Source organism: Rhizobium sp. 05N49 (assembly GCF_056396805.1).
Genome location: NZ_JBFTME010000007.1, coordinates 224831 through 339168, shown reverse-complemented (window position 1 = coordinate 339168; position 114338 = coordinate 224831). Strand labels below are relative to the sequence as shown.

General features: G+C 60.2%; 107 protein-coding genes, 3 tRNA genes and 1 riboswitch (2 of these 111 running past the window's edge). Of the genes, 48 read left to right on the top strand and 62 right to left on the bottom strand.

The annotated features are described in order from the left end of the window. Together AC1DF8_RS17065 and AC1DF8_RS17060 are read right to left on the bottom strand one after the other, a co-directional pair. On the bottom strand, positions 1-540 hold the 5' portion of the coding sequence (locus AC1DF8_RS17065; RefSeq protein ID WP_112968090.1) for a penicillin-binding protein 1A. 1920 nt of this gene lie to the left of the window's left edge; only the first 540 of its 2460 coding nucleotides appear in the window; its start codon is at positions 538-540; its stop codon lies beyond the left edge, outside the window. Between the two features lie 258 nt (positions 541-798). After that, entirely contained in the window at positions 799-2049 is a 1251-nt protein-coding gene (locus AC1DF8_RS17060; protein WP_478154231.1) for an N-acetylmuramoyl-L-alanine amidase, read from the bottom strand. Positions 2050-2681: 632 nt separating this feature from the next. Here AC1DF8_RS17060 and AC1DF8_RS17055 point away from each other — a divergent pair. Continuing rightward, on the top strand, positions 2682-5534 hold the full coding sequence (locus tag AC1DF8_RS17055; protein WP_478154230.1) for an Rne/Rng family ribonuclease: 2853 nt from the start codon (positions 2682-2684) through the stop codon (positions 5532-5534). Between the two features lie 107 nt (positions 5535-5641). On the opposite strand, the gene AC1DF8_RS17050 is transcribed toward AC1DF8_RS17055, so the two are convergent. Beyond that, entirely contained in the window at positions 5642-6259 is a 618-nt protein-coding gene (locus AC1DF8_RS17050) for a GNAT family N-acetyltransferase (RefSeq protein ID WP_478154229.1), read from the bottom strand. Beyond that, positions 6259-7917 (bottom strand): acyl-CoA dehydrogenase family protein, encoded by a 1659-nt coding sequence (locus AC1DF8_RS17045; protein ID WP_478154228.1) that lies wholly within the window; start codon positions 7915-7917, stop codon positions 6259-6261. Before AC1DF8_RS17045 ends, AC1DF8_RS17050 begins: the two co-directional genes overlap by 1 nt. Positions 7918-8200: 283 nt before the next feature. Here AC1DF8_RS17045 and AC1DF8_RS17040 point away from each other — a divergent pair, with 283 nt between their 5' ends. Genes AC1DF8_RS17040 through dprA form a run of 4 tightly spaced genes read left to right on the top strand, consistent with a single transcriptional unit; the run spans position 8201 to position 12260 of the window. Next, positions 8201-9157 carry an aspartate carbamoyltransferase catalytic subunit gene (locus tag AC1DF8_RS17040; RefSeq protein ID WP_112544507.1) on the top strand — a complete coding sequence of 319 codons (957 nt, stop codon included), beginning with the start codon at positions 8201-8203 and terminating at the stop codon, positions 9155-9157. Then, complete coding sequence (locus tag AC1DF8_RS17035; RefSeq protein ID WP_478154227.1) at positions 9154-10446, top strand: dihydroorotase; 1293 nt, start codon at positions 9154-9156, stop codon at positions 10444-10446. The genes AC1DF8_RS17040 and AC1DF8_RS17035 overlap by 4 nt, the downstream gene beginning before the upstream one ends. A 45-nt stretch (positions 10447-10491) precedes the next feature. After that, the gene (gene plsY, locus AC1DF8_RS17030) at positions 10492-11112 is read left to right on the top strand and encodes a glycerol-3-phosphate 1-O-acyltransferase PlsY (protein WP_112544510.1); all 621 of its coding nucleotides are present in this window, start codon (positions 10492-10494) and stop codon (positions 11110-11112) included. Then, positions 11112-12260 carry a DNA-processing protein DprA gene (gene dprA, locus AC1DF8_RS17025; RefSeq protein ID WP_478154226.1) on the top strand — a complete coding sequence of 383 codons (1149 nt, stop codon included), beginning with the start codon at positions 11112-11114 and terminating at the stop codon, positions 12258-12260. The genes plsY and dprA overlap by 1 nt, the downstream gene beginning before the upstream one ends. On the opposite strand, the gene AC1DF8_RS17020 is transcribed toward dprA, so the two are convergent. Beyond that, a complete protein-coding gene (locus AC1DF8_RS17020; RefSeq protein WP_112544513.1) occupies positions 12240-12446 on the bottom strand; it encodes a hypothetical protein in 207 nt (68 codons plus the stop codon). The two genes, dprA and AC1DF8_RS17020, sit on opposite strands and share 21 nt — an antisense overlap. Before the next feature lie 257 nt (positions 12447-12703). Between AC1DF8_RS17020 and topA the strand changes: the two genes are divergently transcribed. The 5 genes from topA (at position 12704) to rpmG (ending at position 19919) form a co-directional block, all read left to right on the top strand. Then, entirely contained in the window at positions 12704-15379 is a 2676-nt protein-coding gene (topA, locus tag AC1DF8_RS17015) for a type I DNA topoisomerase (protein WP_183887963.1), read from the top strand. Positions 15380-15381: 2 nt separating this feature from the next. After that, a complete protein-coding gene (gene rnr / locus AC1DF8_RS17010) occupies positions 15382-17751 on the top strand; it encodes a ribonuclease R (protein WP_113014070.1) in 2370 nt (789 codons plus the stop codon). Between the two features lie 18 nt (positions 17752-17769). Further along, on the top strand, positions 17770-18222 hold the full coding sequence (locus AC1DF8_RS17005; protein WP_112544519.1) for a DUF983 domain-containing protein: 453 nt from the start codon (positions 17770-17772) through the stop codon (positions 18220-18222). A gap of 251 nt (positions 18223-18473) precedes the next feature. After that, on the top strand, positions 18474-19658 hold the full coding sequence (locus AC1DF8_RS17000; RefSeq protein WP_112544521.1) for an MFS transporter: 1185 nt from the start codon (positions 18474-18476) through the stop codon (positions 19656-19658). 93 nt (positions 19659-19751) lie between these two features. After that, on the top strand, positions 19752-19919 hold the full coding sequence (gene rpmG / locus AC1DF8_RS16995) for a 50S ribosomal protein L33 (RefSeq protein WP_003587245.1): 168 nt from the start codon (positions 19752-19754) through the stop codon (positions 19917-19919). A gap of 758 nt (positions 19920-20677) precedes the next feature. Here rpmG and AC1DF8_RS16990 read toward each other — a convergent pair. Beyond that, positions 20678-22051, bottom strand: a complete 1374-nt coding sequence (locus AC1DF8_RS16990; RefSeq protein WP_113014069.1) for a PleD family two-component system response regulator — start codon at positions 22049-22051, stop codon at positions 20678-20680. A 17-nt stretch (positions 22052-22068) separates the two neighbouring features. Further along, complete coding sequence (locus AC1DF8_RS16985; protein WP_028754034.1) at positions 22069-22440, bottom strand: response regulator; 372 nt, start codon at positions 22438-22440, stop codon at positions 22069-22071. A 132-nt stretch (positions 22441-22572) separates the two neighbouring features. Between AC1DF8_RS16985 and AC1DF8_RS16980 the strand changes: the two genes are divergently transcribed. After that, positions 22573-22887 carry a DUF3572 domain-containing protein gene (locus AC1DF8_RS16980; protein WP_112544525.1) on the top strand — a complete coding sequence of 105 codons (315 nt, stop codon included), beginning with the start codon at positions 22573-22575 and terminating at the stop codon, positions 22885-22887. Continuing rightward, entirely contained in the window at positions 22887-23561 is a 675-nt protein-coding gene (locus AC1DF8_RS16975) for a hypothetical protein (RefSeq protein WP_183851125.1), read from the top strand. Before AC1DF8_RS16980 ends, AC1DF8_RS16975 begins: the two co-directional genes overlap by 1 nt. Here the strand turns inward: AC1DF8_RS16975 and AC1DF8_RS16970 are convergent. Further along, the gene (locus tag AC1DF8_RS16970; RefSeq protein ID WP_113146324.1) at positions 23536-24123 is read right to left on the bottom strand and encodes a GNAT family N-acetyltransferase; all 588 of its coding nucleotides are present in this window, start codon (positions 24121-24123) and stop codon (positions 23536-23538) included. The genes AC1DF8_RS16975 and AC1DF8_RS16970 overlap by 26 nt on opposite strands. A gap of 76 nt (positions 24124-24199) precedes the next feature. Between AC1DF8_RS16970 and AC1DF8_RS16965 the strand changes: the two genes are divergently transcribed. Beyond that, a complete protein-coding gene (locus AC1DF8_RS16965) occupies positions 24200-25489 on the top strand; it encodes a DNA polymerase IV (protein ID WP_478154225.1) in 1290 nt (429 codons plus the stop codon). A 57-nt stretch (positions 25490-25546) separates the two neighbouring features. On the opposite strand, the gene AC1DF8_RS16960 is transcribed toward AC1DF8_RS16965, so the two are convergent. Then, positions 25547-27277 (bottom strand): GNAT family N-acetyltransferase, encoded by a 1731-nt coding sequence (locus AC1DF8_RS16960; RefSeq protein WP_478154224.1) that lies wholly within the window; start codon positions 27275-27277, stop codon positions 25547-25549. 153 nt (positions 27278-27430) lie between these two features. On the opposite strand from AC1DF8_RS16960, the gene AC1DF8_RS16955 reads away from it, so the two are divergent. After that, complete coding sequence (locus AC1DF8_RS16955) at positions 27431-28681, top strand: L,D-transpeptidase family protein (protein WP_112544531.1); 1251 nt, start codon at positions 27431-27433, stop codon at positions 28679-28681. A gap of 3 nt (positions 28682-28684) precedes the next feature. Here the strand turns inward: AC1DF8_RS16955 and AC1DF8_RS16950 are convergent, their stop codons facing one another. After that, the gene (locus AC1DF8_RS16950) at positions 28685-29116 is read right to left on the bottom strand and encodes a winged helix-turn-helix transcriptional regulator (RefSeq protein WP_112544532.1); all 432 of its coding nucleotides are present in this window, start codon (positions 29114-29116) and stop codon (positions 28685-28687) included. 144 nt (positions 29117-29260) lie between these two features. Between AC1DF8_RS16950 and AC1DF8_RS16945 the strand changes: the two genes are divergently transcribed. Then, positions 29261-30658, top strand: a complete 1398-nt coding sequence (locus tag AC1DF8_RS16945) for an MFS transporter (protein ID WP_478154223.1) — start codon at positions 29261-29263, stop codon at positions 30656-30658. A 39-nt stretch (positions 30659-30697) separates the two neighbouring features. On the opposite strand, the gene dnaE is transcribed toward AC1DF8_RS16945, so the two are convergent. Then, entirely contained in the window at positions 30698-34183 is a 3486-nt protein-coding gene (gene dnaE, locus AC1DF8_RS16940) for a DNA polymerase III subunit alpha (protein WP_478154222.1), read from the bottom strand. 312 nt (positions 34184-34495) lie between these two features. On the opposite strand from dnaE, the gene AC1DF8_RS16935 reads away from it, so the two are divergent. Beyond that, complete coding sequence (locus AC1DF8_RS16935; RefSeq protein WP_478154221.1) at positions 34496-34957, top strand: DUF5680 domain-containing protein; 462 nt, start codon at positions 34496-34498, stop codon at positions 34955-34957. Positions 34958-34960: 3 nt separating this feature from the next. Here the strand turns inward: AC1DF8_RS16935 and AC1DF8_RS16930 are convergent, their stop codons facing one another. The 3 genes from AC1DF8_RS16930 to proS are packed head-to-tail and all read right to left on the bottom strand — an operon-like array spanning position 34961 to position 38343. Further along, the gene (locus AC1DF8_RS16930) at positions 34961-35644 is read right to left on the bottom strand and encodes an ABC transporter ATP-binding protein (protein ID WP_112544537.1); all 684 of its coding nucleotides are present in this window, start codon (positions 35642-35644) and stop codon (positions 34961-34963) included. Positions 35645-35699: 55 nt separating this feature from the next. Then, positions 35700-37004 carry a lipoprotein-releasing ABC transporter permease subunit gene (locus AC1DF8_RS16925; RefSeq protein WP_478154220.1) on the bottom strand — a complete coding sequence of 435 codons (1305 nt, stop codon included), beginning with the start codon at positions 37002-37004 and terminating at the stop codon, positions 35700-35702. Positions 37005-37020: 16 nt separating this feature from the next. Further along, positions 37021-38343, bottom strand: coding sequence for a proline--tRNA ligase (gene proS / locus AC1DF8_RS16920; RefSeq protein ID WP_112544539.1), 1323 nt, complete (start codon positions 38341-38343; stop codon positions 37021-37023). Here proS and AC1DF8_RS16915 point away from each other — a divergent pair. Continuing rightward, complete coding sequence (locus tag AC1DF8_RS16915; protein WP_162728507.1) at positions 38342-38620, top strand: hypothetical protein; 279 nt, start codon at positions 38342-38344, stop codon at positions 38618-38620. The genes proS and AC1DF8_RS16915 overlap by 2 nt on opposite strands. Before the next feature lie 314 nt (positions 38621-38934). Here the strand turns inward: AC1DF8_RS16915 and AC1DF8_RS16910 are convergent, their stop codons facing one another. The 23 genes from AC1DF8_RS16910 to AC1DF8_RS16800 all read right to left on the bottom strand — a co-directional run bounded on the left by AC1DF8_RS16910 (position 38935) and on the right by AC1DF8_RS16800 (position 59608). After that, a complete protein-coding gene (locus AC1DF8_RS16910) occupies positions 38935-39210 on the bottom strand; it encodes a DUF1467 family protein (protein WP_112544541.1) in 276 nt (91 codons plus the stop codon). A gap of 110 nt (positions 39211-39320) precedes the next feature. Further along, positions 39321-39725 carry a methylmalonyl-CoA epimerase gene (mce, locus tag AC1DF8_RS16905; RefSeq protein ID WP_183850924.1) on the bottom strand — a complete coding sequence of 135 codons (405 nt, stop codon included), beginning with the start codon at positions 39723-39725 and terminating at the stop codon, positions 39321-39323. A gap of 3 nt (positions 39726-39728) precedes the next feature. Beyond that, positions 39729-41399, bottom strand: a complete 1671-nt coding sequence (locus AC1DF8_RS16900) for a ribonuclease J (RefSeq protein ID WP_112544542.1) — start codon at positions 41397-41399, stop codon at positions 39729-39731. 17 nt (positions 41400-41416) lie between these two features. After that, entirely contained in the window at positions 41417-42181 is a 765-nt protein-coding gene (locus AC1DF8_RS16895; protein ID WP_113118150.1) for a biotin--[acetyl-CoA-carboxylase] ligase, read from the bottom strand. Beyond that, positions 42181-43626: an NADH-quinone oxidoreductase subunit NuoN gene (gene nuoN / locus AC1DF8_RS16890; RefSeq protein ID WP_478154219.1), complete on the bottom strand. Its 1446-nt coding sequence runs from the start codon at positions 43624-43626 to the stop codon at positions 42181-42183. Before nuoN ends, AC1DF8_RS16895 begins: the two co-directional genes overlap by 1 nt. A 14-nt stretch (positions 43627-43640) precedes the next feature. Next, positions 43641-45152 carry an NADH-quinone oxidoreductase subunit M gene (locus tag AC1DF8_RS16885; RefSeq protein WP_112544545.1) on the bottom strand — a complete coding sequence of 504 codons (1512 nt, stop codon included), beginning with the start codon at positions 45150-45152 and terminating at the stop codon, positions 43641-43643. After that, positions 45152-47149: an NADH-quinone oxidoreductase subunit L gene (nuoL, locus tag AC1DF8_RS16880; RefSeq protein ID WP_478154218.1), complete on the bottom strand. Its 1998-nt coding sequence runs from the start codon at positions 47147-47149 to the stop codon at positions 45152-45154. Before nuoL ends, AC1DF8_RS16885 begins: the two co-directional genes overlap by 1 nt. Positions 47150-47156: 7 nt before the next feature. Beyond that, a complete protein-coding gene (gene nuoK, locus AC1DF8_RS16875; protein WP_112544547.1) occupies positions 47157-47465 on the bottom strand; it encodes an NADH-quinone oxidoreductase subunit NuoK in 309 nt (102 codons plus the stop codon). Between the two features lie 25 nt (positions 47466-47490). After that, positions 47491-48108 carry an NADH-quinone oxidoreductase subunit J gene (locus AC1DF8_RS16870; protein ID WP_112544548.1) on the bottom strand — a complete coding sequence of 206 codons (618 nt, stop codon included), beginning with the start codon at positions 48106-48108 and terminating at the stop codon, positions 47491-47493. A gap of 143 nt (positions 48109-48251) precedes the next feature. Then, the gene (gene nuoI / locus AC1DF8_RS16865) at positions 48252-48743 is read right to left on the bottom strand and encodes an NADH-quinone oxidoreductase subunit NuoI (RefSeq protein ID WP_037096244.1); all 492 of its coding nucleotides are present in this window, start codon (positions 48741-48743) and stop codon (positions 48252-48254) included. A gap of 36 nt (positions 48744-48779) precedes the next feature. Continuing rightward, positions 48780-49826, bottom strand: coding sequence for an NADH-quinone oxidoreductase subunit NuoH (gene nuoH, locus AC1DF8_RS16860; RefSeq protein ID WP_112544549.1), 1047 nt, complete (start codon positions 49824-49826; stop codon positions 48780-48782). 12 nt (positions 49827-49838) lie between these two features. Further along, positions 49839-51920, bottom strand: coding sequence for an NADH-quinone oxidoreductase subunit NuoG (nuoG, locus tag AC1DF8_RS16855; RefSeq protein ID WP_478154217.1), 2082 nt, complete (start codon positions 51918-51920; stop codon positions 49839-49841). Positions 51921-52145: 225 nt separating this feature from the next. After that, the gene (locus AC1DF8_RS16850) at positions 52146-52802 is read right to left on the bottom strand and encodes a 5' DNA nuclease (protein WP_183887982.1); all 657 of its coding nucleotides are present in this window, start codon (positions 52800-52802) and stop codon (positions 52146-52148) included. A 4-nt stretch (positions 52803-52806) separates the two neighbouring features. Next, positions 52807-54111, bottom strand: coding sequence for an NADH-quinone oxidoreductase subunit NuoF (nuoF, locus tag AC1DF8_RS16845; RefSeq protein ID WP_112968074.1), 1305 nt, complete (start codon positions 54109-54111; stop codon positions 52807-52809). A gap of 12 nt (positions 54112-54123) precedes the next feature. Then, positions 54124-55269, bottom strand: a complete 1146-nt coding sequence (locus AC1DF8_RS16840; RefSeq protein WP_478154216.1) for an NADH-quinone oxidoreductase subunit E — start codon at positions 55267-55269, stop codon at positions 54124-54126. 16 nt (positions 55270-55285) lie between these two features. After that, the gene (locus tag AC1DF8_RS16835) at positions 55286-55558 is read right to left on the bottom strand and encodes a hypothetical protein (protein ID WP_112544554.1); all 273 of its coding nucleotides are present in this window, start codon (positions 55556-55558) and stop codon (positions 55286-55288) included. Further along, entirely contained in the window at positions 55558-56748 is a 1191-nt protein-coding gene (locus tag AC1DF8_RS16830) for an NADH-quinone oxidoreductase subunit D (protein ID WP_112544556.1), read from the bottom strand. Before AC1DF8_RS16830 ends, AC1DF8_RS16835 begins: the two co-directional genes overlap by 1 nt. A gap of 66 nt (positions 56749-56814) precedes the next feature. Next, positions 56815-57417, bottom strand: a complete 603-nt coding sequence (locus tag AC1DF8_RS16825) for an NADH-quinone oxidoreductase subunit C (protein ID WP_112544558.1) — start codon at positions 57415-57417, stop codon at positions 56815-56817. Between the two features lie 18 nt (positions 57418-57435). Continuing rightward, positions 57436-58020, bottom strand: coding sequence for a NuoB/complex I 20 kDa subunit family protein (locus AC1DF8_RS16820; protein WP_112544560.1), 585 nt, complete (start codon positions 58018-58020; stop codon positions 57436-57438). Beyond that, positions 58011-58376: an NADH-quinone oxidoreductase subunit A gene (locus AC1DF8_RS16815; RefSeq protein WP_097611397.1), complete on the bottom strand. Its 366-nt coding sequence runs from the start codon at positions 58374-58376 to the stop codon at positions 58011-58013. Before AC1DF8_RS16815 ends, AC1DF8_RS16820 begins: the two co-directional genes overlap by 10 nt. A 248-nt stretch (positions 58377-58624) precedes the next feature. Continuing rightward, positions 58625-58701, bottom strand: a tRNA-Asp gene (locus AC1DF8_RS16810). A gap of 72 nt (positions 58702-58773) precedes the next feature. Next, positions 58774-58850 (bottom strand) — tRNA-Asp (locus tag AC1DF8_RS16805). A gap of 356 nt (positions 58851-59206) precedes the next feature. Further along, a complete protein-coding gene (locus tag AC1DF8_RS16800) occupies positions 59207-59608 on the bottom strand; it encodes a (R)-mandelonitrile lyase (RefSeq protein ID WP_113212498.1) in 402 nt (133 codons plus the stop codon). A 149-nt stretch (positions 59609-59757) separates the two neighbouring features. On the opposite strand from AC1DF8_RS16800, the gene AC1DF8_RS16795 reads away from it, so the two are divergent. After that, positions 59758-60744: an aldo/keto reductase gene (locus AC1DF8_RS16795; protein WP_478154215.1), complete on the top strand. Its 987-nt coding sequence runs from the start codon at positions 59758-59760 to the stop codon at positions 60742-60744. Between the two features lie 71 nt (positions 60745-60815). Here the strand turns inward: AC1DF8_RS16795 and AC1DF8_RS16790 are convergent, their stop codons facing one another. Beyond that, positions 60816-61805 carry a zinc-dependent alcohol dehydrogenase family protein gene (locus AC1DF8_RS16790; RefSeq protein ID WP_478154214.1) on the bottom strand — a complete coding sequence of 330 codons (990 nt, stop codon included), beginning with the start codon at positions 61803-61805 and terminating at the stop codon, positions 60816-60818. 104 nt (positions 61806-61909) lie between these two features. Between AC1DF8_RS16790 and AC1DF8_RS16785 the strand changes: the two genes are divergently transcribed. Then, the gene (locus AC1DF8_RS16785) at positions 61910-62809 is read left to right on the top strand and encodes a LysR family transcriptional regulator (protein ID WP_478154213.1); all 900 of its coding nucleotides are present in this window, start codon (positions 61910-61912) and stop codon (positions 62807-62809) included. A gap of 79 nt (positions 62810-62888) precedes the next feature. Here AC1DF8_RS16785 and AC1DF8_RS16780 read toward each other — a convergent pair whose 3' ends face one another. The 4 genes from AC1DF8_RS16780 to lon all read right to left on the bottom strand — a co-directional run bounded on the left by AC1DF8_RS16780 (position 62889) and on the right by lon (position 69351). Then, positions 62889-65105 carry an esterase-like activity of phytase family protein gene (locus tag AC1DF8_RS16780; protein ID WP_478154212.1) on the bottom strand — a complete coding sequence of 739 codons (2217 nt, stop codon included), beginning with the start codon at positions 65103-65105 and terminating at the stop codon, positions 62889-62891. Positions 65106-65187: 82 nt separating this feature from the next. Next, the gene (locus tag AC1DF8_RS16775; RefSeq protein ID WP_478154239.1) at positions 65188-66096 is read right to left on the bottom strand and encodes a DMT family transporter; all 909 of its coding nucleotides are present in this window, start codon (positions 66094-66096) and stop codon (positions 65188-65190) included. Between the two features lie 81 nt (positions 66097-66177). Then, positions 66178-66330: riboswitch (FMN riboswitch) on the bottom strand. A gap of 120 nt (positions 66331-66450) precedes the next feature. Next, the gene (locus tag AC1DF8_RS16770; protein WP_018114459.1) at positions 66451-66726 is read right to left on the bottom strand and encodes an HU family DNA-binding protein; all 276 of its coding nucleotides are present in this window, start codon (positions 66724-66726) and stop codon (positions 66451-66453) included. Between the two features lie 207 nt (positions 66727-66933). After that, on the bottom strand, positions 66934-69351 hold the full coding sequence (gene lon / locus AC1DF8_RS16765) for an endopeptidase La (protein ID WP_018114460.1): 2418 nt from the start codon (positions 69349-69351) through the stop codon (positions 66934-66936). Here lon and AC1DF8_RS16760 point away from each other — a divergent pair. Beyond that, positions 69320-69688, top strand: a complete 369-nt coding sequence (locus tag AC1DF8_RS16760; RefSeq protein ID WP_162710086.1) for a hypothetical protein — start codon at positions 69320-69322, stop codon at positions 69686-69688. The genes lon and AC1DF8_RS16760 overlap by 32 nt on opposite strands. Before the next feature lie 65 nt (positions 69689-69753). On the opposite strand, the gene clpX is transcribed toward AC1DF8_RS16760, so the two are convergent. Continuing rightward, on the bottom strand, positions 69754-71031 hold the full coding sequence (gene clpX, locus AC1DF8_RS16755; protein WP_018114461.1) for an ATP-dependent Clp protease ATP-binding subunit ClpX: 1278 nt from the start codon (positions 71029-71031) through the stop codon (positions 69754-69756). A gap of 305 nt (positions 71032-71336) precedes the next feature. Then, positions 71337-71966: an ATP-dependent Clp endopeptidase proteolytic subunit ClpP gene (gene clpP, locus AC1DF8_RS16750; protein WP_029616352.1), complete on the bottom strand. Its 630-nt coding sequence runs from the start codon at positions 71964-71966 to the stop codon at positions 71337-71339. Between the two features lie 382 nt (positions 71967-72348). Between clpP and AC1DF8_RS16745 the strand changes: the two genes are divergently transcribed. After that, positions 72349-73602 (top strand): diguanylate cyclase, encoded by a 1254-nt coding sequence (locus AC1DF8_RS16745; RefSeq protein WP_112968068.1) that lies wholly within the window; start codon positions 72349-72351, stop codon positions 73600-73602. Between the two features lie 109 nt (positions 73603-73711). Then, positions 73712-74956 (top strand): cytochrome P450, encoded by a 1245-nt coding sequence (locus AC1DF8_RS16740; protein WP_478154211.1) that lies wholly within the window; start codon positions 73712-73714, stop codon positions 74954-74956. 84 nt (positions 74957-75040) lie between these two features. Here the strand turns inward: AC1DF8_RS16740 and pstB are convergent, their stop codons facing one another. The 8 genes from pstB to AC1DF8_RS16700 all read right to left on the bottom strand — a co-directional run bounded on the left by pstB (position 75041) and on the right by AC1DF8_RS16700 (position 84229). Next, on the bottom strand, positions 75041-75799 hold the full coding sequence (pstB, locus tag AC1DF8_RS16735) for a phosphate ABC transporter ATP-binding protein PstB (RefSeq protein WP_478154238.1): 759 nt from the start codon (positions 75797-75799) through the stop codon (positions 75041-75043). Positions 75800-75849: 50 nt separating this feature from the next. After that, positions 75850-76707, bottom strand: coding sequence for a phosphate ABC transporter permease PstA (gene pstA / locus AC1DF8_RS16730; protein WP_018114589.1), 858 nt, complete (start codon positions 76705-76707; stop codon positions 75850-75852). Between the two features lie 2 nt (positions 76708-76709). Continuing rightward, positions 76710-77687 carry a phosphate ABC transporter permease subunit PstC gene (pstC, locus tag AC1DF8_RS16725; protein ID WP_018114588.1) on the bottom strand — a complete coding sequence of 326 codons (978 nt, stop codon included), beginning with the start codon at positions 77685-77687 and terminating at the stop codon, positions 76710-76712. 88 nt (positions 77688-77775) lie between these two features. Continuing rightward, a complete protein-coding gene (pstS, locus tag AC1DF8_RS16720; protein ID WP_478154210.1) occupies positions 77776-78798 on the bottom strand; it encodes a phosphate ABC transporter substrate-binding protein PstS in 1023 nt (340 codons plus the stop codon). Between the two features lie 356 nt (positions 78799-79154). Next, a complete protein-coding gene (locus tag AC1DF8_RS16715; protein ID WP_478154209.1) occupies positions 79155-81281 on the bottom strand; it encodes a bifunctional diguanylate cyclase/phosphodiesterase in 2127 nt (708 codons plus the stop codon). A 149-nt stretch (positions 81282-81430) separates the two neighbouring features. After that, entirely contained in the window at positions 81431-81775 is a 345-nt protein-coding gene (locus AC1DF8_RS16710; RefSeq protein WP_478154208.1) for a cupin domain-containing protein, read from the bottom strand. A gap of 624 nt (positions 81776-82399) precedes the next feature. Further along, positions 82400-83683 (bottom strand): O-acetylhomoserine aminocarboxypropyltransferase, encoded by a 1284-nt coding sequence (locus AC1DF8_RS16705; RefSeq protein WP_478154207.1) that lies wholly within the window; start codon positions 83681-83683, stop codon positions 82400-82402. Positions 83684-83800: 117 nt separating this feature from the next. Further along, positions 83801-84229 carry a CoA-binding protein gene (locus AC1DF8_RS16700; protein ID WP_018114583.1) on the bottom strand — a complete coding sequence of 143 codons (429 nt, stop codon included), beginning with the start codon at positions 84227-84229 and terminating at the stop codon, positions 83801-83803. 105 nt (positions 84230-84334) lie between these two features. Here AC1DF8_RS16700 and AC1DF8_RS16695 point away from each other — a divergent pair, with 105 nt between their 5' ends. Beyond that, positions 84335-84658 (top strand): hypothetical protein, encoded by a 324-nt coding sequence (locus tag AC1DF8_RS16695; protein WP_183850943.1) that lies wholly within the window; start codon positions 84335-84337, stop codon positions 84656-84658. A 481-nt stretch (positions 84659-85139) separates the two neighbouring features. After that, on the top strand, positions 85140-85976 hold the full coding sequence (locus AC1DF8_RS16690; RefSeq protein WP_478154206.1) for an EamA family transporter: 837 nt from the start codon (positions 85140-85142) through the stop codon (positions 85974-85976). Here the strand turns inward: AC1DF8_RS16690 and AC1DF8_RS16685 are convergent, their stop codons facing one another. Beyond that, positions 85977-86810 (bottom strand): enoyl-CoA hydratase, encoded by an 834-nt coding sequence (locus AC1DF8_RS16685; RefSeq protein ID WP_112544583.1) that lies wholly within the window; start codon positions 86808-86810, stop codon positions 85977-85979. 349 nt (positions 86811-87159) lie between these two features. Here AC1DF8_RS16685 and rplM point away from each other — a divergent pair, with 349 nt between their 5' ends. Both rplM and rpsI read left to right on the top strand, forming a co-directional pair. Continuing rightward, complete coding sequence (gene rplM, locus AC1DF8_RS16680) at positions 87160-87624, top strand: 50S ribosomal protein L13 (RefSeq protein ID WP_018114579.1); 465 nt, start codon at positions 87160-87162, stop codon at positions 87622-87624. Positions 87625-87627: 3 nt separating this feature from the next. Beyond that, a complete protein-coding gene (gene rpsI / locus AC1DF8_RS16675) occupies positions 87628-88101 on the top strand; it encodes a 30S ribosomal protein S9 (RefSeq protein WP_018114578.1) in 474 nt (157 codons plus the stop codon). A gap of 53 nt (positions 88102-88154) precedes the next feature. Here rpsI and AC1DF8_RS16670 read toward each other — a convergent pair whose 3' ends face one another. Then, positions 88155-88532, bottom strand: a complete 378-nt coding sequence (locus tag AC1DF8_RS16670; RefSeq protein ID WP_018114577.1) for a VOC family protein — start codon at positions 88530-88532, stop codon at positions 88155-88157. Between the two features lie 278 nt (positions 88533-88810). On the opposite strand from AC1DF8_RS16670, the gene cml reads away from it, so the two are divergent. From cml to AC1DF8_RS16620, 10 genes are all read left to right on the top strand, one after another. Beyond that, complete coding sequence (cml, locus tag AC1DF8_RS16665; RefSeq protein ID WP_478154205.1) at positions 88811-89998, top strand: CmlA/FloR family chloramphenicol efflux MFS transporter; 1188 nt, start codon at positions 88811-88813, stop codon at positions 89996-89998. A gap of 105 nt (positions 89999-90103) precedes the next feature. Then, positions 90104-90472 carry an antibiotic biosynthesis monooxygenase family protein gene (locus AC1DF8_RS16660; protein ID WP_478154204.1) on the top strand — a complete coding sequence of 123 codons (369 nt, stop codon included), beginning with the start codon at positions 90104-90106 and terminating at the stop codon, positions 90470-90472. Continuing rightward, the gene (gene speB, locus AC1DF8_RS16655; RefSeq protein ID WP_478154203.1) at positions 90462-91415 is read left to right on the top strand and encodes an agmatinase; all 954 of its coding nucleotides are present in this window, start codon (positions 90462-90464) and stop codon (positions 91413-91415) included. The genes AC1DF8_RS16660 and speB overlap by 11 nt, the downstream gene beginning before the upstream one ends. Before the next feature lie 80 nt (positions 91416-91495). Beyond that, positions 91496-92419: an N-acetyl-gamma-glutamyl-phosphate reductase gene (gene argC, locus AC1DF8_RS16650; RefSeq protein WP_018114573.1), complete on the top strand. Its 924-nt coding sequence runs from the start codon at positions 91496-91498 to the stop codon at positions 92417-92419. 75 nt (positions 92420-92494) lie between these two features. Further along, positions 92495-93286, top strand: coding sequence for a sulfite exporter TauE/SafE family protein (locus AC1DF8_RS16645; protein ID WP_113204681.1), 792 nt, complete (start codon positions 92495-92497; stop codon positions 93284-93286). A 62-nt stretch (positions 93287-93348) separates the two neighbouring features. Beyond that, entirely contained in the window at positions 93349-94113 is a 765-nt protein-coding gene (locus AC1DF8_RS16640; protein WP_112544595.1) for a bestrophin-like domain, read from the top strand. 364 nt (positions 94114-94477) lie between these two features. Next, positions 94478-96157 (top strand): ABC transporter ATP-binding protein, encoded by a 1680-nt coding sequence (locus AC1DF8_RS16635; RefSeq protein WP_478154237.1) that lies wholly within the window; start codon positions 94478-94480, stop codon positions 96155-96157. A 100-nt stretch (positions 96158-96257) separates the two neighbouring features. Continuing rightward, positions 96258-96611, top strand: coding sequence for a VOC family protein (locus AC1DF8_RS16630; RefSeq protein WP_478154202.1), 354 nt, complete (start codon positions 96258-96260; stop codon positions 96609-96611). 125 nt (positions 96612-96736) lie between these two features. After that, positions 96737-97651 (top strand): 4-hydroxybenzoate octaprenyltransferase, encoded by a 915-nt coding sequence (ubiA, locus tag AC1DF8_RS16625; protein WP_478154201.1) that lies wholly within the window; start codon positions 96737-96739, stop codon positions 97649-97651. Between the two features lie 408 nt (positions 97652-98059). Next, positions 98060-99124 (top strand): linear amide C-N hydrolase, encoded by a 1065-nt coding sequence (locus AC1DF8_RS16620; protein WP_478154200.1) that lies wholly within the window; start codon positions 98060-98062, stop codon positions 99122-99124. A gap of 76 nt (positions 99125-99200) precedes the next feature. On the opposite strand, the gene AC1DF8_RS16615 is transcribed toward AC1DF8_RS16620, so the two are convergent. Continuing rightward, positions 99201-100304 (bottom strand): COX15/CtaA family protein, encoded by a 1104-nt coding sequence (locus AC1DF8_RS16615; RefSeq protein ID WP_478154199.1) that lies wholly within the window; start codon positions 100302-100304, stop codon positions 99201-99203. Positions 100305-100419: 115 nt separating this feature from the next. On the opposite strand from AC1DF8_RS16615, the gene AC1DF8_RS16610 reads away from it, so the two are divergent. Further along, the gene (locus AC1DF8_RS16610) at positions 100420-100629 is read left to right on the top strand and encodes a DUF2842 domain-containing protein (RefSeq protein ID WP_029616260.1); all 210 of its coding nucleotides are present in this window, start codon (positions 100420-100422) and stop codon (positions 100627-100629) included. A gap of 121 nt (positions 100630-100750) precedes the next feature. Further along, positions 100751-101986 carry a GNAT family N-acetyltransferase gene (locus tag AC1DF8_RS16605; protein ID WP_478154198.1) on the top strand — a complete coding sequence of 412 codons (1236 nt, stop codon included), beginning with the start codon at positions 100751-100753 and terminating at the stop codon, positions 101984-101986. A 3-nt stretch (positions 101987-101989) separates the two neighbouring features. On the opposite strand, the gene AC1DF8_RS16600 is transcribed toward AC1DF8_RS16605, so the two are convergent. Continuing rightward, positions 101990-104167, bottom strand: coding sequence for a GumC family protein (locus AC1DF8_RS16600; protein WP_478154197.1), 2178 nt, complete (start codon positions 104165-104167; stop codon positions 101990-101992). A 188-nt stretch (positions 104168-104355) separates the two neighbouring features. Here AC1DF8_RS16600 and AC1DF8_RS16595 point away from each other — a divergent pair, with 188 nt between their 5' ends. The 6 genes from AC1DF8_RS16595 to AC1DF8_RS16570 all read left to right on the top strand — a co-directional run bounded on the left by AC1DF8_RS16595 (position 104356) and on the right by AC1DF8_RS16570 (position 109495). Next, a complete protein-coding gene (locus tag AC1DF8_RS16595; protein ID WP_029869137.1) occupies positions 104356-104931 on the top strand; it encodes a polysaccharide biosynthesis/export family protein in 576 nt (191 codons plus the stop codon). A 3-nt stretch (positions 104932-104934) separates the two neighbouring features. Beyond that, complete coding sequence (locus AC1DF8_RS16590) at positions 104935-106104, top strand: glycosyltransferase (protein ID WP_112968048.1); 1170 nt, start codon at positions 104935-104937, stop codon at positions 106102-106104. Positions 106105-106159: 55 nt separating this feature from the next. Continuing rightward, positions 106160-107722, top strand: a complete 1563-nt coding sequence (locus AC1DF8_RS16585; RefSeq protein ID WP_478154196.1) for an undecaprenyl-phosphate glucose phosphotransferase — start codon at positions 106160-106162, stop codon at positions 107720-107722. Continuing rightward, positions 107719-108993: an O-antigen ligase family protein gene (locus AC1DF8_RS16580; protein ID WP_113208797.1), complete on the top strand. Its 1275-nt coding sequence runs from the start codon at positions 107719-107721 to the stop codon at positions 108991-108993. Before AC1DF8_RS16585 ends, AC1DF8_RS16580 begins: the two co-directional genes overlap by 4 nt. Beyond that, the gene (locus AC1DF8_RS16575; protein WP_478154195.1) at positions 108990-109283 is read left to right on the top strand and encodes a helix-turn-helix domain-containing protein; all 294 of its coding nucleotides are present in this window, start codon (positions 108990-108992) and stop codon (positions 109281-109283) included. The genes AC1DF8_RS16580 and AC1DF8_RS16575 overlap by 4 nt, the downstream gene beginning before the upstream one ends. Positions 109284-109345: 62 nt before the next feature. After that, positions 109346-109495, top strand: coding sequence for a hypothetical protein (locus AC1DF8_RS16570; protein WP_478154194.1), 150 nt, complete (start codon positions 109346-109348; stop codon positions 109493-109495). A 46-nt stretch (positions 109496-109541) separates the two neighbouring features. On the opposite strand, the gene AC1DF8_RS16565 is transcribed toward AC1DF8_RS16570, so the two are convergent. Continuing rightward, on the bottom strand, positions 109542-109754 hold the full coding sequence (locus tag AC1DF8_RS16565) for a hypothetical protein (protein ID WP_029869178.1): 213 nt from the start codon (positions 109752-109754) through the stop codon (positions 109542-109544). A 183-nt stretch (positions 109755-109937) separates the two neighbouring features. On the opposite strand from AC1DF8_RS16565, the gene AC1DF8_RS16560 reads away from it, so the two are divergent. Continuing rightward, positions 109938-110171, top strand: a complete 234-nt coding sequence (locus AC1DF8_RS16560) for a DUF982 domain-containing protein (protein ID WP_029869177.1) — start codon at positions 109938-109940, stop codon at positions 110169-110171. A gap of 22 nt (positions 110172-110193) precedes the next feature. Here AC1DF8_RS16560 and AC1DF8_RS16555 read toward each other — a convergent pair whose 3' ends face one another. Then, positions 110194-110421 (bottom strand): hypothetical protein, encoded by a 228-nt coding sequence (locus AC1DF8_RS16555; RefSeq protein WP_112544616.1) that lies wholly within the window; start codon positions 110419-110421, stop codon positions 110194-110196. Positions 110422-110944: 523 nt separating this feature from the next. On the opposite strand from AC1DF8_RS16555, the gene AC1DF8_RS16550 reads away from it, so the two are divergent. Further along, positions 110945-111021: transfer RNA gene (locus AC1DF8_RS16550), tRNA-Pro, on the top strand. Positions 111022-111214: 193 nt separating this feature from the next. Here AC1DF8_RS16550 and AC1DF8_RS16545 read toward each other — a convergent pair. Next, on the bottom strand, positions 111215-111532 hold the full coding sequence (locus AC1DF8_RS16545; RefSeq protein ID WP_478154193.1) for a hypothetical protein: 318 nt from the start codon (positions 111530-111532) through the stop codon (positions 111215-111217). Positions 111533-111638: 106 nt separating this feature from the next. Beyond that, the gene (locus AC1DF8_RS16540; protein WP_162729903.1) at positions 111639-111881 is read right to left on the bottom strand and encodes a hypothetical protein; all 243 of its coding nucleotides are present in this window, start codon (positions 111879-111881) and stop codon (positions 111639-111641) included. Positions 111882-111926: 45 nt separating this feature from the next. On the opposite strand from AC1DF8_RS16540, the gene AC1DF8_RS16535 reads away from it, so the two are divergent. Together AC1DF8_RS16535 and AC1DF8_RS16530 are read left to right on the top strand one after the other, a co-directional pair. Further along, on the top strand, positions 111927-112238 hold the full coding sequence (locus tag AC1DF8_RS16535) for a hypothetical protein (protein ID WP_112544622.1): 312 nt from the start codon (positions 111927-111929) through the stop codon (positions 112236-112238). Positions 112239-112425: 187 nt separating this feature from the next. Beyond that, the gene (locus tag AC1DF8_RS16530) at positions 112426-113055 is read left to right on the top strand and encodes an outer membrane protein (protein ID WP_112544623.1); all 630 of its coding nucleotides are present in this window, start codon (positions 112426-112428) and stop codon (positions 113053-113055) included. A 32-nt stretch (positions 113056-113087) separates the two neighbouring features. Here the strand turns inward: AC1DF8_RS16530 and AC1DF8_RS16525 are convergent, their stop codons facing one another. Further along, positions 113088-113756, bottom strand: a complete 669-nt coding sequence (locus tag AC1DF8_RS16525; protein ID WP_112544625.1) for an HAD family hydrolase — start codon at positions 113754-113756, stop codon at positions 113088-113090. Positions 113757-113912: 156 nt separating this feature from the next. Beyond that, on the bottom strand, positions 113913-114338 hold the end of the coding sequence (locus AC1DF8_RS16520; protein ID WP_478154192.1) for a tetratricopeptide repeat protein. 2055 nt of this gene lie beyond the right edge of the window; only the last 426 of its 2481 coding nucleotides appear in the window; its start codon lies beyond the right edge, outside the window — the gene reads right to left on this strand; it ends in the stop codon at positions 113913-113915.

Genomic DNA, 114338 nt, shown 5'->3' with positions numbered 1-114338 from the left:
GATACCGTAGGAGTTCAGACCGAAAAAGATCTCGTTGAGGTAAAGCTCGAGGATCTTGTCCTTGCTGTAGGCCTGCTCGATGCGGAAGGACAGGATCGCTTCCTTGATCTTGCGGTCGATCGTCTGGTCGGAGGTCAGAAGGAAGTTCTTTGCCACCTGCTGGGTAATCGTCGATGCACCGACCGGGCGGCGGCCGGAGCCGAAATTCTGAAGGTTGACGAGGATGGCACGGCCAAGACCGGTCAGATCGACGCCGGGATGGTTGTAGAAGTTCTTGTCTTCGGCCGACAGGAAAGCAGCCTTGACGCGGTCCGGGATAGCCTGGATCGGCAGGAAGAGGCGCTTTTCCTTGGCGTATTCGGCCATGAGCGCACCGTTACCCGCGTGGACGCGGGTGGTGACCGGCGGGGCATAGCTGTTGAGCACAGCATAGTCAGGAAGATCCTTCGCGACATTCGCAATGTAGACGGCAACAACCGCCGCAGCGCCCAGGAACAGGACGCATGCTATCCCGAAGAAATATCCAAGAAGTCTAACCATATTTTTCAGCTACCGGTATTTCTAATCATTAGATCGGCGCAGCCGCACAATCGCACAGATCATGTCTCTTTGCACGTTGCGCGGCTTACTCCATGCGCGCTGGCGCTACAAGCCGATTTCGTCTCACTTGCGCGAAACATATAGATCGGAGTAACGGCGCGAATGTGAGCAAAATAGGGCCCGTCCTGCCACTTTCCGCTCCCCTTTCCGCAAGGGCTCCGGTTTAGGCGCGAGTGTCACTTCCAGGCAACGCCCGGTTTACCCGCCATTCGCCATCAGGCCCGTGCGGTAGCGCTTCACCGCATCGGCCAGGAGATCGGCCATCTTCAACCGCCAGGCATCATCGAGCAGGCGTTTTTCGTCCTCGACATTGGAGAGGAAGCCGAGCTCGAGCAGGATCGACGGAACGTCCGGCGCCTGCAGCACCCGAAAACCCGCGTGACGGTGCGGATTATTGATCGTGCCAACCTGATCCTTGAAAGAGGCAAGCACGCTTTCGGCGAGCGAAATCGAAAAGGCCTGCGTCTCGCGCCGCGTCAGGTCCAGCAGAATATCGGCGACCTCAGGCGGTTCGGCGGTCGTTTCCTTGCCGGCGATCTGGTCCGACAGGTTTTCGCGTTCGGCAAGATCGGCGGCGAGCTTATCCGAGGCCTTGTCTGAAATCGTATAGACCGTCGCGCCGCGAATATCCTTCTGCTTCAGCGTATCTGCGTGCAGCGAAATGAAAAGGCCCGCATGGTTCTGCCGGGCAATCAGCACACGCTGCGAGAGCGACAGGAATTGGTCGTCGTCGCGCGTCAGGAAAGCCTTGATGCCCGGCTCCTTGTTCAGGCGATCAGCCAGCGCCTTGGCGAAGGCAAGCGTCACCTGCTTTTCCTCTGTCTTCGTATCGACGCCGATGGCGCCGGTGTCGATGCCGCCGTGGCCGGCATCGACGGCGATGACGAAATCACCGGGTGCAGCCTTTTCCGGCTGGGGAATGGCACTCGTCGTCTCCGCCGCATCCGCCTTGTCGCTCCAGGATTGGGTCTTCACAAGCTCGGCGAATTTCTGCTTGTCGATCATTTCGGCATCGAGAACGAGCCTGTGACCATTGCCGCTCTCATCCGTCTGCACCTTGGCAAGGGCGAGTTGGACCGGGCGTGCCGCCGTCAACACGATGCGGGCGCTGCCTTCATCCATGGCGCCATAACGGATGTCCTTGAAGAGGCCGCGCGCCTCGAGATCTTTGGCCGGAAAGCCGAAAGCGGTTGCCGGCAGGTCGACGACGATGCGCTCAGGATTGGCAATATAATGGACGGAAAAACGGGGCTCGCGGTCGAAATCGATGACGATGCGGGTTCTAGCATCGTCGCCAACGATACGCGCTCCGTAGGCCAGCAAGGGATTCTTCGCGTCGGCGGCACTTCCAGGAACCGCGCAAAGCATTGCGAAGCCGAAAAGCCCCGCTGCAAAACCCAATTTTCGCCCTGCGGACAACTTCGCCGCGATCCGAAACCTCTTAAACAATAGCCCGCCACACCCTATTTACTCTGCGATGGACCTTACACCGTCCCCGCTGACGCCCGCTAGAGGCGAGCGCATACGCACCGACCCATGAATCGGGATCGTTTATCCCCGACAAGTTTATGCGATACGAAATCCATCAATATTATGGCACATTTGGCTTTTCCCTTGCTATTGTGACAGAGAAAACATACAACGAATTTTAGGGTAGAAGTGTTGACGGGATAGAGTCGCCGCAAGGCAGCCAGCCGGCCCCCGGACCTGGCGCCACAACCGGTAATCGTCCGCCGTCTAACGCATTTCCACTCGAGAACTGGATCCTGATTTTTCCGGCTTCGTGCTGGGATTTCATCGGTGGATCAGCCACCACGCTCTCAGGGAGCAAACTCATCGGACCCGAAACGGGTCTTTGTCATTGTCGATCACGCTTGGTTGTTGATGGTTTCGCAGCAGGTTTTATCTGAAGTGTACAGGCCCCGGAACGAAATCGTTCCGGCTGCGGTCTGGCTGCTGCCTTCTCCCTCGCACCAATCGCGACTTTCATTATCCGGCGCGGCCACGGCGGACCGCATTCTTCCTGTGTCAACAGCAGTCGGGAATGCGCTCTCGCGGCCTCGCCGAGGAGCTCAGCTTACATGGCAGACAAAATGCTTATCGATGCGTCTCACGAGGAAGAGACGCGCGTCGTTGTCGTTCGCGGGAACCGCATAGAAGAATTTGACTTCGAGTCCCAGCACAAGAAGCAAATCCGCGGCAACATCTATCTTGCAAAGGTAACGAGGGTCGAACCCTCGCTGCAGGCCGCCTTCGTCGATTACGGCGGCAACCGGCACGGCTTCCTGGCCTTCGCCGAAATCCACCCTGATTATTACCAGATACCGCTGGCAGATCGCCAGGCCCTGCTTCGCGCCGAAGCGGAGGAGCATCGCCGCGACGAGGATGTCGAGCATGTCGAGACTGCCCCGCTCGTCGATCTCTCGACCCAGGATCAGCCCGATATCGGCATCGTTCCGGTCGAGCAGCCCGAGGCGGTTGCTGCAGAAGAAGTAGCGGCTCCCGCCGAAGAGGCTGCACCCGTCGCCGAAGAAGCGCCGGCCAAGAAGCCCCGCGCCCGCCGCAGCCGCAAGAAGGCAGCCGAGCCGGTTGCAGAAGAAGCAGCGGCGCCGGAAGCATCGGTCGCCGACAACGATGACGAAGGTTCGACCGGCGGCGAGATGGCCGCGATGGTTGAAACGGACACCATCTCTGAGGATGTCGACGTTTCCAAGCGTCGTCATGACGACGACGATGATGACGACGATCATGGCGAAGAGGAAGTCATCGAATCCGTCGGCGCCGAAGACGCGATGGAAGAGGTTCCGGATCGTGTTCAGCGCAAGCCGCGCAAGCAATACCGCATCCAGGAAGTCATCAAGCGCCGCCAGATCCTGCTGGTGCAGGTCGCCAAGGAAGAGCGCGGCAACAAGGGTGCTGCCCTCACCACCTATCTCTCGCTCGCAGGCCGCTATTCGGTTCTGATGCCGAACACGGCGCGCGGCGGCGGCATTTCCCGCAAGATCACCAACCCGCAGGACCGCAAGCGGCTGAAGGAAATCGCCCGCATGCTGGAAGTGCCGCAGGGCATGGGCGTGATCCTGCGCACGGCCGGTGCCAACCGTACCAAGGTCGAGGTCAAGCGCGACTTCGAATACCTGATGCGCCTGTGGGAGAACGTCCGCACGCTGACGCTCGCCTCGACGGCTCCCTGCCTCGTCTACGAGGAAGGATCGCTCATCAAGCGCTCGATCCGCGACCTCTACAACAAGGATATCGGCGAGATCATCGTCTCCGGCGAAGAAGGCTATCGCGAAGCGAAAGACTTCATGAAGATGCTGATGCCGAGCCACGCCAAGGTGGTTCAGCCCTATCGCGATCTCCACCCGATCTTCTCGCGCTCCGGCATCGAGGCGCAGCTCGACCGTATGCTGCAGCCGCAGGTGACGCTGAAGTCCGGCGGCTATCTGATCATGAACCAGACGGAAGCGCTGGTTTCGATCGACGTCAACTCCGGCCGTTCGACCCGCGAACACTCGATCGAAGACACGGCCCTCCAGACGAACCTCGAAGCAGCGGACGAAGTCGCCCGCCAGCTTCGTCTGCGCGACCTTGCCGGCCTGATCGTCATCGACTTCATCGACATGGAAGAGAAGCGCAACAACCGCGCTGTCGAGAAGAAGCTGAAGGAATGCCTGAAGAACGACCGCGCCCGCATCCAGGTCGGCCGTATCTCGCATTTCGGCCTTCTGGAAATGTCGCGCCAGCGCATCCGTGCTTCCGTTCTGGAATCGACAACGCAGGTCTGCTCGCATTGCGGCGGCACCGGTCACGTCCGTTCGCAGTCTTCCGTTGCGCTTCATGTCCTGCGCGGCGTCGAGGAATATCTGCTCAAGAACACGACGCACAATATCACGGTTCGCACGACGCCCGATATCGCGCTCTACCTGCTCAACCACAAGCGCCAGACGATCGTCGATTATGAAGCCCGCTTCGGTGTGGCGATCATCATCGATGCTGACGGTTCGGTCGGCGCGCAGCATTTCGCGATCGATCGCGGCGAGCCGGTCGAAAACCCTGTCAAGATCGAAAGCCTCTTCAACTTCGCAGCCATCCCCGATGACGATGATGACGATGTCGTTATCGAGCACGACGAGGAGGAAGACGAAGAGTTGGAAGAAAAGCCTGCCGCCGCCGAACGCCCTGCTGCCCGTGCAGAGGCCGAAGGCGAAGGTGGACGCAAGCGCAAGCGCCGCCGCCGTCGTCGCGGCCGCAACGGCAATGCCGAGCAGCAGGTTGCTGCAGATGCAGTTTCCGGCGAAGCTGACGATGGCGATGAGGGCGAGGACGAAGGCAGCGAGGGCGACAGTGATGCCGCCGAAGGTGCTGCGGAGGAACGCGCCGAAGGTGACGACTCCCAGCGCCGCAAGCGCCGCCGTCGCGGCAAGCGTGGCGGTCGTCGCAACCGTGGTGATGAAGGCGCCGAGACGGGCGCTGCTTCCGAGGGCGGCGATGCCGACGAAGGTGATGATACCGCAGCCGAGGAAAGCACAGAGACCGAAGCCGAAGTAATCGAAGTCGCGACGATCGACGTTGTCGATGCTCAGCCAGCTATGGCGGCTGTCGAAGGCAGCGAGAGCGTTGCCGAAGAGGTCAAGCCGGCACGGGGCCGTGGCCGCGGTCGTCGCAAGGCTGATGCTGCGCCTTCGCCGGTCGAAGAGCCTGTGATCGAAGCGCCGGCTGTGGAAGCAGAAGCCGAGCCGGAAGTGACGGAAGCGTCTGCAGATCTTGCCGAACCTGTTCAGGAAGAGGCCAAGCCGGCTCGCGCTAACCGCGGATCCAATATCTCGTCTTCCGAGCCGACGGTCACCTCGAACCGCACCGATAACGGTGAGGCCGAAGGTGAAGGCAAGCCGAAGAAGGCAGGCTGGTGGCAGCGCCGCGGCTTCTTCTGAACGCTGATTTTCGGCGATAAGTGACATGATCCGGCTGCGGCGACGCAGCCGGATTTTTTTTGTGCCACAGATGACGAATGCTCAGCCTGTGATGAAAAGGGAAAGACTTAGAGCGTGCGGCCGAACCAGACAGAGGCTTCCGATGCCGGAACGAGCGGCGGGAGCAGACGCTCGAAGCCGCGGGAGGACCAGAAGCGCAGGCCGCCCTGGTTGTCGGCATTGACGCCAAGGTGAATGCCGCACACACCTGCCTGACGCGCTTCAGATATCCATCGCTCCAGAAGACGACTTCCGACACCCTGCCCCTGCAGGCGCGGCATCAGGTTCATGTGGATATGGGCCGGGTAGGCCGTGACGATCTCAGCCCACATAGTGCGCGGATGATGGATCGCGAAGCTGCGGCGCTCGTCGGCCATCCATCCAGAGGGATCGCCGGCCGGATCGGCATATTGATCGCGCAGAGCCGGCCACCAGTCACGTTCAAGGCGCGTTTCGAAGGCGGCTGTATCGTAGGCGCCGACGATGTAGCCGGCGATTCCGATCTCATCCTCCGCAACGAGGGTCGCTTGCGGGTTGAGCACGACATAGGGCGCAGAATAGATATGGCCGATCAGGCGGCCATCACGGTAGAGGTGGCTCGCATCCTGACCGCCATTGCCGGTCGCAAGCGAAATGCCGTAGATCTGATCGAGATCGTCCCGCCGTGCGTTCCGAAACACCTGCATCAGGCCGCTGGCGGGTAAAGCAGATCGACGATGTAGCTGGCGTCGAAACGGGAATCGAGCATGCCGTAGGTCGACCGCCAGCCGCCCGCCAGACGGGTCTCGATGAAAGCGTCGGCAATGCGCCCTGCCCCGAGCCGATAGAGCTCGGCGGCGCCGGCAACGAGCGCCAGCTGCTCGACGAGCAGGCGGGCAGCGCCCTCATCCTGTTCGCAAAGCGCGATTGCGGCGCGCAGCACATCGATCGTCTTCTTTCCGGCCGGTCCAAGATCGCGCGCAAAACCTGCAAACACCGCCTCGAACAGATCCTTGCCGCGGTTCAGCACACGCAGCACATCGAGCGCCATGACGTTGCCAGAACCTTCCCAGATCGCATTGACCGGCGCTTCGCGGTAGTGGCGGGCGATCGGGCGTTCTTCGATGTAACCGCTGCCGCCGATGCATTCCATCGCCTCGTAGATCAACGACGGGGCAATCTTGCAGCACCAGTATTTGGCGACCGGTGTCATGACGCGGGCATAGGCGGCATCTTCGGCATTGCCGCGCGCCTTGTCGAAGGCATCGGCCAGGCGGAAGGAAAGAGCCGTTGCGGCGGCAACATCGAGCGCCATGTCGGCGAGCACCCGCGTCATGATCGGCTGATTGACCAGCATCTTGCCAAAAACGCTGCGGCCGCGGGTGTGATGCACGGCTTCGGCCAGCGATGCGCGCATGATGCCCGAGGAGGCAAGCGCGCAATCGAGCCGCGTCAGCGTCACCATATCGAGGATGGTACGGATGCCGGCATCAGGACCGCCGAGCAGGAAACCGAACGTATCGGTGAACTCCACTTCGGACGAAGCATTCGAGCGGTTGCCGACCTTGTCCTTCAGGCGCTGGAATTGCAGGCCGTTGGCGGAACCATCTTCCAGCAGCCGCGGCACCAGGAAGCAGCCCATGCCTTCCTTGGTCTGCGCCAGCATGATGAAGGCGTCGCTCATCGGCGCGGACATGAACCATTTATGGCCGGAGAGCCGGTAAATGCCTTCGCTCACTTTTTCCGCGGCGGTCTTGTTGGCGCGAACATCCGTACCGCCCTGTTTCTCCGTCATGCCCATGCCGATCGTCACGGCGGACTTCTGCATGGCCGGACGGTTCGACGAGTCATATTTGCGCGACAGGATCTTGGGCGCCCAGTCCTTCTGCACCGCAGGCGAGGCCGAGAGAGCGGCAACGGATGCGCTCGTCATCGTCAACGGGCAAAGATGGCCGGATTCAAGTTGCGCCGTCAGGTAGAAACGGGCTGCGCGAATATGGTGGGCCTGATCCTTGGCCTCCGTATCGGCCTGCGGATCCCAGACGGAAGAGTGCAGGCCGGATGCCATGGAACGGCGCATCAGCGCATGCCAGGCGGGGTGGAATTCGACGATATCAAGACGTTCGCCGCGCGGGCCATGGGTGCGCAGCTGCGGCGTGCCCTGGTTTGCCATGCGCGCCAGTTCCTGCGCTTCCGGCGAGGTCACGAAACGACCCATGTTTTCAAGGTCTTCACGGATGGTGCGCGGCAGCGTGGCAGTCAGATCGACGATCAGCGGATCGGATCTATAGGCATTGATTCCCGACCAGAGGCTTGGCTGGTTGAGTTCGGCGAGTTTGTCTTCAGTCCGGTTTGCGGAGGTCATTGTTCGCTTCTATTTCATGGACCCGGAAAAAGGAAACCGGAAGTTCGTGATTCGCAGATTTCTGCTCTACAGCGCCGCGCCTCTTTTCAGACGCGCAAAGGACGCTGTAGCACCTTAAATTGCTGCATAATTTTATCCATAAATCGATTCCGATTTAAGGAATCATGCAGTAGCGGGATTCGACGGAAAATGCATGGGGAACATGGGATTTGCGCACAGCACGCGCTTGCCCCTTCCCCCCGCACTCTTTATAGACCCCGCGAAGACAAGAAGAGGCAGGGTCATGGTCTTTTTCCCCCACCGCCACCTCATTGGCATCAAGGGCCTCACCGAGCAGGATATTACCTATCTTCTCGACAAGGCTGACGAAGCCGTCAAGATCAGCCGACAGAGAGAAAAAAAGACGTCGACCCTTCGGGGACTGACGCAGATCAACCTCTTCTTCGAGGCATCGACACGAACGCAAGCCTCCTTCGAACTCGCAGGCAAGCGCCTCGGCGCCGACGTGATGAACATGTCGGTCGGCAATTCCTCTGTGAAGAAGGGCGAGACGCTGATCGACACGGCGATGACGCTGAACGCGATGCGACCGGACGTCCTGATCATCCGCCACTCCAGCGCCGGTGCCGCGGCACTTCTCGCCCAGAAGGTCTCCTGCTCCGTCGTCAATGCCGGCGATGGCCAGCACGAGCACCCGACACAGGCGCTGCTCGACGCGCTGACGATCCGCCGCGCGAAAGGCCGGCTGTCGCGTATCATCGTGGCAATCTGCGGCGACGTCCTGCATTCACGCGTGGCGCGCTCCAACATCCTGCTTCTGAACGCCATGGGCGCCAGGGTGCGTGTTGTCGCTCCTGCCACGCTGCTGCCGGCCGGCATTGCGGAGATGGGCGTCGAAGTCTTCCATTCGATGAAGGAAGGGCTGAAGGACGCGGATGTGGTGATGATGCTGCGGCTGCAGCGCGAGCGCATGTCCGGCGCCTTCGTGCCGTCGGTGCGCGAATATTATCACTTTTACGGCCTCGACGCGGAAACGCTGAAGGCGGCGAAGGACGATGCGCTCGTCATGCATCCAGGACCGATGAACCGCGGCGTGGAAATCGCCTCCGAAGTCGCGGACGGCCCGCAGAGCGTGATTGCCGAACAGGTGGAAATGGGGGTCGCGGTACGCATGGCCGTCATGGAGACGCTGCTGGTTTCCCAGAACCAGGGACCCCGCACCGATGGAGTGGGCGCATGAGCAATCTCGTCCTCAAGAATGTCCGCATCGTTGATCCCTCTCGCAACCTGGATGAAGTCGGCACCATCATCGCCAAGGACGGCCTGATCGTCGCAGCCGGCAAGGAGGCGCAGAACCAGGGTGCCCCCGAAGGTGCGACTGTTCGCGATTGCACCGGCCTCGTCGCCACGCCTGGCCTCGTCGACGCACGCGTCCATGTCGGCGAACCGGGCGGCGAGCACCGCGAGACGATCGCTTCGGCAAGCCGCGCTGCGGCAGCGGGCGGCGTGACCTCCATCATCATGATGCCGGATACCCATCCGGTCATCGACGACATCGCGCTGGTCGAGTTCGTCAAGAAGACGGCGCGGGATACGGCCATAGTCAACGTCTATCCGGCAGCGGCCATCACCAAGGGTCTTTCCGGCGAGGAGATGACGGAATTCGGTCTGCTCATGCAGGCAGGCGCCGTCGCCTTCACCGATGCGCATTCCAGCATCTCCGATACGCAGGTGCTACGCCGGGTGATGACCTATGCCCGCGAATTCGGCGCCGTCATTTCCTGCGCCACGCGTGACAAATATCTTGGCGCCAACGGTGTCATGCATGAAGGCCTGCTTGCAAGCTGGCTCGGCCTCTCCGGCATTCCGAAGGAAGCGGAGGTGATCCCGCTCGAACGCGATCTGCGCATCGCCCAACTGACGCGCGGCAATTACCATGCGGCCATGATCTCCGTCCCGGAATCGGTCGAGGCGATCGAGCTCGCCCGCTCGCGCGGCGTCAAGGTCACATGCGGCGTCTCGATCAACAATCTGGCGCTGAACGAGAACGACATCGGCGAGTACCGCACCTTCTTCAAGCTCTATCCGCCGTTGCGCTCCGAGGACGACCGGGTTGCCATGGCAGACGCGCTGGCCAGGGGAGCGATCGATATCATCGTGTCCTCGCACGATCCGCAGGATGTCGACACCAAGCGTCTGCCCTTCGGCGAAGCGGAGGACGGCGCTGTCGGTCTCGAAACCATGCTGGCGGCGGCCTTGCGCCTGTATCACAGCGAGCAGGTCAGCCTGATGCGGCTGATCGATGCGATGTCGACGCGCCCGGCGCAGATCTTCGGTCTTGATGCCGGCACCCTGAAACCAGGCGCCAAGGCGGATATCGCTCTCATCGACATCGAGGAGCCTTGGCTTGTCGCCAAGGACATGCTTCTTTCCCGCTCGAAGAACACGCCTTTCGAGGATGCGCGATTCAGCGGGCGGGCGATTGCGACCTACGTCGCGGGCAAGCTGGTTTACGGATTGCAGAACTGAGGGCCGCCTTGAGGGCAGATTCTCGTCAGAAGATTGGGAAGCAAAATGATATCTGATCTTGTCACCTGGCAGATTACGCTGCCTCTGGCACTTGCCGCCGTCGTGGTCGGCTACCTGCTCGGCTCCATCCCGTTCGGTCTCATCCTCACACGCGCTGCCGGCCTTGGGGACGTGCGCAGCATCGGCTCCGGCAACATCGGCGCCACGAACGTTCTGCGTACCGGCAACAAGAAGCTCGCGGCGGCGACCTTGCTGCTCGACGCGCTGAAGGCCGCCGCTGCGGCCTGGATCATGGCCTATTTCGCGGGAGAGGAAGCGGGCATCATCGCCGGTTTCTTTGCCTTCATCGGCCATCTCTTCCCGGTCTGGATCGGCTTCAAGGGCGGCAAGGGCGTCGCCACCTATATCGGCACATTGCTTGGCGTAGCACCGCTCATGGTTCTGCTCTTTGCAGCCGTCTGGCTGGGGACGGCCTTTATCAGCCGCTATTCCTCACTTTCTGCTCTGCTTGCGATGCTTGTCATTCCGGTTGCATTGTGGATATTGGGCGACGAAAAGGTTGCGGCGATCATGGCGATCATGAGCGTCATCTCCTACTGGAAGCACAAGGCCAATATCTCCCGTCTGATGAGCGGGACGGAAAGCAAGATCGGGGCTAAGGGGTAATGGACGCACTCAGCGCAAAGCCAAAAGGAATTGCGCTGACGGATAGACAGAGGATCGCGTGGCTGCGGCTGATCCGTTCCGACAATGTCGGACCTGCAACCTTTCGCGATCTCATCAATCATTTCGGTTCGGCGGAAGCAGCACTTTCCATGTTGCCGGAACTGTCGGCACGCGGCGGCGCGACGCGCTCGATCCGTATTGCCACTGAGGCTGAAGCATATCGCGAGCTTGAGGCGGTGCAGCGCTTCGGCGCCCGCTTCGTCGGTATCGGCGAACCTGATTATCCGCAGGCATTGCGCCAGATTGACGGCGCACCGCCGCTGCTCGCGGTCAAGGGTGATCTTTCCATATTGAACACGCCTGCGGTCGGCATCGTCGGTTCGCGCAATGCCTCCGTCAGCGGCGCAAAGTTCGCGGCGATGATTGCCAGAGACTGCGGCCGGGCCGGCTATACGGTCGTCTCCGGCCTTGCGCGTGGCATCGATACGGCCGCCCACCGGGCGAGCCTCAATACCGGCACCATCGCCGCAATGGCAGGAGGGCTGGACCAGCCCTACCCGCCTGAAAATGTTGGGCTGCTGGACGAGATATGGAATGGCTATGGGCTTGCCGTCAGCGAGATGCCTTTCGGCTGGGAGCCGCGTGCGCGTGATTTCCCCCGCCGCAACCGGCTGATTGCGGGCATTTCGCTTGGCGTCGCCGTCGTGGAGGCAGCATTCCGTTCAGGTTCACTTATCACGGCGCGGATGGCCGGCGAATTCGGGCGGCTGGTCTTTGCCGTGCCGGGTTCGCCGCTCGATCCGCGATGTCACGGCACGAATGGCCTTCTGAAGGACGGAGCGATGATCGTCACTTCGCCTGAGGATGTCGTGGAAGCGCTGGCGCCGCTCGCTCAGCCCAATCTCTTTTCGCTGTCGTCTGCCGAGGAACCGAAACGCGAAAGTGGCCGGATAGCGCTTCCGCCAGACGACACGGACCGGACGCTCGTCATCGATGCGCTCGGTCCGACGCCGGTGGAGGTCGACGATATCATTCGTCACACCGGTCTTTCGGCTTCCGCCGTCTATCTTGTTCTTCTGGAGCTGGATATGGCCGGTCGGCTGCATCGCCATGCGGGCGGACAGGTTTCAATTTCCATGACCGACTGAGTTGTCATCGATGCGTGACTGCAGGTCTCCGGCTTCCACATAGGCCATTTCGATGAGATAGCAGAGCATCTCCGCATTTTCGTGTTCGGCCACCTTCTGCAATTCTCGGAGCATCTGGCGGATGAAAGCGATGTTTTCGAGCGATTTGGAGCGAGCGGTGTCTTTTCCTGCAACCTTAGGCGCCATAATTGTCTCTCTGAAAACGGAGAGGGCTGCCTTACCAAAGAGCCCGAACCACACTTCAAAAACGATAGCTCAATCATCTTGAATTGCAATAGTCTATAAATCTCGCAATGGTTGCGATGCCCGGCAAAGAGGTAAAATTGAAGCAAACCTCTTGACCGGAGCGAATTCCCTGTCCATGTCGGAGGGCCGGTATTCATGTTGCAGTGCGTGTTGCGCCTGCTTCTTCGCCGGATCGACATCTTTTTTAGAGAATCATCATGAATGTTGTAGTGGTGGAATCGCCTGCCAAGGCCAAGACGATCAATAAGTATCTGGGTCCAGGATACAAAGTGCTCGCCTCTTTCGGCCATGTGCGCGATCTGCCTGCCAAGGACGGCTCCGTCCTTCCGGATCAGGATTTCGAAATGCTGTGGGAGGTGGATGGCGCCTCTTCCAAGCGCATGAAGGATATTGCCGATGCGGTGAAATCCTCCGATGCCCTGTTTCTTGCAACCGACCCTGATCGCGAAGGTGAGGCTATCTCCTGGCATGTGCTGGACCTTCTGAACAAGAAGCGGGTCATCAACGGCAAGCCGGTCAAGCGCGTCGTCTTCAACGCCATTACCAAGAAGGCCGTGCTCGACGCGATGGCCGATCCGCGCGATATCGATGTTCCGCTGGTCGATGCCTATCTGGCACGCCGCGCACTCGACTATCTTGTCGGCTTCAACCTCTCGCCGGTTCTGTGGCGCAAGCTGCCCGGCGCACGTTCGGCCGGCCGCGTGCAGTCTGTCGCTCTGCGCCTTGTCTGCGACCGTGAATCCGAGATCGAACGTTTTATCTCCGAGGAATACTGGAATCTTTCGGCGCTCCTGAAGACGCCGCGCGGAGACGAGTTCGAAGCAAGGCTCGTTGCCGCCAATGGCAAGCGGCTGCAGCCACGATCGATCGGCAATGGCGAGGAAGCCGGCAAGCTGAAGGCGCTGCTTGAGGGTGCAAGCTATGTCGTCGAAAGCGTCGAGGCAAAGCCCGTCAAGCGCAACCCGGCACCGCCGTTTACGACTTCGACGCTGCAGCAGGCCGCCTCTTCCAAGCTCGGCTTCTCGGCATCGCGCACCATGCAGATCGCGCAGAAGCTTTACGAGGGCGTGGACATTGGCGGCGAGACCGTCGGTCTGATCACCTATATGCGTACAGACGGCGTGCAGATGGCGCCGGAAGCGATCGATGCGGCGCGAAGCGCCATCGGCGAGCAGTTCGGTGAACGTTACCTGCCGGAAAAGGCACGCTTCTACTCCACCAAGGCGAAAAACGCCCAGGAAGCGCACGAAGCGATCCGCCCGACCGACTTCAACCGTTCGCCGGATCGCGTCCGCAAGTTCCTGGATGCCGACCAGATCCGTCTCTACGATCTGATCTGGAAGCGCGGCATTGCCAGCCAGATGGCATCGGCCGAAATCGAGCGTACGACAGCTGAAATCATTGCCGACAACAACGGCCAGAAGGCCGGCCTGCGCGCCGTCGGGTCCGTCATCCGCTTCGATGGCTTCATCGCCGCCTATACGGACCAGAAGGAAGATGGCGAGCAGAGCGACGACGCAGATGACGAGGATGGCCGCCTGCCGGAGATCAATGCACGCGAAAATCTCGCCAAGCAGAAGATCAACTCGACGCAGCACTTTACCGAGCCGCCGCCGCGTTACTCCGAAGCCTCGCTCATCAAGAAGATGGAAGAGCTCGGCATCGGTCGCCCATCCACCTATGCCGCAACGCTCGCGACCTTGCGCGACCGCGACTATGTGACGATCGACAAGCGCAAGCTGATCCCGCAGGCGAAAGGGCGTCTCGTCACCGCCTTCCTCGAAAGCTTCTTCACCAAGTATGTCGAATATGACTTCACGGCGGACCTCGAGGAGAAGCTCGACCGGATCTCCGCCGGGGAACTGAACTGGAAGCAGGTTCTTCGCGATTTCTGGAAGGATTTCTTCTCGCAAATCGAAGACACCAAGGAACTGCGCGTCACCAATGTTCTGGATTCGCTCAACGAAGCCCTGGCGCCACTCGTCTTCCCGAAGCGCGAGGACGGTAGTGATCCGCGCATCTGCCAGGTCTGCGGCACCGGCAACCTGTCGCTGAAACTCGGCAAGTACGGCGCTTTCGTCGGCTGCTCGAACTATCCGGAATGCAATTACACCCGCCAGCTTTCCTCCGAAAATGGCGGCGAGGCTGAAGGCGCGGCGCTGAATGAGCCCAAGAACCTCGGCACCGACCCGACCACCGGCGAGGAACTGACGCTGCGTTCGGGCCGTTTCGGCCCCTATATCCAGCGTGGCGATGGCAAGGATGCCAAGCGCTCGTCGCTCCCCAAGGGCTGGAAGCCGGAAGATATCGACTACGAGAAGGCGATGGCGCTGATCTCGCTGCCGCGTGATATCGGTAAACATCCGGAAACCGGCAAGATGATCTCTTCCGGGCTCGGCCGCTACGGACCATTCCTGCTGCATGACGGCACCTATGCCAATCTGGAAAGCATTGAGGATGTTTTCTCGGTCGGTCTCAACCGCGCCGTGACGCTGATTGCCGAAAAGCAGGCCAAGGCGCCGGGAGGAGGCCGCGGCACACCGGCGGCGCTGAAGGAACTGGGCGATCATCCTGACGGTGGTGCGATCACCGTTCGCGACGGACGCTACGGCCCCTATGTCAACTGGGGCAAGGTCAATGCGACGCTGCCGAAGGGCAAGGATCCGCAGGCCATTACCGTCGAGGAAGCGCTGGCCCTGATTGCGGAAAAGGCCGGTAAGGCTCCCGCAGGCAAGACCAAGGCCAAAACAGCTGCGAAGGCTAAGCCAGCCGCGAAGCCGAAGGCCGCGGCGGCCGAAGCAAAGACGACAAAGACTGCCGCAAAGCCGAAAGCAACCAAGGCAAAGGCACCGGCGAAAACGAAAAAGAGCTGAGAGTGGCGAGAGAACCGCGCGAGACTACGAGAGCCATGGGCAAGCGCCCGGGAAAATTCGGACGCGCGAGCAAGGAACCTGCGCCTGAGCCGCTGAACATTGTGCACGGCATCCTGCCGCCGCGAGACGTCATCCTGCGTTTCATCGCCGAGCATCCGCAGAAAGCCTCCAAGCGCGAGCTCGCGAAGGCCTTCGGGCTGAAGGGGGAAAGCCGGGTCGAGCTCAAGCGCCTGCTGCAGGAGCTGGAGCAGGAAGGCATGCTGCAGAAGACGCGCAAGTCGCTGATCCGGCCGGGTGCGCTGCCACCCGTCACCGTGCTCGACATCACCACGCGCGACAAGGATGGCGAGCTGATCGGCCGCCCGGCCGAGTGGCCGGAAGACCAGGGTGTGGCGCCAGCCGTTGCCATTCGCCAGCAATCGCCGGCGGGCCGTCAGGGCAAGAGCAAGGCACCGGTTGCCGGCATGGGTGACCGCATCCTTGCCAAGATATTCCCGGCAGTCGATCGTGGCGGCCCGGCCTATACCGCACGCATCATCAAGGTGATCGACAAGCGTCGGGGCGCCACCATGGGTGTCTTCAAGGACGCGCCGGGTGGTGCCGGACGCCTTCTGCCGATCGACCGGCGCGGCGAGGAAATGGTTATCGATCCCGACTATAAGGGCGATGCCAAAGACGGGGATCTCGTCGAGGTGGAAGTTGCGCGCCTCGGCCGCTTCGGCCTGGCTCGTGCCAAGGTGCTTTCTGTCATCGGCTCCGTCGGTTCGGAAAAGGCGATCTCGATGATCGCAATCCACGCGCACGGCATTCCGCATGTCTTCCCGCCGGCAGCCGTCGCAGAGGCGGATGACGCCAAGCCCGCCACGATGTCGCATCGGGAAGACTGGCGTGACCTGCCGCTGATCACCATCGACCCGGCCGATGCCAAGGACCATGACGACGCCGTTTATGCCGAGGATGATCCATCGGAAGACAATGCGGGCGGCGTCATCGTCACGGTCGCGATTGCCGATGTCTCCTGGTATGTGCGGCCGAATTCGCCGCTCGACAGGGAGGCCTTGAAGCGGGGCAACTCCGTCTATTTTCCGGATCGGGTTGTGCCGATGCTGCCGGAACGAATTTCCAACGATCTCTGCTCGCTGAAGGAAGGCGTGGACCGCCCTGCCCTTGCCGTGCGCATGGTCTTCTCGAAGGACGGCCGCAAGATCGGCCATACCTTCCACCGCATCATGATGAAGAGTGCGGCGAAGCTCTCCTACCAGCAGGCACAGGCGGCAATCGACGGCAAGCCCGACGACAAGACCGGGCCGATGCTTGAGCCGATCCTCAAGCCACTCTGGCACGCCTACGAGACGATGAAGCGCGGCCGCGAACGTCGACAGCCGCTCGAGCTCGACATGCCCGAGCGCAAGATCCTGCTGAAGCCCGATGGTACCGTCGACCGGGTCCACGTGCCGCCTCGTCTCGACGCACACAAGCTGATCGAAGAGATGATGATCCAGGCGAACGTCTCGGCTGCAGAGACGCTGGAGAAAAAGCGCCAGCCGCTGATCTACCGCATCCACGATGGGCCGACGCTTGCCAAGCAGGAAGTGCTGCGCGAATTCCTCGCCACGCTCGGCATATCACTTGCCAAGGGCGGCAACATGCGCGCCAACAACTTCAACGGCATCCTCGCCAAGGCAGATGGCACGCCGCACCAGACCATGGTCAACGAAATGGTGCTGCGCTCGCAGAGTCAGGCCATCTACAGTCCCGAGAATATCGGCCACTTCGGCCTGAATCTGATGAAATACGCGCACTTCACCTCGCCGATCCGGCGCTATGCCGACCTTATCGTGCATCGCGCGCTGGTTGGCTCACTCGGCTTCGGCGAAGGCGGCATCACGCCGGAAGAGGAAGCGACGCTCGACGACATCGCCGCCGAAATCTCCACTTTCGAGCGCCGCGCCATGGCTGCCGAACGCGAGACCGTCGATCGCCTCATCGCTCATCACCTTGCCGGACGTGTCGGCCAGGAATTTGAGGGGCGCGTTTCAGGCGTTACCAAGTCAGGCCTGTTTATCCTGCTTCCGGACTATGGTGCGGACGGCTTCATCCCTATATCTACGCTCGGCACCGACTACTTCATCTATGACGAGGCACATCAGGCGTTATCAGGTGAAAAGACAGGTCTCGGCTATCGTCTCGGCGACGATGTGACCGTGCGCCTGGCCGAGGCGATCCCGCTTGCGGGCGCCCTGCGCTTCGAGATGCTGAGCGAAGGACGCAAGATGCCGACGGCTGTGCGCTCCTTCCACAAGGCAGGGAAACGCGATGCAAATCGCGCCCGCAAGAAGATCGGAACGCGTCCGCCGCGCGGGCGGCGCTAGTTCCGGAAAGGAAAGATCGTGAGCACACCGACAAACGAGGTCGTCCGCTATGGGGATACGCCCGATGTCGAGCGCCCGCTCGGACGCTCCATCATGCGCGGCCTGCTGAACCGCTGTCCGGCCTGCGGCAGCGGCAAACTGTTCCGCGCATTCCTCAAGCCGGTCGACCATTGCGCCGCCTGCGGCGAGGCAATGTATCACCAGCGCGCCGACGACCTGCCGCCCTATCTCGTCATCCTGGTGCTCGGCCACGTCGTCATTGGCGGCTTCATGCTGACTGACATGGTCTTCGTGCTGCCGGTCTGGGTGCATCTTGCCATCTGGGCACCGATCACCGTCATCACGGCGCTTGTCTCGATCCAGCCTATCAAGGGCGGCGTCATAGGCTTGCAGTGGGCGTTGAAGATGCATGGTTTCGGCGGCCATGACGATGAACCCGACGATTACGACACGCCCGGCCGCCAAGCTTGAACACCTTCACCTTCCAGACATATTTCGCGTGTAGTGGCAGCGGCCAGAGCGTCAAGGCTTGTAGCCGACTATCTGCAGAGGAAAGATACGCTCATCATTTCTTGTATGGGGAAAGCTTACACTCAAGAAATCGCCGGCGGATGCCAGAACTATTGTGAAACCCTGCCCGTCACTTGGATTTGGCATGCCTATGTCTTTCTATGTGGCACCAGACGGACGATTCGTCCGCATACTTCTCTAAGGATGGATAAATGTCTCAGCCGAGGAACGGCACACCGGGCGATGTCGAGGAAATCCATTGGCCTTCTCTGGTGGCAGCCGTCTCGTCCATCTCCGCCGTGGGCATCGCGATCGGCCTGGGACTTCCTCTGCTCAGCATCATCCTCGAAAAGCGCGGCATTTCCTCCACCCTCATCGGCCTCAATACCGCGATGGCCGGTATCGCGGCGATGGTAGCAGCGCCCATCACCACCAAGCTTGCCCACAAATACGGTGTAGCGCCGACAATGATGTGGGCGGTGCTGATCTCGGCGCTCAGCGCACTCGGTTTTTACTATGCGCAGGACTTCTGGATGTGGTTCCCGCTGCGCTTCGCCTTCCACGGCGCGACGACCACGCTTTTCATCCTCTCGGAATTCTGGATTAACGCCGCTTCACCGCCGTCCAAGCGCGGATTCGTGCTCGGCATCTATGCAACGGTCTTGTCCATCGGCTTTGCGGCGGGACCGCTGATCTTCTCGTTGCTCGGTAGTGACGGCATCCTTCCCTTCCTGGTCGGTGCCGGCGCGATCCTGCTTGCCGCCATCCCGATCTTCATCGCCCGCGATGAGAGCCCCGTTCTGGACGAGAAGCCGGAACTGCACTTCATGCGCTACGTCTTCCTGGTGCCAACCGCAACGGCCGCCGTCTTCATCTTCGGCGCGGTCGAGGCCGGCGGTCTCTCGCTCTTTCCGATCTTTGCGGTGCGCGCGCATTTCACCGAATCGCAAGCCGCCCTGCTTCTCACCATGATGGGTGTCGGCAATGTCATCTTCCAGATTCCGCTTGGCCTGCTTTCTGACCGCATAAAGGACAAGCGTCCCCTGCTGGCGCTGATGGCCCTGACCGGTTTCGTCGGCACGATGATGCTGCCGATCCTCGTCAACAACTGGCTTCTCATGGCCGGCATCCTGCTTTTCTGGGGCGGTTGCGTCTCCGGCCTCTACACTGTCGGACTCAGCCATCTCGGCTCGCGGTTGACAGGTTCGGACCTTGCGGCGGCTAATGCGGCCTTCGTTTTCTGTTATGCAGTCGGTACCGTTGCAGGCCCTCAGGTGATCGGCGCTGCAATCGACGTTGCCGGAAACAACGGTTTTGCCTATGCAATTGCCGGTTTCTTCGGGCTTTACGCCCTGCTCGCAGGCATAAGACTGCTTTTCCTCGGAAAGCGGGCTTGACTTTTCGGGCTAGATTCGTAGTTTCGCGCCAGAATTTGCCGTGGAGCCTATCCGGCTTTCCACGGCTTTCATTTTCTTAAAGGCAGGACGACCATGGCCAAGGCTACCACTATCAAGATCAAGCTTCTGTCGACGGCCGACACCGGTTTCTTCTACGTCACGACGAAGAACAGCCGTACGATGACGGACAAGATGACGAAGACCAAGTATGACCCGATCGCTAAGAAGCACGTCGAGTTCAAGGAAACCAAGATCAAGTAATCACTGATCTTACGGGTTTTGGAAAAGCGCGCGCCTTCGGGTGCGCGCTTTTTTTGTCCCGGGTTCGCCTGACATCGATGTTAGCGCAAACACGAAAAACGCCGCCCTTCCATCTTCGGGAAGTGACGGCGTTTTTTTCGAAAAGGGGGTCGGCCAGCATGCAAAACGGCACGAGGAACCGTTTAAGATTGCGTACCAGCCGACCGACCCCACGACCCAGGAGATGCGGCGGACCTGAGCATCATGGGGTATCGACAACTCCTCCACGGGAGCGTTTTTTGTTCTGAGCCGATGATTTGCTCAAAAACGAAAGAAAATCAACAAATTCTTAATGGTAAAATTTCCGAGTATGATTCTATGGTTAAAAGTCCAGTTTTGGAACGTGTAAAGAGGCACCCAATTCCGCTTTACCAAAAGGACAATATCTTAGCCTATCAAGAATATTAGAAATATATCTCAATAATACCACCGCCCCTCCCCTTACGTAAGGCGCCGGCGTTACGTTTTCTGAAATACGATTTACGGGAAGGGGTCATTCTGAAGGCAATTATAGTCCGCTCTTCTTGCGTCGTTCACGACCTCTAGCTTTTTGGATCAGCTGGCACGTGCTATCGAAAGAAACACGCTTTAAAGTCCATTTTTGGGCTAGCGGGTTGAAAAACCAACCTCTTCATTGCAGCCATCAACATTAAATATCCGTAAGGTCCAGCAGCTGCCGGTGGATAACCCAATGCGACGCATCTCGAAAAGCCGTGCCTTCAGGCGGCCGAGGCCACGACGCGGTTACGCCCGGTATTTTTCGCCTGATAGAGAGCAAGGTCCGCCTGCTTCATCAGCTGGTCGGGCGTTATGACTGAGGATATGCGCGAGGATATGCCGAAAGAGGCCGTAATATTCAGCGTTTCGCCTGAGGACTTCAACAGGAACGGGGTGCTTTCGATGGCCGCGCGCAGGCGCTCGGCAACGGCCGCGGCAACCTCCGGCGAGGTGTCGGGCATGACGACGACAAATTCCTCCCCGCCGTAACGGCAGGCGAGATCAGCGCCGCGGACGGTCGAGCGCACCCGGGTCGCGAATTCCTTCAGCACCTGATCGCCACCGTCATGGCCATAGGTATCGTTGACCTGTTTGAAGCGGTCGATATCGGTGATAAGCACCGAGAGGGGCCGGCCGCGCGCCATCGATCGATTGAAGAGCACATTGAGATGGTTGTCGAGATAACGGCGGTTGTTCAGGCCGGTCAACGGATCGGTGACGGCAAGTTCGATCGTCTGCTTGACGCTGGCGCGCAGGCGATCGTTGTAGCGCTTGCGGCGGAGCTGCGTCAGGCTGCGCGCGACCAGTTCGTTCGGATCAACAGGGCGCACAATATAGTCGTTGACGCCGAGATCGAGTGCCCGGATGACCATGTCGTCGGCGCCCTGTTCCGTGATGATCAGGATCGGCAGAAAACGGGTTCGTTCTAGCGACCGGAACTGCGAGCAGAGCCGCAGCGGGTCGTAATCGTCGAAATTGGCGTTGACGATGACGAGTTCGAAGCCGTTCTCGGCGGCTTCGAAAAGAGCGGCCTGCGGATCGGAAAGGGCAACCACATCGGCAACAGGCTTCAGCGTCTTGATGATACGCTCCTGCGAGTTGGCACGGCCATCGACCAGCAACACCTGTCCCACCTCCTCGGTGCGTCCGTCGCCGATGCGCATCAACTCATCCATGCCCATCGTATGGGCGGTCTCGGCGCGCACGCGCAGTTCGTCGCTCAGCGTCTTCAGGCGCAGCAGGCTTTTTACGCGGGAAATCAGTTGCAGATCGTTGACGGGCTTCGTCAGGAAGTCATCGGCGCCGGCTTTGAGGCCACGCACCCGGTCGGCAGGCTGGTCGAGCGCGGTGACCATGACGACGGGAATATGGTTGGTCTTCGGATTGGCTTTCAGCCGCTCGCAGACTTCGAACCCATCAATGCCAGGCATCATGATGTCGAGCAGGATGAGATCGACCTGATTGCGATCGCAAATCGCCAGTGCCTCGTGGCCGTCGGCAGCTGTCAACACGTCGAAATATTCGGCGAGCAACCGCGCTTCGAGCAGCTTCACATTTGCCGGAATATCATCAACAACCAGTATTCGCGCAGTCATGAATCTTTTCCGATGCCTCAGGCGTCGCCCAAATAAGTCTTGATCGTCTCAATAAATTTCGGAACGGAGATCGGCTTGGAGACATAGGCTTCGCAACCGCCCTGTCTGATCCGCTCCTCGTCGCCCTTCATGGCAAAGGCAGTGACGGCGATGACCGGGATCACATGCAGGTCGTCGTCTTCCTTCAGCCACTTGGTGACTTCGAGGCCGGAAACTTCCGGAAGCTGAATGTCCATCAGAATAAGATCGGGCCGATGTTTGCGCGCAAGATCAAGCGCTTCCATGCCATTGCGGGTCTGGATCGTGGTATAACCCGAGGCCTCGATAAGGTCTCGAAAGAGCTTCATGTTGAGCTCGTTATCTTCTACAATCATCACCTGTTTGGGCATGATCAGCTGTCCCTACGTCCGCTCTTGAAGCCAAATGTCCACGATAAAGACATTAGCTGACAAATGGCTCCATGAAACCGATAGTGCAAGCTACCGGTATTTGGTTGAAGAAAAGGTAACTCGACCACCGCAATGCAAAGCAATTTCAAGACTTCGAAACAACTTGCGGCGACAGCCGATCCGCAAGAAACGGCCATCGCCGTCCTTGGCTGGCTTGCAAACGACCCGGATCTCTTCGGTCGCTTCCTGGCATTGACAGGTGTCGAGCCGCAGCAAGTGCGCAACGCGATCAACGACCCCGGCTTCCTTGCCGGCATGCTCGATTTCCTCATGAACCATGAGCCGACGGCGGTCGCCTTCTGCGAGGCGACGAACACGACGCCGGAAGCGTTGACCGCGGCATGGCGCCACTTCTCGCCGCCCGGCCTCGACTCCGGGGAATACTGATCGTGAGCGCCGAACTCGACATTTCGCACATCCGCCTTGGCGACAGGCCGCTCATCGTCTGCGATGTCGATGATGTGGTGCTGCAATTTATCGATCCTTTTCAGCTCTACCTCAAAAGTCTCGGCCACGAATTCCTGCCGCGCTCCTTCCGCCTTCACGGCAACATTGTGTCGCTGGCGGATGGGCTCGCGCTTGACGATCAGCATGTCAGCCGGCTGATCCTTGATTTCTTCGAGGCCCAGGAAAGCTGGCAGACGCCTGTCGACCCGGTCGTTTCGACGCTCGAACGCCTGTCTGACGATGCCGACGTCCTGTTCCTCACCGCGATGCCGCCGCAGTTTTCCGCCCATCGCCGCCGCCTCCTCGACAGCACCGGCCTCACCTTCCCGCTGCTTGCCAGCGAACAGCCGAAGGGACCGATCGTGCAGGCGCTGCATGGCGGCCGCGACCTTCCCGTCGTGTTCATCGACGATATGGCGCGCAACCTGCATTCCGTGAAGGAGCACGTGGCAGATTGCCTGCTCATCCATCTCATGCCGGATTCGCCCGTTCACCGCTTCGCGCCGGCGGCCGCCGCCGATATCGCGCGAGCAAGAGACTGGACGCATGCCACCGAACTCATCAGCCAACATCTTACAGCGCACACGATCAGGCGTGCAAATCCAGCCGCATGAGCGGCCGGCCGTCCTTGCGCCGTGCAATCGTCTCGAAACCGGCTCTGTCGAAAATCGCCGTCGAGCCGATACAGAGTGTGACCGATTTCGACTGTTTCACCTGGTCGATCGGACAGGCTTCCAGCAATCGCGCACCCTGGCTTCGGGCGTAGTCGACGGCGCCGGCGAGCAGTCTGTGGCTCAAGCCTTTGCCGCGCAGTTTCGGCAGCAGGAAAAAGCAACTGACCGCCCAGATCGAGGGATCATGTGCATCACCCTCCTCCAACGGCCGCGAGACCGTTCGTGGTGAATTGAACTGCGGCACGTCGTGGCGCGGCCCCACCTGCACCCAGGCTATCGGCTCACCCTCCGCATAACAGAGAATACCCGGCGGCGGTCCGGCCGAAATGCGCTCCTGCATGTGGGCCTTGCGCTCCGAAGGTTCCATCTTCGTGCGGACAGCATGTGGAAGGCGCAGCGCCACGCACCAGCAATTGTAGAACGCGCCCTGCGGGCCGAACAGGGTTTCGAAGTCTCCCCAGCGGCCGGCCGTGACAGGTTCGAAACGAAGATCGATATCCACGGCCAAGCTTTCCTCCCACTCTTGAGACTCAAGAGCTTAGGGCGTAGTGTTGCAATGTTCAACCTTTGTTCCAGCCATGACGCCTGCATCTGACAAGACACCCGGCTTCTGTCGCGACTGCCTTGCCGAGCAGAAGGCAGACCTGCGCCGCTGCCATGTTTGCGGCAGCCCTCGCCTCGCGCGCCACAAAGAGCTTTATGACCTGACGCTCGCGCATATCGACTGTGACGCCTTTTACGCTGCCGTGGAAAAACGCGACAATCCGGAGCTTGCCGACAAGCCCGTGATCATCGGCGGCGGCAAACGTGGCGTCGTCTCCACCGCCTGTTACATTGCCCGCATCCACGGCGTCCGCTCCGCCATGCCGATGTTCAAGGCGCTGGAAGCCTGCCCGCAGGCGGTCGTCATCCGCCCCGACATGGAAAAATATGTAAAGGTCGGGCGGCAGGTCCGCGCGCTGATGCAGGAACTGACGCCGCTTGTGCAGCCACTCTCCATCGATGAGGCCTTCCTGGAACTCGGCGGCACCGAACGGCTGCATCACGATCCTCCGGCCCGCACGCTGGCGAAGTTCGCCCGCCGCATCGAGAAGGAGATCGGTATCACCGTCTCGGTCGGGCTGTCCTATTGCAAGTTCCTCGCCAAAGTCGCGTCCGACCTGCAGAAGCCGCGCGGCTTTTCCGTCATCGGGCGCGAAGAGGCCGTGGAGTTTCTGGCGCCTCGTCCCGTGACGACCATTTGGGGCGTCGGCAAGGCTTTTGCCGCAACACTCGAAGCCGACGGTATCCGAACGATCGGCCAGCTGCAGCAGATGGAAGAGAACGATCTGATGCGCCGCTACGGCAGCATCGGCCAGCGGCTTTCCCGCCTGTCGCGTGGCGTCGACGACCGCCAAGTCCACATCAACGATGCCGCCAAGAGCGTGTCGGCCGAAACCACCTTCTTCGACGATATCTCGCGTTATGACGATCTGGTGCCGATCCTGCGCAATCTCTCGGAAAAGGTCTCGTGGCGGCTGAAGAAGAACGACATTGCCGGCCAGACCGTGGTGCTGAAAATGAAGACCGCCGATTTCAAGTCACGCACCCGCAACCGTCGCCTCGAAGATCCGACGCAGTTGGCCGACAAGATCTTCCGCACCGGGCTCGACCTTCTGGAGAAGGAAACCGACGGCACGAAATTCCGTCTGATCGGCATCGGCGTCACCGACCTCGGTGATGCCGGCCGCGCTGACCCGCCCGATCTCATCGACCAGCAGTCCAGCCGGCGCGCGGCGGCGGAGGCGGCCATGGACAAGTTGCGCGACAAGTTCGGCAAGGGCACGGTTGAAACCGGCTATACTTTCGGCGGCAAAGGGAACCGATAGGCCTTGTTTGACGCATGTCGTCATCGCAAATCCCCGCATGCATTGGCGCAACAGGCGTTAAGCCGGTACCGTCTCCATCTCTCGCAGCGCCGCATCGCGGTTCTTCACTGCCTGGGCATAGCCGGGCTCGGTCGCGACGGCCTGCTCGTAGCTTTCCAATGCCTCAGCGTGGCGCCCCAGGCGTCGCAGAACGTTGCCGCGATTGTTGAGGGCGATGGCATGGTGTGTATCAAGCGCAATCGCCCGGTCATAGCTTCTGAGAGCCTCTTCGAAATTGGAAAGCTGCGCGAGAATATTGCCGCGATTGCAATAGGCCGAGGCGGAAGCCGGTCTCACGTCGATCGCCCTGTCGACACAGACCTTGGCGTCGTTGAAAGCGCCTTTCTGCAACAGCAATAGCGCCAGATGCTGAAGGGCATCGAAGTGATCCGGCACGACGGCAATCACTTCGCGGTAGCCAGCCTCCGCCGTGGCAAGATTACCGGCACGGTGCCGTTCGGCAGCGGCGGCGAAATGGGCGGCAGGGTCGGCGATTGGCTTTGGCGGGTGCGTCGCCTCGATCTTCGCCAGCAAAGCGATTGCCGGCCCATAGGCGTTGTCGGCGGCAAGAATCTGCCGGCAGCAGAGTTCGGCAGCATTCGGGTTGTCGTTTCTGACGAAATACACTGCCTGATGCATGGCTAGATCGAGCGAGTGCGGATCGAGCCGATCGCCGATATTTTGGCCCGAAAGCGTAGAGACCTGCAGCTTCTCAACGATGTGGTGCTCGGAACCGAAAAGATCCTTGTAGCCATAGTTGCCGGTACCGAGATCGTATATCCGGTATCCGTTCTCGATGCCCCACCGCATATTGTAGCAATGGAGCATGAAGCCGGGGCTGATTGAGTGGCTAAAGCTCAGGTCACGGCTCCCGAGGAAGCACATCATCGACTTGCGATAGGGATCCAGGAACATGATGAAGGTAGCCACCGGCTTATCCCGGTGCCAGAGGATCGGCATGAAAACCGAACCGTCCTTGATACAGGCCGGCAACATATGCCGGCTGTTGTCGAGGATGAATTTGCCGTAGCGCGGCTGGCGTTCACCCCATTGGACGTTCCACATGTCGTAGAAGATGTCGAGGTCGCGCTCCATCGACTCCGGGGTGACATGGGTAATGCGCAGCTCGTTTTCCAGTACGACCAGATCGCGCAGCGCCTTTCGCGCATTGCGCCGCGTCTTGGGGCCGATGCGCTCTTCCAGGAAGGTTTCGAAACTCTCGCCAAGCGGCACGTAGACATAGACATCATGATCGATGTTCTCACCGTCAGCCGTGATATGCGGCCTGCGTGGAACCTTACGCTTCGAGAATTCCGAGGCAGGAAAAGCCGCCAGAAAAATCTTCAGCCTCTCGCTGGACACATAGACATCGTCGAGATCGAGATGCTTCCAATTGAATGTCATCAGGCAATCAGCGAAGGCGGCGAGTGCTGCCCTTGCATCGTCAGAGAATGTGAGAAGGCCGTTATAGCCGGCATAGGGGGTGCCCCCCAGCCGCACGATATTGCCGAGGCCCTGCCCTTCCTCGAAATCGACATGAAGTTGAATGGGCAGGAAAGCGACATAGCGGTCGTCCTCCTTCTGTCGCTTGGCGGCAAGAACGAACCATCGCGAGCGCTGCTCCAGCCACCGGACGATCCAGTGCCAGGACAGGAAATAATGCCCTTCCGGATCGGCGGCATAGACCGCGTTCCAATTATCCTTCAGGGCATGCAGATCATCGAACGCAGAAACAATATCGACATGCATTTCCAAGTCTCCCCCAAGACTTCCAGTATTTTAGATTTGCATAAAATTGAATATCCCACAATCTTGTGATCAAAGCGCGGCCGCGTATTCAAGCCTTCGTTAAACTTCGCATGCTTAAATCCCGTCGTTTTTGTGCATGTGGTGTATTGCGTCATGTCTGTGCGTGTAGGTGTTCTTATCGGGTTGCTGTCGGCGACCGCTCTCGTCGATCCGGCTTTTGCTGCCGATGCGCGCACGCTGCAGATATTCGTGTCCAAGGATAAGCAGTCGCTGGCGGTCTATGACGGTGCGGAGGTCGTGGCGACTTCAAAGATCTCGAGCGGCAAGGACGGGCACACGACGCCGAGCGGCATCTTCTCCGTCATCGAGAAGCAGAAGTACCACGAATCCAATATCTATTCGAACGCGCCGATGCCCTTCATGCAGCGGCTGACATGGTCCGGCATTGCGCTGCACGAGTCCAACTCCGTGCCGCGTTATCCGGCCTCGCACGGCTGCGTTCGTATGCCCGGCGCCTTTGCGAAATCGCTCTACAAGATGACCGAGATGGGCGTGCCGGTCGTTATCACCGACAGCGAGCTGACACCGGAGCCTATCGACCATCCGACCCTGTTCCGCCCCGACCGGCCCGAACCGGCGCCCCTGCTTACGGACGTGGAACTGCGGCCTGCCATCGGTGATGCGAAGACGCAGGTGCAGGTCGCCATGAACGAGACGACGGCTGCCCTGCCGATACCGCAGTTTCAGCTGCAGGCACCGGCTGCCGAGACCTCGCCGATCAGCATCCTGATGACGCGCCGGACGCTGCGTGAAAATGTCGTCGATATCCAGACCCTGCTGAACCAGCTCGGCTTTGCCGCCGGCGAGCCGGACGGGCTGGCCGGTCCCGCGACCGTTCAGGCCATCAATGCTTTCAAAGCGCTGCGGCCAAAGGAATTTGCTCGTGACAAGGGCCTGATCACGGATACTCTCCTCAGGGAAGTTTACGCAGCGGCAGGCCGGGGCGAACCACCGAATGGCGTCATCATGGTGCGGAAGGATTTCAAGCCGCTCTTCGAAGCACCCATTACCATCGCCGATCCGGCCCTTGCTCTCGGCACGCATTTCTTCTCGCTGCATTCAGTCGATGAGGCAGCCGGCACGGCGGATTGGCTGGGCGTGACGCTGGAAAACAATCTTTCCCGCGAAACGGTGAAGCGGCTCGGCATCGCCAACCAGGAAAGCTCCATCATCAGCGGCCGTCCAATCGCCAGAGCACTCAGCCGCATCTCAATGTCTGAAGAGACCCGCCACCGGATCGATGCGCTGATCTCGCCCGGCTCGACGCTGACAATATCAGATACAGGGGTCGGTCCAGAAACCGGTGACGGCACGGAATTCATCACCATCACGCGCGAGAGCTGAGACCTACCAAGGCTTCTCGCTGGCACGCTCGTCGTAGCTTCGGCGGGCCGCGATGATCTTTGTCTGGTTGGTCTCGGTCCAGACGACAAGCGCCTTGATCGTGTCATGCAACGTGCAACCGAGCTCCGTCAGCGCATATTCGACCCTTGGAGGCACCACGGGATAGACCGTTCGCTCGATCAGACCGTCTCGCTCGAGCTGACGCAGTGTCGTTGTCAACATGCGCTGGCTGATGCCGTCGATGCTCCTGCGCAATTCAGTAAAGCGCAAAGTGCGCTTTTCCAGCAGGGCGATGACCAGCAGCGACCATTTATCGGCGATGCGATCCAGAATCTGGCGCACCTCGCACTCCTGTCGCGCATCCCATTGATGGATGTCGTAATCGCGGTCGGTGCTGCAGCAGTCACTCGGTGAGTTTGAAGTGCCTTCTTCCATGGGTTCGAACAATGCCCTACCTTTTCCTTGGTTACAATAGGGAACCGAGGATCAATATGTAACCATCTTCGCTCTTCCCTGCCCTCTACCGACAAGGAATCCATGATGTCTACAAGTCCTCCCCTGACAGCGGAGCGTGGAAGAATGAGCGCCGGTGCCGCCGGCATGCTCGCGGTACTCTGCGGCGCGATCTTTCTCGAAGGCGTCGATGCGGCCATGCTCAATGTCGCGCTGCCCTCGATCCGGGCCGACCTCGGTCTTTCGACCACGACGCTCAGCGCCGTGGTTTCTGCCTATGTGCTTGCCTATGCCGGGCTGATGCTGCTCGGCGGGCGCGTCGCGGATATGTACGGGAAGCGCAAGGTCTTCCTGACGGCGCTGACCGTCTTCCTGCTCTTCTCCGGCCTCGGAGGCTTTGCGAGCGAAGGATGGATGCTGCTGACGGCCCGCTTCGTGACGGGTGCAGCCGCCGCCTTCATGACACCTGCCGGCCTTGCACTCATCAATGGCAGTTTTCCCGAGGGACCGCAGCGCAACCGGGCGGTGCTGATCTATGCCGGCACTGCATCGGCCGGCTTCTCCCTCGGCCTCGTCATCGGCGGGCTTCTATCCGCAATCGGCTGGCGATGGGTGTTCTTCGCGCCGGTGATCTTCTCCGCCATCCTGCTGGTTGCCGGTATGAAGCTGATCGCGGAGGACAAGGAGGTTACAGCCCCGCGCCAGAGGTTCGATGTTGCCGGCGCGGTCACCCTGACCGGCGCCATGCTGCTCGCCGCCTACGCGCTGACCCGGCTCGAGCATGCGACGAGCGACCTCACCTGGACACTGGCAGCAGCAGGGGCGAGTGCTGTGCTCTGGGTCGCCTTCATCCTCATCGAACGCAATTCGCGGGCGCCGCTGGTCCGCCTCGGGATCTTCCGGTCATCGGCATTGCTGCAATCCAACCTCGGAGCGATGCTCTTCACCGGCGCCTTCTTCGGCTTCCAGTTCATCGTCTCGCTCTACCTGCAGGAACTGCTCGGTTGGTCCGCCTTCGAAACCAGCCTCGCCCTCATCGTCATTGGCATGGATGCCATCCTCGCACCGCTGCTGACGCCCTTGCTCGTGGAGCGCTTCGGTAATGGACGTGTCGTGCTCGGCGGCTTCGCCCTTGCCGTCGCAGGCTACGCGCTCTTCCTCGACATGGGGCTCGACTGGACCTATGCGGCGATGCTGCCCTCGACAATCCTGCTCGGCCTCGCCTTCTCGCTCGGCTATGGGCCGCTGACGATCATCGCAACCGACGGCATTGCCGAACACGAACAGGGACTGGCGAGCGGGCTGGTGAATACGTCCTTCCAGTTCGGTGCGGCACTCGGCCTTTCCGCCGTCAGCGCTGTCGGCACTCTGGCGCTCGGCGACGGCGAAAGCCCATCCGAACGGCTGGACGCGCTGCGCACCGCACTTCTGGTGCCGGTCGGAGGCACGCTGATCGGTACGGCAATCATGGGCTTCGGCAGGTGGCGCTGCTCCGGTCTGTCCGGCCGGCCGCAAACCGGCTGACAAACAAGGGCGGCCGGCGCATGCCGGTCGCCCTTTTCATTAGACGAGTTCGACGTCGACGATGCCGGGAGCGGCCCGCAATGCGGCGGCGATCTCCGGCGTGATGCGGTATTTGTCCTGCAGTACGACTTCGACCTCGCGCTTGCCCTCCTCCTTGATCACGATGAAGGAGACCAGGCCATCGCCCCTGGCGTTCAGATGCGCAGCAACGGCGCGCAGCGGGCCGGAATCGCGCACATAGACGCGCAGCGCCTTCTGCATCTGCAGCGATTTTTCCTCCAGCGACTGGACGGTCTGCAGACGCAGGCTGACGCCTTCCGGCCGCTCTTCGCCAATAGCGGTAATGACGAAGGATTTTCCGGGCTCCAGCACGTCACGATACTGGTTCAGCATTTCGGAGAAGAGGACGGCTTCGTACTGACCCGAGGAATCCGAAAAGACGATGATGCCCATCTTGTTGCCGGTGCGCGTCTTGCGCTCCTGCTTGGAAATCACCGTCCCTGCCAAGCGCCCGTTCGCAGCACCCTGCTTCACCGCCGTGGAGAAATCCGCGAAAGTCTGCACGCGCATCTTCTGCAGGATGTTGTTGTAGCTGTCGAGCGGATGGGCAGTCAAGTAGAAGCCCAGGACCTGGAATTCCTTGAGCAGCCGCTCGGAGGCGAGCCAGGGCGAGAACGGCGGCAAGGCGATCTTTTCCGGACCTGAAGAGAGCGCTCCGCCGAAGATATCGGACTGGCCGCTGAGCTTGTTTTCCTGGGCGCGCTGCGCATAGCCGAGCACACGGTCGAGACCAGCCGAAAGCTGGGCGCGATCCAGATTGAAGCAGTCGAAGGCGCCGGCATAGATGAGGCTTTCCAGCACGCGGCGGTTTACCTGGCGCGGATCGATGCGCAAGCAGAAATCCTCGATGCTGGCAAAAGGTTTGTCGCCGCGCATTTCGACGATGTGATCCACCGCAGATTCGCCGACGCCCTTGAGGGCCGCAAGCGCGTAATAGATGCGGTTATCGCCGGTCTCGAACTGGCGGAAGGAGGTCTGGACGGAGGGCGCGATCACCTCGATGCCCAGGCGCTTGGCATCCTGGCGGAAGTCGTTGACCTTTTCCGTGTTCGACATATCGAGCGTCATCGACGCGGCCAGGAACTCGACCGGATAATGCGCCTTCATAAAGGCCGTCTGGTAGGAGACGATGGCGTAGGCGGCGGCATGCGACTTGTTGAAGCCGTAGTTTGCGAACTTCGCCAAGAGTTCAAAGATATTGTCGGCCTGCGGCTTCGACACGCCGTTCTTGACCGCGCCGACGACGAAGCGCTCGCGCTGCTGGTCCATTTCGGCCTTGATCTTCTTACCCATGGCGCGGCGCAGAAGATCGGCTTCGCCAAGCGAATAGCCCGATAGGACCTGGGCGATCTGCATCACCTGTTCCTGGTAGACGATAACGCCCTGCGTTTCCTTGAGCAGATGGTCGATCGTCGGATGGATCGATTCCAGCTCTTCATCGCCATGCTTGCGGGCATTGTAGGTCGGGATGTTTTCCATCGGACCCGGACGATAGAGCGCGACCAGCGCGATGATATCCTCGATGCAGTCCGGCTTCATTCCGATCAGCGCCTTGCGCATGCCGGCGCTTTCCACCTGGAACACGCCGACGGTCTCGCCGCGCGACAGCATCTCGTAGGTCTTCTTGTCGTCGAGCGGGATCTTGGCGAGATCGACCTCGATGCCGCGCTTCCTGCAGAAATCGACGGCGACCTTGAGCACGGTCAGCGTCTTCAGGCCGAGGAAGTCGAACTTCACGAGGCCGGCCTGCTCCACCCACTTCATGTTGAACTGCGTGACCGGCATGTCCGATCGCGGATCGCGATACATCGGCACGAGTTTCGACAGCGGGCGATCGCCGATCACGATACCGGCGGCGTGGGTCGAGGCGTGGCGATAGAGGCCTTCGATCTTCTGGGCGATATCGAGCAGGCGGGCGACGACAGGCTCTTTGGCGGCCTCTTCCTGCAGCTTCGGCTCTTCCTCGATCGCCTTGGAAAGCGGCGTGGGGTTTGCCGGATTGTTCGGCACGAGCTTGCAGATCTTGTCGACCTGGCCGTAGGGCATTTCCAAGACGCGGCCGACGTCGCGAAGGGCGGCGCGTGCCTGCAGCGAACCGAAGGTGATTATCTGCGCCACCTGCTCGCGACCATACTTCTGCTGCACGTAGCGGATCACCTCTTCACGGCGATCCTGGCAGAAGTCGATATCGAAGTCCGGCATCGAAACGCGTTCCGGATTGAGGAAGCGCTCGAAGAGCAGTGAGAAGCGTAGCGGATCGACGTCGGTGATCGTCAGCGCATAGGCGACCAGCGAGCCTGCACCCGAGCCGCGGCCCGGGCCGACCGGAATGTCATGCTGCTTGGCCCATTTGATGAAGTCGGCAACGATCAGGAAGTAGCCGGGGAACTTCATGCGCTCGATGACGCTCAATTCGAATTCCAGCCGCTCGCGGTAATCCTTCTCTTCGTAACCTGCCGACATCCCAAGCTCGGCGAGGCGCATGTCGAGCCCCTCTTCCGCCTGCCGGCGAAGCTCCAGCGCCTCGGCGCGTTCGGCCTCTTCAGGATCGGCGGTGGCGCCGGTGAAGCGCGGCAGGATCGGCTTGCGGGTCTTCAGAATGAAGGAGCAGCGTCGAGCGATCTCGACCGTATTCTCCAGCGCTTCCGGCAGATCGGCGAAGAGCTTTTCCATCTCCGCGCGGCTCTTCAGGTAGTGATCCGGGGAGAGTCGGAAACGGCTGTCGTCGGAGACAATGGCGTTGTGGGCGACCGCCATCAGCGCGTCGTGGGCGTCATAATCGTCGCGCGTCGGGAAGAAGGCTTCATTGGTCGCGACCAGCGGAAGATCATGCTTGTAGGCAAGGCCGATGATCTTCTGTTCGTGCCGCTTGTCGTAAGTGCCATGGCGCTGCAGCTCGACATAGAGCCGGTCGCCGAAGATGCGCTTCAGCGTCAGCAGCCGCGTCTCCGCCGCGGCGGCGTGGCCGTCCTTGAGCGGCATGTCGATCGGCCCGGTCGAGGCGCCCGTCAGCGCTATCAGACCTTCCGTCCCGATCTCATCCAGCCATGAGGCACGGATATGTATTGTCGAATTGCCTTCGCCGCCGAGATAGGCACGGCTGACGAGATCGACCAGCCGTTCATAGCCCGCATCCGTCGCAGACAGAAGCACGATGGACGGCAGCTTGACCAGCGCCTGCTGGCCTCCCCGCTTTTCGGTTTCGAGGCCGTCTTCCATGTCGATCGACACCTGACAGCCGATGATCGGCTGCAACCCGTCATCCATCGCCTTCTGGGAAAACTCCAGGGCGACGAAGAGATTGTTGGTATCTGTGATGGCAATCGCCGGCTGATTATCGCCGGCCGCCTTGTACAGGATCTTCTTGAGAGGCAATGCGCCTTCGAGAAGTGAATAGGCGGAATGCACCCTCAGATGGACGAAGCCCGGCGTTTCGCCGATCGCACCCTGTTCCGCATCCGCCATGACATGCCCTTCCAACTGCATCAATGAAGAATGCGCATTGTCGGCATTGAAGGCGATTCTGTCCAGAAAAAGTCCCGCTTCAGGACCGCATGGCAGCCATGCGGTCCCCTGAAATCTTACATTGCCATGACAATCAGCGAGAAGCTGGCAACGAACATTGCGATGGAGGTGAATGCTGCGATATCACGGATCATGTCAGTCATTTGGCTCTCCTTTGCTCTTATGTTTTTAATTTGTTCCATGTATGTTCTATTGTCAACAGGTTTACCCCCCGCTTCTGCGGGACATGGTTAACATCGGAGCAGAGGGACTATGGACGTTCTGGAACTCAATAGCTTCATTGTCGAAGCCAAATCGCAGACATATGTCGCCGGCGCCAAGTCGCAGCCGTCCTATCGGATCGGTGCCCACGATATCGGTTACAAGCGCGGCATCTGGCGTTATCTCGACAGCTATTTTGGCGGTACGGACTTTGCCGGCCAGGAAGTGGTGTGGCTGGAGGAAAAGCCGGTGTGGGCGATGAACTATTTCGGGCGCATCATCGAACCGGGAATCATCGACTTGACCATTGCCGGCACTGTCATCTGCGCCGCGCTATCACAGCTCTACAGGCAAGGCCGCTTTCTCGGCGGAATGGTTCTCGATCACGCGCTGGGACACTATGTCGATAGTAGCGAAGGCGATTGCACACATTTCCGCGGCCACGAATTTATTCTCGTGGACGGCCTGAAGGCCTATGAGCTCGATTATCGCGGCGGGCTGATTATCCCCTGAGAATCAGAAATCCACGACCTTGCCGTCGGCGATCGTCACGCGCCGGTCCATGCGCCGGGCGAGCTCGTGGTTGTGGGTGGCGATCAGCGCGGCAAGGCCGGACTGTCGCACCAGCGCCTCAAGAGCGTCGAAGACATAGCTGGCGGTTTCCGGGTCGAGATTGCCGGTCGGCTCGTCGGCCAGAAGCAGGCTCGGCGCATTGGCAACGGCGCGCGCGATTGCCACGCGCTGCTGTTCACCGCCGGAAAGCTCGCCCGGGCGATGCACGCCGCGATGGCCGATGCGCATGTAATCAAGAAGCATCTTTGCCCGTTCGCTCGCTTCCTTCCATGAGAGGCCGGCGATGAGCTGCGGCATCATGATGTTCTCCTGTGCAGAGAATTCCGGCAGCAGGTGATGGAACTGGTAAACAAAGCCGATCTCGCCGCGGCGGATGGCGGTGCGCTTGTCATCGGAAAGGCCATCACAGGGGCGGCCGTTGACCACTACCTCGCCGCCGTCAGGATGCTCCAGCAGCCCTGCGACATGCAAAAGCGTCGACTTGCCGGTGCCTGACGGCGCCACCAGCGCCACCATCTCACCGCTCGACAGAGTGAAATCCGCACCCTTGAGAATGGTCAGCAGCGTTTCGCCCTGTCCGTAATGGCGTTCGACGCCCGAAAGCTTGAGAACGACGTTGCGTTTCATGAATGCGGCATTCCTTGGATTGGGCCTTGGATCGTGCATGACCTTGAATCGGGCCTTATTCGTAGCGGAGGGCCTGGACGGGGTCGAGGCGGGAGGCGCGCCAGGCCGGGAAGATCGTCGCGATGAAAGAGAGCGTCAGCGCCATGACGACGACGGAGATCGTTTCACTCACATCCATTTCCGCCGGCAGCTGGCTGAGGAAATAGAGCTGCGGATCGAAGAGCACCGTGCCCGAAACCCAGGAGAAAAACTGACGGATGGATTCGATGTTGATGCAGACGAACACGCCGAGCAGCACGCCGGCGATCGTGCCGACAATGCCGATAGCAGCCCCCGTCATGAAGAAGATCCGCATGATGGCGCCTGAACTTGCGCCCATGGTGCGCAGGATCGCGATATCGCTGCCCTTGTCCTTCACCAGCATGATGAGACCGGAGATGATGTTGAGCGCAGCGACGAGCACGATCAGCGTCAGGATCATGAACATCACGTTCCGCTCTACCTGCAAGGCGGAGAAAAAGGTCTGGTTGCGCTGGCGCCAGTCGGTGATGGCGATCTGCCGGCCGGCTGCTTCCTCGACTTTCGGCCTCAGATTGTCGATATCGTCGGGATTGTTGACGAAGAGCTCGATCGACTGCACCAGCCCGTCGGCATTGAAATAAAGCTGCGATTCCTCGAGCGGCATGTAGATGATCGAAGCATCATATTCCGACATGCCGATCTCGAAGATCCCGGAAATCTTGTAGGATTTGATGCGCGGATTGACGCCCATCGGCGTCACATCACCCTCCGGTGACGTGAGCGTAATCAGGTCTCCGACGCGCAGTCCGAGCTGATCGGCCATACGGCTTCCGACGAGAACGCCATCGCCAGCGGCAAATCCCACCATGTCGCCGGACTTGATGTTGTCGGAAACCGTCTTCAGCTTGGTCAGATCTTCAGCCCGCGTTCCACGCACCAGCGCACCTGTGCTGCCGCCGGTCTGCGAGGAAGCCAGCACCTGGCCTTCCACCAATGGCAGCGCCATCTTGACGCCGGGTACGGCTTCGAATTTCTTCACGAGATCGGCGTAGTCGGTGAAGGGACCGTCGACCGGCTGGATGATCATGTGGCCGTTGATGCCGAGGATGCGGGAGACCAGTTCCGTGCGGAACCCGTTCATGACGGCCATGACGATGATCAGCGTCGCAACGCCCAGCATGATGCCGACGAAGGAGAAGCCGGCAATGACCGAGATGAACGCCTCCTTGCGGCGGGCGCGCAGATAGCGCCACGCCACAAGGCGTTCGAAGGTGGAGAATGGCTTGCCAGCCGGACCCAAGCCGGATTTGAAACTCCGGTCCACTGCTGCCTCTGCCATTTCGCCTCCGTCTTTCCTAGGCCACGAACCTGTTGATCGCCGCTTCGATGGTCATCGTTTCGCGGGCGCCGGTTTTGCGGTCCTTCACTTCCACCTCGCCGTTCGCGACCGCCCGCGGACCGGCAATGATCTGGTATGGCACGCCGATCAGGTCGGCGGTCGCGAATTTGGTACCGGCACGGTCATCCGTGTCGTCATAAAGCACGTCCTTGCCCGCCTTGGTCAGCGCCGCGTAGATCAGCTCGCAGGTGCCGTCGCAGGCCTCGTCACCGGCCTTCATGTTGATGACCACGACATCGAAGGGTGCGACCGACTCCGGCCAGATGATTCCGTTCTCATCATGCGATGCTTCGATGATGGCGGGAACAAGGCGTGTCGGGCCAATACCGTAGGAACCCATGTGAACGAAGTGTTCCTTACCGTCAGGACCCTGCACCTTTGCACCCATCGGCTCGGAATACTTGGTACCGAAGTAGAAAATATGGCCGACCTCGATACCCCGTGCAGAAAGACGCTCGCCTTCCGGAATGGCGTTGAAGGCCGCCTCATCGTGCATTTCCGAAGTCGCGGCATAAAGCGACGTCCACTTGTCGAAAACTCCCTTCAGGCCTTCGACACTGTCGAAATCGGTGCTTTCAGCGGGAATGTCGAAATTGACGAAATCCTTGTGGCAGAAAACTTCGGACTCGCCGGTATCAGCTAGAATGATGAATTCATGGCTGAGATTGCCGCCGATCGGGCCGGTATCGGCGCGCATCGGAATGGCGCGCAGGCCGAGACGATCGAAGGTGCGCAGATAGGCGGCGAACATCTTGTTGTAGGAATGTTCCGCACCTTCGCGTGTCAGGTCGAAGGAATAGGCGTCCTTCATCATGAACTCGCGTGAACGCATCGTGCCGAAGCGCGGACGGATCTCGTCACGGAACTTTAGCTGGATGTGATAGAGATTGAGCGGCAAGTCCTTGTAGGACTTGACCGAAGACCGGAAAATATCCGTGACCATTTCTTCGTTCGTCGGGCCGTAGAGCATCGGACGGTCCTGGCGGTCCTTGATGCGCAGCATCTCCTTGCCATAGGCGTCGTAACGGCCACTCTCCTGCCAGAGCTCGGCCGACTGCAACGTCGGCATCGAAAGCTCTATGGCGCCCGCGCGGTTCTGCTCTTCGCGGATGATGTTGTTGACCTTGTCCAGCACCTTCTTGCCCAGCGGCAGCCAGGAGTAGATGCCCTGCGATTGCTGGCGGATCATGCCGGCGCGCAACATCAGCCGATGGGAGACGATTTCCGCCTCCTTGGGATTTTCCTTGAGGATGGGGACGAAGAAGCGGGACAGACGCATGGCGGATTCCGGTACAGTTGAGACGCCGCTTACCCAAGCGGAATCGACGGTCTTTGTTAAAGATGGGAGCGTTCATAGCCGCTTCGCGGCGGGAAAGAAACCCGCGACCGACGTGAGCCGCCTCCCGCTGACGCATGTTAGCGCCTACAAATTCAGTAGACGTGAAAAAGCGCGTATTTATAAGGGCTTGAAGGTAAATCTTGTCAACAGAAAAATTTTGCGTGACTGTAGCAAAAATGCAAAAAAACCTAATGACAAAGCACAATCTTTGAGCTAGTTTTAGCTCACAAAACAGGCAGGAAGGTTAAATTCTTGCCGAACTCGCGGTCAAGTCTTGGGAGGATCAGATCTTAGGCGCGCTTGTCGCTGCCCCGGTAACGGTTAAGGATCACGCGATAATTAAAACAAGGCTTTTAGCCTTGTTTTTTTTTGCTTTTTCGGCTTCCCACAACTCACAAAATCAGGCCTGACTTTCGTTAGGTAAGCCCGCCTYCCGTTACGCAAGCTCTTTGCCTCACTTGCATGACGTGCGTATGACAGATTTTTCGCGGTTGCATTTACATCTGCTCAAAGATTGAGCAAAAGCCATTCCTAATAGAAGCTAGGCCCTATTTGTGGAAGCGCATCGAAGCCGAAGCCGAAATAGGTCGAACAGATATACCAGAAGCCGTAAATTGCGCCGGAAACGAGCGTCGTCAGCGAAAAGACGAAGGCCGGGCGGAAACGGGTCGGAGCGCTTGGCACGGTGCCCAGCACAACATCATTGTCCTCCGCCTGGGTGCGCAGGCCGATCGGCAGCACGGCGAAAAGCGTGATCCACCAGATGATGAAATAAACTGCGAACCCCTGGAGGAAGGCCTGAAACATTTTGGTTCCCGTCGATATGGTGCCTTGGCGGCAGGTTTTGGCTGCTTATAAGCCGGAATGGCGGCCAGTTCAAAGGGAGCAGACTGCTTAGGTCACTCTGACGCAGAGCTTCAGACCTGTTCCAGCTCGATTAACGTGCCGAAGAAGTCCTTCGGATGGAGGAAAAGCACCGGCTTGCCGTGAGCGCCGATCTTCGGCTCACCATTGCCAAGCACCCTGGCGCCGGATGCTGTGAGCCGGTCGCGGGCAGCAAGGATATCGTCTACCTCGTAGCAAATATGGTGCATGCCGCCGGAGGGGTTCTTTTCCAGGAAGGCTGCGATCGGCGAGGTCTCGCCTAGTGGTTCCAGCAGTTCCACCTTGGTGTTCGGCAGCTCGACGAAAACCACCGTGACACCATGCTCCGGCAGGGATTGCGGCTCGGAGATCGCCGCGCCCAGCGTGTCGCGATAGCTTGCAGCCGCGGTAGCCAGGTCGGGCACGGCGATGGCGATATGGTTCACCCGGCCGAGCATCACTCAGACCCTGGTGATGAAGACGGTGACGACAGGCTTCTTGCCCCAGGCATTGTTGGCAGCGGCGCGTACGGCACGGCGCGCGGCCTCCTGCACCATGTCGATGTCCTTGCGGCGGGCGCGCGGAATGCTCTCGATCGCGCTGATTGCCGCATCGAAAAGGGTATCTTCCATATCCTCCCCCTCGTCGTCATAGGCAGGCAGGCCAATCGCCACGAGATCGGGCTCGCCGATAATGTCGTAGCGATTGTCGAGCACGATGCTGACGGCGACATGGCCGACATAGGCGAGCTTCTTGCGCTCGCCGATGCCCATTTCGTCGAAGTCGCCGATCAGTGACCCGTCCTTGTAGATGCGGCCATGAGGCGCTTCATCGATCACCTCGACCGGTCCTGGCGCAAGTCGCAGCACATCGCCATTGCGCACGCGCGGCACAGTCGGAATGCCGGACTGTTCTGCCAGTTCCTTGTGTGCCGTCAGATGCGTTGCCTCGCCATGCACGGGCACGACGACCTTCGGCCGCGTCCACTCGTACATCTTCTGCAACTCGTTGCGGCGCGGATGGCCTGACACATGGACCAGCGCCTCCGTGTCGGTGATGATATGGACCCCCTGCTCGACGAGGCCATTCTTGATGTCCTGGATCGCCTTCTCATTGCCGGGAATGGCGCGCGAGGAGAAGACGACGATGTCGCCGGCGGCAAAGGCTACATTGCGCATCTCATCGCGGGAAAGCTTGGCGAGGGCAGCGCGGGGCTCGCCCTGGCTGCCGGTGAGGATGACCACGACCTTGTCACGCGGGATGAAGCCGTAATCCTCCTCGGAGATGAAGGGTTTTACGCCTTCCAGCAGGCCGATATCCTGGGCAACATCGCACACGCGCTTCAGCGAGCTTCCGAGCAGCAGCACTTCACGGCCAGCGGCTTCGGCGGCTTCAGCGACAGTGCGGATACGGCCGACGTTCGAGGAGAAGGTGGTGATCGCCACACGTCCCTCGGCATTCTCGATGATCTTGCGCAGGCTTTCGGAGACATCCTTCTCCGAAGGCGAAACGCCGTCGCGCAGTGCATTGGTGGAGTCGCAGAGTAGCGCCAGCACGCCTTCATCACCCAATTGGCGGAAGCGCGTCTCGTCGGTCAGCGGCCCGAGCGAAGGTTCGTGGTCGATCTTCCAGTCGCCCGTGTGGATGACATTGCCGAGCGGCGTGCGGATCATCAGCGACATCGGCTCGGGGATCGAATGATTGACAGCCACGCCCTCGATGCTGAAGGGGCCGGCATTGATCTTGTCGCCGGCCTTGAAAATGGTCACCGGCACCTCGCCGATCGCGTCCTTCTCGAAATTGCGCTTGGCTTCCAGCAGGCCCGCCGTGAAGGGCGAGGCATAGACCGGAACATTGAGGCCCGGCCAGAGATCGGCGAGCGCTCCGTAGTGATCCTCATGAGCGTGGGTGATGATGATCGCCTTGAGGTTCTTTCGCTCATTGGCGAGGAAGCGGATATCCGGCAGGACGAGATCGACACCCGGCAGATCCGGGCCCGGAAAGGTGACGCCGCAATCCACCATGATCCACTGGCGATGATCCGCCGGGCCGTAGCCGTACAGCGCGAGATTCATGCCAATCTCTCCGACGCCGCCCAGGGGCAGAAATACCAGTTCGTCCTGTTTCGCCATAATGTTTGTTTTTTCCACTATCCAAAGAATACATCGCCGGCCGCAATCGGCATCATCCTGCCCGTGCCGGTATCGAGCATCAACAGGCCATTATCATCTATTCCGGCGAAATATCCGGAAATCGACCTGTCCGGCAGATTAACGGTTATCTTTTCGCCAATACCGCACGCGACAGCGCGCCATCGGGCCGTGACCTCGGCAATACCTTGCCCTCCATCCCAGATATCCAGCGTCTCGGCCATGGATGCAAAGAGATGGGCGAAGAGCTCTTCGGGCGAAGCCGCACTTCCCTGATCGCGCAGGCAGGTGACGGGATAGATGGGATTGTCGGGCATGACCGATACATTGATGCCGATGCCAATCACGACGGCGTGGCGGCCGTCCGCCAGCCGTTCGCCTTCCACGAGGATGCCGCAGGTCTTCTTGCGTCCGATCAGGATATCATTCGGCCACTTCACCTCCAGCGGCTCGGCACCTGGCGGCAAGACACTGCGGATCGCGTGGTGCACGGCAACCGCGATTGCCAGCGGCAGGGAGGCAAGGCGCTCCATTGGGGCCGGATCGATGAGGAGAAGCGAGGCATAGAGATTGCCGCGCTCTGAAACCCAGGGACGGCCCCGGCGGCCCCGGCCGCCGGTCTGTCGTTCAGCGGTCACCCAGAGCAGACCGCTGTCCCCTGCCCGAGCCCGGGCAAGGCATTCCGTGTTGGTCGACGCAGTATCCGACAAGGCCTCGTGCCTGATATCGCCGAGCGATATCCGGCGCTGCTTGTCGGAAGCCATCAGAAGAGCGTCGCCGCAGCAAGCTCGGCCGCGCCGCCGATCGGACCACCGATGAGAACATAGGCCGCAACGAAGAGGCCGGAAAGACCGAAGACGAGACGCAGCGATCCGGAGACGCGAGCGAATTCACCGGTCGCCTCATCGAACCACATCAGCTTGATGACGCGCAGGTAGTAGTAAGCGCCGACGACGGACGCAAGAACACCGATGACGGCGAGCGCATAGAGCTTGGCCTCGATGGCGGCAACGAAGACGAAGTACTTCGCGAAGAAGCCGGCAAGCGGCGGGATACCGGCAAGCGAGAACATCAGCGCGGTCAGCACCACCGCCATGAAGGGGTTCGTTGCGGACAAGCCGGCGAGATCGCTGACGTTCTCGACGACGGTGCCATCCTTGCGGCGCATCGACATGATGATCGCGAAGGAGCCGAGGGTCATGACCATGTAGATCGCCATATAGAGCATGACGCCGGTGACGCCCGTCTGGTTTCCGGCTGCGAGGCCAACCAGCGCGTACCCCATGTGACCGATCGAGGAATAGGCCATCAGTCGCTTGATGTTCTTCTGGCCGATGGCAGCGAACGAACCGAGCAGCATGGAGGCAATCGATATGAAGACGACGACCTGCTGCCAGTCGGTCAGCACCGGCTGGAAGGCGGTGATGACAATGCGGGTCATCATCGCCATCGCAGCGACCTTCGGTGCACTCGCCAGGAAGGCGGTGACCGGGGTCGGCGCGCCTTCATAAACGTCCGGCGTCCACATATGGAAGGGAACGGCCGAGATCTTGAAGGCGATGCCGGCGAGGATGAAGACGAGGCCGAAGACGAGGCCGAGCGACCGCGCGCCTTCCACCGTCAGCGCCTGGGCAACGTCAGCAAAATGCGTATGGCCGGTGAAACCGTAAACCAGCGACATGCCGTAGAGCAGCATGCCCGAGGAGAGCGCGCCGAGAACGAAGTACTTCAAACCGGCTTCGGTCGACTTCAGGCTATCGCGGTTGATCGCGGCGATGACGTAGATCGCGAGCGACTGCAGTTCGAGGCCGAGGTAGAGCGCGATCAGATCGTTGGCCGAGATCATCAGCATGATGCCGAGCGTGCAGAGCACCAGGAGAACCGGGAACTCGAACTTGTCGAGCTGGTTTTCCCGCGCATTACCCATCGACATGAACAGCGCCACGAGGGAGCCGATCAGTGCCAGAACCTTCATAAAGCGGGCGAAGCCGTCGGCGACATAGACCCCGCCATAGGCAAGGCCGTCACCAGGGATGAAGATCAGCCAAAGGCCAGAGATGGCAATCACGATCATTGCCAGCGTGCTGACAAGCGGACCGGACCGCTCACCCGCAAAGACGCCGATCATGAGCAGGACGAGAGCACCGATCGCGAGGATGATTTCCGGCGCGGACAGGTACAGGCTCAGGGAGATTGTTTCAGCAGTCATGTCCTAAAGTCCCGTCATTTCATGGACAGCGCAACATTCTGCGCTGCCTGCACTGCGGCCGAATAGCTGTTGATCAGATGGTCCACGGAAGCTGCGGTCGCATCGAAGACCGGAGCCGGATAGACACCGAAGAAGATGGTGAGCGCAATCATCGGGTAAAGGATGATCTGTTCACGCGGTGAAAGGTCGAGCAGAGCCTTCAGCTTTTCCTTCTCCAGCGCGCCAAAGATCACCCGGCGATAGAGCCAGAGCGCGTAGGCGGCCGAAAGGATGACGCCAGTGGCGGCAAAGAGCGCAACCCAGGTATTGGCGCGGAAGACGCCGATCAGCGTCAAGAATTCGCCGATGAAGCCCGACGTGCCCGGAAGGCCGACGTTTGCCATGGTGAAGACCATGAGTGCGACGGCGTATTTCGGCATGTTGTTGACCAGGCCGCCGTAGGCCGCGATCTCACGGGTGTGGGTGCGGTCATAGACGACGCCGACGCAGAGGAAGAGTGCACCAGAGACGATGCCGTGCGACAGCATCTGGAAGATCGAACCCTGCAGGCCCTGCGCGTTGGCAGCGAAGATGCCCATCGTCACGTAGCCCATGTGAGCAACCGAGGAATAGGCGATCAGCTTCTTGATGTCGTCCTGCATCATCGCGACCAGCGAAGTGTAGATGATGGCGATGACAGAGAGCGCGAAGACCAGCGGCGCGAAATGATCTGATGCGACCGGGAACATACCGATCGAGAAGCGGATCAGGCCGTAGCCACCGAGCTTCAGGAGCACGCCTGCCAGGATGACGGAGCCGGCCGTCGGCGCCTGGACGTGTGCGTCGGGGAGCCAGGTGTGGACCGGCCACATCGGCATCTTCACCGCGAAGGAGGCGAAGAAGGCAAGCCACAGCCAGGTCTGCATTGCCGGCGGGAACTTGTAGTCCAGAAGCTGGGCGATATCGGTCGTGCCGGCCTGCCAGTACATGGCCATGATGGCGAGCAACATCAGCACCGAGCCGAGCAGCGTGTAGAGGAAGAACTTGTAGCTCGCATAGACGCGGTTCGCGCCACCCCAGACGCCGATGATCAGGAACATCGGGATGAGGCCGCCTTCGAAGAAGACGTAGAAGAGAACGATATCAAGCGAGACGAAGACACCGACCATCATCACTTCGAGGATGAGGAAGGCGATCATGTATTCCTTCAATCGCTTCTCGATCGAGAGCCAGCTTGCGAGCACGCAGAAGGGCATCAGGAAGGTCGAGAGGATGATGAACAGCATGGAGATGCCGTCGACGCCGACATGGTAGCCGATGCCGGTGCCGAGCCAGCTATGCTGCTCGATCATCTGGAAGCCCGGATTGGCGTTATCGAAACCGATCCAGATGAAGAGCGAGACGATGAAGGTGAAGACCGTGGTGATCAACGAGATCCACAGCACGTTCTTGCGACCGTTCTCGGTTTCGCCGTTCATCAGCAACAGGAGCACCACGCCGACGAGCGGCAGGAAGGTGACCGTTGAAAGAATAGGCCAATCGGTCATCAGAAGGAACTCCCGAGCATCATCCAGGTAACGAGCGCCGCAATGCCGATCAGCATCGCGAAGGCATAGTGATAGAGGTAACCGGTCTGCAGGCGCACGACGCGATCGGTCACGTTGACCACGCGAGCAGCGACGCCGTTCGGACCGTAGGTATCGATGACACCGACGTCACCCTTCTTCCACAGGAAGTTGCCAAGCGCCTTGGCAGTGCGGACGAAGAGGAAGTCGTAGAGCTCGTCGAAGTACCATTTGTTGAGCAGGAACTGGTAAAGCACACGATGCTGCTCGGCGAGCTTGCGCGGCGTCGAGGGCGACTTGATGTACATGTACCAGGCGATCACGAAGCCGAGCAGCATGGCAATGAAGGGGCTGAGACCGACCCAGGCCGGGACGTGATGGAACTCTTCCACCAGTTCGTTTTCAGCGCCGGTGAAGAGCGCACCCTTCCAGAACTCCGCATATTCCTCGCCGTAGAAGCGGCCTTCGAAGAGGAAGCCGGCAACAACCGCGCCGATGGCGAGGATGTAGAGCGGCACCAGCATGACCTGCGGCGATTCGTGGACGTGATGCATGACTTCGTGGGAAGCACGCGGCTTACCGAAGAAGGTCATGAAGATCAGACGCCAGGAATAGAAGCTCGTGAAGAGAGCAGCGATGACCAGCAGTGTGAAGGCGAAGCCCGCGACCGGCGAGTGCGACGCATAGGCGGCCTCGATGATGACGTCCTTGGAGAAGAAGCCGGCAAAGCCGATCGGGGTGAAGGGAATGCCGACACCGGTAATTGCCAGCGTGCCGATCATCATCATCCAGAACGTCACCTTGATGTGCGGACGCAGTCCACCCATGTAGCGCATGTCCTGCTCACCGTCGACGGCGTGGATAACCGAACCGGCGCAGAGGAAGAGTAGAGCCTTGAAGAAGGCATGCGTGAAGAGGTGGAAGATTGCCGCGCCATAGGCACCGACGCCGAGAGCGACGAACATGTAACCGAGCTGCGAGCAGGTCGAGTAAGCGATGACGCGCTTGATGTCGTTCTGCACGAGGCCGACGGTCGCCGCGAAGAATGCGGTGATCGCGCCGATGATCGTCACGACGACGAGCGCATCATGCGAGAGTTCGAAGATCGGCGACATGCGGGCGACGAGGAAGACGCCGGCGGTCACCATGGTTGCGGCATGGATGAGTGCGGAAACCGGCGTCGGGCCTTCCATGGCGTCCGGCAGCCAGGTGTGCAGCAGGAACTGCGCCGACTTACCCATCGCGCCCATGAAGAGCAGCAGGCAGGCGCCGGTCAGCGCATGAGCCTTGTCGAGATGCATGCCGAAGAGGTTCAGGATCACCTCGCCGGCTTCACCGCCGCCTTCAGCCGGAGCGAAGGTCGAAGCATTGGCGAAGATCGTGTCGAGGTTGATCGAGCCGAACAGCACAAAGACGGTGGCAATACCGAGCACGAAACCGAAGTCGCCGACGCGGTTGACGATGAAGGCCTTCATTGCAGCAGCCGATGCCGAAGGCTTCTTATACCAGAAGCCGATCAGCAGATACGAGGCCAGACCAACGCCTTCCCAGCCGAAGAACATCTGGGCGAGGTTGTCGGACGTCACCAGCATGAGCATGGCGAAGGTGAAGAGCGAGAGATAGGCGAAGAAACGCGGACGGTGCGGATCGGTATGCATGTAACCGATCGAGTAGATGTGCACGAGTGTCGAAACAGTATTGACGACGATCAGCATGACCGAGGTCAGCGTATCGACGCGCAGCGACCAGGAGACGTCGATGCCACCAGACTGGATCCAGCGCAGAACCTCGACCTTGATCACGCCCTCGGGATGGCCGAGCGCAACCGTGAAGAAGACGACCCAGGACAGGATGGCGGCGATGATCATCAGGCCGCTGGTGACATATTCCGACGCCTTGGCGCCGATCGCACGGCCGAAGAGGCCAGCGATGATCGCGCCGATCAGGGGAAGGAAGACGATAGCCTTATAGAGGAACATGAGCCGCTCAGCCCTTCATCATATTGACGTCTTCGACCGCGATCGAACCGCGGTTGCGGTAGAAGACAACGAGAATTGCAAGACCGATCGCCGCTTCAGCAGCAGCAACGGTCAGAATGAACAGTGCGAACACCTGGCCGACGATGTCGTTGAGGAACGACGAGAAGGCGACCATGTTGATGTTGACCGCCAGCAGGATCAATTCGACCGACATCAGGATGACGATGATGTTCTTCCGGTTCAGGAAGATGCCGAAGATGCCGATCGTGAAGAGGATGGCGCTGACCGTGAGATAATGGGAAAGTCCGATGACCATGTTCTTTGTTCCTTGACCTCTCGGCTCAGCTTACGCCCTGGCCCGGCTTAACCTTGATCACCTCGACGGCGGTGGCAGGCGTGCGGGCAACCTGGCGGGCGATATTCTGCCGCTTGATATTGGTGCGATGCTTCAGCGTCAGCACGATCGCGCCGATCATGGCGACCAGCAGGACCAGACCGGCGATCTCGAAGAAGTAGACGTAGTTCGTATAGAGCACGTCGCCGAGTGCCGCCGTATTGGTGCGTTCGGTCAGCGCCGGGATCGGCATGGCGACGGTCTTGGCAATCTCGGGCGAGATCGCGCTGCCGCCGACGACGACGATGAGTTCGGCTGCGAGGATGAGACCGATCAGCGCGCCGATCGGCGCATATTCGAGAACACCGGCGCGAAGCTCGGTGAAGTCGATGTCAAGCATCATCACCACGAAGAGGAAGAGAACCGCGACCGCGCCCACATAGACGACGAGCAGGATCATCGCCAGGAATTCTGCACCCAGCAGCAGGAAGAGACCGGCTGCATTGAAGAACACCAGGATCAGGAACAGAACCGAGTGAACCGGGTTCTTCGCCCAGATGACCATGAACGCCGACGCTATCGCGACAAAGGCGAAAAGATAGAAAAATAGAGCCTGCAGACCCATGTTGGTGCCTTTTTCATCTTCCCCCGGGCAGCCGGGAGTTTCCCTGCCCGATAGGACTTCGCACAGCATTCGCCAGCAAAGCCCCGGTGCATGTTGACCGCGGCGGGCGTTGAGCACCCTTCCCGCGGCATTTCAAATTTCAATCAACGATAGGGCGCGTCGATCGCCATGTTGCGGGCGATTTCACGCTCCCACCGGTCGCCGTTTTCGAGAAGCCTCTGCTTGTCGAAGTAGAGCTCTTCACGGGTCTCGGTGGCGAATTCGAAATTCGGGCCTTCGACGATCGCATCGACGGGGCAAGCCTCTTGGCAGAAGCCGCAATAGATGCACTTCACCATGTCGATGTCGTAGCGCACCGTACGGCGTGTGCCGTCATTGCGGCGCGGGCCGGCTTCGATGGTGATCGCCTGAGCGGGACAGATCGCTTCGCACAGCTTGCAGGCGATGCAGCGCTCTTCACCGTTCGGGTAACGGCGCAGAGCATGCTCGCCGCGGAAGCGCGGGCTGACCGGACCCTTTTCGAAGGGATAGTTGATCGTCGCCTTCTGCTTGAAGAAGTAGCGCATCGACAGGAAGAATGCGCCGACGAATTCCTTCAGGAAGAGCGAGTTGATGGAGGCGGACAGGCTTCCCATCTTATTCTCCAATTTTGCCGGAAACGAGGTTGGACATCAGCCTGCCCATCCCGTCAGTTTCAGCACGAATGCAACGATGATGACCATGGCGAGCGACAGCGGCAGGAAGACCTTCCAGCCGAGACGCATGAGCTGGTCGTAGCGGTAACGGGGCACGAAAGCCTTGACCATGGCGAACATGAAGAACACCAGGCATGCCTTCAGCATGAACCAGATGATGCCCGGCACCCAGTTGATGAGCCAGAAATCGACCGGCGGCAGCCACCCCCCCAGGAAGAGGATGGTCGTCAGCGAGCACATCAGGACGACGGCCGCATATTCGCCGAGCATGAACATCATGTACGGAGCCGAGCCGTATTCGACCATGAAGCCGGCGACGAGTTCGGATTCTGCTTCCGGAAGGTCGAAGGGCGGGCGGTTCGTCTCGGCAAGTGCGGAGATGAAGAAGACGACGAACATCGGGAACAGCGCCAGCCAGTGCCAGTCGAGGAACGAGTTCGGCAGGCCGATCATGGTGCCGAGACCGGTGCGCTGGGCGTTGACGATGTCAGTCAGGTTCAGCGAACCGACGCAGAGAAGGACAGTGACGATGACGAAGCCGATCGAGACTTCGTAGGACACCATCTGCGCTGCGGAGCGCAGCGCACCGAGGAACGGGTACTTCGAGTTCGAAGCCCAGCCACCCATGATGATGCCGTACACTTCGAGCGAAGAGATCGCAAAGATATAGAGGATGCCGACATTGATGTTGGCAATGACCCAGCCATCTGCGAGCGGCACGACCGCCCAGGTCGACAGCGCCAGAAGCACGGTGACGAGCGGGGCAAGAAGGAAGACCGCCTTGTTGGCGCCGGCCGGAATGACCGGTTCCTTGAAGACGAACTTCAAGAGGTCGGCGAAGGACTGGAACAGACCGAAAGGACCGACGACGTTCGGGCCGCGGCGCAGCTGGACGGCGGCCCAGATCTTGCGGTCGGCAAGAAGGACGTAAGCGATGAAGACCAGCAGGCAGACGAGCAGCAGCAGTGACTGACCGATCATGATGATCGCCGGCCAGACATAGGTCGAGAAGAAAGAATCCATGAGTTCCTGCCCTTACTCTGCCGCGACTTTGAAATTGTTGCGGGCCAACGCCGAGCACTCGGCCATGACAGCCGAGGCGCGCGCTATCGGGTTCGTCAAATAGAAGTCTTTGACCGGCGACGCAAACCCGGATTTGTTCATCTTACCGGCTTTTTTCGCCAGTGCGGCAATTTGGGCGCTATCGCCTTCGGCGATCTCGTCGATGGCCGCAAAATGCGGGAATGCCGCATAGAGCTTGCCGCGCAATTCGCCGAGAGAATCAAACGGGAGCTTCTTGCCGAGCACGTCAGAAAGGGCTCGGATGATCGCCCAGTCTTCGCGCGCGTCGCCTGGTGCGAAACCGGCGCGGTTGCCCATCTGGGCGCGGCCTTCGGTGTTGACCCAGGTGCCGGACTTTTCCGTATAGGCGGCGGCCGGCAGGATGACGTCGGCGCCATGCGCACCGTTGTCGCCATGCGAGCCGATATAGACAGTGAACTTCGCAGCCTTCGCCGAGAAATCGAGTTCATCGGCGCCGAGCAGGAAGAGCACGTCCATGGTCTTCAGCATCTCGGCGGCATTGACGCCCTTGGCACCCGGCACGAAACCGAGGTCGAGGCCGCCGACGCGCGATGCTGCGGTGTGCAGCACAGCAAAGCCGTTCCAGCCTTCGGCGATTGCGCCGACATTGACAGCGAGCTTGGCGGCGGTTGCGAGAACGCCAGCACCATCCGTGCGGGTCAGCGCACCCTGGCCGATGATGATCATCGGCTTGGAAGCCTTGGAGAGGACTTCGGCGAAGGCGTGGCCGCCGTCGAGAATGTCCTTCAGCGTATCGGGGCCTGCGCCGAGATAATCATACTTGTAACGCATCTCGCCGCCCTCACCGATCACGCCGATCGGGAAACCGCCGCGACGGTAACGCTTGCGGATGCGGGCGTTGAGGATAGCCGCTTCGAAGCGCGGATTGGCGCCGATGATAAGCAGCGCGTCAGCCTGTTCAATGCCCGCGATGGTCGGGTTGAAGAGGTAGCTTGCGCGGCCGAGCGACGGATCAAGTGCCGCCCCATCCTGGCGACAGTCGAGGTTCTCTGAACCCAGCGACTTTACCAGTTCGGAGAGCGCATACATTTCTTCGACCGAGGCGAGATCGCCGGCAATCGCGCCGATCTTGTCGCCGGAGGTTGTCGAAACGGCCGACTTGATGGCGCCGAAGGCTTCGCCCCAGCTCGCCGGCTGCAGGCGACCGTCCTTGCGGACGTAGGGCCGGTCGAGGCGCTGCGTCTTCAGGCCGTCCCAGACATGACGGGTCTTGTCGGAGATCCACTCTTCATTCACCGCCTCATTGATTCGCGGCAGGATGCGCATGACTTCGCGGCCGCGAGTATCAACGCGGATCGCCGAGCCGACGGCGTCCATGACGTCGATCGATTCAGTCTTGTTCAGTTCCCACGGACGGGCCGTGAAGGCGAAGGGCTTGGAGGTCAGAGCGCCGACCGGGCAAAGATCAACGACGTTGCCCTGCAGCTCGGAGGTCATGGCCTGCTCGAGATAGGTGGTGATCTCGGCGTCCTCGCCGCGGCCGATCAGGCCAAGCTCGGAAATGCCGGCCACTTCCGTCGTGAAGCGGACGCAACGCGTGCAGTGAATGCAGCGGTTCATGACCGTCTTGACGAGCGGGCCAATGTACTTGTCTTCGACGGCGCGCTTGTCTTCCTGATAGCGCGAGGTGTCGATACCGAAGGCCATGGCCTGGTCCTGCAGGTCGCATTCGCCGCCCTGGTCACAGATCGGGCAATCCAGTGGATGATTGATCAGCAGGAATTCCATCACGCCTTCACGGGCCTTCTTGACCATTGGCGTGTTGGTGAAGACTTCAGGCAGTTCGCCGTTCGGGCCGCCGCGGATATCGCGCACGCCCATGGCGCAGGAAGCCTGCGGCTTCGGCGGACCGCCCTTGACCTCGACGAGGCACATGCGGCAATTGCCGGCAACCGACAGACGCTCATGGAAGCAGAAGCGCGGAACTTCAGCGCCGGCTTCTTCGCACGCCTGAATCAGCGTGTAATGATCCGGAACTTCGATCTCGTTGCCGTCAATCTTCAGTTTTGCCATCGTCACTCAGTCCTGTTTCCCATTCGCCGGATACCGGCAAACAAACCTATTTTTGCAACATCCATATTGCCAAGGCAGACATTTCGTCCGTCCTGGCGCTGGTATTGCCCAAATTCTCTTTTCGCCGGCTCCGAGACCCGAAACCCGCCATCGGCATTGCGACCCGAGGCCCCTGCCCCGCCGATCGATATGCCATTCCGCCGGCCATTGCCCGAGGCCGGAAACCTACTTCTTCCTGCGGCCCCGTGTCGCCAGCACCTTGGCCTGGCCGACCCAGTCGTCACGCAGGATCCGGCCGTCGACGCCGAGTTCGGCGTCCAGGTTCGCAACGTCCTGATCGTTCCATGCCGCGACATCGGCAAAGGTGCGGATGCCTCTCTTGTTCAGCACCTGCTCCAGTTTCGGGCCGATCCCGGCGATCAGTTTCAGATCGTCAGCCTTCCTGGACCTTGCGGCGGGCTTCGCCTTGGCAACCGTCGGCTTCGCCGCTTCCGTTGCCGGGGCCTTGCTGGAAACCACCGTCAGCTTCGGCTTTGCAGCCTTGCGAACCGGTGCAGCCGTTTCTGCCGGGCGAATATTTTCCGGACGGATATCCATCTCGGGTGCTTCTTCGTCCGGCGGCGTTTCATCAAGCGCTGCGGCCGCCAGGTTCGCCGTTTCAAGCGCGCCCTTCAGCGCACCGAAGAAAACGCCGGCCATCTGCGTGGAAATGCCGAAGCCGATCGCGGTGGCAGCGGCAAATGCCGCAGCCGGATGCGCCATCAACGGATGAACGGGGAAAGCACGCGCATTTTCCAGCATGCCGGCAGCAAGACGGCCGAAGTCAGCCGCAAAATCGGCTGCCCCTTCATTCATCTTGCCGTCGGATGCCTCTGATGTCATGCGCTTACTCAGCCGCCTCCAGAACCGCACCGTGATCGAGAGCATTGGCCGTATACTGGTCGATGCGCGCTTCGATTTCCGGACGGAAGTTACGGATCAGACCCTGCACCGGCCATGCGGCTGCGTCGCCGAGCGCGCAGATGGTGTGGCCTTCGATCTGCTTGGTGACCTGGAACAGCATGTCGATTTCGCGCTTCTGGGCGTTGCCACGCGCCATGCGCTCCATCACGCGCCACATCCAGCCGGTGCCTTCGCGGCACGGCGTGCACTGGCCGCAGCTCTCATGCTTGAAGAAGGCCGAGATACGAGCGATCGCCTTGATGACGTCGGTGGACTTGTCCATGACGATCGAGGCGGCCGTACCGAAGGAGGAACCGACGGCGCGCAGGCCATCGAAGTCCATCGGGCAGTCGATAATGTCCTTGGCCGGAACGATCGGGCACGATGCGCCGCCCGGGATGACGGCAAGCAGGTTGTCCCAGCCGCCGCGGATGCCGCCGGCATGCTTGTCGACCAGTTCGCGGAAGGTGATGCCCATGCTCTCTTCGACGGTGCACGGCTTGTTGACGTGACCGGAGAGCATGAAGAGCTTGGTGCCGACATTGTTGGGACGGCCGATCGCCGAGAACCAGCCGGCACCACGGCGCAGGATGGTCGGGGCGACGGCGATCGATTCGACGTTGTTGACCGTCGTCGGGCAGCCGTAGAGACCCATGTTTGCCGGGAATGGTGGCTTAAGACGCGGCTGGCCCTTCTTGCCTTCAAGACTTTCGAGCAGCGCGGTTTCCTCACCGCAGATATAAGCACCAGCGCCATGATGGACATAGATGTCCATGTCCCAGCCGAGCTTGTTGTTCTTGCCGAGAAGGCCGGCATCGTAGCATTCGTCGATTGCCGCCTGCAGGGCTTCGCGCTCGCGGATATATTCGCCGCGAACATAGATATAGGCGGCATTGGCGCCCATTGCGAAGCTCGCGACCACACAGCCTTCGATCAGCGTATGCGGATCGTTGCGCATGATATCGCGGTCCTTGCAGGTGCCGGGCTCCGATTCGTCGGCATTGACGACGAGGTAGTGTGGACGGCCGTCGCTCTGCTTCGGCATGAAGGACCACTTGAGGCCGGTCGGGAAGCCTGCGCCACCACGGCCGCGAAGGCCGGAAGCCTTCATCTCGTCGATGATCCAGTCGCGCCCCTTTTCGAGGATCTGCTTGGTGCCATCCCAATGGCCGCGGCTCATCGCGCCTTTCAGGGATTTGTCCTTGAGGCCGTAGATGTTGGTAAAGATGCGGTCTTTATCTTCTAACATGTCTCACACCTCTTACCGCGGCTTCTTGCCGAAGACCTTGATATATTCCGCTTCACCGCCCTTGGCGAGCGCCTTGGCCTGCTTGACCCAGTCGTCACGCTCGATGCGGCCGCGGAAATTCAGGAAACCATCGACCCATTCACGTTCGGCCTTCTTCCAGCCCGCGATCTGCGCGAAGGTGAAGATGCCGATTTCATGCAACGTTGCCTCGATCTTCGGACCGACGCCCGAGATCATCTTGAGATCGTCCGGCGCTGCCGGCTTTTCGATGCCGGCCGGACGATTCTTGTCGGTCAGCGAAGGCTTTACAACAGCTTCAGCAGCAGGTTTCGGCGCCGGCTCGGAAGCGGCCGTGCCGGAAAGCGGCTGAACTTCGGCAGCCTTGGCATTCTTGGCGGATGCCTTCGGTGCCGTTGCCGGCGTCTTCAGCGCCGCATTGGTCTCGGCATCGGTGCTCTTCGGGCGCGCAGCCTCGGAGGGCGGAACGGTGGCCCCGTCTGCCGGTGCGGTCGTTGCGGCTTTGTCAACCCAGGTGCGGGTGACGGTAACATCACCCAGTAGGGTCGTCGGGCCACCTTCGGGCGAGGACAGGTGGCGGTCGATCTGCGGGCCAACCTTGACGCTCGTGCCATTGCCGGCCGCGAACGTATCAATGATCTCTTCGAGGCGCTCGGGCGTCAGGTCCTCATAGGTATCCTTGCCGATCATCACCATCGGTGCGTTGACGCAGGCCCCGAGACATTCGACCTCTTCCCACGAGAGCGTGCCTTCAGCATTGCGCTCGAACGGGTGCTGGTGGATCTTGTTGCGGCATACGCCCATCAGCTTTTCCGAGCCGCGCAGCATGCAGGGCGTCGTGCCGCAGACCTGAACGTGAGCACGCGTGCCGACCGGATGAAGCTGGAACTGGGTGTAGAAGGTCGCGACTTCGAGAACACGGATATAGGCCATGTCCAGCATGTCGGCGATCTTTTCGATCGCCGGGCGGGTGACCCAACCATCCTGTTCCTGCGCCCGCATCAACAGCGGAATGACCGCGGACTGCTGACGGCCTGCAGGATATTTCTGAATCGTCTTTTCCGCCCAGACCGCATTGTCGTCGCTGAAAGCGAATGCGGACGGCTGGAATTGATCTTCGGCTAATCGACGAACGGACATTCTTCCTCACGCCTTGTCAGTTTAGCGTTCCACACCGCGAAGCAGTCAAAGACTGCATTTCACAGGCGTAGGCCGACTGGTCTTTTTGCATAAATACCACGAACTTGCCGCCGTTCGGCACGGCGGCCTTGATTTGATAGCCCTTGGACAAAAGCTCGCCCATGGACGACTGCTCTGCCGGCGACTGCGCCTCCTCATGGCCCAGCGGTGTGCCGAGCTTTCCGGCATCCTGCGCAAAGGCAGCGGAGGCCGAAAGAAGAAATGCTGCTGCGAGCGGCAGAGCCTGCATTAGCGGTCTACCTCACCGAACACGATGTCGAGCGAGCCGAGAACAGCCGCGACGTCGGCAAGCTGGTGGCCACGGCACATGAAGTCCATCGCCTGCAGATGCGCATAACCCGGGGCGCGGATCTTGCAGCGATAGGGCTTGTTGGTGCCGTCGGAGACGAGATAGACGCCGAATTCGCCCTTCGGCGCTTCGACGGCAGCGTAAACCTCGCCGGCCGGCACGTGATAGCCTTCGGTATAGAGCTTGAAGTGGTGGATGAGCGCTTCCATCGAACGCTTCATTTCGCCGCGCTTCGGCGGAACGACCTTGCCGTCGATCGAGGAGAAGGGTCCCGCCTTGGCATCACCGAGCAGGCGATTGACGCACTGCTTCATGATCTTCACCGATTCGCGCATCTCGATCATGCGGATCAGGTAACGATCGTAGTTGTCGCCGTTCTTGCCGACCGGGATGTCGAATTCGAGATCCGAATAGCATTCGTAGGGCTGCGCACGACGCAGATCCCAGGCAGCGCCCGAACCGCGCACCATGACGCCCGAGAAGCCCCAGGCCCAGCAATCTTCCAGCGAGACGACGCCGATATCGACGTTACGCTGCTTGAAGATGCGGTTGCCGGTGAGAAGATCGTCGATATCGTCGAGCTTGCCCGGGAACTCGTCGCACCACTTGCCGATATCCTGCACGAGCTGTTCCGGCAGGTCCTGGTGAACACCGCCCGGACGGAAATAAGCGGCATGCATGCGGGAGCCGCTGGCGCGCTCATAGAACACCATCAGCTTTTCGCGCTCTTCGAAACCCCAGAGCGGCGGCGTCAGCGCACCGACGTCCATGGCCTGAGTCGTAACGTTCAGGAGATGCGACAGGATACGGCCGATTTCCGAGTAGAGGACGCGGATGAGCTGGCCGCGAATCGGGATCTCGATGCCGAGCAGCCTTTCAACCGCCAGTGCATAGGCATGTTCCTGGTTCATCGGCGCCACGTAATCGAGGCGATCGAAGTAGGGAACGGCCTGCAGGTAGGTCTTGGTTTCGATCAGCTTTTCGGTGCCGCGATGGAGAAGACCGATATGCGGGTCGACGCGCTCCACAATTTCGCCGTCAAGCTCCAAGACAAGACGAAGCACGCCGTGCGCCGCCGGATGCTGCGGTCCGAAATTGATGTTGAAGTTGCGGACATTATGTTCTGTCATGGCGATCAGGCTCGCGTTCTCAGATAGTTGGTGAATGGCGGGAACAGGCCCACCAGCCGCCTTGAATTATTGCTTCGCTTTTTCATCGCCGGGCAGCACGTATTCGGTGCCTTCCCAGGGCGACAGAAAGTCAAAGTTTCGGAACTCCTGCTTCAGTTCCACCGGCTCGTAAACGACGCGCTTTGCCGCATCGTCGTAGCGAACTTCGACGAAACCTGTCGTCGGGAAGTCCTTGCGCAGCGGATGGCCTTCGAAACCGTAATCGGTCAGGATACGGCGCAGGTCCGGATGGCCGGTGAAGAGCACGCCGTACATGTCCCAGGTCTCGCGCTCGAACCAGTCGGCGCCCGGATAGACGGCGCAGGCGGACGGAACCGGCGTATCTTCGTCTGTTGCCACCTTCACGCGGATGCGCAGGTTCTTCTTGGGCGACAGAATATGATAGACGACGTCGAAGCGCAGTTCGCGCTGCGGCCAGTCCACACCGCAGATGTCCGTCAGGTTGACGAAGCCGCACTTGGCATCGTCGCGCAGGAACGTCAGCAGCGGAATCAGATTGTCGCCGGTCGTCGTCAGCGTCAGCTCACCATACTTGAGCTGCGAGGCGGCAATCAGGTTGCCGCGCGCTTCCGAAAGGTACGACGAAAGCTCAGTGAGGGCTTCGCTCATAATGTCCTGTCCTTGCCCTTAGCGTTCGATCGTGCCGGTGCGGCGGATCTTCTTCTGCAGCAGAAGCACGCCGTAAAGCAGCGCTTCGGCTGTGGGGGGACAGCCCGGCACATAGATGTCGATCGGCACGACGCGGTCGCAACCACGAACAACCGAATAGGAATAGTGATAGTAGCCGCCGCCGTTGGCGCAGGAGCCCATCGAGATGACGTAACGCGGCTCAGGCATCTGGTCATAGACCTTGCGAAGCGCAGGCGCCATCTTGTTGGTCAGCGTGCCGGCAACGATCATGACGTCCGACTGGCGCGGCGAAGCACGCGGTGCAAAGCCGAAGCGCTCGACGTCGTAACGCGGCATGGACAGCTGCATCATCTCGACGGCGCAGCAGGCGAGACCGAAGGTCATCCACATCAGCGAGCCGGTACGAGCCCAGTTGATCAGCTCGTCGGTCGACGTGACGAGGAAACCCTTGTCGGCGAGCTCATTATTGATCTCGCCAAAAAACGCGTCGTTGCTGCCGATCGGCTTGCCGGTCGAGGGATCGATGATCCCCTTCGGCTGCGGCGCTACGAGCGTCTGATTGCCAGCGGGGGCTACTCCCATTCCAGGGCTCCCTTCTTCCATTCATAGATAAAGCCAATGGTCAGCACGAAGAGGAAGACCATCATGGACCAGAAGCCGAACCAGCCGATGGCACCGAAGGAAACGGCCCACGGGAAGAGGAAGGCGACTTCAAGATCGAAGATGATGAAGAGAATCGACACGAGGTAGAAGCGGATGTCGAACTTCATGCGAGCGTCATCGAATGCGTTGAAGCCGCATTCGTAGGCCGAAAGCTTTTCCGAATCGGGCGCCTTGAATGCAACGGCAAACGGCGCAATGAGCAGCGCCAGGCCGATAACGAGCGCGATACCGATGAAAATAGCGATCGGAATATAGGAACTGAGCAGTTCAGTCATCATGTTCATCCCTGCTTGCGGGCGGCGCCGGGCGGCGCAACTGGGCAAATGCCCGGCAAGCGAACGTGCGTTGCAACAAGCCGTGGTTAGCGCAGCCGGAGCCCCGGCGCAAGACTTTTACAGAAGCTATTCGAACAGCGTGAGACGGACATTATCAAGCAGATGCAACGATGTCGCGACAAATCCGCAAATGTCGCGGAAGGCCGCATGGCTGACCCTCGGAAACTGCATGGCTTTTTGAAGATAAATGGCGCGAGTGACGGGGCTCGAACCCGCGACCTCCGGCGTGACAGGCCGGCACTCTAACCGACTGAGCTACACCCGCGCATTGGACCTTTCGGACCGTGAGGATATCACGAAACCGGACAGACAGCGTCAATTTGACGCCTGCTTGAAATGGCGCGAGTGACGGGGCTCGAACCCGCGACCTCCGGCGTGACAGGCCGGCACTCTAACCGACTGAGCTACACCCGCATTCTTTCAAGCAATCCGGTGCCTGAGCACCCTCTCCGAACGGGCTGGCCGTTGGGATGAGCGGCTAACTAAGGGGTTCGCCTTTTAGTGTCAAGCAGGTTTGGAGACAAAACCATGACAGTGCTGAAATTGTTTCGGAACCGCTTCGCCAATCTCCCGCAGAACCGGCAAATTCGCGTTCGTGACGCGGGCGCTCCCTGCCCCGCCTGCAGGCCATTGCATTGCCTTCGCGACCACTTACGCCTGTCGAGGAACTTTTCCACAGGCTGAGAAGCATAGGCGTGTCGTGAGCTGTTACCGGCCACGCGACGGCACCCGCCCAATCTCCGAATCATACTGCACGGCCACCGCTACCCTCAGGCCTTGCCAGCATACTGCTCGTCACTGACCTGCTCCAGCCAGTCTGCCACGCTGCCGTTCAACGCTTCCTGGATGGCAATATGGCTCATGCCAGTCTCCTCACTCGCCCCATGCCAGTGCTTCTCGCCCGGCGCGAACCAGACCACATCGCCGGCACGGATTTCCCTGATGTCTCCACCCCAGGTCTGCGCAAGCCCCCTGCCTGACGTAACGATCAGCGTCTGCCCCAAGGGATGCGTGTGCCAAGTCGTGCGCGCGCCGGGTTCGAAGGTCACGTGCGTGGCCTGCACGCGGGCGGGATCCGGCGCATCGACAAGCGGATCCAGCCGTACGGAACCGGTAAAATAGTCGGCCCGGCCTTTGGTGGAGGGGCGTGCGCCCGCAGTCTTGATATCCATGTTCTTTCCGTTCTTCCGTCGTGCGCAGTTGAAGCCGTCTTGGGCAAGGGTATTTCATCGCAGCAGGCGATCCAAGCGGTATCGGCGATTGCCGCTCTATCCGGCAGCTGCTACTGCGAGGGCCTTTCATCACGAACGGAGGATTTTTCATGAAACATCATGCTTTCGGCCGCCTGCCCTTCACCGTTACCGATGTCGGCTTCGGCGCCTGGCAGATCGGCGGTTCCTGGGGCGATGTCAGCGAAGCGGACGGCCGCGCTGCGCTGAATGCCGCACTCGATGCCGGCATGACCTTCATCGATACCGCTGACGTCTACGGTGATGGCCGCTCCGAGAAGATCATCGCCGACGTGCTGAAGGCGCGTGGCGGCGAGCGCCCGATGGTCGCGACCAAGGCCGGCCGCCGTCTCAACCCGCATGTCGCTGAGGGCTACAACAAGGCCAATCTCGAAGGCTTCATCGACCGCAGCCTGAAGAATCTGCAAGTGGACAGCCTCGACCTCGTACAGCTCCACTGCCCTCCGACGGAAGTGTTCTATCGCCCCGAGGTTTTCGCTGTCCTCGACGATCTGCAGAAGGCAGGCAAGATCAAGGGCTATGGCGTCAGCGTCGAAAAGGTCGAGGAAGCCTTGAAGGCGATCGAATATCCTGGCGTCGTCAGCATCCAGATCATCTACAATATCTTCCGCCAGCGTCCCGACCACCTGTTCTTCGGTGAGGCCCGCCGCAAGAACGTGGCAATCATCGCCCGTGTGCCGCTCGCAAGCGGCCTCCTCTCCGGCAAGATCACCCGCGACACCAAGTTCGCCAGCGACGATCACCGCAACTTCAACCGCAACGGCGAGGCCTTCGATGTCGGCGAAACCTTTGCGGGCGTGCCCTTCGAGGTCGGCCTGCAGGCGGTCGAGGAAGTGCGCAAGCTCGTTCCAGCAGGCGCCGGCATGGCAGCCTTTGCGCTGCGCTGGATCCTGATGGCAGAGGCTGTCACCGTCGTCATTCCCGGCGCGCGCAATGCCGAGCAGGCCAGGGCGAACGCTGCCGCCGCCGATCTGGCGCCGTTGTCGGCTGATGTCATGGCCGCGACCCGGGAGATTTACGGGCGGCTGATCGCTCCGCATGTGCATCAGCGCTGGTAGGCCCTGCAGACCATCAATCCCGGCCAGCAACTTGCAGGCCGGGATTGAGACATGTTCCCAGCAGGACCGCATCAGACCGTCACGACGATCTTGCCGAACTGCTCATTCGTTTCCAGGAACCGATGCGCTTCGACGATCTGCTCGAAGGGGAACGTCTTTGCTATGAGAGGCTTCAGCGCGCCGGACGCGAGCCCATCGAAAATAAAGGTCTTTGCGGCCTGAAGCCGTATCGGATCACGAATGATCTCATGGACAAGATAGCCGCGCAGCAGCAGGCATTTGCCGAGCACGGCAGGCAAAGGAAACGGTGTTGGCTGCGGGCTTAGTCCACCATATTCGATAAGAATGCCGCTCGAGGACATCGCCGCCGTCAACGGCTCGAAGATAGGTCCGGCCACGGCGTCGAGGACGACCCGAACACCTCCTTCTCCGGCGATCTCCCTTAGCCGCGCTTGCAAGTCCTCCTCCTGCGAGGCGATCACATGCGCGGCACCGGCCTCCTCCAATGCCTGACGCTTTGAAGAGGTTCTCGTAATCGCAATCGGCGTGGCGCCGATCACGTTGGCGATCTGGATTGCGGCAAGACCTACGCTGCTCGATGCAGCGGTAACAGCGACGAACTCCCCCCTTGATAGTCGGGCGATATCGATGAGGGCGCCGTAAGCGGTCAGATACGGCATCCAGAGAGCGGCAGCCTCCTCCCAGGAAAGTGTCGGCGGGTGCCTGACAACAGATGCGGCGGGAAATGTGACCAGTTCTCCATAAGCCGGCGAGCGGACCATCGAGATCGGCGGGATGATGCTGACAGCGTCGCCGGGCGCAAAGCCATCCACGCCCTCCCCTACCGCCTCGATGATGCCTGCCGCCTCGAGGCCAAGCCCCGACGGCAGTGGCGCGGTTTCGATATAGGTGCCGGATCTCAGCAGGGCCTCAGCTCGGTTGATCCCAAGAGCCCTGACGCGGATCTGAACCTGTCCCGGTCCAGGGGCTGGAATATCCATATCCTCAATGCGGAGAACGTCAGGACCGCCAAATTCATGAAAGCGGATTATGCGTGCCATTTCCCATCAACTCCAAAACAATCGGACTGAATGATCTATGCCAATTGGATTGGTGGAGATAAATTGAGCTCTGAGAAAGACAGAAGAAACTGTGAGTTTGCAATATGGATCGCCTTACCAGCATGACCGTCTTCGTAAAGGCCGTTGATCTGGGCTCGTTTGCGGCAGCGGCAGCAGCACTCGGCCTCTCCGGTCCGATGGTCGGCAAGCATATCCGCTTTCTTGAGGAGCGATTGGGAGTCAGCCTTATCACCCGGACAACGCGCCGCCAGAGCCTTACGGATTTTGGACGCGCCTATTACGAGCGCTGCCGCGTGATCCTCGCCGAGACCGAAGCCGCGGACGCGCTCGCGTTCGACCATCTTTCCGAACCATGCGGAAAGCTGCGCGTCACCATGCCCGCGCATTTCGGCCGGCATTGCGTGCTTCCGGTTCTGCTCGAGCTTGCAGGGCGGTATCCGAGCCTCGAACTCGATCTATCGCTCAGCGACCCCATTACCGATCTCGCCGATGACGGCTACGATCTCGCGATCCGTACCGGGGAACTCGCTGACAGGTCAGGGATTATCGCGCGGCGGGTCGCGCGCCAGCGCATGGTGGTCTGCGCCTCGGCGAGCTATCTCGATGCTCATGGCAGACCGGAGACTGTCGAAGATATCGGCAAGCACGATGCAATCATCTACGCGCGCTCCGCGCGCTTCAGCCCATGGCTCTTCCCGGATGGAGACCAGGCTCCAATAGAAGTTCGGCCGAGCGGCCGATTGCGGCTCGATGATCTCGATGCAATTGCAGATGCAGCGACAGCCGGCATGGGGCTTGCCTGGCTACCCTACTGGCTCATCCGCGAGCGCGTGCAGGCCGGGACGCTCGAAGTGCTGCTGCCAGGTCAGCCGGAATTTCTCTACGACTGCCATGCGCTGTGGCTGCAGACGCCGCACCTGCCGCTCAGGATCCGTCTTGCGGTCGACGCATTGGCCGCCGCACTGCCCAAATTCATGGCCTAACCCGGTCACGCCGTCAGCATGGTCGGGCCAAGGAAAAGGCCAGGCAAAGCCCGGCCTCTCCATTTCGCGGAATGTGAACTCAGTTCGTGGCGGACAGGTTGACCGGGAAGAACAGGGTTTCGCCCGAAGAATCGCTGACACCGTCATTGTCGGTCACTGCAAAGGCCTTGCCCGACGCGTCGAAGGCGAAACCTTCCAGCTTGTCGAGAACGTAGCCGTTGGTGGCCGACCTCAGGTCGCCGATGAAGTCATGGGCTTCCGTCTTCTTGACGACAGGCAGTTCGCCGCCGAGCTTGCCCGGCTTCAGGTCGGAGATTGCGACCTTGTAGAGCTTCTTCAGCTTGGCCGCGTCACCGACGAGATTGTCACGCTCGATAATGTAGACGCTGTCTCCCTGAGCCGTGATTTCGGAAAGACCGACCCAGCCACTCTCGCTCTTGTCCAGCGGGTAGCGTACGCCGCCCCATTCCTTCTTCTTCGGGTTATAGGAAACGAGCTTCACAAAACCCTTCTCGTCATCGTTCCATTCGCGCTGAACGGCCATCCACAGCGTTGCGTCATCGCCGGTGCCGATGATCGTGACACCTTCGAAGCCATAGCGGATTTCGTTGGCCAGCAGTTCCTTCGGAAGGGCGATCTCGGCCTTGATGTCGCCCTTGGCTGTGACGTTATAGAGCGCGTGCGGCACCAGGCGCTCGGTATAACCTTCCGAAGCGAGCCAGAAAGAACCATCGGCAGCAACGGCGATGCCTTCGATGTCGAGTTTCTGGGCCGGAGCGCCGTCACGCTTGACGATGAGGGCATCGGTGATGACGGCCGGCTTCTTGGTGGCGTCGATCGTGTAGATCGTCGGCTGCGAACCGAGGACGCTGTCGCTGACGGCGTAGAGCATGCCCGGCTTGCCCGGAACGGCGGCGAGGCCCGAAAGAGCTGCAAAGCCGATCGGGTTGCCGTCCTTCTCTGCGGAGACGATATGCGGATAGGCCTTCTCGCCTTCGCCGCGCTCGTAGATCATGACGTGCGAACGCGCACCACCGTCCTTGCCGAGGTCAAGCTCGTTGGCAGTAGCGAACAGGTTACGCTGGGGAATGGCGATTGCGCCTTCCGGAGAAATGCCCGACGGCAGGATCTGCAGCAGTTCCGGATCGGCACCCGTGTCCTTGTAGACACCGACGACGGAAGCGCGTTCGGCAAGAAGGAAGAACAGGTTGTCATCACCGAACCTGGCCGCTTCGAGACCTTCCGGCTCGACGCCCTTCGACGAAGAGCGGCTTTCCGGATAATGGCCGAGAGCGGCAACGGCGCGCTCGAAGGAACTGCCGGATTCGAAGAGAACCTTGCCGGTCTTGTCGAAAATGGTGAAGCCACGCGAGCCGCCTTCATAGTCGCCTTCGTTGGCAACGACGAGACGGTTGTCGTCCAGCCACTTGACCGCGTCGGGCTCACGCGGGACGCCCTTCTTCTCGCCGGTGAACTTCAGGGCACCGTCGCGCTTGGTGTCGATGCCGGAGAGGTCGACGCTGCCGGCGGTGAAATGCGTCTTCACCGTGCCGGTCGTGCCGTCGAGAATAATGATCTCGTTATTTTCCTGCAGCGTAAGCGCAATTTCGTTCTGGCTGTTGAAGGAAACGAATTCCGGCTCCGGGTCTTCAGGGGCAACGCCTGCAAGACCGGTGAGCGCAACGTGCTTGATCGTGCCGCAATCGACGGTGCCGTCGGTCTTGACCTGGAAGACGACGAGGTCGCCTGCCGGCATCTGCGGGATCTTGCCGTCGTTGACCTCTTCATCGCGTTCGTTTTCGATCGCGATTGTCCCGAGCGTCCTGTCCTTGTTGAGGGCGATCGAATCGGGCTGGCCGCCGAGGTCACAGGTCGCGTCGATCTTCTTCGAAGCGATATCGACAATTGCCAGACGGCCCGACGGCTTCTGCTTGCTTTCGCCGGTGTTGACGGCGACGAGCGCCTTGCCGGCTGCTGTCGTAACCGAGGTCGGCTCACCGTCCATCATCAGCGCGCCACCGGCCTTGGGTGCCTTGGCATCGGTGATGTCGATGAAGCCGATCGCGCCGAGCGGGCTGTCGCTGTAGATCAGCGTGTTGCCATCCTGCGAAGCGGTGATGATTTCGGCTGAGGTGGCCGAAAGCTTGTCCTTGTCGGCCGGCAGATTTGTTGCGACCGGGAAAGAGGCGATGCGGTTGAAAACCGGTTCCGCTGCTGCCGGGACCGCAACGGATGCAAGAAGCACGGCAGCGAGCGCTGCCTTGCGCGAAGACAATGTCATTGAAAAATCCCCCAATGCCGAAAAAATCGAACAGAGGGTTTTTGCGGGACTGCCATGACAGAGACATGACAGGCTGCGACATTTTGTACAGTTTGCGTCAGGCAGCCTGCCGTTCGCGACGCATCTCACTGCGCATGATGAAGAGCGAGGCGGCGAGAATGAGCGCGGCGCCCAGCCACAGATAACCAGCCGGCGCATAGCCAAAGAAAAGCCAGCCGGCGAGTACGTTCAGCGGCAGTTTCAGGTCATCGAAGGGCTGCACATAAGCGGCATCGGCGCTGGCGTAGGCGAGCGTCAGCAGATATTGCGCCACGACTGTCAGAAGGCCGGCCAGGAGGAAGAGCGCAAGCGTTGCGCCTGTCGGCACGGCGAGGCCCGACGCAAGTGCCAGGCTGCCATTGATCGGCGCGAGCAGCACCAGCAGCCAGACGGTGATCGTCTCCGGTTTCTCGATGCCCGTAAGGCTCTTTGTGATGAGCGACGAAGCACCCCAGAGAAGCGCCGAGAGGACAGGCAGGAGGGCGGCCCAGGTGAAGCTGTCCGACCATGGCTGGAGGATGATCATCGCGCCGACAAAGCCGACACCCGTTGCCATCCAGCGAGCAGGCCCGACGCGCTCACCGAGGAACAGGCGTGCGCCGAGAATGATAAAGAAGGGCGACGTCATCACAAGCGCGATCGCCTGCCAGATCGGCACCGAGGCGAGACCGGAGACCCAGGCTTCGACGCCGAGCGCGGCAAAGGCAACGCGCACGACATGCCGCCAGGGATAGCTGGTGCGCATCGCCGATAGGCCGGCCTTGCGCAAGAAGGGCAAGGAAAAGAGAAAGGCGAAGCCATATTGCCAGAAGGCTGCAGAAGCCGCCGGAAAGGCAAGCGTCATGGTCAGCCATTGGGTGACGACATTGAGAAGCGAGAAGGCAACGCCTCCGGCCACCATGAAGGCAGCGCCGGCGAAGGCGCGGGAATGCGAGACGGCTAGGGAATTCTGATTCATGTCTTCCATCCAGTACAGGGACCAAACATAAATCAGGACGCATGAGGCGACGGCACGCAGACGCGGCAGTCCCCTGCCCCGCACGGCCATGCTCATTCTCTTTCATCCGGACTTTAACCGTCGGCTCCGGAATCACACCGGATCTGCTGACCCTTCCTTGACCGAAGCTTCGGAAGGCGCTCGCGGGCTCGGGCCGAAACCCTTACCGCCGGTGGGGACTTTCACCCCGCCCTGAGAACACGAGCGTCGTAAAACAAACCGGCGCGTGCGGCAAGCGCCGAAAACAAAAAGGGGTCCGGCGATGCCGAACCCCTCAAAATCCTGCGCGGCCGTTCTCGTTTACGGCCGGCGGACTATCTCGTATCAGCCGTTGACGGCGTCCTTCAGGCCCTTGCCGGGCGTGAACTTCGGCACGTTGCGTGCCGGAATGTCGACTTCGGCGCCGGTCGAAGGGTTACGGCCCTTCGTGGCAGCGCGATGGGAAACCGTGAAGCTGCCGAAGCCAGCGAGGCGAACGTCGCCCTTGCTCTTCAGTTCAGCCTGTACAACGTCGAAAACTGCGTCGACGGCAGATGCTGCATCAGACTTCGTCAGTCCAGCCTTTTCGGCTACTGCGGACACGAGTTCATTCTTGTTCATGTTTCCACCCCTTTCTAAATGGTTTGAAACAACTCAATCTGTAAGCTAGGCGCAGAAATCGCTTTCATCAGGCCCGCCGAGAACCCAAAAACCCTGCAAATCAAGGAAAAGCAAGCGTCTACATGACGTTTTCACAAAAAAGGCCGGCGTTTCCGCCGGCCTTTTTCACGATTTGCAACAATTGGGCGTAAATGTGGCCGCCAAAGCTCAATGAGCTATGGCTGCACCTGCGTCATCGAGCCCTTCGACAGTCGCGATGACGGGCGTTTCAACCGTGCCATCCCATTCGATCGGCTCGGGACGACGGACCAGCGCGTGCTTGATCACCTCGCCCATACGGGAGACCGGAATGATCTCCATGCTGTTCTTCACGTTGTCAGGAATTTCGGCCAAGTCCTTGGCGTTCTCTTCCGGAATCAGCACCTTCTTGATGCCGCCGCGCAGAGCCGCAAGCAGCTTTTCCTTCAGGCCACCGATCGGCAGGACGCGGCCGCGCAGGGTGATCTCACCCGTCATTGCCACATCCTTGTTGACCGGAATGCCGGTCATGATCGAGACGATCGCGGTTGCCATCGCGACGCCGGCAGACGGACCATCCTTCGGCGTTGCACCTTCCGGCACGTGCACGTGGATGTCGCTCTTGTCGAAGCGCGGTGGTTCGATGCCGAAATCGACGGCGCGCGAGCGGACGTAAGAAGCCGCTGCCGAAATCGATTCCTTCATGACTTCCTTCAGGTTGCCGGTGACGGTCATGCGGCCCTTACCGGGCATCATGACGCCTTCGATCGTCAGCAACTCACCGCCGACTTCCGTCCAGGCAAGACCCGTGACAACACCGACCTGATCTTCGCGTTCAGCTTCGCCGTGGCGGAAGCGCGGAACGCCGAGATAGTCGTCGATGTTCGCGGCCGTGACGTGAACCGACTTCGTCTTGCCCTTGATGATCTCGGTGACCGCCTTGCGGGCGAGCTTCATCAATTCGCGTTCGAAGTTACGCACACCGGCTTCGCGGGTGTACTGCTGGCTGATCGCCATCAGGGCATCGTCGCTGACCGAGAATTCGTTCGGCTGCAGCGCATGTTCCTTGATGGCCTTCGGCAGCAGGTGCCGCTTGGCGATCTCGCGCTTTTCGTCTTCGGTATAGCCGGCGATACGGATGATCTCCATGCGGTCCATCAGCGGAGCCGGGATGTTCAGCGTATTCGCCGTCGTGATGAACATCACGTCCGACAGATCGTATTCGACTTCCAGGTAGTGATCCATGAAGGTCGAGTTCTGCGCCGGGTCGAGCACTTCCAGCAGAGCCGAAGAAGGATCACCGCGATAGTCCTGGCCGAGCTTGTCGATTTCGTCGAGCAGGAACAGCGGGTTGGACTTCTTCGCCTTCTTCATCGACTGGATGACCTTGCCGGGCATCGAGCCGATATAGGTGCGGCGGTGACCGCGGATTTCAGCTTCGTCACGAACGCCGCCAAGAGCCATACGAACATATTCACGGCCGGTTGCCTTGGCGATCGACTGGGCGAGCGAGGTCTTGCCGACGCCCGGAGGGCCGACGAGGCACAGGATCGGACCCTTGATCTTGGTGGCGCGGGCCTGAACAGCCAGATACTCGACGATGCGCTCCTTGACCTTCTCAAGACCGAAATGATCGGCTTCGAGGATCTTCTCGGCATTGTTGAGATCGGCCTTGATCTTCGACTTCTTGCCCCAGGGGATACCGAGCAGCCAATCCAGATAGTTGCGCACGACGGTGGCTTCAGCCGACATCGGGCTCATCTGGCGCAGCTTCTTCAGCTCCGCATCAGCCTTTTCACGGGCTTCCTTGGACAGCTTCGTCTTCGCGATGCGCTCTTCCAGTTCGCTCATCTCGTCGCGGCCTTCCTCGCCGTCGCCGAGTTCCTTCTGGATCGCCTTCATCTGTTCATTCAGGTAGTATTCGCGCTGGGTCTTCTCCATCTGGCGCTTGACGCGCGAACGGATGCGCTTTTCGACCTGCAGGACCGAGATCTCGCCTTCCATGAAGCCGAGCGCCTTTTCGAGGCGGGCCTTGACGCTGGTGGTCTCCAGCATCTCCTGCTTCTCGGTGATCTTGATCGAGAGGTGCGAGGCGACCGTATCGGCGAGCTTTGAATAGTCGTCGATCTGGCTTGCCGCACCGACAACCTCGGGCGAAATCTTCTTGTTGAGCTTCACGTAGCTCTCGAATTCCGACACGACCGAACGCGACAGGGCTTCCAGCTCGACCGGATCGTCATGCGGCTCTTCGAGCACATGGCCGAGGGCTTCGTAGAAATCTTCGCGGCTCGTATAGGTATCGATCTCGGCGCGTGCGCGGCCTTCGACCAGAACCTTCACCGTGCCGTCAGGAAGCTTCAGGAGCTGCAGCACGTTGGCAACCGTACCGACGCGGTGGATCGCAGACGGATCCGGATCGTCATCGCTGGCGTTGATCTGGGTGACCAGCATGATCTGCTTGTCGGAACCCATGACCTCTTCGAGCGCGCGGATCGACTTTTCCCGCCCGACGAACAGCGGCACGATCATATGGGGGAAAACCACGATGTCGCGCAGGGGGAGAACAGGATAAGCGGTGCTGCTCGCTACAGACGTTTTCTTCGTCATTTTTATTCCTTTCCATCGTCCCGTTACCGGGCTCTTTGGCGCGGCCGCTTGGGACCGGCCGGCACTCTCACTTGCTGTTACAAGTGGAGGTTCTGACTACGCTTTTCAAGCCACGTTAACGCCCGCGTTCCACGGTTGTGACAGCTTTATTACATGGAACGCCAACACAATGAAGCGCCTATCTGGAGCGACGCTGACCATTTCCGAACGGCCTAAAATAACAACACCAGCAACACGCTACGGAATCACAGCATCATTGCCAAGGGTCATCCTTTGCGCAATATCGGCCAAGGCTGTTTTCAACCTTGCCCGCAACTATTATCAGCGCCTGGCATAGGTTTTCAAATAGAAAGGGGCCTGCACAAGGCAAGCCCCTTAAAATAGCGGTTTTTAACCCAAGCTTCAGGCCGAGACGTTTGCCTTCTCGTCCTGGCGGTCGGCGTAGATATACAGCGGGCGGGCCGAGCCGCGGGCGACCTCTTCCGAGATGACGACCTCGCGCACGCCTTCCAGCGCCGGCAGTTCGAACATCGTATCGAGCAGGATCTTTTCCATGATCGAACGCAGGCCGCGAGCGCCGGTCTTGCGGATGATCGCCTTGCGGGCGATTTCACGCAATGCGTCCTCGTGGAAGGTGAGTTCGACGTCTTCCATCTCGAACAGGCGCTGGTACTGCTTGATCAGCGCGTTCTTCGGTTCGGACAGGATCTGGATCAGCGCGTCCTCATCGAGGTCCTCAAGCGTTGCCAGAACCGGCAGACGACCGATGAATTCCGGGATGAGGCCGAACTTGACCAGATCTTCCGGCTCCAGTTCGCGCAGCACTTCGCCGACGCGGCGGTCGTCCGGTGCCTTGACAGTTGCACCAAAGCCGATCGAAGTCTTCTCGCCACGGGCAGAGATGATCTTGTCGAGACCGGCGAAAGCACCGCCGCAGATGAACAGGATGTTCGTCGTGTCGACCTGCAGGAATTCCTGCTGAGGATGCTTGCGGCCGCCCTGCGGCGGTACCGAGGCAACCGTGCCTTCCATGATCTTCAGAAGCGCCTGCTGCACGCCCTCGCCCGATACGTCACGGGTGATGGACGGGTTGTCGGACTTGCGGGAGATCTTGTCGACTTCGTCGATGTAGACGATGCCGCGCTGAGCGCGCTCGACATTATAGTCCGCAGCCTGCAGAAGCTTCAGGATGATGTTTTCGACGTCTTCACCGACATAGCCGGCTTCCGTCAGCGTGGTCGCGTCGGCCATCGTGAAGGGAACGTCGATGATGCGGGCGAGCGTCTGGGCAAGATAGGTCTTGCCGCAGCCGGTCGGGCCGACCAGCATGATGTTCGACTTCGCCAGCTCGACATCGCCATTCTTCGAGGCATGTGCGAGACGCTTGTAGTGGTTGTGAACGGCGACCGACAGGATTTTCTTCGCCTGACGCTGGCCGATGACATATTCGTCGAGGACCTTGATGATGTCCTGGGGCGTGGGAACGCCGTCACGGGACTTGACCATCGAGGACTTGTTCTCCTCGCGGATGATGTCCATGCACAATTCGACGCATTCATCGCAGATAAACACGGTCGGTCCGGCAATAAGCTTCCGGACTTCATGCTGGCTCTTTCCGCAGAAAGAACAATAGAGGGTGTTCTTACTGTCGCCGCCGTTGCTGCCGCTGACCTTGCTCATATCACTTTCCTTCCAGCACGCCGCATTTCGAACGCGAAATCGCGGTCCACTCAATCAGCTCCCTGACGGCGCTCCCTACCCGGAGTTTCTGCCGACAAGGGCTTCAGGGGGTACGAACCGGGCCCAATCAATCATGTCCGGGTACCGGCGGCAACGAATTCCCCTTCGAATGCCGAATGCTATGTCACAAAAATTCAACATAGCATTAATAGTTACTATTAGCGTCTCCGCCGCCAGATGAAACCCCTTGTTCAATCACAAATGGGATAGAACTGTGGCGGCGAAAATACCATCCCTATTAATTACTAGGCCTGATCGCCTTCCATTTCGATGCGCGAGGTCAGAACCTTGTCGATGACGCCCCAGGTCTGGGCCTCGTCAGCATCCATGAAATGGTCGCGATCGAGGGTCTTTTCGACCTCCTCGTACGTACGGCCGGTGTGCTTCACATAGACCTCGTTGAGGCGGCGCTTCATCTTGATGATGTCGCGGGCATGACGCTCGATATCCGATGCCTGACCCTGGAAACCACCCGAGGGCTGGTGAACCATGATGCGGGAATTCGGCGTGGCGAAACGCATGTCCTTGTGACCGGCGGCCAGAAGCAGCGAGCCCATGGAAGCGGCCTGGCCGACGCAGAGCGTCGATACGGCCGGCTTGATGAACTGCATCGTGTCGTAGATCGCCATACCGGCAGTGACGACGCCACCCGGCGAATTGATGTAGAGCGCGATTTCCTTCTTCGGATTTTCGGCCTCGAGGAAGAGAAGCTGGGCGCAGACGAGTGTCGCCATATGGTCCTCGACAGGGCCCGTCAGGAAGATGATGCGTTCCTTGAGCAGGCGGGAATAGATGTCGTAGGAGCGTTCACCGCGATTGGTCTGTTCCACAACCATCGGCACGAGTGCCATAGCGGTATCGACTGGGTTTCTCATGTGCGTCCTTTTAACGTCTTTCCGGCGAAGGCCGGGAATCAAAGAAAAATGCCTTATCCCTACATAGAGTGTCCCCGCCCCCCTCTTCAAGACACGCATAAGGATAACGTTAAGAAGGGCGCGCGAGATATGGCTTTGACATTTCCCTATCCGGTTTCTCCCAAACGCCTGTTAACGGCGAGGCCAGCCCTTTCGCTCTCACAGCTTTTCTCTATGACAGGATGAAGGAAGGCTTACCGCGCTCGAGGAAAGTCGCGGTCATTTACCGGGCGGAAAGCTTACCGGCAGATATCGGCCAGATTGCCGACTCTAGCCTCCCGTCATTAATCAAACAGCGAGCTTCTTCGGCAAGGATGCGGCCACTATTCAAGGGGTTGCTGCCGTGTTCAATGTCACTACAGGTCTGTCCATCTGGTGTTCCGAAGCCCTTACGCTGGCTCTGGTTCTGTTCGTGGCCTGGCGCCACAACCGGAAAAGCGCCGCCTACCTTTTTTGGGGGCTCGGCTTCCTGTTCAGCGGCATCGGTTTTGCACTCGTTGCAGCCCGCGGCGAAATCCCCAACCTGCTTTCCATCGAAATCGGCAATGCCATCGCCTTGCTCGGACAGAGCGCCTGGGTTGCCGGCTTCCTGGCCCTCGACCGCAAGAAAATGGAATGGTGGGCGCTGCTGCCGCCGGCGATCTGGCTCGCGGGCGTCTTCCTGCCCTGGATCAACGAAGATTATTCCAACCGGGTCATTCTTTACAATCTCGCTTCGGCGACCGGCGCCACTGCGCTCGGCATGGCGGTTGCCGCCGGTGATATCCGCCGTGAACGCACGCGCGTCTTCCTGATGGCCGTCTTCGTGCTGCAGGCCTTCCTGTGCTTCGGCGTGGCCATCGCAATGGCGCTGATCCTGCCTTCGGATGCGCAGGCAACGAATTTCAGCGGTGCGGCCGCCATGGCGAGCGCCTTCCTGCTCACCATCGCGTTTGCGCTTACCTGCCGCCTCATCATGGAACGGTCGGAACGCCATTTGCGCGTTCTGACGCTGACGGACGCCCTGACCGGCGTGCTGAACCGCCGCGGCCTGCTCGGCTATTTCGACAAGATCCAGGAAAAGGCACATGACGAGCAGCATCAGGTCGGTGTCATCCTTTTCGACCTCGACCATTTCAAGCGCGTCAACGACCGCTTCGGCCATCAATCCGGCGATGCCGTCCTGACCGCCTTTGCCCGCCTTGCCCGCCAGTATATCCCGAACAATATCTTCGGCCGCATGGGCGGCGAAGAATTCGCAGCCTTCGTAACCGTGCGCGACCAAACCGAGGCGGAAGCGCTGGCGGAATCGATCCGCGCCGAATTCTGCCGCTTACCCGTCAGCACAGGCGAGGCACTGATCCCCGCCACCGTCAGCGTCGGCATCGCGCTTTCCTCGGCGATCGAGGCCAATATCGACCGGCTGGTCTCGGCTGCCGACCGGGCTCTCTATGCTGCAAAGGCCGCCGGCCGCAACTGCACGGTCGTCTTTGGCGAGGAAGAAACGGCAGCGCCCGCGCCAGGCGAGCCCAACTCCCATGCCGGCGAGCTCGTGCCGACCGTCGACGATCAGGTGGAAGCGCTTCGCCGCATGGGCGTGCTCTCCCGCGCAGGCTAGAGCATTTGTTTTTGCGCAATTCCGGGCGCAAAACCACTGCACTACATTACTGGAATAGCTCCAAGCGCCCATCTTTCCGAGGCACGGCAAATCCGCTAAGCCTCTGCCCATGATGATACCGCCCTTTCTCAAGATCGATCCCGCAACCCGCCATGTCTCGCTCGACGGCAGCGATCCGGCCTTCTACGGCAACCCGAACGCGGTCTATGCCGCGCTCCATGCCCATTGTCCCACCTTCTACTGGGAACAGCAGAAGCAGTGGTTCGTCACCGGCTATGATCATGTAAACGGGCTGCTGCGCGACCGCCGTTTCGGCCGGCAGATCCTGCATATTGCCAGCCGCGAGGAGCTCGGCCTTCCCGAGCCCGAACCGCATATCGCCGCCTTCGATCTCGCGGAGCGCTATTCTCTGCTGGAGCTGGAGCCGCCGGAACACACGCGGCTGCGTACGCTCGTCAACCGCGCCTTCGTCTCGCGCCATGTCGAGAAGATGAAGCCGGAGCTGGAAGAACTCGCCAACCGGCTGATCGACGGCTTTGCCGACAAGAGTGAGGTGGAGCTTCTTTCCGCCTTCGCAGATATCATCCCGGTGACGATGATCGCCCGCATGATCGGCATTCCCGAAGACATGGGGCCGCAGCTCCTCAAATGGTCGCATGCCTATGTGCGCATGTACATGTTCGGGCGCACCCGCGCGGACGAAGATGCCGCCGAGCAGGCGGCACGGGAATTTTCCGACTATGTGAAGACGGTCATTGCCGAGCGCCGGGCCGAACCGCGCGACGACCTGCTGACCCATATGATCCATACCGAGCACAAGGGCCAGTACCTGACGGAAGACGAGCTCGTCTCGACGACCATCGTGCTGCTCAACGCCGGCCATGAGGCAACGGTCCACCAGATCGGCAATTCGGTGCGCGTCATTCTGGACAGCGACTACGATCCGGCCGAGCTTTTCCGTGACGAAACCGCCACCGAGCGTACCGTCGAGGAATCGCTGCGCATCTGCGCGCCGGTCCACATCTTCCAGCGATGGGCGCTGGAACCTGCCGAGATCGACGGCATAGAGTTCAGGCGCGGCGACAAGGTGAGCATGATCCTGGCGGCCGCCAATCTCGATCCGGCGAAATTCAGCGATCCCCTCGCCTTCAAGCCCGACCGCAACGAGGCGCCCAATCTTTCGTTCGGCGCCGGCATCCACTTCTGCATCGGCGCGCCGCTGGCGCGGCTGGAGCTCAATGTCGTGCTGCCGATCCTGTTCAAGCGCCTGCCGGGGCTCAAGCTTGCGAAGACGCCCGTCGTCAAGGACGTCTATCATTTCCACGGCCTCGACCGCCTGGATCTCGCCTGGTAAGCCATTTTTCCGATATCACGAAAGAAACGGCCGCCATGCTCATCGCATGCCGGCCGTTTTCGTTTCCGCAGAGGGAATGTCGTATCAGCCGTAGCGGCCGGTGATATAATCTTCCGTACGCTTGACCTTCGGCGACTGGAAGATCTGCGTGGTCGGGCCATATTCGATCAGCTCGCCGAGATACATGAAGGCGGTGTTGTCGGAGATGCGGCTTGCCTGCTGCATGTTGTGGGTAACGATGACGATCGTGAATTCGCCCTTCAACTGCGCGACCAGCTCTTCCACCTTGGCAGTCGAGATCGGGTCAAGGGCCGAGGTCGGCTCGTCGAGCAGCAGAACTTCCGGACGCAGTGCTACCCCGCGGGCAATGCAAAGACGCTGCTGCTGGCCGCCGGAAAGGCCGAGACCGCTGCCCTTCAGCTTGTCCTTGACTTCATCCCAGAGGGCGGCCTGCCGCAACGCCTGTTCGACGCGGATATCCATGTCGGCCTTGTTGAGGCGCTCGTGGTGGCGAATGCCATAGGCGATGTTGTCATAGATCGACATCGGGAACGGCACAGGCTTCTGGAAGACCATGCCGACGCGGGCGCGCAGCTCGTTCATCGAGAAGCTCGGGTCGAGGATATTCTTGCCGTCGAGCTTGATCGAGCCGGTGGCGCGCATCTTCGGATACAGCATGTAGATACGGTTCAGGATGCGCAGCAGCGTGGACTTGCCGCATCCCGACGGACCGATCAGGGCCGAAACCTGGCGCTCAGGGAAGCTCAGGCTCACATCCTTGATGGCGTGGGCGTCGCCGTAATAGAAATTGACTTTCTCGAGAGCGATCTTGTCTTTGGCCATCGGCTTTTCCGACTTGCTGGCGGCGTCGAAAGTGTCTTGGGACTGAAGCATCATTTCCCACCTTTTCGGTTCAGAACGGAGCGCGATACGACGCTCAGGATTAGAACGACGGCCGTCATCACGAAGGCACCGGCCCACGCAAGATTCTGCCATTGCTCATAGGGGCTCATGGCGAACTGGAAAATGACCACGGGGATGTTCGCCATCGGCTGCGACATATCGAGGCTCCAGTACTGATTGTTCAGAGCCGTGAACAGCAACGGCGCGGTCTCACCGGAAATGCGGGCGATCGCCAGAAGGATACCGGTGAGGATGCCGGTCGACGCGGCGCGATAGAGGACGTTGACCGTGACCTTCCAGCGCGGGATGCCGAGCGACAGGGCTGCCTCGCGCATCACGTCAGGAACCAGCCGCAGCATCTCGTCGGTCGTGCGCACCACGACCGGCAGAAAGATGAAAGCCAGCGCGATGCCGCCGGCAAAGCCGGAGAAACGTGCCGTTGGGCGAACAACCAGCTCATAGACGAACAGGCCGATGATGATTGAGGGCGCCGAGAGCAGGATGTCGTTGACGAAGCGAATGACCTCGCCGAGCTTCTTGCCGCGGGCGAATTCCGACAGGTAGGTGCCGGCGAGCACCCCGATCGGCGTGCCGATGACAACAGCAAGCACGACCATCAGCAGGCTGCCCATGAAGGCGTTGGCAAGACCGCCGCCATCTTCACCAGGCGGCGGCGTCATTTCGGTCAAAAGCGTGGGGCTCAGGGCGGACAGGCCGTGGATCAGCGTTGTCCAGAGTATCCAGACAAGGAAGACGAGGCCAAGCACGGTGGCGATGCCGCAGAGCGTCAGAGCGATGGCGCTGCTGAGCTGGCGCCGACGGTAGAGCGAACCGGAATAGGTAGCCATGATTACTCTCCCCTCTGCTTTGCCATACGCACCAGCATCAGCTTGGCAGCAGCCAGGACAATGAAGGTGACAACGAAGAGGATCAGGCCGAGTGCTGCGAGCGACGACCGGTAGAGGTCATCCGAAGCCTCTGCAAACTCGTTGGCAAGCGTTGCGGCAATCGAGGTGCCAGGCTCCATCAGCGACACAGCGATATTGTGGGTGTTGCCGAGAACGAAGGTGACCGCCATGGTCTCGCCGAGCGCACGGCCGAGGCCGAGGAATATGCCGCCGACGACGGCTGTGCGGGTATGCGGAATGACGATGTCGCGCACCACTTCCCACTTGGTCGAGCCCAGCGCATAGGCCGATTCCTTCAGCTGTGCGGGGACGACGAGGAAGACGTCGCGCATGACGGAGGAGATGAAGGGGATGATCATGATCGCCAGCACGATGCCCGAGGTCAGCATGCCGATGCCGAGCGGAGCCCCCGAAAACAGCGCGCCGATCAGCGGGATCGGGCCAAGCCAGTCGATCAGCACCGGCTGGATGTAATCCGACATGAAGGGCGCGAAGGTGAAGAGACCCCACATGCCGTAGATGATCGAGGGGATACCGGCGAGAAGCTCGACAGCGCCGCCGATCGGGCCGCGAACGGAGCGCGGCGCAACTTCGGTGATGAACACCGCAATACCGAGGCTGACGGGAACACCGATGATCATGGCGAGCGCCGAGGTCACCAGCGTGCCGTAGATCGGCACGAGACCCGCGAACCGCTCGGCAACCGGGTCCCATTCAGTGCCGGTCAGAAAGCCGAAGCCGAACGTGCGGAAGGCGAGAAGCCCGCCCATGGCCATGGAGACCGCCGCTGCCAGCAGGGCGAAGAGAACAAACAGGCCGCAGCCCAAAACTATCCAAAAGAAAATACGATCGCCTGCGGCGCCGTCGCGGCGCTTCACGCCCGCGATGTCGGCGGGCAGCGATGCCAATGCTTCGCTCATATCCGTACGCTCTGCTGCTTTGAGGGGGTGTCAAAGGCATTTGGGGCGGAAAGCAAAGCTTCCCGCCCCGACCGCAGTTTCGTCAGGATCAGCTCTTGAAAGAAGCCGTCCAGTAGTCTTCGATCTGCTTCACGAGCGTGTCCGGAAGCGGAACGTAGTCGAGCGAAGACGCTTCCTTCTGGCCCTTTTCGAGAGCCCACTTGAAGAAGGAGAAAGCAGCCTTGGAGCGCTCGGCGTCCTTCGGCTCCTTGTACATGATGGCCCAGGTGGTTGCCGTGATCGGCCAGGCCTTTTCGCCCGGAGMGTTAGTCATGATCAGGTAAAAGTCCTGGGCCTTGCCCCATTCTGCGCTTGCAGCGGCAGCCGAGAAGCTCTCGGCATTCGGCTTCGGATACTGACCGGCAGCGTTCTGAACCAGAACGAAGGGCAGCTTGTTCTGCAGGGCGTAGGCGTATTCGACGTAGCCGATGGAGTCCTTGACGCGGGTGACGTATGCGGCAACGCCTTCGTTGCCCTTGCCGCCGATACCGACCGGCCAGTTGACCGCGGTGCCTTCACCAACCTTCGACTTCCAGTCCGGGTTTACCTTCGAGAAGAAGTTCGTCCAGTTGAAGGACGTGCCCGAGCCGTCTGAACGGTGAACAACAGCGATCTGGCTGTCGGGCAGCTTCAGGCCCGGGTTCAGGTCGGCGATTGCCTTGTCGTTCCACTTGGTGACGTTGCCGAGGTAGATGTCGGCGAGAACCTTGCCCGAAAGCTTCAATTCGCCTGACTTGATCCCCTTGACGTTGATGACGGGAACGATGCCGCCGACAACCAGCGGGAACTGGCCGAAGCCGCCAGCCGTCAGGTCTTCCGGCTTGAGCGGGGCATCGGAAGCGCCGAAGTCAACCGTGGCAGCCTTGATCTGGGCGATACCACCGCCCGAACCGATCGACTGGTAGTTCAGCTTGTCACCGGTTTCCTTGTTGTAGTCCGCGGACCACTTCGAAAGGACCGGATAGACGAAGGTGGAGCCAGCGCCGGTAATGTCAGCGGCGGAGGCCGAGACTGCCAGAGCGGCAACCAGGCCAGCGCCGAGGCAGGCCGAAAGAAGTTTCTTGGTGAGCATTTGCGACTCTTCCCTGATGGAACTAGAGGACGACGAGGTCCGGCGCCATGGAGGGGGTGTCCATTGTCGAGAGCGCTGAATTTCCTCGTCACGGGAAGGCGGGCTAGGCGTCTATTATTACAGTTTGATGACAGCCGGAGGCAGGCGCCGCGACATGCAAAGCTGTGCATAAGCCGCTGAAGGCACTGACCTTCCGAATGAATCGCGCGTTAACAGGGCCTTACCGAAGGAGGTGCGGCCCTATTGCCGCAGGGCTGCGGTCGATTGCCGCAGCAATGCCTGAAAATGTCGCTTTCAGACGTCGAATTGCTCCCAAGCCGAACGGCAGCCAGAGCGCTGGCGCGATCTGCCTGGCATCACGCTGCATGCTCCCGGAGCTTGCTGGATATGTCGAGTGCCGACATCGGTTTTCCGATCAGATAGCCTTGCAGTTGATCGCAGCCCGCCTCCCGCAGGATCTCAGCCTGGTGCGCATTTTCGATGCCTTCCGCGGTGACCGGAATCTGTAGCGCGGTCGCCAGGGAGATGGTTGCCCGAAGTACATCGGCACCATTCGAGCTTTGGTCGAGGGCGGATACGAGCGAACGGTCGATCTTCATTCGATCAAAGCCGAACTGCCGCAACGCGCCGATGCTCGCATAGCCGCAGCCAAAGTCATCAAGCGCGAATTTTATGCCAACCTGTTTGAGATGATCTATCGACCGGCGGGCCTGGTCCGGATTTGTCATGAGAACACCTTCGGTGATCTCCAATGTCAGGCGCTTCGGATCGAAATCGAGGCCCTGCAGGAGCGAGATCACTTCGGCGGCGAATTCCGGATTGCAGAGCTGGACCGGTGAAACGTTGACCGACAATGCCAGGCCGGGCCAGTTCTTGGCATGCTCGATCGATGTTTTCAGCATGAGGGTGCCTAGCGCATCGATGAGACCGCACCTTTCGGCGAGCGGGATGAAAATCTCCGGGCTTATGTTTCCTGTCGGGGTTCGCCAGCGCGCCAGTGCTTCAAGGCCCGTGACAGCGCCTGTCGCAGCAGAGACGAGAGGCTGGAAAAAGGCTTCGATCACACCGTCGCTGATGGCGCTCTTCAACAGAGCTTCCATTTCGGCGACCTTCTGGCGCTCTCGATCGAGCTCCGGGTCGTATTCGATCGCTCGGCCCCTGCCATTTTCCTTGGCGCGGTAAAGCGCCATATCCGCCCTGCGGAGAAGCTCCAAGGGCGATAAGTCTCCGTCAAGCGCGGCAGTGCCGATGCTTGCGCCAACTTCGATCGTCCGCCCATCGATTTTCAAGGGCTCGGCGAACAGCGCCAGAATAGTCGCTTCTATCTCTCCAGGCGCGGCAGACCCAATCTGCACCAGCGCAAACTCGTCGCCTCCCAATCGGGCCGCAGCGACGACTTCAGGGTGGCAGGCGACCAGGGCGTTCGAAACGATCCGGATAAGGTCATCGCCGACCGCATGCCCCCATGCGTCGTTGACAGCCTTGAACCCATCGAGATCGACCAGATAGAGCCGGGGCTGCGCAAGATCAGTGCCCTGCACTTCTTCCAGCAGTGAGAGAAGCCCTTGCCTGTTCAACAGGCCGCTCAGGCTATCGTGGTTCGCTTCGAAAATCGCTGCTTGTGCCAATTGGCGCAGGCGCCGCGCCTCGGAAGCGCCCACCAGAAGAACGCCCCCCAAGAACATCACAAGGATAATGATGGCGGCCGATATGTAGGGATAGACCTGGTGAAACACGGCGCTGCCAGGCGCTTTGCTCGGCCACACAAGATGGCCGATGACACCGCCCTGCATGTCCGTGATGGGTGTGTTCAGCAGGCCTGGCTCCGGCGCGGTCGCAAGGTGCAATCCGTCGAGTTCGTGTTCGCCCGAAAGAATGTCGAGAACTTCCGGCGTGAGATCCTTGTAGAGGCTCAGCACACTCAGCTTCGGAAGGTCGCCTTCTGCGGTGAAAGGCTGGATTGCCTGCGATACGATTAGCGCGATGCCCGTTTCGGTCCGGATGAAATTGACCACCGGCGCCTGTCCGGCATCGGCAGCCTTGTTGATCTGCTGGAAAAAGCCCTCGCCGAAAAAGGCGCTCGGCTGGAAAGGCTTACCTTTGGCATATGCGGAGACGATCGAAGATTGATCGGGGCCGATTACGACCGCGCCGTCATAGAGCGGGTAATCCGCGGTTGTTTTACCCCAGTTTTCATAGGCCCAGTCCGCCGCGCCTGGAGACGAGATCGCCTTATAGGCATCATCCCATACGGCGTTATCCGTGGTTGTCGCGCTCAAGCGATTGACAAGAGCTGCGATCGCCGCGCTGGCGGCGCGCGTGGCCCTGGCATCGTCGATCTCGTTTGCAGATCGTGTCATCGCGACGACGACATGGGCCATGAGGCCTGTCAGCGCGAGAGCGACGACAAGGAAGCATACGGTTGTCGCAATGATGGAAGACGTCTGAGACCGACCGCGTCTACGCGCAAGATTCGACGACATGCAAATCCCAAAAAGATGAATTGCAAGGGCATGTCTTTGGTGACGGCAGGAGACATCATGTCCGCAATGCGCTGCAGATGAGCTTTAGCATTTGATGATGTAGGCACTCTTAATAAGAAGGATCAAAAACCTTCTATCCGGCCCGGCGCTCAAACCTTGATCACATAATCCTTGCGAGTCGTTTCAACGACTTCCCAGGTTCCTTTAAAGCCCGGCCTCAGGACAAGGCGGTCGCCGGCCCTGAGATGGACCGGCTCACCGCCATCCTCGGTCACGATCGAATAGCCGGAAAGCAGGCTGAAATATTCCCACTCCTCGTAGACGATCCGCCACTTGCCGGGTGTTGCCTCCCAGATGCCGGCGTAGAGGCCGCCCTCGGCCTCCTCGAGATTCCAGGTGCGAAATTGCGGATTACCCGAAATGATGCGTTCGGCTGCGGGAGCGCCGACTTCCGGTTCGACGCCGCCGATATCGAAGGAGATCGCGTTTGCCATGGTCAGCCTTTCCTTCAGTGTCCTTCGCGGCAAAGATTAAGCACAAAAAGAGCGACATCGGCAGAGTCAAAAACTCGCCGACCATCGCCCCGACTCTATTCGAATCGCACGCTGATCCTATGGCTGTATCCCAACAAACGCAGGCTGCAAAATTGCAAACCTTTGCTGCGGAGGACACTCCGTCTTCTTCGCCTGGCGTGTCGCCCAGCTGACGTATTAGCACAAATTGATATATGTCCGAGAGCGTTGCTCTATGTGAAAATGCGTCCCCTAATCCCACAAGGGAGGCAACCATGAAGCCTTTTTGTGTCGCACTGACGATTTGCCTGTTGTTCGGGACGTCGGCAAGTCACTACGTCTCCCTTCCAGGTTATGCGTTCAGGACAGACCCGACTTGCCACCGCACCGTCTCTAAACTCCAGTTCGACAGGAGATGCGATTGGCCGAAAGTCGGAATAAAAGACTTTTCGCAGCCGAACCAGTTTGGCTTGGGGCTCTAAATGGTCCGCGATTTTCGTCCGATCGGACGAAAGCCGCGTCCGAGTCTATTCCACTCGGACGCTGATCCCATGGTTGTATCCCGACAAACGTAGTCTGCAAAAATACAAGCGTTGCGAGGGACGCTCAGATCTTCGACAGCGACTGCTCGAGGTCGGCGATGATGTCCTTCACGTCCTCGATGCCAACGGAGAGGCGCACCACGTCCGGTCCGGCGCCTGCGGCGACCCTCTGCTCGTCGGTCAGCTGCCGGTGCGTGGTGGAGGCCGGATGGATCACGAGGGAGCGTGTATCGCCGATATTGGCGAGATGCGAGAAGAGTTCCAACCCCTCGACCAGCGCCTTGCCAGCCTCGTAGCCGCCCTTGACGCCGAAGGTGAAGACCGAGCCGGCGCCCTTGGGTGAATAGCGCTGCTGCAGGGCGTGGTTCGGGTCATCTTCGAGGCCGGAATAATTCACCCAGGCGATCTTGGAATGGGCCTTGAGCCATTTGGCAACATCAATCGCATTGTCGCTATGACGCTGCATGCGCAGCGGCAGCGTCTCGATCCCGGTCAGGATCAGGAAAGCGTTGAAAGGCGAGATGGCCGGGCCGAGGTCGCGCAGGCCGAGCACACGGCAGGCGATCGCGAAGRCAAAATTGCCGAAAGTCTGGTGCAGCACGACGCCGTTATATTCCGGCCGCGGGCTGGAGAGCATCGGGTAATTGCCGGTCTTCGACCAGTCGAAGGTGCCGCCATCGACGATGATGCCGCCCATGGAATTGCCGTGGCCGCCGAGGAACTTGGTCAGCGAATGCACGACAATATCCGCACCGTGCTCGATTGGTCGAATGAGATAGGGTGTCGCCATGGTGTTGTCGACGATCAGCGGCAGGTCGTGACGATGGGCGATTTCGGCAATCGCGGCGATATCGACGAAGGTACCGCCCGGATTGGCAAGGCTTTCAATGAAGATCGCTCGCGTCTTGTCGTCGATCCTGCTCTCGAAATCACTGGGGTTCTCAGGGTCGGCCCAGCGTACCTGCCAGCCGAAATTCTCGAAGGCATGGCCGAACTGATTGATCGATCCGCCATAGAGGCGGCGGGCGGCGACGAAATTTTCGCCGGGGCGCATCAGCGTGTGGAAAACGACCATCTGCGCTGCATGACCGGAGGCGACTGCGAGCGCTGCCGTGCCGCCTTCAAGGGCTGCGACGCGTTCTTCCAGGACCGCCTGCGTCGGGTTCATGATGCGGGTGTAGATATTGCCGAATTGCTGCAGGCCGAAGAGGGCTGCGGCGTGGTCGGAATCGTTGAAGACGAAGGCCGTGGTCTGGTAGATCGGTGTAATCCGCGCGCCGGTCGCCGGATCGGGCTGCGCGCCCGCATGGATCGCCAGCGTGTTGAATCCCGGATCGTTTTTGGCCATGTCGTCCTCCCGTACAATTGTTGACGGGCGCGATCATAGCCGCTCGAACATGAAAGTTAACCGCGATCTTTTTCAACCGCGGCGCGTTCCGGAGAAAATCCGTTCTGCCTGACAGCGTCAGCCGAAAAGACGCGGATACTCGATTGCCGGGCAGCGGTTCATGACGACCTTGATACCGCCGGCTTCGGCCTTGGCGGCGGCTGCATCGTCGCTCACGCCAAGCTGTGCCCACACGACCTGCGGGCGGGGATCAAGTGCCAATGCCTCGTCCACCACCCCGTCAAGATATTCGGATGCGCGGAAGACCTCGACCATGTCGACCGGTTCGGGGATGTCGGCAAGACGTGCGTAAACAGTCTGCCCGTGGATCTGCTTGCCCGCCTGCCCCGGATTAACGGGAATGACCTTGTAGCCGCGCGACAGGAGATAGCCCATGACACCATTGCTCGGCCGGGCCGGATTGGGCGAAGCCCCCGTCAGCGCGATGGTTTTGACGGATTTCAGAATACCGGAGAGATAGTCGTCGGCATAGGCATCATGGTTCATATCTGCTGTCTCCTGGAACTGGATCTCACAGTCGCGATTCATTGAAACCGGCGGCCCGTTTGCGCGTATATATAGGTGCCGGAAATCTAAGGGAGAAATTGTGCCATGAAAAAAATCGCCGTTACCCTCGCGCTTGTGCTCGCCGCCTCGCCGGCGCTTGCGATCTCGCGCTACAATCCGCTCACCATGAGCTGCCAGAGCGTGCGCGCAGCGATCCATAATCAAGGCGCAGTCATCTTTCGCTACACTTCACCCCGCGGCCTTCCTCTCTACGACCGCTATGTCCGAAACAGCAATTACTGTGATGCGACCGACTATGCGGAATGGACGAGCATTCCCTCAAAGGACAACCCCAAGTGCCGGGTGCTGAACTGCCAGAACATAGACAACCTGGACGGGATGTTCTTCATTCCACACTATAATCTCTAAGCGAGCATTCATTCGGAATTTTGAATATTATCGATCCTTTCGCATCTGCGAAAGGACTCGTCGTTCAATCTGTAGATACAAAATATCTCAAGAAACTCGCTTTGATTGTAAATTTATAACCATTTCAAAGTTATAGAATAATGTCTACATTTCAGCAGCATAGGATTGTCGACATTCTCTCGCCATGGCTGAATTTCACCTTTCATACATAATTTGATCACGATATGTTCATGTGTCCATTAGTAACATCTCATAGTTGTGTGAGATAAGCGGAATTGAACGTATTTCGAGCGCACGCAGAAATTGCCACATCAATGGGCAATTGTTCGCTTCATTGATCCATGCTATTGAATTTGGACCGTGTGGAGTACACCTTGCAGATCAAATCGCGCAAACACAGGTTGTTATTTCAAGGCGGGCTCAAACGGGAAAGCTGTGATGGTTTCCCATATTTTGCTGCAGTGCTCCCGGATCATTCACCTTGCCCCTCGACGTTATTCTTCTTGTCCTTTTCGGTGCGCTTCTGCACGCGACATGGAATGCCATCATCAAAGCCGGCAAGGACAAGTCACTTGATGCGGCGCTGATCTCTGCAGGCGGCGCTGTTGCCTCGCTGCCATTCCTGCCGTTGCTTCCCCTGCCGCAGCCCCAGGCGTGGCCCTTCATCGGCGCTTCCGCGATCCTGCAATTTGCCTATTTCCAGCTGGTGGCCGCCGCCTACAGGGCGGGCGATATCGGCCTCGTCTATCCGCTGATGCGCGGCGCAGCGCCCCTGCTCATCGTCGCCACCAGCGGCTTCATCCTCGGAGAGCATCTGACGGGTGGAGCGCTTGCCGGAACCATGACGATCTGCGCCGGCATCCTCACCCTGGCCTTCGAAGCCCGCCACGGCAGCCGTCACGCGATTATGCTGGCGCTGATCAACGCCTGCGTCATCGCCACCTATACCTATGTGGACGGCATCGGCGCCCGGCTTTCCGGCAATGCGATTTCCTACACGCTGTGGATGTCGCTTCTGCCGCCGGTTCTCCTCTTTGCCTGGGCGATTTCGCAGCGCGGCCTCATAACTGTCGCCACTCACGTCAGGCGAAACTGGTGGCGCGGGTTGATCGGCGGCACGGGCTCGATCGCCTCCTATGGCCTGGCACTCTGGGCGATGACGAAGGCCCCGGTCGCGACGGTGGCGGCGCTGCGGGAAACCGCCATCCTGTTCGCACTTGTCATCTCGGTTCTGGTGCTGAAGGAAAAGGCCAGTGTCTGGCGCTATCTCGCCGGCATCATCATCGCGCTCGGCGGGCTGATCCTGAAGCTCGCCTGATCATTCACCCTTCCATTCGGGCGTGCGCTTTGCAAGAAAGGCACCGATCCCCTCCTGCGCATCGCCGGTCAGCATGCTGTCGACCATCACGCTTGCGGTGTAGTCGTAGGCTTCCGCGATCGGCATTTCGAGCTGTCTGTAAAAGGCTTCCTTGCCGATCCTCAACGCCTCCGGCGACTTCGAGGCAATGACGGATGCGTATTTGCTGACCACCTGGGTGAGGTACTGCTTCGGTACAATGCGGTTGACCAGACCGAAATCCTTTGCCGTCGAGGCGTCGATCGTCTCGCCCGTCAGCAGCATCTCCATCGCCTGCTTGCGGTGGGCGGCGCGCGAAACGGCGACGGCCGGCGTCGAGCAGAAAAGCCCGATATTGACGCCCGGCGTGCAGAAGGTGGACGTATCCGTGCAGATCGCAAGATCGCAGCTTGCGACGAGCTGGCAGCCTGCTGCCGTCGCGAGCCCATCGATCTCGGCGATGACCGGCTTCGGCAAACGACTGATCTCGAGCATCAGATCCGCGGCCAGCGCAAAGGTTTCTTCGAAGAAGGCGACGCCGTCGTCCTCGTCGGCGCGGTGCGCAGTCAATTCCTTCAGGTCATGACCGGCGGAAAAGACATTTCCTGTCGAGGCGATGACGACGATGCGTACGTCCTGGTCATCTGCCGCACCCTGCAACTCGCCCATCAGCGTTTCCATGACTGATATAGAGAGCGCATTGGCCGGTGGATTGTTGAGCGTCAGGCGCAATATGCTGCCGGAAAGCTGGCGAAGCACGAGGGCGCCCTCGCCCGAATTGTTGTTGTCCTTGCGGAAGGATACGATCTCGGCCATGGCATGTTCCTGTGCTGTCTGTATCCGTCCTTGTGCCACAAGGGTGGGGCGATTTCGAGCCGAATACGACAGTGCGTGACTTTCCGGATGCGAAACTTCCTGTTTTCGAGCGCACTAATGTGAGGTATCATTATACCTCACATTTAACCTATTGTTTTTTCTATGCTATTTTTCCGGCCGCCAGAATGGCCTGTATTGACCGGCTAATCGATTGCCGCTATAAGCCGCGCCGGAAATGCAGCCTTTCGGGGCTGTTTTCTTTTTTGGTCTGTCTTTCGAGCAGCCAAGCCAAGCAACAAGAAACGCCCCATCGCCTTCGGGCACGGGGATCCAAGAGAGAGTAACAACTATGGCAACCTTCTCCCAGAAGCCTGCAGAGGTGGAGAAGAAGTGGGTCGTCATCGACGCCGAAGGGCTCGTCGTTGGCCGTCTCGCTTCCGTTATCGCTATGCGTCTGCGTGGCAAGCACAAGGCAACTTTCACGCCTCACGTTGACGACGGCGACAATGTTATCGTCATCAACGCTGACAAGGTCGTTTTCACCGGCAAGAAGTATTCCGACAAGGTTTACTACTGGCACACCGGTTATGCCGGCGGCATCAAGGAGCGTACTGCTCGCCAGATCATCGAAGGCCGCTTCCCGGAGCGCGTCCTCGAGAAGGCTGTTGAGCGCATGGTTCCCCGCGGCCCGCTCGGCCGTCGCCAGATGAAGAACCTGCGTGTATACGCCGGCCCGAACCATCCCCACGAAGCACAGCAGCCGTCCGTCCTCGACGTCGCCTCGCTGAACAAGAAGAACGTAAGGAGCGCCTGATAAATGGCTGACCTTTCCTCCCTGAAGGATCTCGGCACGTCGACTGAAGTAGCAGCTGCTGCTCCGGCTCACGTCCGCAAGGTCGACTCGCTTGGCCGTTCCTACGCGACCGGCAAGCGCAAGAACGCCGTTGCCCGCGTATGGGTCAAGCCGGGCTCCGGCAAGATCATCGTCAACGGCAAGGAATTCGCGGAATATTTCGCACGTCCGGTTCTGCAGATGATCCTGCGCCAGCCGATCGTTGCTGCTGCCCGCGACGGCCAGTTCGACATCATTGCAACCGTCGCAGGCGGCGGTCTCTCCGGCCAGGCCGGTGCTGTTCGCCACGGTCTGTCCAAGGCCCTCACCTACTTCGAACCGGGCCTGCGCTCGGTCCTGAAGAAGGGTGGCTTCCTGACCCGCGACAGCCGCGTCGTCGAACGTAAGAAGTACGGTAAGGCCAAGGCCCGCCGTTCGTTCCAGTTCTCGAAGCGCTAGTCGCTTTCAGACATGCTTTCATGGAAAGGCCGGGTTTTCGCCCGGCCTTTTCTTTATTCCGGCTTGTTGAAGAAGGCTTCCAGCCGATATCCATCAGGATCGATGATGAAGGCGGCATAATAGAACTGGCTATAGTCCAGGCGGATGCCCGGTGCGCCATTGTCCTCGCCACCATTGGCAAGTGCTGCGGCATAGAAGGCGTTGACGGCCTCCTCACTCGTGGCGACGAAGCAGAAATGCAGCCCCGAGCCGCGATCGGCCGGCACTGGGCGCTCCACTTCACTCACCCAGAAGGCAGGCCTCTCGGTGCCGTATCCCATCGTTCCGTCGAAATTCGACAGCCGTTCATAGCCGAGCGCCGCCAGTGCCGCATCGTAAAACTGGCGCGATCTATCGAGGCTTTTTACCCCGATTGAAATGTGGTCGAACATTGCTCGTGGCTCCTTCCTGGTTTAGTCGGCGCAGCTTCTTGGAAGCGGTTTGCGAAGTCAACGCGCCACTCGCCTATTGTCGCCGGTACTGCCGGCTGTTAAAGCCACGTCAGATTTCAGACCGGACAAGACAGGACCTGACATGGGAGCCACCCCGTCCGCAGACAGATGGGCCGCAGCAACCTTTTGAAGTTGTTGCGGCATCTGTCCAATCAATCGAGACTGCGATGAGAAGGCAGATCGCCGCCGGATGAACTCATTCGAGCGGATGAATACCTATGCCTTCCCAAAACAGGAACTGGACTTGCTCCCTGCCGGCAGCGGTGCTGCTTCTGGCGCCCTTCGATATCCTGGCCTCGCTTGCCATGGACATCTACCTCCCCGTCGTTCCGACGATGCCCGAAGCACTCGGCACATCGGCGACAGTCGTTCAACTGACCCTCAGTCTCTACATGCTCATTCTCGGCGCCGGCCAGATGCTCTTCGGACCCCTGTCGGACCGGATCGGCCGGCGTCCGGTGCTGCTTGGCGGCGCGCTGCTGTTTGCGATCTCTTCGCTGTTGCTCGCAGCCACTTCGTCGGCCGCACTGTTCGTCGTGCTGCGCCTGCTTCAGGCGGCCGGCGCGTCGGCGGCACTTGTGGCGACCTTCGCAACAGTGCGCGATGTCTACGCAGCGAGGCCGGAAGGCGCCGTCATCTACAGCCTGCTTGGCGCGATCCTCTCCTTCGTGCCGGCGCTCGGACCGATCGCCGGCGCCGTGATTGCCGACCATGCCGGGTGGCGCGCCATCTTCCTGTTGCTCGGCGGACTGATGCTTGCGTCGGTCCTCAACGCCCTGAGAGGTTGGCACGAAACCAGGCCTGCGGCATCAGTCGCAGCAACGATCAACATGCGTTCAATCCTGACGAATGCGCATTTCTGGACCTACACGACAGGCTTCAGTGCGGCGATGGGCGCCTTCTTCGTGTTCTTTTCCACCGCACCTCGGGTGTTGATCGATCATGCCGGCTTTTCGGGTCTCGCCTTCAGCCTTTCCTTCGCCACGGCGGCAGCGGTGATGATCCTATCCGCACGCTTTGCCGGCCGCTTCGTCGCGCGATGGGGAATGGTCGGCAGCCTTGCCCGCGGCATGGGCCTGCTTCTTGTCGGCGCGTTGCTTCTCGGCCTCGGCGAGGTGCTGCTTGCCCCCTCGTTCGCCAGCTTCGTCTTGCCGATGTGGGTGATCGCCGTCGGCATCGTGCTGACGACCGCGGTTACGGCAAACGGGGCGTTGGCGGCCTTTGGCCAAACAGCCGGAACGGCGGTTGCACTCTACTTCTGTGTCGAGAGCCTGATTGTCGGCTGCATCGGCACGCTCTTTGTGCTGCTGTTGGACGGCAATACGGCATGGCCACTCGCCGGCTATTGCACGGCAATGGGTATCATCACACTGTTTGCACTATGGCGCATCCGCGCTCGCGGCTGATGCCAAAGGGCGGCGGAGAAGATCCGCCGCCTGGCTTGAAATGTGATTCCTTGAAATCTGCAGGAAGCTCGCCTACCCCTTCCTTCAGAGACAAGGAATCCGATCATGCCCTCTGCCAAACCCTCACGCTTCGCCACCACGCCCGAACCGCCCTACTACGTCGTGACCTTCTCGTCCGTTCGCACCGAGGGCGACAATGGCTATGGCGCCATGGCAGACCGGATGGCGGAGCTCGCGCTGCAGCAGCCGGGCTGTCTTGGGGCCGAAAGCGCGCGGGATGCCGATGGCTTCGGCATCACCAATTCCTACTGGGCCGACGAGGAAAGCCTGAAGGCCTGGAAGCAGGTCGCGAACCACCTCGCCGCCCAGCGCCTCGGTCGTGAGCGCTGGTACAAGCAATATAAGGTTCGCATTGCGCGGGTAGAACGCGCCTATGACTTTACCGGAGAGGAGCAAGCTTCCCATGGCGAATAAGACCATCGACCATGCCTTCACGGCGCAGAGCCTGACATCGGCCGCCTCCGACCCGACCTTTGCCGGCGCGCTCTCCTTCATGCGCCGCCGCTTCACCAAGGATCTGACAGGAGCCGATGCCGTCGTCTGGGGCATTCCCTTCGATGCCGCGACCTCCAACCGGCCGGGCACGCGTTTCGGGCCGCAGGCGATTCGCCGGGCGTCGGCGATCTTCGACAACGATCCGCAATATCCGTTTCAGCGCGATCTCTTCGCCGAAATGGCCGTCATCGACTACGGCGACTGCCTGCTCGACTACGGCAATCATCAGGACACGCCTGCAGCCATAGAGCGGCAGGCGAGCACCATTCTCGACAAAGGGGCCTTCCTGCTCACCCTCGGCGGCGATCATTACGTCACCTGGCCGCTGCTGAAGGCGCATGTCGATCGCCACGGCCCACTGGCGCTCGTGCAGTTCGACGCCCATCAGGACACGTGGCTGGACGACGAGCGCCGTATCGACCACGGCTCCTTCGTGGCCCGTGCAGTCCGCGCCGGCCTCATCGATCCCGACCGCTCCATCCAGATCGGCATCCGTACGCATGCGCCAGAGGATTTCGGCATCCACTTGGTCTATGGCCATCAGGTCGAAGAGATGAGCGCATCGGATATCGCTTCGACGATCATCTCGCATACGAAGGGCTCGCCCGCCTATCTGACCTTCGATATCGACTGCCTGGACCCGGCCTTTGCACCCGGCACCGGCACGCCGGTTGCCGGCGGCCCGTCCAGCGCGAAGATCCTCTCCGTGCTGCAGCGGCTGAAACAGCTCGATATCCGCGGTGCCGACGTCGTCGAAGTCTCTCCGCCCTATGACCATGCCGACATCACCGCCATTGCGGGGGCGACGGTCGCAATGTATATGCTGGGCCTCCACGCCGAACGGCGCGCGACGGCAGGATGACTGCTGTTATCAAATTGATTCAACTTCATGGCAAACTGATTCCGGAAACAATCCGAACTCACTGAAAGTGCAGGATAATCATGGCAGCAAAGATCTTCATCGATGGCGAAGCTGGAACGACGGGTCTGCAGATCCGCGAGCGTCTGGCGGAGCGCCGCGATCTTGAGCTGCTGTCGATCCCGACCGAAAGCCGCAAGGACAAGGCTGTCCGTGCAGCGCTGCTCAACGAGGCCGATATTGCGATCCTCTGCCTGCCGGACGATGCCGCCAAGGAAAGCGTCAGCCTGATCGAAAACGGCCGTACCAAGGTTATCGACGCCTCGACGGCGCATCGCGTCGCCGAAGGCTGGGCCTATGGCTTTCCGGAAATGAGCAAGGAGCAGGCGGGCGTCATCGCCTCGGCCAAGCGCGTCGCCAATCCCGGTTGCTGGCCGCAGGGGCCGATCGCCACGCTGCGCCCGCTGATCGAAGCCGGGCTCGTGCCTGCCGACTTCCCGGTCACGGTCAACGGCATTTCCGGTTATACCGGCGGCGGCCGTACGATGATCGAGGATTACGTCGCCAAGGGCGAAGATGCGCCCGAATACATGCCCTATGGCCTGAGCTTCAAGCACAAGCACCTTCCCGAGCTGCAGCGCTATGCCAAACTCGGACGCGTGCCGTTCTTCCAGCCGGTTGTCGGCAATTTCGCGCAGGGCATGGTGGTCACCGTTCCGCTACAGCTGTCGCATCTGCCCAAGGTGCCGAAGGGTGCTGACCTGCATGCAGCGATCGCCGACTATTATGCCGGCATCGGGGGCTTCGTGGAGGTTGCCCCCTTGGAGACGTCAGAGCGCACGCCGGAACTCAACCCGGAAATCTACAACAACACCAACCGCATGCGCCTGCACGTCTTTGCCAATGACGATCTTGCGCAGGCGCTTCTCGTCGCGGTCTATGACAATCTCGGCAAGGGTGCTTCGGGCGCCGCCGTGCAGAACATGGACCTGATGCTGGGCGCCTGATATCAGGCATATCAGGCAGTTGCGTTAGACAGGGCCTCCTGCCCTGTCTCTCCCCCGAAATACGGAGCCTCATCGATGACGCTGGAAGCGCTGATGGCCGGCCTGCGCGCCTGGTTTGACGCCGCGCTGCCCGACCATGGCATCCCCGGGTTGATCATCTTCGCATTCGTTGCCGGCCTTGCGCGCGGGTTTTCCGGTTTCGGCGCCGCGCTCATCTTCATTCCGCTTGCCGGTGCCGTCATCGGGCCCAAGCTCACCTCTCCTGTGCTGCTGGTCATCGACGGGCTTGCGACGCTTGGCATGATCCCGGCAGCATGGCGCGGCGCGGACAGGCGCGAGGTCTTCACGATGGCAGCAGGCGCCGCTCTCGGTGTTCCCACGGGAACGGCAGTTTTGGCGCTCATGGACCCGCTTTTGCTGCGCTGGATCATCTCGGCGATCGCCATCTGCCTGCTCGCGCTGCTTGTCTCCGGCTGGCGCTATCATGGCAAGCCGATCGCTCCGCTCAGCGCAGCAATCGGCCTTGTTGCCGGTCTCTTCAGCGGCGCGGCACAGCTCGGCGGCCCGCCTGTCGTCGCCTACTGGCTTGGTGGCAAAAGCAACTTCACGCGTGTGCGCTCAAACGTCATCCTCTACTTTTCGATCTCCACGGTCTTCAGCTTCGTCAGCTATTATTTCGGCGGGCTGTTCGTCTCCACGGTTTTTGCGCTTACGATCGTCACGCTGCCTGCCTATGCCACCGGCCTCTGGGGCGGTTCGAAGCTGTTCGGCTTCGCCAAGGAAAGCACCTTCCGCGTGACCTGCTACATTCTGATCGCAGCCTCGGCGATCGGCGGCATGCCTGTGTTCGACAGTCTGCTTCGGTAGTCCCCGACATGATTGCCCGTCTGATATGAAAGCCTTACACTCTCCCATATGAGGGGAGCTAAATGGCGTCGGTTCTGATCGGCATTGCCATCATTGGAGGCACGACCGCAACAGTGCTTGCGGCCTACTACATCATGCATCTGGTTATGGGCGGTGACCCAGGCGGACGGGACAGGGAACTGGCCAGTTCGGTCATCACCCGCATCGCCAGCTTGCATGCACTCATCCTCGCCCTCGTTTTTGCGCAGGAAATGATCGAATACCAGGCCCTGCGAACAGAAAGTACGGTGGAAAGCAACGCGGTCGGCGATGTCTTCTATGATGCCGAGCGTTTTGGGCCGGAGGCGCAGGGACCAATCCAGAAGGCGCTGAAGGATTATGTCCGCATCGTCATCGAGCAGGAATGGCGTGAACTCGGGCGCACGGGCGAACTCTCTTCGGCCGCCTGGGATCAATGGAACAACGCTTATCTGAGGATTCTCGAACTGGTACCTGCCAATGCCAAGCAGGAGAGCCTGCGCAGCCATATGCTCGCGGAGATACATATGATTTCGGAATCCCGCGACCGAAGGGAAAACAGCGGCACCGACTCTATCAGCCTGATCTTCTGGTTTGCCGCGGTTTCGGGCGTGATCTTCACCGCGATCGGCTACTACCCGTACGCGCCCGATGGCCGCAACCTGCTGCTACTATCGATCTTCGGCATCTTTACCGGCATCATCCTTTTCTTCATCTACGCCTTCTCCAATCCGTACAGCCCACCCGCGACGCTGTTTCCAACGGCTTTCGAGCGCTTGCAGGAGGAAATCAGCGGGCCCGATCCGTGAGCGGAAATGGCCCGAAGACCCCGCCCAAGCCTGTCGCTGTCACATGTCAGAACAAAAAGACTGTCGCCTTTCGCAGCGTTTTGCGGTAAAAGCGGCACGCTGTCAGCAAGGCCGTGCCGCTTGAAAGGCGCACAGCCCCTGGTTTCACCCCGATGGGAGGCACTGATGAAAACGATCCTGAGCAACCAGAAAAACAAGATCAACACTCAGGATATCCGTCTTCATGTCCAGTTTGCTTTCACGCGCGAGGAAAAACCCGCGGCGTCCTAACCACGACCTCTCATCAGCATCGCATATCCACAACGGGCGCCAGTTGCGCCTGCGCAAATTTCTGTCCTATTTCCGGCCGCATCTTCCGCTGCTCATGGCCGATATTGCCTGTGCCGTCGTGGTCGCTGCTGCCGCAGTAGCCTTGCCGCTCTGCGCCAATATCGTGATGAGCCATCTCATCGTGCTCACCGATAGCGCTTCGGCCTATTGGCAGATCCTCGGCATGGGTGGCGTCATGCTGGCCATCGTCGCGATCGAGACAGGCGCGATCTTCTTCGTCGACTATCGCGGCCACATGATGGGTGCGCATATCGAGGCGAATATCCGGCAGGAACTGTTCGACCACTGCCAGAAACTATCCTTCGGCTTCTACGACCGGCACCGCACCGGCCAATTGATGAGCCGCATCGTCGGCGACTCCTTCTGGTTGGGTGAGCTTTTTCATCACGGGCCGGAAGACCTGCTGATCGCCTTCCTGAAATATAGCGGGGCCATGACGGTCCTGTTCTTCATCGATCCGCAGCTTGCCTTTCTGATCCTTCTGCTGACGCCATTTGCAGTGGCCTATGCACTTCACTTCAACAGGCGCATGAACCGCGCTCTCGAGGCGAGCAAGCAGGAGATCGCCGCCGTCAACGAAAGAGTCGAGGATGCACTGGCCGGCATCCGCGTCGTCCAATCCTTCGCCAACGAGGACCTGGAACGGAGACGCTTTGCTGTCCTGAACCGGCGCTTCCTCGAAAGCCGCGCCGATGGCTACCGCAGCGAAGCCTGGTTTTCCGCCGGCGCTGAGACCTTCGCCCAGATCATCACGCTTCTGGTCGTCATCCTCGGCGGATTGCGCATCCTTGCGGCGGAACTCACCATTGCCGATCTTCTGACCTTCCTGCTCTGCGTCGGCGTCCTCGTCGATCCGGTCAAGCGGATGGCCAACCTCGCCCGGCTCTGGCAGGAGGGTTACACCGGCTTCGTGCGGGCGATGGAGATCCTGGAGATCGATCCAGACGTGGTGGATCGTCCTTCGGCGCGCGCGTTGCATACGCCGAGGGGAGAGATCAGGCTGTCAAATGTCGATTTCAGCTATGATGACGGGGCGGAGGTGCTCAGCAACCTGTCGCTGACCATCCGGCCGGGCGAATTCGTTGCGCTCGTCGGCCCGTCCGGTGTGGGGAAAAGCACGCTCTGCGCGCTGCTTCCCCGCTTTTATGATGTCACCGACGGCTCGATCGAAATCGACGGCACCGATATTCGCGATGTGACGCTCGCCTCACTGCGCCGGCACCTCGGCGTGGTGCAGCAGGATGTCTATCTCTTCGCCGGAACTGTGGCGGACAACCTTCGCTACGGTCGCCCGGATGCCACAGACGAAGAGGTGGAAGCTGCGGCCCGCGCGGCTCATGCGCATGAATTCATCATGGCTTTGCCGCAGGGCTATCAGACCGATATCGGCCAACGCGGCGTAAAGCTGTCGGGCGGTCAGCGTCAGCGGCTGACCATCGCTCGCGCCTTCCTCAAGAACCCTGCCATCCTCATCTTCGACGAGGCGACGAGCGCGCTCGACAATGAAAGCGAGCGCGCTGTCCAACAGGCGTTCCTGACGCTCGCCAAAGGGCGCACCACACTCGTGATCGCCCATAGGCTTTCGACGATCCGCCATGCCGACCGTATCCTGGTGCTTACCGGCGACGGTATCGCCGAAGAAGGCAATCATGACAGGCTTATGGAGAGCGGCGGCATTTATGCCAATCTCTATGGGCTGCAGGCGAGCATTTGAGGCCTCTGAATATGACATGCGGAATGGTTCGGCGGATAGGCCCGAACTGTTCCGCAGATCGACCAGGTGCTATTTCTCTTCACGCCGAGGGAGGAACAACATGACAGTGCTGCGCATCGTTCCGAATATCGCCGCCGCTTCCATCGAAGAAGTGCGCAACTTCTATTCAGAGCTGTTCGATCTCGACGTCGTGATGGATCATGGCTGGATCGTCACCCTTGCGTCTGACAGGCGCGCAATCACCCAGATCGGCATTGCGACGGAGGGTGGATCGGGAACCGCAGTGCCCGACATTTCGATCGAGGTCGATGACCTGGACGAAGTCCATCGGCGCGCGGTCGCAGGCGGGCATCAGATCGTCTACGGGCCGGTCGACGAGCCCTGGGGCGTACGGCGCTTCTATATTCGCGACCCCAGCGGCAAGCTTTTGAATATCCTTTCTCACGCAGGCTGAATGGGTCGGTCTGACGCAGGGACGATCATTGCAACGCCTGCGAAAACCTCTAGTCTGCAAAGGCCAGTCCAAGGCAGGAAATACCTGCTTTCATCGAGAATTTTTGAAAATAACCGGATCACGCGATGAACCCGTCAAACCGCCCGGACTTGAGTGATATTCATCAGGGCGACTGGGTGGACCGGCTGTTACCGGGCACATGGCGACCTTACACGAGGCTCGCGCGGCTCGATCGCCCGGTTGGAATCTGGCTGACGCTGTTTCCTTGCTGGGCGGCTCTGTTTCAGGCCGCTCATGGCCTGCCCGATGTCCGGCAGCTCGCCGTCTTCACGCTCGGCGCCCTGCTGATGCGAAGCGCCGGCTCCACGATCAACGATATTGCCGACCGGAAATTTGACGGCCATGTCGAGCGCACCCGTTTCCGGCCTCTGGCAAGCGGGCAGATCGGCGTTGGTCAGGCAATGACCTTTCTGGCTATCGAACTCGCCCTGGCGGCGTCCCTCCTGTTGTTCCTGACGCCCTATACGCGGCTGGTTGCCCTTTGCGTTCTGCCGTTGGTGTTCGTCTATCCGTTCTGCAAACGCTTTACCCATTGGCCGCAGGCAGTGCTCGGCGCAGCGTTCAACTGGGGCATGCTCATGGCCTGGGCGGAAATTGCCGGCGCGATTCCCGCCGGCGCCGTCCTCATGTGGGCGGGAGCCATCGCCTGGCAGATCGGCTACGACACCGTCTATGCCTATGTCGATGTGAAAGACGATACACGGCTCGGATTGAAATCGACGGCGATCCTGTTCGGCGAGCGCGGCAAGCGCATTATCGGTCTTTTCTATGCATCGACGATTGCTGCCTGGTCGGTCGGTGGCTGGTTATCCGGCATGTCCCTGCCCTACGCATTTGGAATGCTCGTCATAGCCGCACACCTTGCGTGGCAAGTCCGGCGGATCGACCTCGCCCGCCCGGATGTGAACTACCGCTTGTTCCTTGCGAATATCCTGACCGGGCTATTGCTGGCAGCTTCATCCCTTGTCGGAACCTGGTGAACCTGACGGCTCAATACGAGCAGGGACGATTATCGCTGGGACGGAAACCACCGGCGCAAGCCGGGTTGAAGGATGTATCCTCGCCGTAGTCGTATTGCGCCGTCGATGTGCAGCCCGAGGCGATCGTAGAAAGCGTGATCAGCGCGCCTGCCATTATGAATGTGCGAAATCGGTTCATCCGAGTCCCCCCTAATAGATCACACATTGGCCGACCTATAGCTTAGCACGACATGGCCTTGATACCGTTCACTCTTCCGAGAGGCTGACTACCTGGCGGGGGGCGTTTTGGACGCCAATTCCCAAGTTGAGATAAGCGCAGGAAGCGTGCATATTCAAAACGCAACGTGCGATAGAGGCGACGCAGATGGCGCCTATTCTTTGAATGATCCAGCCGGGAGACTTGCGATCATGCAATCGAATATTCTGGGACGTTTTGCAGCAATTACGCTTATTGGCATTCAGGTGATGACGCCCTACCAGGCGAATGCCTGCACCCGCATGGTCTACCTCGGGGAAGGCGGCAATGTCATTACCGCCCGGTCGATGGACTGGAAATACGATATCGGCACAAACCTCTACATCCTGCCGCGCGGCATATCGCGCAGCGGAGAGGCCGGGCCGAATTCCATCAGCTGGACGGCGAAATACGGGTCGGTGGTGGCGACCGGCTATGACGTATCGACCACGGACGGGGCGAACGAGGCCGGCCTCGTCGCCAATCTTCTCTGGCTGACGGAATCCGAATATCCGAAATTTGACGCCGGCAGCAAACCGGGCCTGACGATTGCCGCCTGGGCCCAATATGCGCTCGACAATTTCGCGACGGTGAGTGAGGCGGTCGCGGCACTGGAGAAAGAGCCCTTCACGATCGTGACCGATAATGTGCCGGGGCAAAACAGGCTGACGACCCTGCATCTGTCGCTCTCCGATTCCAGCGGTGACAGCGCCATTGTCGAATATGTAAACGGAAAACAGATCATCCATCACGGCCGTCAGTACCAGGTGATGRCCAATTCCCCGACCTACGATGAGCAACTGGCGCTCAACACCTACTGGGAGGGTATCGGCGGCACGGTCTTCCTTCCGGGAACCGGCCGCGCGGCGGATCGCTTTGCCCGCGCCTCCTTCCTGATCAAGGCCATCCCCCAGAGCGGCGAACCCGACCGCACGCTGGCGAGCGTTTTCGGTGTCATCAGGAACGTCTCTGTTCCGCTCGGCATATCGGCGCAGGATCAGCCGGAATTGTCGTCGACGCGCTGGCGCACCGTCTTCGACCACAAGAGAGATCTCTATTTCTTCGAGTCCGCGATGACGCCGAACACGTTCTGGGTCGACCTGAAGAAGATCGATTTCTCCAAGGAAACGGGCAAGGTGAAGAGGCTCGATCTCGGTGCCGATCAGGCACATACTTTTGCGGGGGACGCGACAGCCGATTTCAAGGACGCCGAGCCCTTTCCTTTCCAAGGTCTCTGATGGCGCCCGCCCGAGGGCGGATGAATTGCGATCTCCGACTGCGTGAAAGGGCTGGTGGATGATCAGACGCGTCGGCTCAGTCGCGCTCGGCGATCGCAGTGGCGCGGGGATATTCGCCGTAATAGCCGCGCCAGTTGGCGACGGCAAAACCGAAGACCACGAGGGCGCCTGCCTGATGTAGCAGGCCCCAGTGCAGCGGCACTTCCAGCAGCAGTGTGGTGACACCGATCGCGGCCTGGATCGTGATTAGCGAAAAGAGCACCACGGCACGGCGCGCATGGGTGGTCCAGGATGCCGCGCGCAGGACAATCACCATATTGATGAGAGCGATCGCAAAGAGCGTGTAGGCGCCGAGACGGTGAATGAACTGTACGGTCTTCGGGTTCTCGAAGAGGTTGATCCAGAAAGGCTGCTGGATGAAGAGATCGCCAGGCACCACGGCGCCGTCCATCAGCGGCCAGGTATTGTAGGTAAAGCCGGCATCGAGGCCGGCGACCAGCGCGCCGAGATAGATCTGGAAGAGCGAGAATATGGCAATCGCCGCCGCCCAGCGGTGGGAATTCGTCGTCGGAGCCGGATCGCTGGAATGCGGCGAGAGCCCGCGCATGATCCAAATGCAGGAGGCGAAGATCAGACAGGCCATGACCAGGTGAGTAGCCAGCCGGTACTGGCTGACATCCGTGCGCACCGAGAGGCCGGACGAGACCATCCACCAGCCGATGAAGCCTTGCAGGCCGCCCAGCGCGAGGATGCCGGCAAGCGGCCAGCGCAGGCGCTTTTCGATACGGCCGGTCGCCCAGAAGAAGATCAGAGGCAGCGCGAAGATGACGCCGATGCCGCGCGCGATCAGCCGGTGCGCCCATTCCCACCAGAAGATGCCCTTGAACTGGTCGACCGTCATGTCGCTGTTGAGCTGCTGGAACTCGGGAATGCGCTGGTACAGCTTGAATTCCTCTTCCCACTCGGCAGCGTTCAGCGGCGGGATGACGCCATGAATCGGCTTCCATTCGGTGATGGACAGGCCGGAATTGGTGAGCCGCGTCGCACCGCCCACGAGCACTAGACAGAAGAGCGCCAAGAGCACGAAGCCCAGCCAGATGCGCACGGCGCGGCGGTTATTGTCCTGCCTGCGCACTTCAGTGCGGATCGCCTGCTCCGGGCTCAGGTTCGCGACGGCCATGATCTCTCCTTTTATCCGGCAGTTGATTTGCCCCACCGGCTGATGCAAAACAAGCCCCGAACCTTTGCGGCATGCCGTCGCGCCGGCTCAATCCCATCCGTTCGAAAGTTATACGATGCCCATCCGCCTTCGCAAATTCATCGGCACGATCCTGATCATCATCCTCGTGCTTTTCTATGCGATTGTGGCGAATACGATCGCGGTCGCCACACTCGGCAACGCGCCCTGGTGGGGACATCTGCTTTACTTCGCGCTCACCGGCCTGCTCTGGGTGTTGCCGGCCATGGTCATCATCAAGTGGATGGCCGGCCCGAAGCAGCAATAGCTGATTAACGGCAGAATAACCCTGATCTGCGGAAAAGCCCGGGCGCGGGCCTCGGTTAAACCAATTATACGTCTTGGCGCCCTAGCTTGCCCTCCAGCAACTTATCGACTGGAGAAGACCCGTGCAGACCCAGAGGCACGACGTTCCCGAGCAACCGTTCGACGCTGCAGCGCAGGCCGAAGCCGGCATTTCCCGGCTGCGGCAGCTGAGCATGAAACTCGCCATGGCCGAACTCGAGATCGAGCTTTTCGATACGATGGAGCCGCTTGAGGCGGAATGGCGCAGACTGGAACGCGATGATCTTTCCTCGCTGCATCAGAGCTATGACTGGTGCAGCTCCTGGGTGGCAGCCTTCCGCCGGCCGCTCGCTATCCTGCGCGGCAGGTGCGGCACCCATACCGCCTTCATCCTGCCGGTAGAGATCGTCAGCTCCCGCGGCATGCGGATCGCCAAATTCATCGGCGCCGACCACAGCAACATCAACACCGGCCTCGTCTCCGACGCCTTTGCCGAAGACAGCGGCTTGCTTGACAGTCACAAGCTTGCCGCTCGTCTTCGCACGGCACTCGCCGGCAAGGCCGACCTGCTTCTTTTGCAGAATATCCCGCTAGAATGGCGCAGCCGCCGCAACATGCTCGCCGGCCTGCCCATGGTGCAGAACCAGAATCACGCCTACCAGCTTCCGCTCCTCGATACATTCGAAAAGACGCTGCAGCAGTTGAACGCGAAAAGCAGGCGCAAGAAATTCCGCGCGCAAAGCCGGCGGCTGGAAGCAATCGGCGGCTTCGACTACATCGCGCCGGAAGCGCCCTCGGAGCAACACGAACTGCTCGACATGTTCTTCCGCCTGAAAAGTGCGCGCTTCGCCTCGCTCGGCCTGCCCGACGTGTTTGCCGATGCGCCGACCAAAGCCTTCCTGCACGGCCTCATCGACAAGCGGAATGGAGACGACTTCGGCCTAGAGATGCGCGCTCTCCGCCTGAAGGGCGACTATGAGGGACGTATTGCCGCCCTGTCAGGGATTTCCCGCAAGGGCGACCACGTCATCTGCCAGTTCGGCGCGATCGACGAGGATCTGATTGCTGATGCAAGCCCCGGCGAATTCCTCTTCTGGCAAATGATTTCAAGCCTGCACGGCAAGGGAGTCGCGCTCTTCGATTTCGGCCTCGGTGATCAGACCTACAAGCGCTCCTGGGCGCCGATCGAAACCGACCATCACGATGTGGTCCTGCCGATCTCCGGCATCGGCGTCGCTGCCGGCATCGCGCATCGGGCGATCACCCGTGGCAAGGCCTTCATCAAGGCCCGCCCCGGTCTCTATAAATTCGCCCAGAACATCCGGGCCAAGCGCGGCTGAAGATCAGGCGGCATGGCGCGCGGGGCTGCGCATGGCAGCCTCCTCGCCGCCCGACATCAGGACGACGCGCTCGTAACCGGCGCTCTGGAAATCCTGCATGAGGCCGACGAAAGCAGCCTCATCGATTTCGGGCAGCGACAGGATGATCTCGATTTCCTTGCTGCGCGTCAGCCGCGAAACCCCGGCGACATCAGCCGCGCCGCATTCGACAATGACGATATCATAGGCCGATGTCAGCGCATCGAGCAGCAGCGACAGCCTGTCGACGCCCCGCATGGCGCGGCGCACATCGCTCACACCCTGCGGGATCAGATGCGCGTCCGACATACGGTCGCCATGGATCGTCTCGCCGAAGGCAGCCTCACCGCAGAGAAGATCGGTAACGCCCAGTGCTTCGGGATTTTCCGCCATCAGTTCGCTCGGATAGCCGCTGCCGGTCATGTCCACCAGGATCACGCGGCGTCCGGTATCGGCGAGCACACGCGCCAGGGCGACGGTTGCCGCCGAGCCATTGTCACCATTCGGAGATATGGAGACGGCAAGGGGGGCGCGGCAGTCGGTCAGATAGCTCGCGACGGACGAAACGGAGAATTCGTTGTCGTCGGCAGGCGCTTCCTCTACGGGCTCCGCTTCCGGCTCCTCCTCATCATCCATGGCTGCCGTCAGCATGCTCGGCCTGACGAGCTTCGGGGCGGGAACAGGCGCTGCCTCGCCCTGCCCTTCCTCCTCGACCCTCTCAGCGATATTCGTGGCCTCGACGTCGGTGGCCCCGACATTGGCCTCGACTGGACGCAGTGCACGACCGCTAAAGAGTTCGGAGAGCATGATGACGATTGCGCTCATGATGAGCGTCGCGACAGCCGCGACCACGACGATCGGCACCACTTTCGGGAAATAAGGATCGACCTGTTCGATCGCCTTGGAAACAATGCGCGCATCTGCCGGGCTGGAATTGCGGTCGGCACGGGAAGCAGCCTCGCGGTAACGAACGAGGTAGGTTTCGAGAAGCTGGCGCTGGGCATTCGCCTCCCGCTCCAGTGCGTTGAGACCCACGGCATCCTCGCCCGCCCTGGCACTGTTGGCCTGCAGCGTATCGGATTGCTGCTCGAGCTCCTTGGCACGCAGATCGGCCACCTTGGTTTCGTTCTCGATGCTGGCGAGGATCTTCTGCGTTTCCTGCCGGATCTGCGTCCGTATATCGGCAAGCTGGGCGCGCAGGCTCTTCAGCCGCGGATGGTTGTTGAGCAGGCTCGTCTGCAAATCGGAAATCTGCGACTGCAGCCCGGATTCGGTCGCCTTCAGCCGCTGGATCGACTGCGATGACATGATGTCACTTAGCGTATCGGAGGCTTCACCCGAAGACAGCGCGTTGCGCACGGCCTGCGCCCTCGCCTCTGCATTCGCCTTGTCGGTGCGCACGCGGGTCAGCTCGATGGAGATATCGTTGAGCTGCTGTGCAGTAAAGGTCGTGGTGCCGTTGGTCTGCAGCAGACCATGGGTGGTGCGGTAATCGGCGACCTTCTTCTCGGCCTCGCCCACCTTCTGGCGCAGGTTGTCGATCTCCGGCTCGAGCCAGCGCGTGGCCTCCGTGTTGGAAGCGAGCTTGGCACCGCTCTGGATTGCCAGGTAGACCTGCGCCATGGCGTTCGGAATGCTGGCGGCGAGCTTCGGATCCTTGGAGGTGAAAGTGATGCCGATGACGCGCGAGCCTGGCACCTGATAGACCTGCAGGCGCTGCGTGAAGGCGTCGATGACGCGCTCTTCCGGCGGGTTTTCCAGCGGGTTTTTCTTCAGGTGCAGCGCCACGAGTATATCAGTGAGCGCGGACCCGTTCGCAGCCGCATCGAATTCCGGCAGATTATAGAGCTTCAGATTGTTGATGACCTGYTTGATGAGRTCYGCCGACTGCAGGATCTGCACCTGGCTSGMGATATTCARCTCGTCGAGCAGYGGYCCGGCACTGGCGTCGTTGGTCTGTGTACTAGCGAATGCGGGAGCGCGCGGCTCTATAAGGACGCGCGTCTCGCTGCGATATTGCGGCGAAACTATCTTGGCGCCGGCAAATGCGACAGCCGCACCCAATGCGGTGATCGTCAATATCTTCAGGCGACGGGCCCAGACCGCGCGCACAAGCTGGCCGAGGTCGATGTCCACATCCTGATCACTCGCTACGCGGGACATACTCATTACTCCAATACAAACTGCCGCAAGCGTAAACGACCATGGTAACTCAACGGTTAATGGCAAATCCCTCGCAGATGAGACGGATCTGATAAAGGATTTGCGGAAATCGGCGGTTTTTTTTACCGGGCATTAACCCTAATAGATCGATAACGGCTCGACCGATTTATCTTCCTGTGAGCAAGCGGATGCCCTTCGTCCAGCCCAAGACATTGATGGCTATGAGCCTCGCCGCCATGACGGCTGCATTGGGCGGTTGCACCACCTATCGGCCGGCGCCGAAGGCCTTCAACCAGGCGACGATCCAGCCCTACTCACTCGATAGCGGCGACCGCCTGCGCATCACCGTCTTCGATCAAGCGACGCTGACCAACACCTATACGGTGGATCAGGCCGGCTATATCGCCTTCCCGCTTATCGGCCAGGTCCCTGCCCGTGGCCGCACCCTGCAGCAGCTTTCCGGCCAGATCGCGCAGAAGCTGCAGCAGGGATATCTTCGCGACCCCGATGTCACCATCGATGTCGACCGCTATCGCTCCGTCTACATCATGGGCGAAGTCGGCCAGCCCGGCCAATATGCCTATGTTCCCGGCATGACCGTGCAGAACGCCATCGCCGTTGCCGGCGGCTTTTCCAGCCGTGCCAACCAGAGCATGGTCGACGTCACGCGCAAGATCAACGGACAGGTACTGACGGGCCGTGTCAATATTTCCGGCCCGATCATCGCCGGCGACACGATCTATGTTCGTGAACGGCTCTTCTAGCCGATGCCAGAACAGAGGCCCCTCCGCATTCTTCACTGCTTCCGGTCGCCGGTCGGCGGAATTTTCCGCCATGTCCGCGACCTGGTCGAAGAACACAGCCGGGCGGGGCACGAAATCGGCATCATCTGCGACAGTTCGACCGGCGGCGAATATGAGGATCGTCTCTTCGACGATATCCGCCCCTATCTCTCGCTCGGCCTGACACGTATTCCGATCAGGCGGTCCATCAGCCCGTCGGACATGATGGTTCTCTGGAACACGTTCAAGGAAATCAGGAGTTTGCGGCCGGATGTGCTGCATGGGCACGGCGCCAAGGGCGGTGTGCTTGCGCGGCTTGCCGGCTCAGCCCTGCGGGTCAACAGGTATCGCGTAGCCCGCCTCTATACTGCGCATGGCGGAAGCCTGCATTATTCCCGCGCCTCCATGCTCGGCCAGTTCGTGCTGCGCATGGAGCGGCTGCAGGAATATTTTACCGATGCACTGGTCTTCATCTGCGACTACGAACGCCAGACCTATGCGACCAAGGTGGGCCGCCCGCGGGTCACCAACCGTCTGATCTATAACGGTATCGGCGCGCGGGATTTTTCCGACATTCCGACCCGTTCGGATGCCGTGCACTTCATTTATGTCGGCATGCTGCGCGACCTCAAGGGACCGGATCTCTTCATCGATGCCTTCGCCAAGACCGAGCGCCTGCTCGGCCGGCCGCTTTCGGCACTGATGATCGGTGACGGACCGGAACGCGACCGCTATCGCGAGATGATGGTGGAGCGCGGTCTCGGCAAGCGCATCGGCATGCTGCCCGCCATGCGCGTGAAGGATGCCTTCTCCATGGCGCAGAACCTCGTCGTTCCCTCCCGCGCCGAAGCCATGCCCTATATCGTGCTGGAAGGGCTCGGCGCCGGCAAGACCGTCATCGCCTCGCGCGTTGGCGGCATTCCGGAGGTGCTCGGGGCGAATAGTCCCGCGCTGGTGACACCGGGAGATTCCGATGATCTGGCGCGGGTGATGGCGGAAGCACTGACGGTACCTGGTTGGCACGACAAGGTCATGCCCTCTCCTGATGCGGTCAAATCGATCTTCTCCGCGCCGGTCATGGCCCGCGAGGTGCTGAAACTCTACGGCGAACTCGTCAATCCCGCTGCGGCACAGGCAAGTCCGGCCGCCTCGTAAATGTTTCTTAGGGGCTTTCTGTTATCCCGCTCACATCAACGAGCGATGAAGCCCCATGAACAAGCTGGAAAAGAGCGGACAGTTCGACGTCGAAGCCCTGCGCAAGCAGGTCTCCGATATGGAGACACGCAGCGGCACCTCCGCGCACGCGGCCGGTGAGACACCTGGCATCAATCCCTATGCACGCCAGATTGCCGAGCAGTTCCGTGACGGAACCTATTCGCCGACAATCATTATCGGCCAGTTGCGACTGCTGGAATTCCTCACGCAATTCGTCATCGGCCTCGTCGCCTTCTATTTCGCGCCCGGCGACGGCAGCGACGGCATCCTGATGCGGGCCGTCATGGCGGCGATCGTTGCGGCCTTGACCGTGGTAGCGCTTCAGCTTGCCGATACCTATTCCATTCCGGCTCTCAGAGCCCGTGTGCGATATCTGCCGCGTGCATTCGCGGCATTTGCCGTCGTCTTCCTGCTGACTTCAGGCGCTTTCTCGCTCATCCGCGGGCTTAGCGCGGCGACTGCGGAATCCTACGCCATCTGGCTCGCTGCAGGAGCGATTTTCCTGGTTGTCGAACGCTTCCTCGTGGCACAGGGCGTACGCAACTGGGCGCGCAACGGCATCATGGAGCGCCGCGCCGTCATCGTCGGCGGCGGCGAACCGGCCAAGGAACTGATCCGCATGCTGGAGCAGCAGGCGGACAACGATATTCGCATCTGCGGCATCTTCGACGACCGCGGCGAGAAGCGCTCGCCGATCATGGTCGCCGGCTATCCGAAGCTCGGAACGGTCAGCGAACTCGTGGAGTTCGTGCGGATGACGCGCATCGACATGCTGATCATTGCACTGCCGCTGTCTGCCGAAGCACGCATCTTCGAGCTCCTGAAGAAGCTTTGGGTGCTGCCGGTCGATATCCGCCTTGCGGCTCACGCCAATCGCCTGCGTTTCCGTCCGCGCGCCTATTCGCATGTCGGTGACGTGCCGATGCTCGACATCTTCAAGAAGCCGATCCGCGACTGGGATTCCGTTGCAAAGCGCGCTTTCGATATCTTCTTCACTTTCATCGCTCTCTGCCTGCTGTGGCCGATCATGGTGGCAACGGCGATTGCCGTGAAGATGACGTCGGAAGGACCTGTCTTCTTCATGCAGAAGCGTCATGGCTTCAACAATGAAGTCATCAACGTCTTCAAGTTTCGCTCCATGTACACCAGCATGAGCGACCCGAGCGCGAAGGCTGCCGTGACCAAGGGGGATCCCCGCGTCACCCGCGTCGGGCGCTTCATTCGCAAAACCTCGATCGACGAATTGCCGCAGCTCTTCAACGTGCTGAAGGGCGAGCTTTCGCTGGTCGGCCCGCGCCCGCATGCCGTGCTCGCCCAGGCGCACGACCGTGCCTTTGCCGATATCGTCGACGGCTATTTTGCCCGCCACCGCGTCAAGCCAGGCGTCACCGGCTGGGCGCAGATTAATGGCTGGCGCGGCGAGGTGGACAATGACGACAAGATCAAGTTCCGCACGGCTTACGACCTCTATTACATCGAGAACTGGTCGCTCTGGTTCGACCTCAAGATCCTGTTCCTGACGCCTATCCGGCTGCTCAACACGGAAAACGCCTATTGAGCACGATCGACGCCTCCCTTGTGCGCGTAGCGCAGCCGCAACGGCTGACGCTGCGCCTCATCGGCTCGGCGGCGGTCGCTTTCGGCGTCTTCCTTTCGGGCTTCGTCATCGACGAGCCGGCACCTTATGAACTCTGGATGGCAGGATTGGTCGGTCTGTGGTTCATCCTCGGCCTGAAGATATCCCGCACCACCGCGCCGCTCCTGGCACTGCTGCTCACTTTCAACATAGGCGGCATGCTGTCGCTCACCCAGATGCGGGACCTGGCGACCGGCCCGATGTATATTGCCGTCTCCACCTTCCTGGCGCTGACCTCGATCTTTTATGCCGCCATTATCGAGGACAGCCATAAGCGGCTGCCGCTGATCTTCAATGCCTGGAGCTTTGCGGCGGTGATCACCTCCATGCTCGGCATCCTCGGCTATTTCCACGCCTTTCCGGGCTCGGAAGTCTTCACGCTTTACGACCGCGCCAAGGGCGCTTTCCAGGATCCGAACGTTTTCGGTCCCTTTCTCGTGCCACCGGCGCTCTACCTCGTCCACGGCATTCTCGCCGGGAATCTCAGAACCTTGCCGATCAAGGCGGGAGCGCTGCTCATCCTGGCGCTCGGCATCTTCCTCTCCTTCTCGCGTGCCGCCTGGGGTCTTTTCGCCGTCACCGTGTTGATACTGATCTTCATCATGCTGCTGAAGGAGCGCAGCGGCGCTTTCCGGCTCAGGGTGCTGATCCTGTCACTTGGCGCCATCATCCTGATGGCCGCCTCGCTGGTGGTGGCGCTGCAGGTCCCCAAGGTCAGCGAGCTCTTCTCCGCCCGCGCCCAGCTCGTACAGCAATATGACGGCGAGCATCTCGGCCGTTTCGACCGCCATCGCATCGGTTTCCAGATGATGATGGAGCGGCCGCTCGGTATCGGGCCGCTCGTCTTCGGCACGATGTTTCCGGAAGACGAGCACAATATCTGGCTGAAATCGCTGACCACTTACGGCTGGCTGGGCTTCGTCAGCTATGTCGGCATGCTGTGTTGGACGCTCACTCTCGGCTTCCGCAACATGCTGCTCGACCGGCCATGGCAGCCTTTCCTCATGGTCGCGTGGATCTCCGTCCTTGGCCACGCGACAATCGGCAACGTCATCGACATCGACCACTGGCGCCACGTCTACCTGCTGTTCGGAATCGTATGGGGCTGTGCTGCGCTGGAAGTTCGCCACAGGCGTTCAGCCCGCTCGCAACCACTTGAGAAGTTCGGCAAAGGCGCTAAGTTTCGGGCATGATTACAGGAACACAGATACGCGGCGCTCGCGCCATGATCGGCATGAGCATCGAGGACCTCGCTGCACATGCAGGACTTTCCGTCGAAACGGTGACAGCGCTGGAAAACGGCGAATGGGCAGGAGAGACGCGCGCCATGATCGATGTGCGCAATGCGCTGGAGGCCCGCGGCATCATCTTCATCRCCAGCGGCAATCAGGACGAGGGAGGCCCTGGCATACGCCTGCGCGCCCGGACATCCAACGATGACGGCATCCGACCGGAAAACCTCAACGCAGCCAACGACGACTGACGGAACCAAGCGCTCTCTCGGGCGTTTCGGCTGTCCTGTCAACGTGTTGGGGGTAGCCTGTCTTGAATCGCAACAGCGGTCTTTATCTTGTCATCGGCGCGCTCGTCGTCCTGGTCGTCGGCCTTGGCGCCTACGTCTATCACGAGGAGAGCAAGCCTCAGGGCATCGAGATGAACATCGGCAAGGACGGGGTCTCGATCGAGCAGAACTGAGCGTGGAACCCTCCTGCTCAGCTTGAGGCATTCTGACCAGGACGCCTTAGAGATAGGTCTTGGCGAGGATGGTCAGCTTGCCGCTGTCCTTCACGCCTTGCTTGTAGAGCTGGATGAGGGCAGCGCCGATCCTGTCAGCTTCCGGTGTGCGGGGAGTAATGCCGCTGTCATCGCAAACCTGATTCAGAACCTGCGACAACAGGTCTATATCTTCCGAAAAGAGCGGTAAATCCTGGGGATGAACTGACGATTTCAACATCGCGCCGCATTTCCCTCAGAGGGCATGACGCATCATCCTGCGCAGCCGACGCCCTCCCTGCCAGCCTTATTTTTATTATGCGYGCGGCCCAAAATTTTAGCAACTATGCAAATTAAGATCGTCGGGAACAATCTCTTGTCTCGCGCGTCGGGCCGTTTGGAATTCAAATGGAATGAGAAAGCCGTGAGCGAAAAACGCTTCCCCTCGCCCGTCAGGGTCATATCTCCAAGCAACAGCTTGATCGTTTCAACCGCGTGGGAAGCCGTCGAATATCTCAAGCGCTGGCCGGCCAAGCGCGGTCGCGAATACCGCATAGCACTCCAGCACTGCCTTGATGCAATGGATGGGCTGCGAAGCCCTCGCGCAGCGCAGGCGTCTTTCATGTCGGCGGCCAGGATAGCCGGCCTGTTGCTGTGAGATTTCAAAGGCCGCTCAGGATTCAGCGCGGAATTTTAGCCGTCTGCTCGCGGCATAGAGCCTGCGACTGGTAAAAGCCTTCGACGATCACCTTGGCGCCGACCTCGGCCACATGTGCTTCGGCAAGTTCGGCAAGCGCAAGAGCAACATCCTCTTCCGGCCAGCCCGCTTTCACGGCCTCGTCGGAGAGGGTTTTAAATGCAGCGGCAAGGGTCTGCCGGCAATCGTGTCTATTACTGTCGATCGTCATAAGCCCAGAACTATGCTTTTCCACGATTTCCCTTCTTTACACGCTCAGCAGCAAAATTGCGAACAAATTTCATTTTCAAATAATCTAAAATTGGAAATATCACGCGCGCCAGCCTCAATCACAGGTAGATTCTGCTGCAAGTGAAATAAACCACCTCTGTTAAGTAGGGATATTGGGCAGAAATATTAAGGAAATATTTTACCGCCAATTTAGCGCCTTAAAAACTACAACCGAAAATCTATAATATTTCGGCAGAGTGCTGGCCCGGCTTGGCGCCGCATTGCTCACGAGCCGAAGGATTTCCATGCTGCGCCGGCGTATGCAAGGGTTATTGCCGCATGTGCGCAGACTTTTTTCGGCAGTCATCGGCGGATTGCGARCATGCCGTCCAGCACCGAAGGGCAGGAAAGAAGCTCGACAGCAGACATTCTCTTGGACAAGTTCCGTTTTATGATCACGGCGGCATTTTTCCCTTGCGTCCAAAAACCGAAAAGTCTAACAGAAGCAAGCCGTTTCGGCAGGTCGGGGCGTAGCGCAGCCCGGTAGCGCACTTGACTGGGGGTCAAGGGGTCGCTGGTTCGAGTCCAGTCGCCCCGACCATTTAATCCCTTGAAATCTCAGTCAAAAAACCAACAGAACTTGAAAGCCGGACGGACGGCGCAAGCTGGCGGCTCCTGCCGCATATGCACTAGCGGTGCCCCGCTCAAATCTTTTAGGGCAACAAACCGCTCCTCCTCCTGCTTGCGCCCGACAACCAATACATCATCGTCCAAAATGTGTGTGCGCTAATCTCTCAGTGAATCGTACGGGGTAGCCCGTCCCAGGAGGACGTCAGGTCTTCGAGCAAGGCGAGAAGTTTTTCGAATTCGGAAAGAACCGAGTGAAATTCCTCGTTGCTCAACGAGGCGATCTGTGGGGCCTTGACCGAAAGCGATCCGATAAGTCGCTCGATCCACATGCACCGGTCTGCGGGCACATGCCCGAGAATATCGTCCCGGTATTCCTGCAGGTAACTGTGGATGCGCGCCACAATCACACGGCGGTCGGCTGCTCCAAGCGTTGCAACATTGCTTCGCGCGGTCTGCAGTTCAGCGACGATCGATGTCTGCATCTCTTTTCCCTTGGTTCTCCAACCACTCCTGCCGCGGCGAATACCATAGTCGCTGAACTCCCGACACGGACCAAGGTCTGAAGTCGCTGACGGGTGCCTTGTGCCCTCAGCGCGATTCATCCGTCCATATGCGGCGCTCGCCGCGGTAGATGTATTGGCCGGAGCCCTGGCGGGTGTTGTCGCGGTAATAGTCGCGGCGATTGCGGTTGCGGTCGTCGCCGGCGCAGCGCTCGGGAAGGCGTCGGCAATCCTGGGAGTTCTGCCGGCTGACCCGCGGATTTGTCGGATCAACGGCCATTGCATTACCGGCGAGCATTGCTAAAGCTAAGGCAAGAACAACCCTGATCATTTCACTCTCTTCCATTTCCTGTCGACCATGCCCGGAGTTTATCACATGCTGCCAAGCCGCTCACTTCTCATCGGCATGATCATAACATTGGCCTCTTCACATGTTGCATTGGCAGAAAAAGCCCGGTTTCGAAACGCCAGGGAAAACGAAATCCGTCAGCTTCTGAAGGGTGCCAGCGACTTGCGGAAAGCCTCGAATGGCTATGAATACCGTCGGGGCAACAAGAACGGCTATAAAATTTCAGACGGTCAGATCTGCATACTTTTCCCCAACAAGCAGACCGACTGCGTCTCGATCAAGACGGATGGTCAGGTATTGCAGATGCTCGACAACAAGGGCAATCGCGTCAAGCTCTGAGCCCTGCCGGTTGCTGTCTGTCGTCACGCCCGGCGCCTCCCCGGAACCTTTCCCCAAAGATCGCGTTAGAAACGCATGATTTTGCAGGTCGCTCGCCTGCAGCCGAGATGCGCCATGCGCCGGTTTCATCCGGGCAACCGGATCTTGAACGAGCTTTCAGCCGGGCTCTTCCCGGCAGGGGGAAATCATGAAACTCCGCTTCGTATCCGCCACAGTTGCCGGCTTCCTTGTTACCGGCCTCGCCGGCTCGGCCATGGCGGCTGATGCCATCGACGCTATTCCGGCCGCACCGGCAGCCGAGATCACACCGGTTTTCACATGGTCAGGTTTCTATGCCGGTGTCGGCGGCGGGCCGACCTGGGCCAACGGCGATTTCGACGTCTTTTCCGAAGACATGAACGGTGGGCTGATCACCGGCTTCGTCGGCTATAACTGGCAGTTCGACAATAATTTCGTCGTCGGCATCGAAGGCGACATTTCGTACAACTGGAACAAGTCCGATGTCGGCCCGTTCGAAGTCGGCCTCGAAACTGCCGGCTCCGTCCGCGCCCGGCTCGGTTATGCGATCGATCGCGCGCTGATCTATGGTGCAGCAGGCTGGACGGGTGCGCAGGCCCATATCGATGGTCCTGCCGGCAGCGACAGGGATACGCTGTCCGGCTGGACGATCGGCGCCGGCGTCGACTATGCCTTCACCAACAACGTCTTCGGCCGGCTAGAATATCGCTACAATGACTACGGCAGCGCCGACCTGCTCGGGCTCGACGGCGACTTCGACCAGCATGTCGTGATGATCGGGGTCGGCTACAAATTTTGACGCCCTGCCCTCAGACCATTCTTGCCGCCGGATTACATTGCCGAGAGCGAGAGCTTGCCGTCGGCCGTCACACGCGATTGCCAGCCGGTATAGTTGGCGATCGTGAAATGCGGCGTCTCGAAAGGCGTCGCATGAGTCTCAGTGATGACGGCGACGTCAGCTCCGGCTGCCTCGCCGGCGAGAATACCTGCAACCGCATCCTCGAACACCAGGCAACGGGCGGGATCGACCCCGAGACGGCTCGCGCCCAGCAGATAACATTCCGGGCTCGGCTTGCCTGACGAGACTTCTTCGCCGCTGACGATCATCTTCGGCATGGGAATGCCCGCTGCCGCCATGCGGCGGAGGGCGAGTTCGATCGGCGCCGACGTGACAATCCCCCAGCGATCCGAGGGCAGTGCATTCAGGAAACGGATGGAGCCCGGGATCTCGATGATGCCCTCGAAATCCTCCATCTCCTCTTTCAAAAGCAGTTTTGCCTCGGCGATCGGATCGACACCGGGAAGACCGAGCTGGCGGATGACGTCGGACGCGCGAACACCATGGATGGTCTTCAAAAGGACCTCAGGCTCGAAACCGTGGCGAAGCGCCCACTCGCCCCAGACGCGCTCGACGACGGCGATGGAGTTCAGCAACGTGCCGTCCATGTCAAAAAGGAAGGCATCGTAAGTCTTGTCGAGAACGCGGTGGGAAGCGGACAAAGGGAAGTTCCTTGCGAAGCGGAAAGCCGGAGGGCCCTCCGCGACTAGCCGAGCGCATGAGCGACGTCAACCGAAAGCATGTCGCGCAAAACTCTGCAACGGTGCGTCAGACAAGGACCGAGAGCGTCGCAAGCGATCTGAATGACTGCGTAGGCTTTAGTCGTTGACCTCGGGATGGGTGATGCTCCTCACATCCGCGAGGCCTCGTGTAGCATCGCGATTGCCGGTAGCAGCAGCAGCTTCGAAAACTCGCGTGGCGTCACCATACATTTTCAGATTCATGTAGCTGTAGCCACGCAGGACCATGAGATCGACCCGCTCTTGCTGCAGTTGGGCACGCTGGTCGAGAAAAATGAGTGCCTCGCGATAGCGGCCGCCTTGGAAGGCGGCAAGGGCACGATCGGCAAGGATCGCTACCTGCAGTTCGGACGCGCGGTCGCGATTCTGCGGCGCCTTGGTAGCCGCGACTGCGGCACTATTGGAAAGGCCGGCGCGCAGATAGGCAAGGCTCTGGCCGTAGGCGGCATCCTCACGATCCTTGCGCACTGAACTTGCCAGCGCCGCCTCGAAAGCCTTCACCGC

Bases quoted from the DNA above. Each gene is read 5' to 3' on its own strand.
- AC1DF8_RS17055 (WP_478154230.1), top strand. From the start codon at position 2,682: ATGGCAGACAAAATGCTTATCGATGCGTCTCACGAGGAAGAGACGCGC.
- AC1DF8_RS17050 (WP_478154229.1), bottom strand. From the start codon at position 6,259: ATGCAGGTGTTTCGGAACGCACGGCGGGACGATCTCGATCAGATCTAC.
- AC1DF8_RS17045 (WP_478154228.1), bottom strand. From the start codon at position 7,917: ATGACCTCCGCAAACCGGACTGAAGACAAACTCGCCGAACTCAACCAG.
- AC1DF8_RS17040 (WP_112544507.1), top strand. From the start codon at position 8,201: ATGGTCTTTTTCCCCCACCGCCACCTCATTGGCATCAAGGGCCTCACC.
- AC1DF8_RS17035 (WP_478154227.1), top strand. From the start codon at position 9,154: ATGAGCAATCTCGTCCTCAAGAATGTCCGCATCGTTGATCCCTCTCGC.
- plsY (WP_112544510.1), top strand. From the start codon at position 10,492: ATGATATCTGATCTTGTCACCTGGCAGATTACGCTGCCTCTGGCACTT.
- dprA (WP_478154226.1), top strand. From the start codon at position 11,112: ATGGACGCACTCAGCGCAAAGCCAAAAGGAATTGCGCTGACGGATAGA.
- AC1DF8_RS17020 (WP_112544513.1), bottom strand. From the start codon at position 12,446: ATGGCGCCTAAGGTTGCAGGAAAAGACACCGCTCGCTCCAAATCGCTC.
- topA (WP_183887963.1), top strand. From the start codon at position 12,704: ATGAATGTTGTAGTGGTGGAATCGCCTGCCAAGGCCAAGACGATCAAT.
- AC1DF8_RS17000 (WP_112544521.1), top strand. From the start codon at position 18,474: ATGTCTCAGCCGAGGAACGGCACACCGGGCGATGTCGAGGAAATCCAT.
- rpmG (WP_003587245.1), top strand. From the start codon at position 19,752: ATGGCCAAGGCTACCACTATCAAGATCAAGCTTCTGTCGACGGCCGAC.
- AC1DF8_RS16990 (WP_113014069.1), bottom strand. From the start codon at position 22,051: ATGACTGCGCGAATACTGGTTGTTGATGATATTCCGGCAAATGTGAAG.
- AC1DF8_RS16985 (WP_028754034.1), bottom strand. From the start codon at position 22,440: ATGCCCAAACAGGTGATGATTGTAGAAGATAACGAGCTCAACATGAAG.
- AC1DF8_RS16980 (WP_112544525.1), top strand. From the start codon at position 22,573: ATGCAAAGCAATTTCAAGACTTCGAAACAACTTGCGGCGACAGCCGAT.
- AC1DF8_RS16965 (WP_478154225.1), top strand. From the start codon at position 24,200: ATGACGCCTGCATCTGACAAGACACCCGGCTTCTGTCGCGACTGCCTT.
- AC1DF8_RS16960 (WP_478154224.1), bottom strand. From the start codon at position 27,277: ATGCATGTCGATATTGTTTCTGCGTTCGATGATCTGCATGCCCTGAAG.
- AC1DF8_RS16955 (WP_112544531.1), top strand. From the start codon at position 27,431: ATGTCTGTGCGTGTAGGTGTTCTTATCGGGTTGCTGTCGGCGACCGCT.
- AC1DF8_RS16950 (WP_112544532.1), bottom strand. From the start codon at position 29,116: ATGGAAGAAGGCACTTCAAACTCACCGAGTGACTGCTGCAGCACCGAC.
- AC1DF8_RS16945 (WP_478154223.1), top strand. From the start codon at position 29,261: ATGAGCGCCGGTGCCGCCGGCATGCTCGCGGTACTCTGCGGCGCGATC.
- dnaE (WP_478154222.1), bottom strand. From the start codon at position 34,183: ATGGCGGATGCGGAACAGGGTGCGATCGGCGAAACGCCGGGCTTCGTC.
- AC1DF8_RS16935 (WP_478154221.1), top strand. From the start codon at position 34,496: ATGGACGTTCTGGAACTCAATAGCTTCATTGTCGAAGCCAAATCGCAG.
- AC1DF8_RS16930 (WP_112544537.1), bottom strand. From the start codon at position 35,644: ATGAAACGCAACGTCGTTCTCAAGCTTTCGGGCGTCGAACGCCATTAC.
- AC1DF8_RS16925 (WP_478154220.1), bottom strand. From the start codon at position 37,004: ATGGCAGAGGCAGCAGTGGACCGGAGTTTCAAATCCGGCTTGGGTCCG.
- AC1DF8_RS16915 (WP_162728507.1), top strand. From the start codon at position 38,342: ATGGCGGATTCCGGTACAGTTGAGACGCCGCTTACCCAAGCGGAATCG.
- proS (WP_112544539.1), bottom strand. From the start codon at position 38,343: ATGCGTCTGTCCCGCTTCTTCGTCCCCATCCTCAAGGAAAATCCCAAG.
- AC1DF8_RS16910 (WP_112544541.1), bottom strand. From the start codon at position 39,210: ATGTTTCAGGCCTTCCTCCAGGGGTTCGCAGTTTATTTCATCATCTGG.
- mce (WP_183850924.1), bottom strand. From the start codon at position 39,725: ATGCTCGGCCGGGTGAACCATATCGCCATCGCCGTGCCCGACCTGGCT.
- AC1DF8_RS16900 (WP_112544542.1), bottom strand. From the start codon at position 41,399: ATGGCGAAACAGGACGAACTGGTATTTCTGCCCCTGGGCGGCGTCGGA.
- AC1DF8_RS16895 (WP_113118150.1), bottom strand. From the start codon at position 42,181: ATGGCTTCCGACAAGCAGCGCCGGATATCGCTCGGCGATATCAGGCAC.
- nuoN (WP_478154219.1), bottom strand. From the start codon at position 43,626: ATGACTGCTGAAACAATCTCCCTGAGCCTGTACCTGTCCGCGCCGGAA.
- AC1DF8_RS16885 (WP_112544545.1), bottom strand. From the start codon at position 45,152: ATGACCGATTGGCCTATTCTTTCAACGGTCACCTTCCTGCCGCTCGTC.
- nuoL (WP_478154218.1), bottom strand. From the start codon at position 47,149: ATGTTCCTCTATAAGGCTATCGTCTTCCTTCCCCTGATCGGCGCGATC.
- nuoK (WP_112544547.1), bottom strand. From the start codon at position 47,465: ATGGTCATCGGACTTTCCCATTATCTCACGGTCAGCGCCATCCTCTTC.
- AC1DF8_RS16870 (WP_112544548.1), bottom strand. From the start codon at position 48,108: ATGGGTCTGCAGGCTCTATTTTTCTATCTTTTCGCCTTTGTCGCGATA.
- nuoI (WP_037096244.1), bottom strand. From the start codon at position 48,743: ATGGGAAGCCTGTCCGCCTCCATCAACTCGCTCTTCCTGAAGGAATTC.
- nuoH (WP_112544549.1), bottom strand. From the start codon at position 49,826: ATGGATTCTTTCTTCTCGACCTATGTCTGGCCGGCGATCATCATGATC.
- nuoG (WP_478154217.1), bottom strand. From the start codon at position 51,920: ATGGCAAAACTGAAGATTGACGGCAACGAGATCGAAGTTCCGGATCAT.
- AC1DF8_RS16850 (WP_183887982.1), bottom strand. From the start codon at position 52,802: ATGACATCAGAGGCATCCGACGGCAAGATGAATGAAGGGGCAGCCGAT.
- nuoF (WP_112968074.1), bottom strand. From the start codon at position 54,111: ATGTTAGAAGATAAAGACCGCATCTTTACCAACATCTACGGCCTCAAG.
- AC1DF8_RS16840 (WP_478154216.1), bottom strand. From the start codon at position 55,269: ATGTCCGTTCGTCGATTAGCCGAAGATCAATTCCAGCCGTCCGCATTC.
- AC1DF8_RS16835 (WP_112544554.1), bottom strand. From the start codon at position 55,558: ATGCAGGCTCTGCCGCTCGCAGCAGCATTTCTTCTTTCGGCCTCCGCT.
- AC1DF8_RS16830 (WP_112544556.1), bottom strand. From the start codon at position 56,748: ATGACAGAACATAATGTCCGCAACTTCAACATCAATTTCGGACCGCAG.
- AC1DF8_RS16825 (WP_112544558.1), bottom strand. From the start codon at position 57,417: ATGAGCGAAGCCCTCACTGAGCTTTCGTCGTACCTTTCGGAAGCGCGC.
- AC1DF8_RS16820 (WP_112544560.1), bottom strand. From the start codon at position 58,020: ATGGGAGTAGCCCCCGCTGGCAATCAGACGCTCGTAGCGCCGCAGCCG.
- AC1DF8_RS16815 (WP_097611397.1), bottom strand. From the start codon at position 58,376: ATGACTGAACTGCTCAGTTCCTATATTCCGATCGCTATTTTCATCGGT.
- AC1DF8_RS16800 (WP_113212498.1), bottom strand. From the start codon at position 59,608: ATGGATATCAAGACTGCGGGCGCACGCCCCTCCACCAAAGGCCGGGCC.
- AC1DF8_RS16795 (WP_478154215.1), top strand. From the start codon at position 59,758: ATGAAACATCATGCTTTCGGCCGCCTGCCCTTCACCGTTACCGATGTC.
- AC1DF8_RS16790 (WP_478154214.1), bottom strand. From the start codon at position 61,805: ATGGCACGCATAATCCGCTTTCATGAATTTGGCGGTCCTGACGTTCTC.
- AC1DF8_RS16785 (WP_478154213.1), top strand. From the start codon at position 61,910: ATGGATCGCCTTACCAGCATGACCGTCTTCGTAAAGGCCGTTGATCTG.
- AC1DF8_RS16775 (WP_478154239.1), bottom strand. From the start codon at position 66,096: ATGGAAGACATGAATCAGAATTCCCTAGCCGTCTCGCATTCCCGCGCC.
- AC1DF8_RS16770 (WP_018114459.1), bottom strand. From the start codon at position 66,726: ATGAACAAGAATGAACTCGTGTCCGCAGTAGCCGAAAAGGCTGGACTG.
- lon (WP_018114460.1), bottom strand. From the start codon at position 69,351: ATGACGAAGAAAACGTCTGTAGCGAGCAGCACCGCTTATCCTGTTCTC.
- clpX (WP_018114461.1), bottom strand. From the start codon at position 71,031: ATGAGCAAGGTCAGCGGCAGCAACGGCGGCGACAGTAAGAACACCCTC.
- clpP (WP_029616352.1), bottom strand. From the start codon at position 71,966: ATGAGAAACCCAGTCGATACCGCTATGGCACTCGTGCCGATGGTTGTG.
- AC1DF8_RS16740 (WP_478154211.1), top strand. From the start codon at position 73,712: ATGATGATACCGCCCTTTCTCAAGATCGATCCCGCAACCCGCCATGTC.
- pstB (WP_478154238.1), bottom strand. From the start codon at position 75,799: ATGGCCAAAGACAAGATCGCTCTCGAGAAAGTCAATTTCTATTACGGC.
- pstA (WP_018114589.1), bottom strand. From the start codon at position 76,707: ATGGCTACCTATTCCGGTTCGCTCTACCGTCGGCGCCAGCTCAGCAGC.
- pstC (WP_018114588.1), bottom strand. From the start codon at position 77,687: ATGAGCGAAGCATTGGCATCGCTGCCCGCCGACATCGCGGGCGTGAAG.
- AC1DF8_RS16715 (WP_478154209.1), bottom strand. From the start codon at position 81,281: ATGTCGTCGAATCTTGCGCGTAGACGCGGTCGGTCTCAGACGTCTTCC.
- AC1DF8_RS16710 (WP_478154208.1), bottom strand. From the start codon at position 81,775: ATGGCAAACGCGATCTCCTTCGATATCGGCGGCGTCGAACCGGAAGTC.
- AC1DF8_RS16700 (WP_018114583.1), bottom strand. From the start codon at position 84,229: ATGAACCATGATGCCTATGCCGACGACTATCTCTCCGGTATTCTGAAA.
- AC1DF8_RS16695 (WP_183850943.1), top strand. From the start codon at position 84,335: ATGAAAAAAATCGCCGTTACCCTCGCGCTTGTGCTCGCCGCCTCGCCG.
- AC1DF8_RS16685 (WP_112544583.1), bottom strand. From the start codon at position 86,810: ATGGCCGAGATCGTATCCTTCCGCAAGGACAACAACAATTCGGGCGAG.
- rplM (WP_018114579.1), top strand. From the start codon at position 87,160: ATGGCAACCTTCTCCCAGAAGCCTGCAGAGGTGGAGAAGAAGTGGGTC.
- rpsI (WP_018114578.1), top strand. From the start codon at position 87,628: ATGGCTGACCTTTCCTCCCTGAAGGATCTCGGCACGTCGACTGAAGTA.
- AC1DF8_RS16670 (WP_018114577.1), bottom strand. From the start codon at position 88,532: ATGTTCGACCACATTTCAATCGGGGTAAAAAGCCTCGATAGATCGCGC.
- cml (WP_478154205.1), top strand. From the start codon at position 88,811: ATGCCTTCCCAAAACAGGAACTGGACTTGCTCCCTGCCGGCAGCGGTG.
- AC1DF8_RS16660 (WP_478154204.1), top strand. From the start codon at position 90,104: ATGCCCTCTGCCAAACCCTCACGCTTCGCCACCACGCCCGAACCGCCC.
- speB (WP_478154203.1), top strand. From the start codon at position 90,462: ATGGCGAATAAGACCATCGACCATGCCTTCACGGCGCAGAGCCTGACA.
- argC (WP_018114573.1), top strand. From the start codon at position 91,496: ATGGCAGCAAAGATCTTCATCGATGGCGAAGCTGGAACGACGGGTCTG.
- AC1DF8_RS16645 (WP_113204681.1), top strand. From the start codon at position 92,495: ATGACGCTGGAAGCGCTGATGGCCGGCCTGCGCGCCTGGTTTGACGCC.
- AC1DF8_RS16640 (WP_112544595.1), top strand. From the start codon at position 93,349: ATGGCGTCGGTTCTGATCGGCATTGCCATCATTGGAGGCACGACCGCA.
- AC1DF8_RS16635 (WP_478154237.1), top strand. From the start codon at position 94,478: ATGGCCGATATTGCCTGTGCCGTCGTGGTCGCTGCTGCCGCAGTAGCC.
- AC1DF8_RS16630 (WP_478154202.1), top strand. From the start codon at position 96,258: ATGACAGTGCTGCGCATCGTTCCGAATATCGCCGCCGCTTCCATCGAA.
- ubiA (WP_478154201.1), top strand. From the start codon at position 96,737: ATGAACCCGTCAAACCGCCCGGACTTGAGTGATATTCATCAGGGCGAC.
- AC1DF8_RS16615 (WP_478154199.1), bottom strand. From the start codon at position 100,304: ATGGCCGTCGCGAACCTGAGCCCGGAGCAGGCGATCCGCACTGAAGTG.
- AC1DF8_RS16610 (WP_029616260.1), top strand. From the start codon at position 100,420: ATGCCCATCCGCCTTCGCAAATTCATCGGCACGATCCTGATCATCATC.
- AC1DF8_RS16595 (WP_029869137.1), top strand. From the start codon at position 104,356: ATGCCCTTCGTCCAGCCCAAGACATTGATGGCTATGAGCCTCGCCGCC.
- AC1DF8_RS16590 (WP_112968048.1), top strand. From the start codon at position 104,935: ATGCCAGAACAGAGGCCCCTCCGCATTCTTCACTGCTTCCGGTCGCCG.
- AC1DF8_RS16585 (WP_478154196.1), top strand. From the start codon at position 106,160: ATGAACAAGCTGGAAAAGAGCGGACAGTTCGACGTCGAAGCCCTGCGC.
- AC1DF8_RS16565 (WP_029869178.1), bottom strand. From the start codon at position 109,754: ATGTTGAAATCGTCAGTTCATCCCCAGGATTTACCGCTCTTTTCGGAA.
- AC1DF8_RS16555 (WP_112544616.1), bottom strand. From the start codon at position 110,421: ATGACGATCGACAGTAATAGACACGATTGCCGGCAGACCCTTGCCGCT.
- AC1DF8_RS16545 (WP_478154193.1), bottom strand. From the start codon at position 111,532: ATGCAGACATCGATCGTCGCTGAACTGCAGACCGCGCGAAGCAATGTT.
- AC1DF8_RS16540 (WP_162729903.1), bottom strand. From the start codon at position 111,881: ATGATCAGGGTTGTTCTTGCCTTAGCTTTAGCAATGCTCGCCGGTAAT.
- AC1DF8_RS16535 (WP_112544622.1), top strand. From the start codon at position 111,927: ATGCTGCCAAGCCGCTCACTTCTCATCGGCATGATCATAACATTGGCC.
- AC1DF8_RS16530 (WP_112544623.1), top strand. From the start codon at position 112,426: ATGAAACTCCGCTTCGTATCCGCCACAGTTGCCGGCTTCCTTGTTACC.